Raw genomic sequence first — 111,873 nt, 5'->3', positions numbered from 1 at the left:
ATCTCGCCATAGTCCCTGGACCGCTGGTCCGTATTGCGGATCATCAACTGGATCGGGGTGCCGGTGCTCTGCCCCTCGAAGACGCCCGAAAGGATCTCGACCTCATCCGGCTCGCGCCGCTGGGTGGTGAACCGGTTCTGCCCCGGCTTGCGCAGGTCGAGCCAGTGCTGGAGCTGCGTGGCCTCGACCGGCACGCCCGGCGGGCACCCGTCGACCGTCGCGCCAAGCGCCGGGCCGTGGCTTTCGCCCCAGGTGGTGACGCGGAACATGTGGCCGAAGGTGTTGAATGACATGGGCGCCCCTTTGCTTGGGGTTTCTGTTACCCCCGCGGGCGCGCGCGCTCAAGCCTTTCCGCTTGTGACCGGGCGCGGGGGTGATTAGGGTCGGCCCTACCTCGGGGTGCCCTGCCGGGCTGAGATGCGCGCTGCGCGAACCCGTTGAACCTGAACCGGTTAAGACCGGCGGAGGGAAGGCAAGCGGCGCATCCCCATATCGCGCATCCTGACCCCGCCCGTCGCAATGGAGGATGAAATGCGTTATCCGACGCTTGCTGCGGGACTGATCCTGGCCACCGCCCCGGCCCTGGCCCAGACGCCCGAACTGACGATCTACACCTATGACAGCTTCGTGTCCGAATGGGGCCCCGGGCCGCAGGTCAAGTCCGCGTTCGAGGCGGTCTGCGACTGCACCGTGACCTTTGTCGGCGCGGGCGATGGCGCGGCGCTTCTGGCGCGGCTGCAACTGGAAGGCGCGCGTAGCCCGGCGGATATCGTGCTCGGGCTCGACACCAACCTTACCGCCATTGCCGCCGAGACCGGGCTGATCGCGCCACATGGGCTGACGCCGGACCATGACCTGCCGGTGGCGTGGGACGATCCGCTCTTCCTGCCCTACGACTGGGGCTATTTCGCCTTCGTCCACGACACAGACCTTGCCGATCCGCCGGCGAGCTTTGGGGATCTGATTGCCTCTGACCTGCAGGTGGTCATTCAGGATCCGCGTTCGTCGACCCCCGGCCTCGGCCTCCTGATGTGGGTCGAGGCCGCCTATGGCGACCGCGCGCCCGAGATCTGGCAGGGCCTCGCCCCCCGTATCCTGACCGTGACGCCCGGCTGGTCCGAGGCCTACGGGCTGTTCCTGAACGGCGAGGCCGACATGGTTCTGTCCTACACGACCTCGCCCGCCTATCACATCATCGCCGAGGGGGATGACAGCAAGACGGCGGCGATCTTCGAGGAAGGGCATTACCTTCAGGTCGAGGTCGCCGGAATGTTGGCCGCCAGCGACCAGCCCGAACTCGCAACGCGGTTTCTGGACTTCATGCTGACCGATGCGTTTCAGGCCATCCTGCCAGAGACCAACTGGATGTATCCGGCAGTCCTGCCCGAGGCGGGGCTTGCCCAAGGCTTCGCGGATCTTCCCACACCTGACCGGGCGCTTCTGCTGCCGCCGGCCGAGGCTGCGGCGCGCCGCGATGGCGCGCTGGCCACATGGCTCTCGGCGCTCAGCCGCTAGGGCGCGCAGGATGGGGCGGCGTCGCGGTCGCGGCGCTGCTTCTCCTGCTGACGCTGGGCGCCCTTGGGGCGGTGTTCTGGCGCGCGGGCGGGACATCGGGGCTTGGGCCGGCGGACTGGGCGGCAATCCGGTTTACCGTCTGGCAGGCCGCACTGTCGGCAGGACTTTCCGTGGCACTGGCGATCCCGGTCGCGCGCGCCCTTGCACGGCGCAGCTTTCGCGGCCGGCAGATCATCGTCACCCTGCTGGGCGCCCCGTTCCTCTTGCCGACGCTGGTGGCGGTTCTGGGGCTTCTGGCAGTCTTTGGCCGAAACGGGATTTTCAACGACTGGCTGATGGCGCTCGGCCTTCCGCCCCTGCGGATCTATGGCCCGCAGGGTGTCATCCTGGCCCATGTGTTCTTCAACATGCCATTGGCGACCCGGCTCATCCTTCAGGGGTGGCAGTCGATCCCGGCCGAGCGTTTCCGGGTGGCGGCATCGCTTGGGTTCCGGCCTTACGACATCCTGCGCCGGATCGAGGTGCCGATGCTGCGAACGGTGCTGCCCGGCGCGCTGCTCGCGATATTCCTCATATGCCTCACAAGCTTTGCCGTCGCGCTGACGCTCGGCGGAGGTCCGCGGGCGACCACGGTGGAACTCGCGATCTATCAGGCGTTCCGCTACGACTTCGACCTCGGGCGGGCGGCGATGCTGGCGGGGGTTCAGTTCGCGCTCTGCGCGGCGGCGACCCTGATTGCGCTGCGCGTGCCGCTGACGGACAGCCTTGCGGGGCTTGGCCGCCCGGTTCAGCGCTGGGACAAAAGGGGGCGCCTCACGGTCGACCTGATCGCGGTCGCCTTGGCGATGGTCTTTCTGCTGCTTCCGCTCGGGATGGTCGTCGCGGCGGGGCTGCCGCGCATCCCGCACCTGCCCGCTGCCGTCTGGTCCGCTGCGGGGCGGTCGGTCGTCGTGGCGCTGGGGTCGGCCTGCCTGACACTCGTCTTTGCCCTGTTTCTGGGGATCGCGATCCTGCGGGCGCGGCGGTCCCTGTCCGGCGGGTTGGAGCTTGCCGGAATGCTCTCGCTCGCGGCCTCGCCGCTGGTGATGGGAACGGGGCTTTTCCTGATCGTGTTCCCCCTTGTCGATCCGGCGCGGCTGGCGCTTGCGGTCACGGCGCTGGTCAATGCGACCATGGCGCTTCCTTTCGCGCTGCGCGCGATCTTGCCCGCGCTACGCCAGGCCGACCGTGATCTGAGGCGGCTTGCGGACAGCCTGAACATCCGTGGTCTGGCGCGGCTGCGGTTCGTGATCCTTCCGCCACTCCGCGCGCCCCTTGGCTTTGCGGGTGGGCTGGCCGCTGCCCTGTCGATGGGCGATCTGGGGGTCATCGTCCTTTTTGCCGAGGCCGGGAATGCCACGCTGCCGATGCAGTTGCAGCGGCTCATGGGCGCCTACAGGATGGCCGACGCGTCGGGCGCGGCGGTGCTTTTGCTGGGCCTCAGCCTTGCGGCCTTCTGGATTTTCGATCGTGGGGGGCGTCTTGGGGCTCGAACTTGAGGACATCATCCTGCAGCAGGGCGCGTTCCGCCTGACAGCTTCGTTTCCCGTTGCGACGGGTGCGCGGGTCGCCATCATCGGCCCTTCGGGCGCGGGAAAATCCACATTGCTTGCCGCGATTGCCGGATTCCTGATGCCGGTTACGGGTGTCATCCGCTGGGGGTCTGACGATCTGAGCGCGTGCGATCCGGGGGCGCGCCCGCTCAGCATCCTCTTTCAGGACAATAACCTCTTTCCACACCTGACGGTGTTCCAGAATGTCGCGCTTGGCCTGCGCCCCAATCTGCGGCTTTCGCCGGCCGAGCGTGCCGAGGTGATGGCCGCCCTCGACCGCGTCGGGCTGACGGGGCTTGGCGACCGGCGCCCGGCGCAGTTGTCGGGCGGGCAGCAAAGCCGCGTCGCGTTGGCCCGCGTTCTGTTGCGGCGCCGTCCCCTTCTGTTACTGGATGAGCCGTTCTCGGCGCTCGGCCCCGCGCTGAAGTCCGAGATGCTGGATCTTGTGGGCAGGATTGCGGCGGAACAGCGTCTGACACTGCTGATGGTGACACATGATCCGGCCGATGCCCGGCGCCTTTGCGACCAGACGGTGCTGGTCGCCGACGGCATCGCGCTGCCGCCCATGGCGACCGAAAAGATCTTCGCCGACCCGCCGCCTGCGCTGCGGGCCTATCTCGGCCAGGGCGGATAAACGCAAAACGCGCCCCGGAGGGCGCGTTCGCTTGAACAGGTTTGCCGGGATCAGTGCTCGCGGCGGGTGTCGTACTTGACCTTCATCCACAGACGCTTGTTCGTCAGATAGAGAAGCACCGTCAGCACCGTCAGGAAGATCACGCCGGTCAGGCCCGCCTGCTTGCGCGCCATCATCTTGGGTTCGGCGGTCCACATCAGGAAGGCCGACACGTCCTTGGACAGGGAACGCACGTCGTTCGGGCTGCCATCGGCGAATTCCACCGCGCCATCGTAAAGCGGCGGCGCCATGGCGATCCACCCGCCCGGGAAGGCGAGGTTTTCATAGAACACGGTGCCGGCCTCTTCACGTTCTTCACCCGTGTAGGTGTAGAGGATCGAGGCAATGTATTCCGGCCCGCCGATCCCGCGCAGAAGCTGGTTGATGCCCAGCCCGTAGGGGCCGTGGAAACCGGAACGCGCCTTGGCCATCAGGCTCAGGTCAGGGGCGGTTTCCAGACCGCTTCCCGGGAAATGGTCGGGGGCGGCGGCAGGACGGAAATCGTCGATTTCCGGATCGAACACCTCGAAGTTCGCGGCATAGGCACGAACCTGATCCTCGGGCAGGGCGGGTCCGCCCTCATCCCCCAGGGTGCGGAACGGCACGTGCTGCAGCCCGTGGCAGGCCGCGCAGACCTCGGTGTAGATCTGCAGGCCCCGCTGAAGCTGGTTCCGGTCATAGCGGCCGAAGGGACCTTCGAACGGGAATTCGAAGTCGACGACATGCCCCTCTTCGCCTGCGGCCTGTGCGCCGCCTGCCGTCAGTGCCAGCGCCATGAAGGCGGTGAGTGCAAGTTTGCGGATCATCTGTGACAGTCCTTTCTCTTTCACTCGGCCGGCATGGCCGGGGTGTCAGAGCCACCCTTTTTCTTGGAGTTCGCAGCGAGGAAGGCCTCTTCGATCGTCGCGGGCGGGGTCAGCGGCTTCTCGATCACGCCAAGCAGCGGCAGGATGACAAGGAAGTAGGCGAACCAGTAGGTCGATCCGATCAGCGAAATCCAGGTATAGATCCCCTCGGCCGGCATCGCGCCCACCCAGGTCAGCACCAGGAAGTCGACGATCAGCAGCCAGAACCACCACTTGAACATCGGCCGGTAGCGACCCGACCGCACCGACGACGTGTCGAGCCAGGGCGCCAGCGCCATGACCGCGATGGCGCCGAACATCGCCAGCACCCCGAAGAAGCGCGCGTCGATGATGCCGAAGGTCACGAACTGCGTCAGCTGCACGATCCACACATCGCTCGTGAAGGCGCGCAGGATCGCGTAGAACGGCAGGAAGTACCATTCGGGCACGATATGCGACGGCGTCGCAAGCGGGTTCGCCGGGATGTAGTTGTCCGGGTGCCCGAGGTAGTTCGGCATGAAGCCGACGATGGCGAAGAAGATGATCAGGACGACGCCGAGGCCCACGAAATCCTTGAGGATGTAGTAAGGCCAGAACGGAACCGTGTCGCGCGCGGCCTCTTCCTTGGAGGTGCGGCGCACCTCGACCCCGGTCGGGTTGTTGTTGCCCGTGTGGTGGAACGCCCAGACATGGACGATCACCAGACCGGCAATCACGAAGGGCAGCAGATAGTGCAGCGAGAAGAAGCGGTTGAGCGTCGCGTTGTCCACCGCCGGACCACCCAGAAGCCAGGTCTGGATGCTTTCGCCGAGGCCCGGAATGGCGCCGAAAAGGCCGGTGATCACGGTCGCGCCCCAGAAGGACATCTGGCCCCAGGGCAGAACGTACCCCATGAAGGCGGTCGCCATCATCAGAAGGTAGATCAGCATCCCGATGATCCACGTCACCTCGCGCGGTTCCTTGTAGGAGCCGTAGTAGAGGCCGCGGAAGATATGGAGGTAGACCGCCACGAAGAAGAGCGACGCGCCATTGGCGTGCAGGTAGCGGATCATGTGGCCGGCATTCACGTTCCGCATGATGTGCTCGACGCTTGCAAAGGCGAGATCGACATGCGGCGTGTAGTGCATGACCAGAACGATGCCGGTCACGATCTGCAGGACCAGCGTGAACATGAGGACGATGCCCCAGATCCACATCCAGTTCAGGTTCTTGGGCGTGGGCAGCATGATCGTGTCATAAAGAAGTGCCACCACCGGAAGACGGCGGTGGAGCCACTTCTCGCCCCCCGTCTTGGGCTCATAATGGTCGTGCGGAATACCGGCCATCTTACTCTCCCTCAGCCCAGCTGAATCGTTGTTTCATCGACGAATTGCGCGACGGGAACGTGCAGGTTCTCGGGCGCGGGCCCACGGCGAATACGGCCCGAGGTGTCATAGTGCGACCCGTGGCAAGGGCAGAACCAGCCACCGAAATCACCCGCACCATTGCCCAGCGGAACGCAACCGAGATGGGTGCAGACCCCCATCATCACCAGCCACTCGCCCGCTTCGTCCAGCGTCCGGTTCTGGTCGTCGGCCGACGCCTCGCGGATGTTGGCGTTGCGCGCGTCGGTATCCATCAGGTCGCCCAGCACGACGCTGCGCGCATCCGCGATCTCGGCCTCGGACCGGCGCCGGATGAACACGGGCTTGCCCAGCCATTGGACGGTCAGCTGACTGCCGACAGAGACCCCGCCTACATCGACGAAGATCGAGGCCAGCGCCTGCACATCCGCCGAGGGGTTCATCTGGTTGACAATCGGCCAGACTGCGGCACCGACCGTTACGGTCGCCGCACCTGCCGTGGCATAGTACAGGAAATCCCTGCGAGTGCCTGCGTTCTCTTCTGCGTGGGACACGAGATAACTCCCTTCCATGACCGGTTCCGACGGCCAATACGATGATTGGGCCGCAGTTTCCTGCCGCCTTCCCGGGCCGGTTCTAGCCTTGGCCGGGAAAGCCGTCCAGTAGCCATTTCCACTTTCAAGACCGGATGTGGCAAGCCGATTGTCGCAGGCATGTCACTGGTCGGCCCGCGTCGCGGTCATCGAGGGGCGCTGCGAAAAGGTGGCGAACCACTCGGCCAGCGCCGGGCGCCCGGTGCGCCAGCCACGCTCGCCATGCCGCAGGTCCAGATAACCCAGCGCGCAGGCTACGGCGATCTGGCCGATGTCGAGCGGCCCGTTCAGGTGGCTGATCCAGCGCGCCTCGAGCGTGTCTAGGGCGCGGGCGATCTTGGTCCACTGCCCCTCGACCCAGGCGGGCAGGCGCGCCTCTTCAGGGCGGACGCGGGTCTCGTAGACCATCAGAAGCGCCGCATCCATCATGCCGTCCGCCGTCGATTCCAGCACCAGCGCGTCCCATTCCCGCGCCCCTTCGGGATAAAGCCGCCGGCCCGCCCGCGCATCCAGATACCGGCAGATCACGCGGCTGTCGTAAAGCGCCGGTCCATCGTCGCGCACCAGTGTCGGGATCTTGCCCAGCGGATTATGGGCAAGCGGCTGGTTTCCGGGATCGACCGGCGTGCCGCTGCCGGGAACCAGCGTGACCGCCCCGGCCTGCCCGGTTTCCATAAGAACGACGACCACCTTGCGCGCGAATGGCGAGGTTGCGGAATGATAAAGCTTCATCTGTCCCCTTCCCGGGCCACGTGGCCCAAAGGGGCAGGCCCGGGCAGGATGCTAAAAGCCCCTGCGCCGGGCGTCCACCTATTCCGCCGCCATCGCCCCTGCAGGTTCGACACGGACGGCGGCGAACTTGAATTCCGGGATCTTGCCATAGGGGTCGAGCGCCGGGTTCGTCAGCACGTTGGCCGCGGCTTCGACATAGGCGAAGGGGACAAAGACCATATCCTCGGCCACGGCGCGGTCGGCCCGGGCCATGATCGTGATCTCGCCCCGCCGGGTGATCAGGCGCACCATGCCGCCCGCTTCCACCCCCAGACGCCGCAGCGTGGCCGGGTGAAGGGAGCAGTTCGCCTCGGGCTCCACCGCGTCCAGCACGCGCGACCGGCGGGTCATCGACCCTGTGTGCCAGTGTTCCAGCTGCCGCCCCGTGGTCATCACCATCGGGAATTCGCTATCCGACACCTCATCCGGCGGAATGATGGCGGCGGGGGTAAAGCGCGCGCGCCCCTCGGCCCTCGGGAAGCCATCGCCAAAGACGATTGCCTGCCCCGGATCGCTGGGCGAGAGGCTGGGATAGGTCACCGCGCCGTCATTCACCAGCCGGTCCCAGGTGATGTTGTCGAGGCTGCGCATCCCCCGCGCCATCTCGGTATAAACCTCGGACGGGTCGGTGTACTGCCAGTCGAGGCCAAGCCGGCGCGCGAGCTCCACCGTGATCTGCCAATCCGGAAGGGCCTGCCCCGGGGGCCGCACCGCCGCCCGCGCGATCTGCACCTGGCGGTTGGTGTTGGTCACCGTCCCGGCCTTTTCATAGAAGGCAGCCGCGGGCAGGATCACATCCGCATAGTTCGCGGTTTCCGTCAGGAAGATGTCCTGCACCACAAGATGGTCGAGCTTGGCCAGCGCCTCGCGCGCATGCGTCACGTCCGGGTCGGACATCGCCGGGTTCTCGCCAAGGATATACATGCCCCGGATCGTGCCCTCATGCACCGCATCAAGGATTTCCGTGACCGTCAGGCCCTTTTGCGCAGAAAAGTCGCCGCTGCCCCAGATTTCGGAGAACCGGGTCCGCACCGCGTCATCCGTCACCGTCTGATAATCCGGCAGGAACATGGGGATCAGCCCTGCGTCTGACGCCCCCTGAACGTTGTTCTGCCCCCGCAGCGGATGCAGCCCTGTCCCCGGCCGCCCCACATGCCCGCACATGAGCGCGAGGCTGATCAGGCAGCGGGAATTGTCGGTGCCATGGATGTGCTGAGAAACGCCCATCCCCCAGAAGATCATCCCGGCCCGCGAGGTCGCAAAATCCCGCGCCACCTGGCGGAGCGTTTCAGCCGGGATGCCGCAATGTTCGGCCATCTTTTCCGGCGCGAACTGCGCCAGATGCGCCTTCTCGGCCTCCCAGTTCTCGGTATAGGCGTCGATGTATTGCTGGTCGTAGAGCCCTTCCTCGACGATCGTCGCCATGATCGCGTTCAGCATCGCCACGTCCGCGCCGGGGCGGAACTGGAGCATGTGCGTCGCGTGCCGCTTCAACGCCTGCCCGCGCGGGTCCATCACGATCAGCTTGCCGCCGCGCTTGGCGAACTGCTTGAAGAAGGTCGCGGCCACGGGGTGGTTTTCGACCGGATTCGCGCCGATGACGATGGCGACGTCGGCATTCTCGATCTCGTTGAAGGTGGCCGTCACGGCGGCGGAACCGACGTTTTCCATCAGCGCCGCGACCGAGGACGCATGGCAAAGCCGCGTGCAGTGGTCGACGTTGTTATGCCCGAAGCGCTGGCGGATCAGCTTCTGGAACAGATAGGCCTCTTCGTTCGTGCATTTGGCGCTGCCAAAGCCCGCGACTGACTGGCCACCATGGGCTGCGTCCAACTGGGCAAGGCCATTCGCGGCCAGGTCCAGCGCCTCTTGCCAGGTCGCCTCGCGGAAGTGGGTCCAGGGGTTGGCGGGATCGACGTCCAGCCCCTTGGGTGGCGCATCGGTCCGCCGGATCAGCGGGACGGTCAGCCGGTGCGGGTGGTGGATGTAGTCAAAGCCGAAGCGGCCCTTGACGCAGAGGCGGCCTTCGTTCGCGGGGCCGTTGATGCCGTCCACGTGGGTGACGCGATCACCCTTGATCTTGAGGCTCACCTGACACCCTACGCCGCAGAAGGGGCAGACGCTTTGCACTTCACGGTCAAAGTCGCGGCTGTCGCCACGTTCCTCGGCATCAAGGATCGCAGGCATCAGCGCGCCCGTGGGGCAGGCCTGCACACATTCACCGCAGGCGACGCAGGTGCTGTCGCCCATGGGATCGTCGAAATCGAACACCGGATAGGCGTCATGCCCGCGCCCGCCCATGCCGATCACGTCGTTCACCTGCACCTCGCGGCAGGCGCGGACGCAGAGGTTGCACTGGATGCAGGCGTCAAGGTTCACCCGCATCGCCACGTGGCTGTCGTCCAGCAGCGGGATGCGCTCCACCTCCAGCGTCGGGAATCGGGACGTGACAACCCCCTGCGCATCGGCCATGTCCCACAGGTGCGAGGACCGATCATGCGCCATGTCCCGTTCGGGCTGGTCGGCCAGCAGCAGTTCCATCACCAGCCGCCGAGAGGTCTCGGCCCGCGCGGACTGGCTGTTGACGACCATGCCATCAGCCGGCTTGCGGATGCAGCTGGGGGCCAGCACACGCTCGCCCTCGATCTCTACCATGCAGGCGCGGCAGTTGCCGTCGCTGCGATAGCCGGGCGCGTCCTTGTGGCAAAGGTGGGGGATCAGCGTGCCTTCGCGCTTTGCCACCTCCCAGATGGTTTCATCGTCGCGCGCCTGAACCTCGCGCCCGTCAAGCGTAAAGCGGATCATCTCAGACCTCATCGGGGAAATGTTGCAGGGTCAGCCGGATCGGGTTCGGGGCCGCCTGCCCCAGCCCGCAGATCGAGGCATCGGCCATCACCGTGCACAGGTCGTCCAGCAGCGCCCGGTCCCATTTCGGCGCCTGCATCAGCTTGACCGCCTTTTCGCAGCCGACCCGGCAGGGGGAGCACTGACCACAGGATTCGGATTCAAAGAACCGCAGCATGTTGAGCGCGGCATCGCGGGCGCTGTCCTGATCCGACAGGACCACCACCGCGGCCGATCCGATGAAGGTGCCATGCGCCTGAAGCGTGTCGAAATCCAGCGGCACGTCATTCAGGCTGGCCGGCAGCAGGCCCGAGGATGGGCCACCCGGCTGGTAGGCCTTGAACACATGGCCTTCCGCCATCCCGCCCGCCGCCTCGATCACCTCGGTTATCGTCGACCCGGCCGGCAGCAGGTAGACACCCGGCCTGGCCACGCGCCCCGACACCGAATAGCTGCGCATCCCCTTGCGGCCGTTCCTTTCCACGTCGCGCAGGATCTCCGGCCCCTCGCGGCAGATGCGCGCGACCCAGTGCAGTGTTTCGACGTTGTGAACCAGCGTCGGCTGGTTGAATATCCCGACCTGCGCCACATAGGGCGGGCGATTGCGGGGGATGCCGCGCTTGCCCTCGATCGACTCGATCATCGCGGATTCTTCGCCGCAGATATAGGCGCCCGCGCCACGCCGCAGTTCGACATAGCCCGGCTGGATCAGATGCGCCGCCTCCAGCGCGGTGATCTCGCGCCGCAGGATTTCGAGGATCGCGGGATATTCGTCGCGCATGTAGATGAAGCAGCGATCCGCCTCGACCGCCCAAGCTGCGATCAGCATCCCCTCAAGGAACAGATGCGGCGCGCGTTCCAGATAGTAGCGGTCCTTGAATGTGCCCGGCTCGCCCTCGTCCCCGTTCACGGCAAGATAGCGCGGACCCTGCGCCGCGCGGACGAATGACCATTTGCGGCCCGAGGGGAAGCCGGCGCCGCCAAGACCGCGCAGACCGGAATGAAGCAGCGTCTCCTGCACGTCCTCGGGGTTGCCCCCCGCGCGCAGCCGTTCGAGCACCGCATATCCGCCCGCGTGGCGATAATGCGAAAGCGCCTCGTATTCGGGAATATGCGGATGCGTCGCGCCTGTGGCGACGGCGTCGGCGATGCGTTCAGGCGTGGCATGGGCGATGTGGTTATGCCCGACCTCGACCACCGGCGCGGTGTCGCACCGCCCCATGCAGGGCGCGCGCAGCACCCGCACCCGCGCCGGGTCATGCCCGGCCTCAAGCGCGGCCAGAAGCGCCTCGGACCCCGCAAGCTCACAGGACAGGGAATCGCAGACCCGGATCGTCAGATCGGGCGGCGGGGTGTCACCTTCCTTTACCGGATCGAAATGGGCGTAGAATGTCGCGACCTCCCAGACCTCGGCCATCGCGATGCGCAGTTCCTCGGCCAGTGCGCGCAGATGGGCGGCGGGCAGATGGCCGAACGTATCCTGAATCCGGTGGAGGTATTCGATCAGCAGATCGCGCCGGCGCGGCATTCCCTCCAGAAGCGCCTGCACCTCGGCCAGCGCAGCGTCATCAAGCTGCCGGCCTTTTGGCGTGCGCCTGCCGCGCCCGCGACCGGACTTCCACACCCCTTTTTCATCCAAGGCCATGCGCCCCCTCCCCCGGTTGCTCACCGCGCAGGGCGGTTGACTGCCAGCCGGCAGGATCGCAGGCCGCGATAGGAGATTCAAGGCCAACGAACCGTGATCCGATAGGATCAGGCTATCGCCGCGCGCTGACGGGCCAAGGCCTCTCGCCCCATGGCGAGCAAGAGTTGCACCAAAAGGCCGCTTCCGATCAGGAACGCATCCATCCCCGCGCCGACCGGCCACCAGAGCTTGGCCGCCTGCAAGAGGATGCAGAGGACGGACCCCGCGGCAAAGACGGTCAGCGCGTGCCGTCCCATGATCTCCAACGGCCAGAGCCATCGGTTCTGGCAGAAGGCGCGGACCGCAGGCAGCGCGCTGACGATGTAGAACAGCGCCAGCACATGCAAAAGACGCGGCAGCGCAAGGTATGTCTTGTTGAACCCGGCCAGGAAGGACGGAATGCCCCAGCTGCGCATCTCGGCCAGGGCCGAACGCCCCATCGACCCGATCTCGGGCACCCGCATCCACAGGAAAACGACCAGGGCAAAGGCGATGGAGGCCTGCAAAAGGCCCGGCCGCAAGGGCACAAGACGCCGCCCCTCCTTCATCGCGGCGCCGGTGCAGAGCCCGATGACGAACAGGAACTGCCAAGCGAGAGGGTTGAAGAACCATCCGCCCGGGTTCGGATAGGCGGGCAGGTTGATCCGCCAGAACCCGCTGCAAAGCCAGACCGTGCCGGACACGCACAGCAACGCCAGCGGCCGGCGCAATCCCAATGCGAACATCGCCGGCGTCATCAAGAGCAGCACGATGTAAAGCGGCAGGATGTTCAGATATCCAAGCTGATGCCCCAGTGTCGGCAAGCCGATCAGCCCGCCCAGCGGATTGCGGAACAGCGGGCCAAGGTTGTTCCGCTGGATCATGTTGTAGAGGCCGAAATACTTGACGGCCGCGGCGCAGATCGCAATCGCCATCACCGTTATCGTCATCTGCACCAGATAAAGCGACCAGGCCCGCCCCCAGACCCGCGCCGCAGCCGAGACGAAGGCCGCCCAGCCTTCGCGCCGGAAGCCGTTGGAATAGGCAAGACCTGCCGATATTCCGGACATGAGGACAAAGGCCTCTGCCGCGTCGGAAAAGCCGAAATTGCGGCTGGTGAACTGCTCGAACACATTGCCCGGAACGTGGTTGATGAAGATCATCACCAGCGCAAGGCCACGGAACACATCCAGCCGCGCGTCACGCACCACCGTTGCCGGCAGGGCCGATACCCCCGCCGCAGCCACCCCGCCGGGGCGGTCAGGCATAGGTCGCGCGCTCGAGCGGAAGATCGCCCGAGGGAGCCGCCTGCCCGGCCCCGGTCCAGTGCTCGAAAATCGCCATCTGGTCGAGGATGACCGGGCTTGGCGCAACCTCCGACCGGACGATGAACCCTTCGCGAGACCAGTTGCCCCCGGTATGCGACGATAGCGCGATGACCAACGGCGAGAGGATCATCGGGATCGACACGGGCAAAAGCCAGATAACCAGTTCGGGCGCAAGGCGCTGCGCCGCAAAAAGGCCCGCGATTCCGAAGACGACGATCCAGCGGCTCGCGGCCCATGCCTCGGCAAAGGACAGACGGCCATCGCCCCTACGGTTCGCGGGCCATCCCCCGTCGATGCCCATCAGCACCTGAAAGACCGAGCGTGTCTGGAACATCAGCATGATCGGCGCCATCACCGAGGATGCAGCAAGTTCCCAGATCGTCGTGAGGAACACCCGCGCGCTCCCCCCGAACCAGCGCGACCGCCCGCTCAGCGCGGCATGAAGCGCGATCAGAAGCTTTGGCAGCACCAGAAGCCCGAGAACCCCGATGGCGAGGGCAATCGCCTTTGAGGTCTCGTTGCTGGGGAAGACCGGGAAGAGCTGGTAAGGCTCCGGAAAGTAGTTCGGTTCGTGGCGAAAGGCGGGCTGGGCAACGCTGGCCGCCATGAACATCAGCCAGAAAAGCGGCGCGATATAGGCGAGGATGCCTTGCAGGAAGACAAAGCGGCTCCAGCCCCGCAGGCGGGGCGCACCGATCACCCGGATATGCTGCAGGTTCCCCTGACACCAGCGCCGGTCGCGTTTCGCGTAGTCGATGATGTTTTCGGGCCCCTCCTCAAAGGAGCCCTCAAGATCCGGGTCGACGCGGACCTTCCAGCCCGCGCGGGCAAGAAGCGCCGCCTCGACATAGTCATGGCTCAGGATATGACCGCCAAAGGGGGGCGCGCCGCTCAGCACCGGAAGGCCGCAGCTTTCGGCAAAGGCGCGGGTCCGGACGATGGCGTTATGTCCCCAGAACGGGCCACAGCGCCCCTGCAACAGCCCCTGCCCCCGCGCGAAGACGGGAGAATAAAAGCTCGCCGCGAACTGGATCGCGCGACCGAACCGGGACCGCGCCTTGATGATCTTGGGCAGCGTCTGCAACAGCCCGAGTTCCGGGTCGGCCTCCATCCGGCGAACCATCTCGGCGATGGTCGCGCCCTCCATCAGACTGTCCGCATCGAGGATCAGCGCAAAGTCATAGGCCCCGCCGGAGCGCTGGATGAAATCCTCGATATTGCCGGCCTTCTTGCCGGTATTGATCCGGCGGCGGCGATAGAACATCCGCCCCTCCGCGGCGCAATCGTCCACAAGCCTGCGGAACCACAGTTCCTCCTGCGCCGCCACCTCTTCGTTCGTGGTGTCGGAAAGGACGGCGATGTCGAAATGCTGGATCAGCCCGATCTTGCGCAAGGAACGGTCGATGGCCGCAAGGCGCGAAAAGGTCTCGACCGGGTCCTCGTTGCAGACCGGCATCAGGATCGCGGTGCGACCGGCGATCGGCGCGTCAGAAGAAGGGGGAGGCGTCTGCGACCAGCCCACAAGACCAAGCAGCCCCTGCATGGCGCCCCAGGCGAGCCAGAGCGTGCTGATCCCGATCAGACCAGCGCGCAGCATATCCAGCCGGTCAAGCCCGTCCGCCGCCCCGAACTGGAGAAAGAGCAGCGCCGCGCCCACGCCAATACCCACCGCCGGCAGCAATGCTGCCAGTCGCGCAATCCACAGCGGGGCGCCGGACAAGGGGTTCATCTCGGGTTCAGTGCCCCGCCCTGGCCGCCGGCAGCAGCGTCATGATCGCCTGAAGAAGGCGGGCGCCGAGGCTCAGGTCATGTTCAAGAACCTGCTTGGGCATGGCAAGCGGGGCATTGGGCAGGTCATAAGACCGCTCAGCTTTGATATCGGACGTCATCATGTTCATGATCTTATCCATTGATAAAGCCAGGTTTCCGAAAGCTTCCGCCCGTAACCTGCAACATGGGCCACCAGTTCAATCGTGCTGTCACGTGTGCCCTGCACGTCCAGCACCAGTCGCCACATGTCATCCTGCGGCATCTTGGAAAGCGTCTGGCTCACGACCTCTCCTGTCGATGAAACCCAGATCGCGGGCTCCACCTCTGCATCGGCCGGAAGGCGGCCCAGCATCCCGCCCTTGAAATCGACCACGAACTTGCGCAGCCCTTCCGGCGCCGCGACGCCGGATGCCCCGCCCTCACCGGTGCTGGTTCTTTCGATCCAGGCCCGGTCCGTCATGCGATCGGGATCAAGCATCCCCCAACGCAGCCGGTAGCTGAATTCACGTTCATCCCCTGCCCGGACAGGGGTATCGGGGACCCAGAACGCGACGATGTTGTCGTTGACTTCAAGGTCGGTCGGAATTTCGACCAGCCGCACGTTTCCTAGTCCCCACTCGCCGATTGGTTCCACGCTCAGGGACGGGCGCAGTTCATAACGCGCCTCCTTGTCCTGATACTGCGCGAAATCCCGGTCGCGCTGGTAAAGGCCAAAGTTCCGGGGCTGCACCTCGGTAAAGTAGGAACCCGAAAGGCGCGGCGGGTTGTTCAGCGGCCGCCACAGGACGTCCCCGTCATTGCGCGTGATCAGCAGGCCGTTGCTGTCATGCACCTGAGGGCGATAATCGTCGAACGTGGCCCGGTTCTTTTCGTCGTATAGGAACATCGAGGTCAGGGGCGCGATGCCCAACTGCTCAACATCCGCGCGGAAGAAAAGCCGCGCCGTCACGTCCATCACAGTGTCCACGCCGGGGGTGATGACAAAGCGGTAGGCGCCTGTGACGCTGGGGCTTTCCAGCGCCGCATGGATGATGACCTGGCGCGCGCCGGGGGCCGGACGTTCCAGCCAGAAATGCGAAAAGCGCGGGAATTCCTCACCCGCCGACAGGCCGGTATTGATCGCGAGCCCGCGCGCCGAGATGCCATAGGCGTTCCCCTGCCCGAGGGCGCGAAAATAGCTCGCCCCGACGAAGGCCACCAGCTCATCGGAAATATCCGACCGGTTGAGCGGGTAGTTCAGGCGGATGCCAGCGACACCGGCCATATCCTCATGTTCCGGGATACGTTCCGCCAGATCGTTCAGGAACTCGAAATCATCGGTGTTGAAGACCATCTCGCGCGCGCGGCCATCGACAACCTCGGCCACCTGCACGGGTTCGTTGAACAGCCAGCCCATGCTGAAGGCGTGCAGCGAGAAATTGACCCCTTCCTGATCACGCCAGCGGGCGCGGTCGGGGCGGTAACGGATCAGGCGATAGTCGTCATATTGCAGGCTTTGCAGAAAGCTCGGCACGGCCTCGACCGGCGCATAGGGTTCCTGCGCCTTTTCCCGCATCGCCTCGGTCAAGAGGTCAAACGAAAAGGGGGTGCCCACCGGGGCTGCGCCCTGATCCTGCGCAAGCAGCTGAAACGGAAGGGCGACAGAGCCCATGAGCGCGGCAGCAGCAGGCGCCGCCGACAGGACCCGCCGCCGGGTCATCGATCCGAACTTCAACTCAGTTCTATCCATAAGCCTGTATGATCCGCCACAGTTTGACCTGACTATAAAAACCGTCAGGCGAGGTTGGTTCCGCCCTGACCGCATCTGCGCGTCCAAAAAGCCGGGAACTGCCTGTCCACAACAGCACCCCGCCCGATTCGCCGGCCTTTGCACATGCAGCATCGTGGCTGCCGATGTGGCGATTTTATTGCCGCTCCGCAAGGGCTTGCGGTGGCTCGCGGCGGGCTGTCGCAACAGTTTCATGACGCTTTCGGCGGCCTTTTGCCGGATGTGCTGCAAAAGGCTGCATCAACGCGTCGCACCCCCCTCCGATCCGCTGCGAACGGCTCTTGGGCGATGCTCTGGTCCTTGGGTCAAAGCTGCGATAAAGGGGGCCGTGACAGCCAGCCGGGGGTACGCATGGCACGCATTCTCATCACCTCAGCCATTCCCTATATCAACGGGATCAAGCATCTGGGGAACCTTGTGGGCAGCCAGTTGCCCGCAGATCTCTATGCGCGCTACATGCGCGCCCGCGGGCATGAGGTGATGTTCATCTGCGCGACCGATGAACACGGCACGCCCGCCGAACTCGCCGCGGCCAAGGCAGGCAAGCCGGTGGCACAATATTGCGCAGAAATGCACGAGGTGCAGAAGGACCTGGCCCAGGGCTTCCGCCTGTCCTTCGATCATTTCGGCCGCTCGTCGAGCGCGCGCAACCACGTCCTGACCCAGCATTTCGCAGGCAAGCTGGCCGAAAACGGCTACATCACCGAGGTGTCGGAAAAGCAGGTCTATTCCCACGCGGATGGACGCTTTCTCCCTGACCGGTATATCGAAGGCACCTGCCCGAATTGCGGTTACGACAAGGCGCGGGGCGATCAGTGCGAGAACTGCACCAAGCAGCTCGATCCGACCGATCTGATCAACCCGCGCTCGGCCATCTCCGGCTCGACCGATCTGGAGGTGCGCGAAACCAAGCACCTTTATCTCCGTCAATCGGCCCTGCGCGACAAGCTCGATGCGTGGATCGACAGCAAGACCGACTGGCCGGTTCTTACGACCTCGATCGCCAGGAAGTGGCTGCATGACGGCGAGGGGCTTCAGGACCGGGGCATCACCCGTGACCTGCAATGGGGCGTGCCGGTCAGGAAGGGCCGCGAAGACTGGCCCGGGATGGAGGGCAAGGTCTTTTACGTCTGGTTCGACGCGCCCGTCGAATACATCGCCGGCACTGCCGAATGGGCGGATGCGACCGGTCAGGACGACGCAGCATGGCGCCGCTGGTGGCGGCTCGACGAGGGCGCGGACGACGTGCGCTATGTCCAGTTCATGGGCAAGGACAACGTGCCCTTCCACACGCTTTCCTTCCCGGCCACCATCATGGGTTCCGGCGAGCCGTGGAAGCTCGTGGATTACATCAAGTCGTTCAACTACCTGAACTACGATGGCGGGCAGTTCTCGACCTCGCAGGGGCGCGGCGTCTTCATGGATCAGGCGCTCTCGATCCTGCCTGCGGACTACTGGCGCTGGTGGCTGTTGTCCCATGCACCCGAAAATTCCGACAGCGAGTTCACGTGGGAGAATTTTCAGGCGAGCGTGAACAAGGATCTTGCCGACGTGCTCGGCAACCTCGTCAGCCGGGTCACGAAATTCTGCCGCTCCAAATTCGGCGAGACGGTGCCCGAAGGGGGCGCCACCGGCCCGCAAGAAGAGGCGCTGACAGCCGAGCTTGCATCCCGCATCCGCGCCTATGAGATGCATATGGAGGCGATGGAGGTCCGCAAGGCCGCCGCCGAATTGCGGGCGATCTGGGTCGCAGGAAACGAATATCTGCAAAGCGCCGCGCCCTGGTCGGTCGTCAAGGAAGATCCGGCGCGGGCGGCGGCGCAGGTCCGGCTCGCGCTCAACCTCATCCGGGTCTATGCGATCCTGTCGCAGCCCTTCATTCCGGATGCCGCAGGCGCGATGATGGTGGCGATGGGCAGCGATGACTGGACATGGCCCGCCGATCTTGACGCAGCCCTGATCTCGCTTCCCGCAGGTCATGCCTTCACGGTCCCGGAGGTCCTCTTCCGCAAGATCACGGACGAAGAGCGCGCCGACTGGCAACAGCGGTTCTCCGGCATCCGGTCCTGACTGGTGCCCGCGGCCGGACTCGAACCGGCACGGCATTCGCCTAGGGATTTTAAGTCCCCTGTGTCTACCATTCCACCACGCGGGCAGGCGGCGCGACCATAGCGGATGCGCCGCCGGGGGCAAGGTCGTCAGAACACCTCTTTGACCGCCTCCATCGCGACATAGGTCGAGGTTGAGGCGACATGCGGCAGCGCCGAGATCCGCTCGGCCAGCACCCGGCGGTATTCGGCGATATCCCCGGTCCTGACCTTCAGCAAATAGTCGAACCCGCCGGCGATCATGTGGCATTGCTCGATTTCCGGCAGCGCGAGCACCGCGCGGTTGAAGGCCTGCAACGCGACCTCGCGCGTGTCCGATAGCCGGACCTCGACAAAGGCCACATGCGCCTGATCCAGCCGGATCGGGTCGAGGATCGCGCGATAGCCGCGAATGACGCCCTCTTGCTCCAGCCGTTTCAGGCGCGCCTGCGTCGGGGATTTCGACAGGCTGATGCGCCGCGCCAGTTCCGCGGCGCTGATCCGCCCTTCGGTCGCAAGGACCCGGAGGATGGCATGGTCGTAACGGTCGAGATCCGCAGGTTCCTTGGGCATGTTTTTCTCCGGCTTTCGGGCGATCGTCCCGCACAGCCATGCCATATCAGGCGGAACGGCGGCTGGCACTGGGTTATCATGCGCGACCATTCCCCTCATGCGCCATGGATGCCGATGACCGACCCGATTGACCTGATCCGCTTTCACGCCCTGCGCGATGAGACGACCTTGACCCGCGCCCTTGTCGAGGGCGCCGCGCTGTCGGCCGAGGACCGCGCACGGATTGCCGCCCGGGGCGCCGATCTGGTGCGCCGTATCCGCAGCAGCGCGAAACCTGGGCTGATGGAGGTCTTTCTGGCGGAATACGGCCTCTCGACCGACGAAGGCATCGCCCTCATGTGTCTGGCCGAGGCCCTGTTGCGCGTCCCGGATGCGGCGACGATGGATGCGCTGATCGAAGACAAGATCGCGCCTTCGGACTGGGGGCGGCATCTGGGACAGTCGGCGTCGAGCCTTGTGAACGCCTCCACCTGGGCGCTGATGCTGACAGGCAAGGTTCTGGAGGACCGGCCGCCGGGAATGGCAGGCCATCTGCGCGCTGCGATCCGGCGGCTGGGCGAGCCCGTCATCCGCAGCGCCGTCGGCCGCGCGATGAAAGAGATGGGGCGCCAGTTCGTCCTGGGCGAAACCATCGAGGCCGCCATGGCACGGGCGCGGACCCAGGAAGATCGCGGCTATACCTATTCCTATGACATGCTGGGCGAGGCCGCGCGCAATTCGGCCGACGCCCTGCGCTATTACGAAAGCTATGCAGCCGCAATTGCGGCCATTGCCCCCGCCGCGAGGGGCGATGTTCAGGGCAGTCCCGGGATTTCGGTGAAACTGTCGGCACTGCATCCCCGGTACGAGATCGCGCAAAGGGACCGGGTGATGGCCGAACTGGTCCCCCGCCTGCGCGAACTGACGCTGCAGGCGCGGGATGCGGGCATCGGGCTCAACATCGACGCGGAAGAGGCGGACAGGCTCGAACTGTCGCTCGACGTGATCGCCGCCGTTCTGGCCGAACCCCGTCTGGCGGGCTGGGATGGCTTCGGCGTGGTCGTTCAGGCTTATGGGCGCCGGGCGGGTGCGGTGATCGACTGGCTTTACGACATGGCAGCCCGGCTTGACCGGCGCATCATGGTGCGGCTGGTCAAGGGCGCCTATTGGGACAGCGAGATCAAGCGGGCACAGGTGCTGGGCCTTCGCGATTTCCCCGTGCTCACCCGCAAGGCCGCGACGGATGTGAGCTACATCGCGAATGCGCGCAAGCTTCTTGGCATGACCGACCGGATCTATCCACAGTTCGCCACCCATAACGCGCATACCGTTGCCGCCATTCTCGATATGGCCGATGACCGGGGCGCATTCGAATTCCAGCGCCTGCACGGGATGGGTGAGCGTCTGCACGATATCGTCCTGTCCGAAGCCGGCACCCGCTGCCGCATCTATGCCCCGGTCGGGGCGCATCGGGACCTGCTGGCCTACCTGGTGCGGCGGCTTCTGGAAAACGGCGCCAATTCGAGCTTCGTCAACCAGATCGTCGATGAAGCGGTGCCGCCCGAAACCGTGGCCGCCTGCCCCTTTGCGGCGCTGGAGCAACCGACAGGCACCGGCAGCTTGCGCCGTGGCACCGACCTCTTTGCCCCCGGGCGGCGGAACTCGCAGGGGCTCGACCTGACCGATGCGGGCGACCTGCTGAAGATCGAGACGGCGCGGGCCGACGCGCGCGACACCCGGTTCGAGGCCGCGCCGCTTCTTGCCGGCAAGGCCGAGGGCGCGGCCCCCACCCCCTGCCGCAATCCCGCGGCCCCCGAAGACCTGACAGGCACCCTGCGCGAGGCCACACCGAGGGACGTCGAAACCGCGCTTGCCGCCGCCGCCCCGTGGGACGCCGCGCCCGGGATCCGCGCCGCGACCCTTTTGCGCGCGGCCGATCTCTATGAGGAAAACACAGGCCCCATCCTCGCCCTTCTTGCGCGAGAGGCGGGAAAGACCCTTGCCGACGGGGTTGGTGAACTGCGCGAGGCGGTCGATTTCCTGCGCTATTACAGCGCCGGCATCGTCGATCTTCCCCACCCCGCGCAGGGCGTGTTCACCTGTATCAGCCCGTGGAACTTCCCGCTTGCGATCTTTACTGGGCAGATCGCGGCGGCGCTGGCCGCGGGCAACGGTGTGCTGGCCAAACCGGCAGAGCAGACACCGCTCATTGCTGCATTCGCCACGCGGCTGCTGCACGAAGCGGGGGTTCCGACGCATGCGCTTCAGCTTTTGCCGGGGGCGGGCCAGTCGGTCGGCGCGGCCTTGACCGGGGACGCGCGCGTGGCGGGGGTCTGCTTTACCGGGTCCACGGAAACAGCCCTTTCGATCCGGCGGCAGATGGCCGCGCATATGGCGCCGGGCGCACCCCTGATCGCAGAGACCGGCGGGCTCAACGTGATGGTCGTTGACAGCACGGCGCTGCCGGAACAGGCGGTCCGCGACATTCTGGCAAGTGCGTTCCAGTCGGCGGGACAGCGCTGCTCGGCCCTGCGCTGCCTCTATCTGCAAGAGGATGTCGCGCCGGCAATCCTGAAGATGCTGACCGAGGCGATGCAGGAACTTCGCCTGGGCGACCCGTGGGATCTGGCGACCGATATCGGGCCGGTGATCGATGCCGGGGCGCGGGAGGACATGGCCACCTATATCGCCACCGCCGAGTCGGAGGGCCGCCTGATCGCGCACCTGCCCGCGCCGGGGTCGGGTCACTTCATCGGGCCGGCGATTCTGCGCGTGAACGGCATCGGCGATCTGGAACGCGAAGTCTTTGGCCCGGTGCTGCATGTCGCGACCTTCCGCGCCGGGGACCTGCCCAAGGTCGTCGCGGCGATCAATGCGACCGGTTACGGTCTTACCTTCGGGCTGCACAGCCGGATCGACAGCCGCGTGCAGGATGTCGTGGGGCGGCTGAATGTCGGCAACATCTATGTGAACCGCAACCAGATCGGCGCGGTGGTCGGCAGCCAGCCTTTCGGCGGCGAGGGGCTTTCGGGCACCGGACCAAAGGCGGGCGGGCCGGACTATCTGCGTCGGTTCACCCGCCCGGGTGCGCCCCTCGGCGCCCCCGTGCCCCAGACCGTCGCGACCGGCATCGCCCGCGAGGCCGAGGTGCAAGAGGCGCTCAGTCAGTCAAGCCCGGCGCGCGAAGCGCAGCTTGTCCGCGACATGCCGGGGCCGACGGGCGAATCCAACCGCCTGTCCTGGTATCAGCGGGTGCCGCTCCTCTGCCTCGGGCCAGATGCACCCGCGCAGGCGGCCGCGGTCCGCGCGCTCGGCGGCCTTGCGGTCGAGGCCGAAGGCTTGCCACCCCAGGCACTGGCGCGACTGAACGGGTTTTCCGGCGCCATCTGCTGGGACGGGGATGCGGCGTCATACGGTCGCGCGCTTGCCACCCGCCCCGGGCCGATCCTGCCGCTGATCACCGGGCTGCCCGACCGGGTCCATGTCTGGGTGGAACGGCATGTCTGCATCGACACGACGGCTGCGGGCGGAAATGCCCAGCTTCTGGCGGAAACTGGGGGCTGAACAAACCTTCAGGCCGAATACGGGGCGCCTTGACGCGCCGTCGCGGATCAGGATGCTGGGCGCATGTTCCCGATCCGCGATCACAACCCCTCGGAAAAGACGCCTTTTGTCACCTATGCGCTGATCGTGGCGAATGTGGCGGTGTTCCTGTCCTACGTTCCGCTTCTGGGAAATGACCGCGATTTGATGATGTTCTTTCTGCGCTGGGGGCTGGTGCCGCAGCTTCTGACGCAGGGCGGCGGCGACTGGAGCACCGTCGTCACCTCGATGTTCCTGCACGGTGGCTGGCTGCATCTGGCGGGAAACATGCTGTTTCTCTGGATCTTCGGCGACAACATGGAAGAGGAGTTCGGCCATTTCGGCTTCCTGCTCTTCTATCTCGCCTCGGGTGTGGGCGCGGCGCTGTGGCAATACGCGGCGGCGCCCTGGTCGCCCGTGCCGATGGTCGGCGCGTCGGGCGCGATCGCGGGGGTGATGGGCGGCTATCTGCTGCTGTTTCCACGTGCGCGGGTCGATATCCTTTTCATCCTGATCATCTTTATCCGGATCTTCACCGTTCCCGCCTGGCTGATGCTCGGCCTCTGGTTCGGGTTCCAGTTGCTGAACAGCGTGGGCACCGATGCGACCGGCGGGGGCGTGGCCTATTGGGCCCATGCGGGCGGCTTCATCGTGGGTTTCGTGCTGACGCTGCCGCTCTGGCTGCGGCGGGGCGGCCCAGCGTTCTGGCGGCGCACCAAGGGCGCACCACCCCATCCCGAGGCTCGCTATCGCGCCTCGTCCTTTCCGACGATCCGGCGGCGCTGATCAGGCTTCGCGCAGGATCTTGGCAAACGGCCCGAAGATCTGGTCGTTCGCGGCGATCAGCGCACCTTTTTCCAGAATGTCGCTGCCCTCGCGAATCGGCGCGACCATGCCGCCTGCCTCACGCACGATGATGATGCCGGCGGCGATGTCCCAGGCGTTCAACTCCCGTTCCCAGTAGCCGTCATAGCGGCCGGCCGCGACATAGGCGAGATCGAGCGCCGCGGCCCCCCAGCGCCGCACCCCGGCGCAGGCGGGCATCAGCCGCGCCAGATCCTGCAGGGTGGCGGGCAGCGTGTTCTTGCCGGCAAAGGGAACGCCGGTCGCAAAGATCGATTCCGTCATCACGCGACGCGCCGAAACGCGCAGCCGCGTGTCGTTCATCCAGGCGCCCGCACCTTTTTCGGCCCAGAACAGTTCGTCCTTGGCCGCGTCATAGATCACGCCGGCGACGACCTCGCCCTTGTGCTCCAGCGCGATCGAGACCGCCCAATGCGGCAGGCCGTGCAGGAAGTTCGTCGTGCCGTCCAGCGGGTCCACGATCCAGCGGCGCGTCGGGTCGGCTCCGTCGGCCGCGCCGGTTTCCTCGCCCAGCCAGCCATAGGTCGGGCGCGCGCCCATCAGTTCGTCGCGGATGATCTTTTCCGCCGCCGTATCGGCGCGGCTGACGAAATCCGCCGCCCCCTTGCGGGAGACCTGCAGGTTCTCCACCTCGCGGAAATCCTTGACAAGCGACCGCCCCGCCTTGCGCGCGGCCTTGATCATGACGTTGAGGTTTGCACTGCCTTGCATCGGGGCCTCCTGTTCAATCCGCGCGTATAAGCAGAGCGGAAAGGGATTCCAAGCGAAAGCAGCACCGGGCAGGTGGTCCGGGGCTCAGGCGCGCTGAAGCTTCAGGGGCTCGCTCCGCGCCAGGCGCAACACATGCGACATGAAGGGGCGGGCCGTATCCTCGACCCGTGTCGCGCCGTAAAGCCTGCGGGTCTTTCCCTGCTCGGTCAGCGGACGCGTCACGTAGTCGGAGTGATAGCGCACCTCGCGCACCACCCAGTCAGGCAGCACCGCCACCCCGCGGTTCGCCGCCACGAGCATGAGGATCACCGCCGTCAGTTCCACCTGCCGCACCGCGCGCGGCTCGACCCGCGCGGGGATCAGCAGTTCGGTAAAGACATCAAGCCGCGTACGCTCGACCGGATAGGTGATCAGCGTCTCGTCGCGCAGATCCTCGGCCTCGATCCAGGGCTTGGCGGCCAAAGGGTGCTGGCTGGAGGCGACAAAGACGGGCTCATAGTCGAACAGCGGCGTGAACTGGACGCCGGGCAGGTCTTCGGGGTCAGAGGACACCACCAGGTCGATCTCTTCGCGCAGCAGGGCGGGCAGCGCGCCGAAGGCAAGCCCGGGCCGGATATCCACATCCACATCCGGCCATGCCCGGCGAAACTGTTCGAGCACGGGAAAGAGCCACTCGAAACAGGCATGACATTCGATGGCGATATGCAGCCGCCCGGTCTTGCCCGACTTCAGCGCCCTGAAATCCGCCTCCAGCGCCTCGATCTCGGGCAGGATACGTTCGGCAAGCCGCAGCAGGCGCTGCCCCGCCACCGAAAGGCGCAACGGCTTCGACCGGCGGACGAAAAGCTCTACCCCCACCTGATCCTCAAGCCCCTTGACCTGATGCGACAGCGCCGACTGGGTCATGTTCAGCAGGTCGGCCGCCCGGGCAAGGCCGCCGGCCTCATGTATGGCACGGATGGTGCGCAGATGGCGGAACTCCAGGTGCATCTTGCGGCGATCCTCATATTCATCTTGAGAGTTATGAATTTGTTTCACAAACGCAGAGATGCGACAAGAGGGTGTCCCAGTCAGGAGCGAAGCCATGCCCGCACCCCGCGTTTCTTTCGAATTCTTCCCGCCCCAATCGCTTGAGGCGAGCTTTCGCCTGTGGGAAGCGGCGCAGATGCTGGCGCCGCTGCGGCCGTCGTTCGTATCGGTCACCTACGGTGCAGGGGGCACGACCCGCCGCCTGACGCATGAGGCGGTGACGACGATCCGCCGGAATTACGACCTGAACGTCGCGGCTCACCTCACCTGCGTGGATGCAGGCCGGGATGAGACCCTCGCCATCGCCGAGGCCTATGCAGCCAGCGGCGTGACAGAGATCGTCGCGCTGCGCGGCGACCCGCCCAAGGGCGCGCGCGGTTTTGCACCCCACCCGCAAGGCTTTGCAAATTCGGTGGAACTGATCGAGGCGCTGGCTGAGACCCGGCTTTTCAACCTGCGCGTCAGCGCCTATCCCGAACCGCACCCGGAGGCCACTGATGCCAACGCGGATGTCCGCTGGCTCGGGCGGAAGATCGCGGCGGGGGCGCAGTCGGCGATCACCCAGTTCTTTTTCGAGGCCGAAACCTTCCTGCGGTTCCGGGACCGCTGTGCCGCCGCCGGCATCACCGCCCCGATCATTCCCGGCATCCTGCCGATCGAGAACTGGGACGGCGCCCGCCGCTTTGCCCGGCGCTGCGGCGCGCGGGTGCCGCAATGGCTGGACGACGCCTTTGCCACGGCGGCCCGCGACGGGCGGCAGGACCTGCTTGCCACCGCGCTCTGCACCGAGCTTTGCGACACCCTGCTGCAAGAAGGCGTGGAGGATCTGCATTTCTACACGCTGAACCGGCCCCAGCTGACGCGGGATGTCTGCCATGCACTTGGCATCACGCCCGAGGCGGTACTGCAAAAGGTGGCCTGACCTTGCGCTGATCCGGCGCTGCAACTAGCGTGGCGTCGGTTCGCAAGGAGCATGAGATGACCGGCCAGTTCGTCGCGCAGACGCCCCAGGACCTCGTATCGCGGGAAAAGCTCCTGTCGATGTCGGGGTTGGAGGCGATGCAGCAGATGCTTTCGGGCGGGATCGCGCGGCCCACCATTTCGGGCCTGCTGAACTACCGGCTGCACAGCGTCGAACAGGATCGCGTCGCCTTTCGCGGGGCGGCCCGCTTCGAACACACCAACCCTTTTGGCGGCGTCCATGGCGGCTGGTACGGTGTCGTTCTGGACAGTGCGATGGGCTGCGCAGTGATGACCCGCGTGCCCAAGGGCCATTGGTACACGACGCTTGAATACAAGGTGAACATCACCCGCGCCCTGCCGCTTGAGACCGAGATCGAGGCGATGGCGACCGTTCTTCACGCCGGGCGCAGCACCGCCGTCGCCGAAGGGCAGATCAGGGACCTTGAGGGGCGTCTTTACGCGACCGCCACGACGACCTGCATCATCATGGCAGGCTAAACGAAAGGGCGCGATCCCTGCGGACCGCGCCCTGTTTCACACCGGCTGATCGCCCTAGCCCCGCAGGGACAGCGTGGTCACGATGCTCAGATCGCCGAACCCGTTGAAGCGGGTGTTCGTCGCCACCGAATAGGCGCCAAGCCCGTGGAACAGGACGAAATCGTCCTCTTCCATCTCGGCGGGCAGCAAAAGCTCGCCCGGCAGACGGTCGACGCTGTCGCAGGTCGGGCCAAAGACGATCCGCGGCAGCAGCGCGCCGCCACGCAGCGCGCCGGTCGGGCTGCGGACCTCGACCCGGTCGATCGCGCCGATCAGCGGCAGTTCCGCCAGCGCGCCATAGACGCCATCGGTCAGGAACACATGTTCGCCGTCACGGATGCCGCGCACGCGGGTGGCAAGCGTGAAGGCATCGGCCACCAGCCCGCGACCGGGTTCACAAACCAGCGCCGGACGCGCCGAACCGAACGCCTCGTCCGTGACGCGGTCGATCAAGGCAAAGATCGCCTCCAGCTGCGGGGCGACGTCGTTCAGCCGGTGCGACGGGAACCCACCCCCGACATTGAGCCGCGCGATACGGACATCCGCCGCCGCCGCGATTTGCGCTGCCGTGCGGATATATGCGTCCCAGGCCTGCGGATCGGTGCATTGCGTGCCCGGGTGAAAGGTCAGCGAGGGGATGAACCCGGCTGCCGCGACCTCACCCAGCAGGGCCACGGCCTTTTCCACCGTCGCGCCGAACTTGGCACCAAAGTCGTACGCAGCGCCCTTGACCGGCAGCTTGAAGCGGACGGTGATTTCCTTGCCGGCCGCGGGAACCATCGCGATCAGCTTGGCGAGTTCCGAATGGCTGTCGACCGAATAGCTGTCCACGCCCATCTCGACCGCGACCTCGATCTCGGCGCGGCTGCGGACCGGGTTGTTGTAATGCAGCGCGGCGTCGGGGGCGATGCGGCGGATCAGGCGGATCTCCTCGGGGGAGGCGACGTCATAGCCGCGCACCCCGGCGGCTGCCAGGTTCTCGATCACCACATCGGCCGGGTTCGACTTGACGGCATAGGTCACGAGACCCGGAAAGCCGTCGAGGAACCGGCGGGCCGTCGCCTGCAGGATGCCCGGCGCAAAGAACATGACCGGCGCATCGCCGTCGTGGATGCGGAGAAATTCGGACGGTTGCGTCCAGATCGTTTTCGAGAGCCCCATCGGCGTGTCCCTTTCATTCTGCCAACAGAGCGCAGCCTGACCCCACCCTGGCACGACCAGTTCGGAGCCGCTTACGCGTTCTACCAAACCAGGCCAGGTGCGTATGAGCCGCCCTTTTCCTGAAAACGAGACCGCGCATATGGGACACATTTTCACCGACTGAAAGAGTTGAATTGACGAAATCATCTGTCATAATGACGAAAATAACGGCAGATCGCCATGGATGACCTGGACCGAACCATACTCGCCCATCTTTCGGCCGATGCGCGCCTTTCGGTGGCAGTTCTGGCACGCCGGCTCAAGGTTGCGCGGTCAACCATACAGGCAAGGCTCGAACGGCTGGAGACGACGGGCGTCATTGCGGGCTATACCGTAAAGCTGGGCGAAAGCGCCCGGCAGGGGCGGATTCGCGCGTCCGTCCTGTTGACGATCGAGCCGCGCTCGCTTGCCAATGTGCTGACGCGGCTGCGGGCGCTGCCGCAGGTGGAAAAGGTGCATACCACCAGCGGACGCGTCGATCTCTTGCTTCAGGTCGCGGCACAGACGACCACCGCCCTGGACGAGGTTCTGGACGCGATCGGGGCGATCACCGGGGTCCGTTCGTCGGAAAGTCTGATCCACCTGTCCACCAAGGTCGACCGCGCCGACTGAGCCCTTAAGCCTTCGGCAATGGCCGCACGTCAGACTGACCGGGTGAACAGCGAGGGTCAGATGTCGCGCAAGCCCGCACCGCGCCCGGCGCCGCCGCCTCCGGACGACATTCCGCAGGATGCGCCGCCGCAGCTTTCGCCGCTCCGCTTTGCCCTTGGCATAGCTGTGGCGCTGGTGGTGGCAGCACTTCTGCTCGCCTTGCACAGTTTCGGGTGACGGCGCTTTCACCGGCGGCCTTTTCCTTGCCCCCCCGGCACGCTAAACAGCCCCGGAGATCAGCCTTCAGGGGGACGCGCCATGGCCATGGACAAGACATTCGACGCCAAAGAAGCCGAGGCGCGGCTTTACGCGGAATGGGAAAAGGCGGGCGCCTTCGGGGCCGGCGCCAATGCCAGCCGCGACGAAACCTTTTGCATCATGATCCCGCCGCCGAATGTCACCGGCAGCCTGCACATGGGTCATGCCTTCAACAACACGCTGCAGGATATCCTGATCCGCTGGCACCGGATGCGCGGGTTCGACACGCTCTGGCAACCGGGCACCGACCATGCGGGCATCGCGACGCAGATGGTGACGGAACGAGAGATGGCCGCGAACGGCGAACCCGGCCGCCGCGAAATGGGACGCGAGGCCTTCGTCAACCGCGTCTGGCAGCAGAAGGTCAAGTCCCGCGGCACGATCATCGGCCAGCTTAAGCGGCTCGGCGCCTCTTGCGACTGGTCGCGTGAAGCCTTCACCATGGGCGGCGCCAAGGGCGACCCCGACGCGGGCAATGGCCCGAACTTCCACGACGCGGTGATCAAGGTCTTTGTCGATCTCTACAACAAGGGCCTGATCTATCGCGGCAAGCGGCTGGTGAACTGGGACCCGCAGTTCGAGACCGCGATCTCCGACCTCGAAGTCGAGAATATCGAGGTCGCAGGCCATATGTGGCACTTCAAGTACCCGCTCGCCGGGGGTGAGACCTATACCTACGTGGAAAAGGACGCCGACGGCAATGTGGTGCTGGAGGAGGAGCGGGACTACATCTCCATCGCCACCACGCGCCCGGAAACCATGCTGGGCGACGGCGCGGTCGCGGTGCACCCGTCGGACGAGCGTTATGCCCCCATCGTCGGCAAGCTCTGCGAGATCCCGGTCGGCCCCAAGGAACATCGCCGCCTGATCCCGATCATCACCGATGAATACCCGGACCCGGCCTTCGGTTCGGGCGCGGTCAAGATCACCGGCGCGCATGACTTCAACGACTACGGTGTGGCGAAGCGCAACAACATCCCGCTTTACCGTCTGATGGATCCGCGGGCGCAGATGCGGGCGGACGGCGCCCCCTATGCGGAATGCGCCGCCCGTGCGCAGGAGATCGCGAACGGCGCCGCCTTCGACGAAGGTTCGGTCGATGCGCTGAACCTTGTCCCGGACGATCTGCGCGGCCTCGACCGGATGGAGGCGCGCAAGCGCGTCATCGAGCAGATCACCGCCGAGGGACTGGCCGTGATGACCACGGATGCGGAGGGCAACCCGATCCCGCTGGTCGAGAACAAGCCGATCATGCAGCCCTTCGGCGACCGGTCCAAAGTGGTGATCGAGCCGATGCTGACCGACCAGTGGTTCGTGGACACCGCGCAGATCGTGCAGCCCGCGATCGATGCCGTGCGCGAGGGGCGGACGAAAATCCTGCCCGAACAGCACGAAAAGGTCTATTTCCACTGGCTGGAGAATATCGAGCCCTGGTGCATTTCCCGCCAGCTCTGGTGGGGACACCAGATCCCGGTTTGGTATGGGCCGAGCAAGGAAACGCTGGCCGAACTTCCCGATGGATCAGATGTCTCTGCGGACAATACGACAAGTTGCAAAACCTTCTGCGCGGCGACGGAAGCAGAAGCGCATAAACTCGCAGCAGATTACTATGGCAGTTCGAACGGGCTCAAGATTGTTACCGCAAACGATCAAGACTACGCGTTTCGCTATGGAAAGGACCAACTGGGTCAAGTTAGCATTGAGCTAGGGCGCGACCCGGACGTCCTCGACACCTGGTTCTCCTCCGGCCTCTGGCCCATCGGAACGCTGGGCTGGCCCGAGGAGACCGAGGCGCTGCGCCGGTATTTCCCGACCGATGTGCTCATCACCGGATTCGACATCATCTTTTTCTGGGTCGCCCGGATGATGATGATGCAGCTTGCCGTGGTGGACCAGGTGCCGTTCCACACGGTCTATGTCCATGCCTTGGTGCGCGACGAAAAGGGCAAGAAGATGTCCAAGTCGCTGGGCAACGTGCTCGACCCGCTGGAACTGATCGACGAATACGGCGCGGACGCCGTGCGGTTCACGCTGACCTCGATGGCGGCGATGGGGCGCGACCTGAAGCTGTCTACCGCGAGGATCGCTGGCTACCGCAACTTCGGCACCAAGATCTGGAACGCCGCCCGCTTTGCCGAGATGAACGGCGTCTGGGAAGGGCATGAGACCCGCGCCACCTCGCCCGAGGCCGCCGCCACCGTGAACCGCTGGATCATCGGTGAGGTCGCCCGCGTGCGCGAGGATGTGGACACAGCCCTCGGCGCCTTCCGCTTCAACGACGCCGCCAACGCGCTTTATGCCTTTGTCTGGGGCAAGGTCTGCGACTGGTATGTCGAATTCGCCAAGCCCCTGCTGGCCGATGAGGCGACGGCGGCGGAAACCCGCGCCACGATGGCCTGGGTTCTGGATCAGTGCCTGATCCTGCTGCACCCGGTCATGCCCTTCCTGACCGAGGAACTGTGGCAGACGACCGGCACCCGGTCCAAGATGCTCGTCCACGGCGACTGGCCGACCTATGGCGCCGAACTGATCGACCCTGCCGCCGACCGGGAGATGAACTGGGTCATCGGCCTGATCGAAGAGATCCGATCCGCCCGCGCGCAGATGCATGTCCCTGTGGGCCTCAAACTGACGATGCTGCAGATCGAACTGGATGAGGCCGGCCGCGCCGCCTGGTCCCGGAACGAGGCGCTGATCCGGCGCCTTGCCCGGATCGAGACGCTGGAACAGGCCGCCACCGCCCCCAAGGGCGCGATCACCATCGCGGTCGAGGGCGGCAGCTTTGCCATTCCGCTGGAAGGCGTCATCGACATCGCCGCGGAAAAGACGCGGCTGGCCAAGACGCTGGAAAAGCTCGAAAAGGAGATGGGCGGCCTGCGCGGGCGGCTGAACAACCCGAAATTCGTGGCCTCCGCCCCCGAAGAGGTGGTCGAGGAAAGCCGTGAGCTTCTGGTCCAGAAGGAAGACGAGGCCGCCAAGCTGAAGGCGGCGCTGGCGCGGCTGGCCGAGGTCGGCTGACAGCCGCGACAGGAGGCACCGGGACGGGGGCAAGGATGGGACCACGTTTCACGCATCTGATCGAGGGCCTGCCGGCCTCGGTCCCTTTTGTCGGCCCCGAGACGCAGGAACGCGCGCGGAGCCGCCCCTTTGCCGCCCGGCTTGGCGCGAACGAGAACGTCTTTGGCCCCTCCCCCAGGGCGATTGCCGCGATGCAAGAGGCCGCGTCGGGCGCGTGGATGTATGGCGATCCGGAAAACCATGACCTGCGCCAGGCGCTTGCCGCCCATCACGGCATCCTGCCCGAAAACATCGTGGTCGGCGAAGGGATCGACGGGCTGCTCGGCTATCTGGTGCGGATGCTGGTGGCCCCTGGCGATGCGGTGGTGACGTCGGAGGGCGCCTATCCGACCTTCAACTTTCACGTCGCGGGCTTTGGCGGGGTTCTGCACAAGGTGCCATTCCGCGGCGATCATGAAGACCCCGATGCCCTGATCGCCCGCGCGGCGGAGGTGGGGGCAAAGCTGATCTATCTTGCCAATCCCGACAATCCGATGGGCAGTTGGCAAGACGCGGAGACCATCCAGCGCATGATCGAGGCGGTCCCCGAGGGCGCGCTTCTGGTGCTGGATGAGGCCTACGTCGAACTTGCGCCCCAAGGCACGGCCCCGCCGCTGCGCGTGGACGACCCCCGCGTCATCCGGATGCGGACCTTTTCCAAGGGTTACGGGCTCGCAGGCGCAAGGGTCGGCTATGCCATGGCAGAGGCGGGGTTGATCCGCGCCTTTGACAAGATCCGCAATCACTTTGGCATGTCCCGGATCAGTCAGGCGGGGGCCTTGGCCGCGCTGGCCGATCAGGACTGGCTGCGGCATGTGCAGGCCGAGGTCGCCGGGGCACGGACGCGCATCGCGTCGATCGCAGCGGAAAACGGCCTGACCGCGCTGCCCTCGGCCACCAATTTCGTGGCGATCGATTGCGGCGCCGACGGTGATCTGGCCCGCCGCGTGCTGGCGGAACTGGTGGCGCGCGACATCTTTGTCCGGATGCCCTTTGTCAGCCCGCAGGACCGCTGCATCCGCGTCAGCGCCGGACGCCCGGACGATCTGGATGCCTTTGCCCGCGCCTTGCCCGAGGCGCTGGCCGCCGCGCGCAAGTAACGGGCGCCAAAGTCCGGCCGGTGACGGAAACGTGAGTTTCCTTGCCCCTGTTGGAACCTGTCATCCTCTGGCCGCACAGACCGAAGGAGTGTTTCATGAAAACCCGTTTCACTGCTGCCGCCCTTGCGTTCAGCCTTCTGTCCGGCGCGGCGCTTGCGCAGACCCATGACGGCCACGCTGGCCATCACGCTACGCCCGGGGTCGCGGAAACCGATGCGACCGCCGCCTTCCGCGCCGCCAACCAGCGGATGCATGAGGACATGGACATCGCCTATAGCGGCGATGCCGACGTGGATTTCGTGCGCGGCATGATTGCCCATCACGAAGGGGCGGTGGCCATGGCGCGCGTCGTGCTGGAGCACGGGCAGGACCCGGAGATCCGCGCCCTCGCCCAGGGGATCATCGACGCGCAGGAAGAGGAAATCGCCCTGATGCGCGACTGGCTGGCGCGCCACGGCCACTGAGCCGCCGCCGCCGAGCCACGCTGAGCCGGGGCCTTCAGGCCTCGGCGATGATGGCTGCGGCAGCGCCGAGCGCAATTTCCCCGCGGGGAATGCCAAGCGCCGTCAGCCCCGCCTCGATCCCCCCCAGAACGCCCATCACCATATGGGCGTTCACATGGCCCATATGCCCGATGCGGAAAAACCCGTGCCAGGCCGGGTCGTCCATCGGCGCCATCCCAAGGCCGATCCCAAGCGTCACACCCGCTTTCGCCTCTGTCCAGTTGCGCAGGGCGGTTGCATCCGGCGCCTGCATCCGGATCGAGGTCACCGCGCGGCTGCGATGCGCAGGATCGGCGATGTTGAGCGTGATGCGTCCCTCGGTCCCCCAGCCATCCACCGCGGCCCAAACGGCGCGGGCAAGCCGGTCATGCCGCGCCCAGACGGCCGGCAGGCCCTCTTCGTCGATCATCTGCAGGGCCTCACCCAGGCCGAGCAGATGATGCGTGGGCGCCGTGCCCCCGAACCGCTGGTGAAAGAGCTGCGGCGCGGCGCGCGGCGTCCAGTCCCAATAAGGCGTGCGCAGATCGGCATTGCGGCAGGTCTTCAGCGCCTTGTCGCTGAACCACACGAAACCCAGACCCGGCGGCGTCATCAAACCTTTCTGGCTGGCCGCCACCATCACATCGACGCCCCAGTCGTCCATCAGGAACGGATCGCAGCCAAGCGACGCGATGCAGTCGACCATCAAAAGCGCCGGATGCCCTGTATCGTCGATGGCCGCGCGCAGGGCGGCAACGTCGTTCCGGACCGAAGTCGCGGTATCCACATGCGTCAGCAGGACCGCCTTGATCCCATGCGCCTTGTCCGCGGCCAGCGCTTCTGCCACGCGGGCCGGGTCGACGGGTGTGCGGCGGCCAAAGTCGATTTCCTGCACCTCGACGCCCATGCGCCGCACCGAATCCGCCCAGCCGATCCCGAACTGCCCGGTCACCAGCGACAGCGCCTGATCGCCCCGCGAAAAGACGTTCGCATTCGCCGCCTCCCAGGCGCCGTGCCCGTTTGCGATATAGATCGCAAGATGCTGGCGCGTGCCGGCCAGGGCCTTGAGCTGCGGCACGATCCGGTCGACCAGATCGTGCAGCGGCCCGGCATAGATGTTCGGCGCCGGCTGATGCATCGCGTTGAGCACCCGGTCAGGCATGACCGAGGGGCCGGGAATGGCCAGATAAGTGCGACCGAAGCCAAGGCTCATTATGATTACTCTCTCCTGTTGTAGGGATTGCCTATGCCTGGCCGTGCGGCGCGTCAATCGGCGGCGGATCGATCAGCGGCGACGGGGCCGGGAAAGGCGCTTCCTTGCCTCGGGGGGGATTAGCGATTAGATGGGCCGCAGCAACCCGAGGGACGTTCTTGTCGAAGCTGCCCCTGAAGAAACGCATCAGCGCCGCCAAGCGCCGGTTCCGCGAGACCTGGGGCACCGACATCAGCACGCCCGAAGCCCGGCGTCGCGCATGGTGGGTCTTCCAGTTGGTGGACCATGCCTTCCTGCGCTACCTGTGGAAGAACACGCGCGAAATCGCCCCCGGCGTCTTTCGCGCCAACCAGCCCTCCCCCGGGCGGATCGAGGGTTATGCCCGGCGCGGCATCCGCAGCATCCTGAACCTGCGCGGCCCCAGCGATCAGAGCCACTACCTCTTTGAAAAGGACGCCTGCGACCGCACCGGCATCACGCTGGTCGACCGGCGGCTGTATGCGACGGAACTGCCCGAACGGGACCAGTTGCTTGCGCTTCTCGATACGTTCGAGCAGATCGAAAAGCCCTTTGTCATGCATTGCAAATCCGGCGCCGACCGGTCGGGCTTTGGCGCGGCGCTATATCTCATCATGACGGGCAGCCCGGTCGAGGTGGCGCGCCGGGAACTTCATTGGAAACATATGCATTTCAAGACCGAGGCAACGGGTATTCTCGACTTCTTCCTGCGGACCTACGGCGCCGCCGAGGCCCGCAGCGGCATATCCCTGCGGGACTGGATCGCGCGCGACTATGACGCCGCGGCCCTGACGGCGGCCTACCGGCGCGAGAGGCAGGCAAGATGAGCGACCAGCCCACCGAACGCCGTCTGCTGGGCTGGGCGTGGCGCAACTATCTGCGCCGCCGGATGCCCATGCTGGGGATTGCGCTTCTGCTCATGTCGATCGAGGGGGCGATGCTGGGGGCGCTTTCCTACCTCATGCAGCCGATGTTCGATCAGGTCTTCATCGGCGGCGACACAGGCGCGGTCTATTGGGTCGCGGCGGCGATTTCGGGCGTCTTCATCCTGCGCGCCTCGGCGGCCCTGACGCATCGCATCCTCATGTCCTGGTTGGGCGAGAGGGTGACGGCCGAGGTCCAGTCGGACCTGCTGCGCCACATCATGACGCTGGATCAGTCGTTCTTTCAGGTCCATTCGCCCGGCAACCTGATCGAACGCGTGCGCGGCGACAGCGCGGCGATCCGGCAGATCTTTGCGGGTGTGATCGCGGCCTTCGGGCGCGATGCGGTGGCGCTGATCTCGCTGATCTCGGTCACGCTCTATATAGACTGGACCTGGACGCTGATCGCCGCAGTCGGCACGCCGCTGCTGATCGTGCCGGTGATCCTGCTGCAACGGGCGGTCCGCAAGACAAGCCGCATCTCGCGTGCGGTGGCCGCCCAGAACTCCACCCGGCTGGACGAGATCTTTCACGGTATCCGCACCATCCAGTTGACGGGGTCGGAAGCACGCGAGGCCGGACGCTATCGCGACAGCGTCAACCAGTTCGTGCGCGCGCAGTTGCGGACCGAGGCAGGTTCGGCCGGGATACCCGCGCTGATCGACATCGTGGCGGCCATCGGTTTCGCCGGTGTGCTGACCTATGGCGGGATGCAGATCATCGGCGGCGAAAAGACGGTCGGGCAGTTCATGGCGTTCTTTACCGCGATGGCACTTGTCTTTGACCCGCTGCGCCGGCTGGGCGGCGTCAGCGCCGCGCTTCAGAACGCGCTGGCGAGCGTCGAGCGGATGTATGCGATCCTGCACACCCGGCCGACGATCCAGTCTCCCGTGCCGCCCCGCGCGCCCCTGCCCGCCCGTAATGAGACGCGGATCGAGCTCGACCATGTCACCTTTTCCTACGGCGTCGATCCGGTCCTGCGCGAAACCACTTTCACCGCCGAGGCGGGTGAGACGACCGCGCTGGTCGGCCCATCGGGGGCGGGCAAGACCACGATCTTTACCCTGCTTACGCGGCTTGCGGACCCGCAGCAGGGCGCCATCCGCATCGGCGGGCGCGATCTGCGCGACATGGATCTGGCCGGGCTGCGGGGGATATTCTCGGTGGTATCGCAGGATGCAGCGCTCTTTGACGAAACGATCCGCGACAACATCCTGATGGGCCGCACCGATGTCAGCCCCGCCCGCCTGCAAGAGGTGCTGGAGGCCGCGCATGTGGCCGAATTCCTGTCGCTGATGCCTTTGGGCCTCGACACACCTGCGGGTCCGCGCGGATCGGCCCTTTCGGGCGGGCAGCGCCAGCGGGTCGCCATCGCACGCGCGCTTCTGCGGGATGCGCCGATCCTTCTGCTCGATGAGGCGACATCCGCGCTCGATGCACAGTCCGAGGCACTTGTGCAGGCGGCGCTCGACCGGCTGAGCGTCGGGCGCACGACCCTTGTCATCGCGCATCGGCTGTCCACGGTCCGCGATGCGCACAAGATCGTCGTGATGGAACGGGGTGCGGTGGTCCAGCAGGGTACGCATGGCGACCTGATACGGCAGGGCGGGCTTTACGCCGACCTGCACCGCCTGCAATTCAAGACCGAGGTCTGATACGGCGGCGGGGCCGCTGACATGGACCCCGCCATCACCTATATCGCCATTGCCCGTATCGGGCGGGTCACCACGGAGGATATGCCATGCAGGGCGAAGAGGCCAATGACCGCCGCGTCTTTCGGATCACCGGCAAGGACCGAACAGAGTTCTTGCAGAACCTCGTGACCAACGATCTGGCGCGCCTTTCCGACGGGCTGGTCTATGCCGCGCTGCTGACGCCGCAGGGGAAGTACCTTGCGGATTTCTTTCTGGTGGCTGCGGGCGATGCGATCCTTCTCGACGTTCAGGCGGATCTGGCGGACAGCCTGATACGGCGGCTGTCGATGTATCGCCTGCGGTCCGACGTCGCCATCGGACCCGCCGACCTGCATGTCCAGCGGGGGCTGGGGGCGCCGCCCGCCGATGCCCTGCCCGATCCGCGTCATCCCGCGCTGGGTTGGCGGCGCTATGCGGAGGAGCCGGGAACCTCGCCCGCGATCGACTGGGACGCGATCCGGGTCGAACACCTGATCCCCGAAACCGGCGCCGAGCTTCAACCCGAGGAGAGCTATATCCTCGAATGCGGGTTCGAGCGGATGGGCGGCGTCGATTTCCGCAAGGGCTGCTATGTGGGCCAGGAGGTCACGGCCCGGATGAAGCACAAGACCGAATTGCGAAAGGGTCTGGTGCAGGTCGAGGTCCTGGGCCCTGCCTCACCCGGCGACGACATCCTCTCCGATGGGCGGCCCGTGGGGCGGCTGCATACCCGCGCGGGCGACAGGGCCATCGCCTATCTTCGGTTCAACCGGGCCGACGGGGTGCTGACCGCCGGTGGAGCCGAGGTAAGACTGACGCCTCCATAAAGTCTTCATGAAAGGTTGATCGGCCAAGGCACCCCCCTATATAGCGACGGGCGTTCCCGGGTCGGGCAACAATATACGGTATGATCGCCGCCAAGCCATGCATCAAGCGCATGGCAGACATGCGGTGGGGGCCATATCGAATCGGATGCCAACAGCCTAGACACGCCGGACGCCAGAAAACGCAAGAGCAAGAATAAAAGGACGACATCATGGTCGATTTCGTTGACGGCACCGCATTCAACTACGAACAGGGTCAGCGGTCGCGCAAATTGTTTGCGGCTGTCGTGCTGGCCGCGCTGGACGATGCGATTGCGGATGACAGGAAATACGGCAACGGCCCCGAGCAGATCGCCCGCTGGGCCCGGTCGCGCGATGGCCGCGAAGTGCTGTCCTGCGCCGGCATCGACCCGAATGAGCGGGTCGTGAAGGGTCTTATGGAGTTTGTCTCCAAGGGTGTGCGCACCTCGGTCGCGCTGTCCCGCGAAGAGAGCGAACGCCGCCACGCACTGGAAGAAGCCGCCGCAGCCTGATCACTCCCTGATCCCGAGGTTTGCGGATGTGAAAAACGCGCCCCACCGGGGCGCGTTTTCTTTGGTCGCCGGCGCCCAGAAATCCGGAAACTGCAACGCCCTGACGTCAGGCGGCGTGGCTGTAATATTCATACATCTCTTCCAGCGGTGCCGGGCGGCGTGCGCCCGCAGTTTCCGCCTGCTTTTCTGCCCGGGTGAAATAGGCAAAGCCCGTATCTTCAATCGCCTTGCGCGCGGCCTCTGCCGTCTGGCTTTTGGGTGCGGCCTCTGCCGCGATGGCGTGTGCGGATTGCGCCTGCATCTTCGGTCTCCTGTTCATTCGGAACTGATATGCGTCCGTCGCACCGCGCTTTCATCCGACAAAGCGGAAAGGCCGCCATGCCATTGCTGCATTGCAGCATCGTAAAAAGCCGGCACGGCGACAATCCGCTGCACCTTACCGCTAGCGCGATGCAAACGGGTCGGCTAGGCTCGCGCAGCCGCCGATTAAACGGCGGAAACTCCGGGAGGAAACGCATGGACAGACGCTCATTTCTCAGAACATCCGCGCTGGGTGGCACCGCCGCCGCAGCGACCACACTTGCCGCGCCCGCCATCGCGCAGGGCCGCATCACCTGGCGCATGGTCACGACCTGGCCGCGCAACTTTCCCGGCCTCGGCGTAGGCGCGCAGCGTCTGGGCGACCGGATCACGGCGGCCACCGACGGCGCGCTGACGGTTCAGGTCTTTTCCGCCGGCGAGATGGTTCCGCCGCTGCAGGCCCTTGACGCAGTGATCGACCAGACCGCGGAAATGAGCCACGGCGCTGCCTATTACTGGCAGAACAAATCGGTCGGCCTCTCGTTCTTTACCGGCGTGCCCTTCGGCATGACCTCGCGCGAGCTCGCGGCCTGGGTGCGCTACATGGGCGGTCAGGAAATCTGGGACGAGATCTACGACCAGTTCGGCCTGCAGGGCTTCCTTTCGGGCGACACCGGCACGCAGGCCGGCGGCTGGTTCAAGAACGAACTGACCGGGATCGAGGACATCCAGGGGATGCGCTTCCGCACGCCGGGTCTCGGCGGGCAGGTCTGGCAGAAGATGGGCGCCAGCGTCACGAACCTCGCCGGCGGCGAGATCTTTGCCGCGCTGCAGTCGGGTGCGCTGGATGCGGCCGAATTCGTCGGCCCCTACAATGACCTCGCGCTCGGCTTTCATCAGATCTGCAAGCATTACTATACGTCGAGCTTCATCGAGCCGGGCCTTGCGACCGAGCTTGTGGTGGACAAGGCCAAGTTCCAGGCGCTGCCCGAGAACCTGCAGACCATCGTGCGCGACGTCTGTCAGGCGGAATACGATCAGGTCGCCTCGGACTTCTATGCCAACGATCCGCGCGCGCTGGCGACGCTGGTGAATGACCATGGCGTCATCACCCATGCCGAATTCCCGGAAAGCATCATGGAAGCTGCCGCACAGGCCTCGATGGAGCTGTTGACCGAGATCCGCGAAGGCGGCGACGAACTGACCAAGAAAACCGCCGAGAGCTTTGTTTCGGCCGTCAATATCATGCGGACGCGGACGGAAGGCACCGATCTCGGCTTCCTGCGCGCGCGCGAAAGATACGTCACGTTCTGATCGGAACGCATCCAAGGAAAAGGCCCGGAGCGATCCGGGCCTTTTTTCATGTCCGGTTCAGTAAAGAACCGATGGCAACCACGTCACGATGCCGGGGAATATGAACAGAAGCGCGATGGCGAGGATCTGGAGCAGCACGAACGGAATCGCGCCCTTGTAGATCATCGCGGTCGAGACTGAGTTCGGCGCTACCCCCCGCAGATAGAAGAGCGAGAAGCCGAAGGGCGGCGTCAGGAACGAGGTCTGGAGGTTCACGCCCACCATCACGCCCAGCCAGACCGGGTCCACCCCAAGCGCCAGAAGGATCGGCGCGGTGATCGGGATCACGATGAAGATGATCTCGAACGTGTCGAGGATGAAGCCCAGCACGAACATGATCAGCATGACGACGATCATTGCCCCCGTCGCCCCGCCCGGCAGGTTCGACAGGAATTCGTGCACAAGGTTGTCGCCGCCCATCTGCCGGAACACGATCGCAAAGATCGAGGCCCCGAACAGGATGACGAAGATCATCGAGGTGATCGCCGCCGTCGAAATCACCGTTTCCTTGAGCACCCGCCATGACAGCCGCCAGCGCAGTGCGGCAAGGATGGTCGCGCCGACCGCGCCCACCGAAGCGGCTTCGGTCGGGGTGGCGATACCGCCGAGGATCGAGCCGAGCACCGCGACGATCAGCGCCAGCGGCGGGATGAAGGCTGTCACCAGCTCGCGCCAGAGACCCGCGCGTTCCTCGGGCGGGACGGGCGTTGCGGGGCAGCTTTCGGGGTCGGTCCAGGCCTTGAACAGGACATAGGCGAGGTACAGCCCCACCAGCAGAAGCCCCGGGAAAAACGCGCCCGCAAAGAGGTTGCCCACCGACACGGTCTGGGGGGCAAAGTTGCCCTGCGCCATCTGGACCTGCGCGTGAATGCCGCCGATCATGTCGCCCATGAAGATCAGCACGGTCGAGGGCGGGATGATCTGGCCCAGCGTGCCGCTGGCGCAGATCACGCCCGAGGCGAGCGTGGGCTTGTAGCCCGCCCGCAGCATCGCGGGCAGCGAGATCAGGCCCATCGTCACGACTGTCGCGCCGACCACTCCGGTGGAGGCCGCCAGCAACGCCCCGACGACGATCACCGAAATTCCAAGCCCCCCGCGCATGTTGCCGAAGAGCTTGCCCATCGACATGAGCAGCTGTTCCGCGATCCGGGATCGTTCCAGCATCACCCCCATGAAGATGAAGAGCGGCACGGCGACCAGCACCTCGTTCGTCATGTAGCCGATGAAGCGCCCCGCCAGCGCGCCGAAGTTCGAGGGATCGAATACGCCGAACTGCATCCCGATCAGCGCGAACAGAAGCGACGTGCCCCCAAGAGTGAAGGCCACCGGAAAGCCCAGCATCAGCATCCCGATGACGCCAAGGAACATGAGGCCGGCGAGGATCTCGCCAATCAGAACGGGGTCCATCCGGTTACTCCTGGTCGTATTTGTAGCGATAGTCGGCGGGAATCAGATCCTCCCTCCGGGCGAGGATCAGGACAGACCGGATCAACATGGAAAGCCCCTGAAGGGCAACCAGCGCGGCAAAAGCCAGGATGAAGCTGCGCAGGATGAAAAGGCCCGGCATCCCGCCGAAATTGGCCGACGCCTCATACCGCGCCCAGGACCGGATGACATTCGGCCAGGCATAGACCCAGACCACATACATGAAGGGCAGCAGGAAAATGAGGACGCCCACGAAATCCATGATCGCCTTGGCCCTGAGCGAGGCGGGGCGGAAAAAGATGTCCACCCGCACATGGTCATTGCGGTAAAGCGCAAAGGCCGCGACGGCGGTGAACATCGCGCCGTTCATCCAGACATAGAGATCCTGCATCCAGAGACGGGTGTTGAGAAACACATACCGCTCCACAACCACCCAGAAACAGACCAGCACGATCCCGACTGCAAGCCATGCAAAGATATTGCCGACCAGACGGTTCAATCCGTTGATCGCGCGCATGATCAGCGCAAGAATCTTCAAGGTGCACCTCCCTCCGGGCATCTTCAGGCCGTCGGGATGCTTTGGGGGTTTCCGGCCCTGCGGTCAATGATTTTGCGCAGATTTCGCGCCGAGGACTGTCAGTTGCGCGCCGGACGCCGGCGCGGCAGTCCCCTGATAAGGGGCAAGGAACGAACACCGGGTGAACGGAGAGCCTGATACCCGTTGCGGTACCCTCGGGCTCACCCGAACCGTTACTTGCTGGAAGGATTGGAGGCGAGTACCGGAATCGAACCGGTCTACACGGATTTGCAATCCGCTGCATAACCTACCTGCCCACTCGCCGGACAAGGGGGGTTTAGATAGTTCGGTGCCGTTGGTCAAGGGGCGGCGCCCTGCTCTCATTGCGCGCCGCAAAGGGGCCTGAGACGCGAGGATGATGTTTCCGCAAACATCCTGAACTTGTATGGAAAAACGCCCGATCCCACGGGTTATCCGGGCACAGGGCCGGGAAACATTTGGAAAAAATCGTTTTCACTGTGGATTTTCCCCGCTCGCCCGCGATATTTACAAGTTGATGCGACGCCGAAATCCGGCGCCCGCACCCATCCGCTTGCTGCTTAAGGTTGATCAAACGCATGAGCACCGGAGACCCGACCGAGACGATCCGCCTGCTGGTCGCCGACGACCATGACATGGTGCTCGAGATGATTTCGATGTTTCTCTCGGCCCAGCCGGACATTCATGTCCAGACGGCCAGTTCCTTCGATGAGGCACTGGGGCGGATCGACGCCGAGGGCCATTTCGACATCCTGCTTCTCGATTACAACATGCCCGGGATGAATGGAATTTCCGGCGTGCTGCGGGGGATCAAGGCCAATGGTGGGCGACCGGTTGCCATCCTCACCGGCAACCCCACCCGCCGCCTGGTGGATGAGGCAGTCGACGCCGGTGCCGCCGGCGTGATTCCCAAGACGAACTCGGTGCGCAGCCTTGTGAACGCCATCCGCTTCATCCATGCGGGCGAACAGTATCTTCCGATGGAACTTTTGCGTGAGCGTGCACCCGAGGAAGGGGTGTCCTCCAGCCGGCTCAGCGAGCGGGAAATGCTCGTCCTGTCGCATCTTGCCGAGGGCAAGCCGAACAAGACCATTGCCAGCGATCTGAACCTGGCCGAAGCCACGGTAAAGATGCATGTAAAGTCGATCTGCAGAAAGCTTGGGGTCACGAACCGTACGCAGGCGGTCATCGTTTCACGCGATCGCGGCCTGTTCTAGCATCCCTGTGACGACCGCCGCGCGCGCCCTGCCTCGCGCGGGGTGATGTTGCCCACCCCCCCAAACTGTGGCAAAGCTTTCGCGACGCCTCGGAACAGAGAGTTCATCATGTCGGATTTTGCCGCCCGCCGTCGCCACATGGTCGATAACCAGATCCGCACCGCGGATGTGACCAAGTTCCCGATCATAAATGCGGTGCTTGCGGTCCCCCGGGAGTTCTATGTTCCAACCGAGCGGCGCGAGGCTGCCTATATGGGTGAAAACCTGCCGCTCGGGCGGGACCGGGTGCTGCTTGAACCACGCACCTTCGCGAAAATGCTCGATATCCTGAACATCCAGCCGAACGAGCTCGTACTCGATCTGGGCGCGGGGCTGGGCTATTCCACTGCCGTTCTTGCACGTCTTGCCGAAACCGTCGTGGCGGTCGAGTCGGACGAGGATCTTTCGCGCGAGGCGCAGTCCAACCTGGCCGATCAGGGGATCTACAACACGGTGGTCGTGACGGCCCCGCTGGCCCATGGCGCACCGGAACACGGCCCTTATGACGCGATGATCGTCGAAGGCGCGGCCGAGGCGTTTCCCCAAGGATTGGCCGATCAGGTCAAGGAAGGCGGACGCGTCGCCTGTATCTTCATGGAGGGCGCGCTGGGGGTGGTGCGGCTTGGCTACAAGATCGATGGCCAGATCGCGTGGCGTTTTTCCTTCAACGCCTCTGCGCCGGTGCTTCCCGGTTTTCACAAGGCGCAGGAATTTTCACTCTAAGGCTGCGGCATGTGCCGGCGGATCAACGAGCAGGAATGACATGATGAAAGATCGCAGACCGAACTGGCTGGCCGCAATCGTCCTAGCCTGCGCTACCGGATTCGGCGCCGGCGCCGCGCAGGCCGACACCCTTGCCGATGCGCTGGTCGCAGCCTATCGCAACTCGAATCTTCTGGAACAGAACCGGGCCGTGCTGCGGGCCGCCGACGAAGACGTCGCGCAAAGTGTCGCGGCCCTGCGCCCTGCCCTGGCCCTTGCCGCCAGCGCGAACTACACCACGCCGGTTCAAAGCGCGCTTCAGGACGAACTGACCGGCAGCATCGGTCTTTCGGCAGAACTCGCGCTGTTTGATTTCGGGCGCAACCGCATCGCGATCGAGGCGTCGCAGCAGAACGTGCTGGCGACCCGGTGGGCGCTGGTCAACGTGGAACAGAACGTGCTTCTGAACGCCGTTTCGGCCTACATGAACGTCTGGAGCGCGAATGAAACGGTCCGCCTGCGCCAGAGCAGCGTGAACGTGATCAGCGAGGAACTGCGCGCCGCCCAGGACCGGTTCGAGGTCGGTGAAGTCACGCGGACCGACGTTGCCACCGCCGAGGCACGCCTGGCCGCCGCACGCTCTGCGCTTTCCGCAGCCGAAGGCGACCGCGCCATCGCGCTCGAAACCTATAATGCGGCAACCGGCAACTATCCGACGGGCCCGATCAACAGCCCGCCCGCGCCGCCCGCCACCACGTCGAGCCTTGATGAGGCACGTTCGATCGCGCAGTCCACACATCCCCTGATCCGGCAGGCGCAGTTTCAGGTCGCAGGCGCGGAACTGAACGTCGTCGCGGCCGAGCCGCAGCGTTCGGGCCGCATCGCCGCCACTGCCGGGATCACGATGGATCAGGATGGCAATGACCAGTCCCGCCTCGGCCTAAGCTACAACCAGCCGCTCTATACCGGCGGCGGGAACAGCTCGCTCTATCGTCAGGCGGTGGCGCGCCGGGATCAGTCGCGCTCGAACCTGCATCAGACCGCGCTCGAGGTGACGCAGCAGGTCGGCAACGCATGGGCCCAGATCAATGTGGCGCGCGCGCAGCTTCAGGCCTCGGACCTGCAGATCCAGGCGGCGCAGATCGCCCTCGATGGCGCGCGCGAAGAGGCGTCGCTGGGCGCCCGCACCACGCTCGACGTCCTGAACGCCGAGCAGGAACTGCTGGACGCGCAGACGACCCGTGTGTCGGCCGAGGCGAACCGCCACGTCGCGGTCTATCAGCTTTTGTCGGCGATGGGCCTTCTGACGGTGGAGCATCTGAACCTCGGCATCCCCACCTATAACCCGACCGCCTATTACGACGCCGTGCGCAACGCCCCCGCCCGCAGCCCGCAGGGCGAGGCGCTGGACCGCGTTCTGCAACGCATCGGACGCGAATAATACCGATTCACGCCACAGCCGCCATGGGTGTTGTCCCGTGGCGGCTGTGGCGCTAGAGTTGCGCATCCAGGTTCCGGCCCGTCGGGCCAGCGAGGGAGCGCGCGATGCCCAACCCGAATAGCGACTTGAGAGTGGCGACCGGCGAAACCGAAAGGCTTGCGCCGCTGATCCTGACCCCCGACCTGCGGGTCGTCCCGCGGGACAGCAGCGCCCGGGCCGACATACCGGAGACGCCCTTTTCCCCGCCCCCGCCCTTTCTGACCGCGGGCGCGACCCCGATCAACGCCTTCGCCCCTGCGGCGGGTCCTGATCCGGACGCCCTGCGCGACATGGTTGCCGAACTTGTACGGCAGGAATTGCGCGGCAGCCTTGGGGTGCAGATCACCCATACGGTGCGCAAGCTTGTCCGGGCCGAGATCGCCCGGGCGCTGGCCGCCCGCGACCTGCGCTAGCCGCGCCGCAGCAGATAGATGTCCATGATCCAGCCGTGCTCGGCCCGGGCGGCTTCGCGCGCGGCAATGATCCGTGGCCCGGCTTCGCCCAGCGGTCCGGCAATCAGGATCTGTTGCGGCATGCCCACATACCCGCCCCACCAGATATGAAGCCCGTCGCCGGGCAGATGCGCAAAGGAACATTCACCGTCCAGCATCACCGCGACCGTATCGACGCCTTCGGGCCAGCCGCCCTCTCTCAGCCGGCGCCCCGTGGTGACAAGGAACGGCGCCCCCAGCGTGTTGAGCGGGATGCCATGGGCCGCGGTCAGCATCTGCAGGCTGGTGATCCCGGGCACGACCCTGATGGTCAGTTCGCTCCCTGCCTCCCGCAGGCGTCCGGCGATCCGCAGGCTGCTGTCGTAAAGCGACGGATCGCCCCAGACGAGCAACGCGACACGCGACGCCGGGTGCCCTGCCAGCAGCCCGGCCCAGATCCGCGCGATCGCCTCATGCCAGTCACGCACGCCGGGCAGATAATCGCCCGAGGCGTCCCGTCGGGGCAGATCGAATTCGATCACCTGCCCCTGCGCCGAAAGATGCCGCTCGCAGATCATCCGCCGCAGGTCGGCCAGGTCGGCCTTGTCCGCGCCCTTGCGGGGCAAAAGGACGATCTCGGCGGATCGCAAGGCGGACACCGCCTCCAGCGTCAGGTGATCGGGATTTCCCGTGCCGATGCCGATCAGCAACAGTTCGGTCATGCCGCCCCCGTTGCCCCGCCCGCCGGACTGTGCGACCAGTCGGGCAGGAGGGGCCCATGAAATTCACGCCCGATGACCTTCGCGTGCTGCGCGACATCCTGCGTTGGCGCCGCGATGTGCGGCATTTCCGCGCCGATCCCGTCCCGCCAGAGGTCTTGGCCGGGCTCGAGGCTGCGATGACCCTTGCGCCCTCGGTGGGGAATGCCCGGCCCTGGCGCGTGATGCGGGTGCGCGACGCCGCCCGACGGGCCGAGATCATCCGGATATTCGAGGGCTGCAACCAGCGTGCCGCCCGGGACTATGACGCCGCGACCCGCGCCGACTATCTGCAGCTCAAGCTGGCAGGCCTGCGCGAGGCGCCCGAACATCTGGCCGTCTTTACACTCGCCGACCCGGACGAGGGGCGCGGCCTTGGCCGGCAGACCATGCCCGAGACGCTGCGCCTTTCTACCGCGATGGCGATCCACACCCTGTGGCTTGCGGCGCGCGCGGAGAATCTGGGGCTGGGCTGGGTCTCTATCCTCGATCCGGCGGCGGTCGCACAGGCGCTTTCGGCGCCCCGGGGCTGGGAATTCACGGCCTATCTCTGCCTCGGCTATCCGGAGTTCACCGATGACACGCCCCTTCTGCATCGGAACGGCTGGCAGGAAAACCGGAACCCGGGCTGGATCGACTGCCCGCCTCATGCCAAGGGCCCATAGAGGATAAGGGCAGGCGCGCTGCCCGTCGCGGTGCTGAGCTGCGCCGCAAGCCCCGCCACCGTTCCACGCTGGAGCGACTGGTCCGCATGGCTGACATTCTCGGCCAGGATCGCCGGGGTTTCGCCCGGAAGGCCCTGCGCCATCAGACGCGCCGCAAGCCCGGCGAAGGTGCGCCGCGCCATGAAGACGACCGTCGTCGCATCGGGATCGGCCAGCGCCGCCATGTTCAGGTCGTCCGGCAGCCCGCCCGTCACATCGTGCCCCGTGACGAACTGCACCCGCCGCGCCGTCATCCGCCGCGTGAGCGGGATCGCCGCCGCCGCCGCCGCCGCCGTGGCCGAGGTGACGCCCGGCACGATCTCGAACCCGATGCCGGCCTCGCGCAGGGCGGTGATCTCTTCCTCCAGCCGGCCAAAGATCGCGGGATCGCCGGATTTCAGCCGCACCACCCGCGCGCCTGAGGCTGCGTAGTCCACCAGCAGGCGGCTCACATGGTCCTGCTTGGGCGAGGGGCGTCCCGCCCGCTTGCCCACCGCCACAAGGTCCGCCCCCGGTCCCGCATGGGACAGGATCGCGCCCGAGGACAGGTCGTCGAACAGCACCGCATCCGCCGCCTTGAGCCGCGCCACGGCCTTGAGCGTCAGCAGTTCCGGATCGCCGGGGCCGGAACCTACGAAGGAAACGAAGCCGCTCATGCGTCCTCCGCAATCAGGTGAAAGAAGGTACCGGTGACCGTGCCGCGGCGCGAACCCGTTTCAGGCACCTCTGCGCCTTCGGCATCGGTGACGCGCGCCAGCGGCGCGTCGGGCTGCTCCAGAATGGTGGAATAGTGGAACTCATGCCCCCGCAACCGCGTGCCAAAGCCCAGCACAGGCGCCAGCAGTTCCGCCTGCCGATACCCGAGGTGCATCCGGCGCTTTTCATAGCTGGTGACGAGGCCAAGTAGCCCCGCCATCCGGTGCCGCTGCCCGTCCTTGTCCACCAACGCCTCGCCCAGTGCCATGTAGCCGCCGCATTCGCCATGGACGGGGCGGGTTTCGGCAAAGCGGCGCAGGCCCGCGCGGAACCGTTCCGCCGCCGCCAACCGCCCCGCATGCAGTTCAGGATAGCCGCCCGGCAGCCAGACCAGATCGGCGGCAGGGTCAGGCGCCTCATCCGCGAGGGGTGAGAACGGCATGATTTCAGCCCCTGCCGCGCGCCAGCCCGCCAGCAGATGCGGGTAGGTGAAGGAAAAGGCGGCATCCTGCGCCAGCGCGATCCGCTGCGCCGGTGGCCGCGGCAGGGGGCCGGGGCGCAGCACCCCCGCCCCGGCGGCTGCGGCACGCAGGGCATCCAAATCCACATGCGCCTTGAGGAAGGCGGCATAGTCAGCAATGGCACGGTCAAGATCCGGATGTTCCACCGCCTGCACCAGCCCCAGGTGCCGTTCGGGCAGCGTCAGATCCCCTCGCCGGGGCAAGGCGCCCAGCACCGACAGCCCCGCATCCTCCATCCCCAGCCGCACCAGCCGTTCATGCCGGGGGCTCGCCACCCGGTTCAGGATGACGCCCGCAAAGGGCAGGTTCCGGTAGCGCGCGAATCCCAGCGCCACTGCTGCCGCCGATTGCGCCTGCCCGCCCACATCGACGACCAGCACCACCGGCCAGCCCATCCGCGCGGCAAGCTCGGCGCTGGACCCCGTGCCGCAGGCCCCGGCCTTCGCCACGCCGTCGTAAAGCCCCATCGACCCTTCGGCGAGACAGATGTCCGCCCCTTCGGCCTGCGCGGCAATGGCATCCATCAGCGCGTCATCCATCGCCCAGCTGTCCAGGTTGAACGAGGGGCGTCCGCTGGCCGCGCGATGAAAGGCGGGATCGATGTAGTCCGGCCCGCTTTTGAACGGCTGCACCGCCAGCCCGTCATCTGTCAGCGCCCGCAACAGGCCCAGCATCACGGTCGTCTTGCCCGTGCCCGAGGCAGGGGCCGAGATCAGAAGCCCCGGCGGCCTCATTCCCGCGCCCCCTGCGGGCGGAAGCGGCGGTCGTAATCGGTGGAATAAAGGCAGCTTTCGTCGAACCCCTCTGCGGCCAGCGCGGGGCCAACAAGGATCAGCGCTGTCCGCTCCACCCCCTCGCCCATCGCGGCCTCGATGGTCGAAAGCGTCGCTCGGACGATCTTTTCGTCCGGCCAGCTTGCGCGATAGACCACCGCCACCGGGCAATCCGAGCCATAGGCGGTCATCAGGTCCGCGACCACGCGGCCCAGGTTGTGGATCGACAGATGGATGGCCAGCGTCGCCCCGGTGGCGGCGAAATTCGTCAGGCTCTCCCCTTCGGGCATGGCAGAGGCCCGGCCCGGCGTCCGTGTCAGCACCACCGATTGCGCCAGCCCCGGCAGCGTCAGTTCCGCCCCCAGCGCCGCCGCCGCCGCCGCAAAAGACGGCACCCCCGGCGTGACCGTGTAGTGAATACCCTCGGCCCGCAGGCGGCGCAGCTGCTCCCCCATCGCCGACCAGACCGACAGATCCCCGGAATGCAGCCGCGCCACATCCTGCCCGGCCTCATGCGCGGCGCGGCATTCGGCGATGATCGCGTCCAGATCCAGCGGCGCGGTGTTCACGATCCGCGCGCCCGGCGGGCAGTGCGACAGGATCTCCTCCGGCACCAGCGAGCCTGCATAAAGGCAGACCGGGCAGCGGGCGATGATGTCGCGGCCCCGCAGGGTCAGAAGGTCGGCAGCCCCGGGGCCCGCGCCGATGAAATGAACGGTCATGGATCTTTCCTTTCAGCAAGGGCGCAGGTGGCCATCCGGTCAGGCGAAACCGTCCGTGGCCCCAGAAGCCGTGCGCCGGGGCCGGCGGCGGCAAGGGCCGCAGCCTCGGCCACGCTGCCGGTGCCACGTTTTTCATGAATGCGGGGCGAGTGAGTCAGCGTAGTCACCGCCAACAGCGCCCCCGGCGGAACCGGAATCACGGGCAAGTGCAGCCGACGGGACAGGGCGGCCAGACAGGGGGCGGCGGCCTTGTCCGCTGGCGCGGCGAGGGCCTGCGGACGGGCCTCGCCCAGCGCCGCCAGCAGCGAAGCCTCGGTCGCCGCCGCCCGAAAGCCGAACCCAGCAACGATCATCGGGTAATGCTCCACTGCACGATCGGATAGGCGGCGCGCCATCCCCTGCGGGGGCCAAGCGGCTGCGCCTCGGCCAGTTCGATGCGCAGCAGGCTGCCACCGGCCTGTGCGTGCCACTGCGCCAGCAGCGCCTCGGATTCCAACGTCACGGCATTGGCAACGATCCGGGTGCCCGGTTGCAGGAGGGACCAGAGATGCGTCAGCAGGTCGTGCGACAGGCCGCCACCGATGAACACCGCATCGGGCAGCGGCAGGCCCGCCAGTGCCTCGGGGGCGCGCCCCTGAACCAGGTGCAGCCGGTCCACGCCCAGCGCGTCGGCATTCTGGCGGGCACGGGCAAGGCGGGTTGGATCCGCCTCCACGCCTGTGGCCCGGTTGGCGGGATGCGCCAGCAGCCATTCGATCCCGATGGAACCCGATCCCGCGCCAATGTCCCACAAGAGCTCGCCCGCCCGCGGGGCAAGGGCCGACAGCGTCAGCGCCCGCACCGGGCGTTTGGTGATCTGCCCATCGTGGTCAAAAAGATCATCCGGCAGGCCCTGCGCCTGCGGCATTCCCTGCCCGCGCGCCTCTATCGCCACGGCGACAGGATGAATGATGTCAGTGAAATCCAGCGCCTTTGCCGCGCAGTCGCGCAGCCGTTCGCGAGGGCCGCCCAGCGCCTCCAGCACATGCAGGCGGGACGCACCAAGCCCCGCACCCACCAGCCAATCCGCGAGATCCGCCACCGCAGCCCCGTCGCGCAGCAGCACGATGGCCCGCACGCCATCGCCCAGATGCGGGCGCAGCCGCGACAGGGGGGCCGCATGAAGGCCAAGGCAGACCACCCCGTCCAGCCCCCAGCCCAGTCGCGATGCGGCGAGCGAGAAGGTCGACGGCCCCGGCAGCGCCCGCCATTCCCCCGGCTCAAGATGCCGGGTCACGCTGGTCCCCGCCCCGAACCAGAACGGATCGCCCGAGGCCAGCATCACCACCCGCCGCCCTCGCAAGGCCAGAAGCCGCGGGATGCCATCCGCGAACGGCACCGGCCATTCCAGCCGTTCGGCCGTCAGATCAGGCAGCAGCGACAGATGCCGCGCCGCGCCCATGACCACCTCGGCCCCCGCCAGCGCATCACGGCTTGCAGGCGGAAGCCCATCCGGGCCATCTTCGCCCAGACCGACGATCGTGAGCCAGGGATCAGACATGCGAAACATCCTCATCCTTGGTGGCACGAGTGAGGCAAGCGCCCTTGCCCGCGCCCTTGCGGAAGGTGGCGAGCGCGCGACCCTTTCCTATGCCGGGCGGGTGGAACGGCCCAAGCCGCAGCCCATCCCCACCCGCACGGGCGGGTTCGGCGGGGTCGAGGGGCTGGCCGCCTACCTGCGGGACAATGCCGTCACGCATCTGGTGGATGCCACCCATCCCTTTGCCGCGCAGATGAGCCGGAATGCCGTTGCCGCCGCGCAAGATACAGGCGTACCGCTGATCGCCCTGACGCGCCCGCCGTGGAGGGCGCAGGCAGGCGATGACTGGCGCACGGCACCCGACATTCCTGCGGCCGTCGCCGCACTTTCCGGCCCGCCGCGCCGGGTTCTTCTGGCGCTTGGCCGGATGCATCTGGCCGAATTCGCCCCCCAGCCGCAGCATCACTACGTCCTGCGGCTGGTCGACGCGCCAGAGGCCCCGCCGCCCTTGCCCGATCATACGGTGATCGTCGATCGCGGCCCCTTCACGGCCCAGGGGGACATCACGCTCATGCAGGACCACCGGATCGAACTGGTCGTGGCCAAGAATGCAGGCGGCACGGGGGCCGAGGCAAAGCTGATTGCGGCACGGCGCCTTGGCCTGCCGGTTGTCATGATCGACCGACCTGCTCTCCCGCCGCGGCAGGAAGCTGTATCGGTTGAAGAGGTTCTGGGCTGGCTCGATCATCCCGCCACGCCCCGGGGGGTGTAGACAATTGGTGCGCCCGCCCGTTCGATGATCCGTGTCTGGCTTGACCCGACGATGACCATGGTGCGCATGTCGGCCATCTCTGGCTCTGCCTCGGTCAGCGGCACGACACGCAGCGTCTCTTCGGGCGTGGAAATCGCGCGGGCAAAGATCACGGGGCGGGCATCGCCGCAGGCCTCGCGCAGAACCTCCAGCGCCCGCGCGAACCCCTCGGGGCGGGAACGCGACCGCGGGTTGTAGAAGGCCATCGCGAAATCAGCCTCGGCCGCAAGGCGCAGGCGCTTTTCGATCAGCACCCAGGGCTTGAGGTTGTCGGACAGGTTGATCGCGCAAAAATCATGCCCCAGCGGCGCCCCTGCCCGCGCCGCCGCCGCCAGCATCGCGGTGATCCCCGGCAGCACGCGGATGTCCAGATCACGCCACGCCACAGGCCCCGCCTCCAGCGCCTCGAACACAGCCGAGGCCATGGCAAAAACCCCCGGATCGCCCGATGACACCACGACGACCCGCCGCCCCTCTGCCGCCATCGAGAGCGCATGCGCCGCCCGATCCAGTTCCACCCGGTTATCGGTCGGGTGCAGGGTCAGCCCCTCACGCCCAGCCACGCGTGCGACGTAGGGGATGTAGCCCACCACGTCCGTCGCCTCTGCCAGCGCCGCTGTCACCTCGGGTGTCACCATCAGATCGGACCCGGGGCCAAGCCCCGCAATGGCGACCCAGCCGCTCATGGCCGCCGCCCCTGCCCGTGCACCAGCACGATCGAGAAGTACGGGGTCACGCACTCCCCGGCCTCGGCCAAGCGGATCACGCGCTGCTGCGGCATGGCCGCGTATTCGACCAGCCAGGCCTGATCCGCGCGGCCTGCGGCCGTCAGCGCCCGGCGCACCTTGTCGATGTTGCGCCCGATCTTCATCACCACCAGCGCGTCGGTGTCGGCCATGCGGCGGGTCAGTTCCGCCTCTGGCAGCGTCGCCATCAGCACCGTCAGCACGTCATCGCCCCAGGTGATCGGCGCCCCACTCGCCGTCCAGGCGCCCGACATGCCGGTGATGGCCGGCACGACCTCAACCGGGCAGCGGCCTTGCAGGCGGATGAAGAGATGCATGAACGACCCGTAGAAGAACGGATCGCCTTCGCACAGCACCACCACGTCGCCCGTCGGCGTCAGCGCACAAAGCCGCGCCACGCAATCGGCGTAAAAGCCCGAGAGCACCTCGTTATAGCGCGGGTCGTCCAGCGGGATCTCGGTCGTGACCGGGTATTCCATCGGGATTTCCACCGCGTCGGGATGGAGCATCCCCTCGACGATCTGGCGGGCCTGCCCCTTGCGCCCGGCCTTGCGGAAAAACGCCACGTGGCGGGCGTTCCGCACCAGACGGTCGGCCCGGACGCTCATCAGGTCGGGGTTTCCGGGGCCAAGGCCCACGCCATAGACCGTCCCGCTCATTCCGCGCGGCTCGCGACGGCGTTGATGGCGGCGACGGTGATGGCGCTGCCGCCCAGCCGCCCCTGCACGATGACCGAAGGAACCGGCTGCGCCGCCCAGAGCGCGTCCTTGGATTCCACCGCGCCGACAAAGCCCACCGGGCAGCCGATGATTGCGGCGGGGCGCGGGCAGGCGGGATCTTCCAGCATGTTCAGCAGGTGGAAAAGGGCCGTGGGCGCGTTGCCGATGGCCACCACCGCCCCCGCCAGATGCGGCCGCCACAGTTCCAGCGCCGCCGCCGACCGGGTATTGCCCATCGCCTTGGCCAGCTCGGGGACCTGCGGATCGTGCAGCGTGCAGATCACCTCGTTCTTGGCGGGCAGGCGCGGGCGGGTTACGCCCTCGCTCACCATCCGCGCGTCGCAAAGGATGGGGGCCCCGGCCTCCAGCGCGGTCCGTGCAGCCGTGACGAAGCCGGGGGAAAAGCGGATGTGGTCCTCAAGCCCCACCATGCCTGCGGCGTGGATCATGCGGACGGCGACCTGCTCCTCCTCGGGCGTGAAACGCGCAAGGTCGGCCTCGGCCCGGATCGTGGCAAAGGACTGGCGGTAGATCGCCGCGCCGTCGGTTTCATAGCTGTAGGGCATCAGTCGGCTCCGAAGCGGGAGAGGATCGTGGCCGGCTCAAGGCCGGTTTCGGCAGGCGTATCCCATGCGCGACCGCTGCGGACCAGATCAAAACGACCCTCCCGGCCCACCAGCGTCACGGGGGCGGGGCGGGAATGGGCGCAGCCCTTGGCGCAGCCCGAAACATGCACCCCCGGCAGATGCGCTGCCAGCCTGCGGGCAAGGGCGCGGGTTTCCACCGTTGCCGCGGGGCAAAAGGGGCGGCCCGCGCAGGCATGGGCCTTCAGCAGCGGATCGTCTGCCCGCAGAAACCCCGGCGCGGGCGCGGCGAGGATCATCCGCCAGGGCGTCACGCGGATATCCCCCTGCACCGCGTCCAGCGCATCGGCATCCGTCTGCCCGAACGGCAGCCCCAGCCCCTGCGGGCGCGCAGCCGGCGGCAGGGGCGGCACCGCCCCTTCGGGCGCAACATCGGCCATGCGGCGGGCGCCGGTCGCGGCGAAGGATCGGGCCATCTCGATGATCCGGTCCACGGCCTCACCGGCCGTCACCGCGACACCACGTGCCGCGCCGTCGGCACGCAGGATCAGGCCGATGGCGCTGCGTTCCACCCGGATATCTGCGGGATCGCCCTGCAGCAGCGGCGCGGGTCCTGCGTCGATGGCAAAGCCGAACTTGGCCGGCAGCGGCGGCAGTTCCGCAAGACGGGTAGAAAGTTCCTCGGCGATGCGGTGGGTATCGTCGCCCGTTGACCAAAGCGGCTGCGTCAGGATGTTGCGCCGCCCCTCCATCGCCGGATCAGGGTCGAGCAGCCCGGCACCCGCCAACAGGTCCAAGAGCGGCGCATGCCCCGCCTCGCCAACCCCTCGCAGTTGCAGGTTGGCGCGATTGGTGAGGTCGATGATCCCCGACCCCCAGCGCCGCGCGCCTTCGCAGATCGCCCGGAGTTGCGCCGCTGTAAGCGCGGCCAGCCGCGGGCGCACCCGCACGATCAGCCCGTCGCCGGACATCATCGGACGGAAGGCGCCGGGGCACCAGCCCTTTGCCTCGGGCCTCATTCCGCCGCCCCCAAGCCAGCAAGGATCGAGTTCCGCCGCGTGACCCACAGCCCCGCCTCATGCAGCGCCATGAAGCGCGATTCCATCGCCCGCAGCGCACCGGGGTTTTCGCGCGCAAGGAAGTCGCGCACCGCCCCATCCCCCAGCGTCGCCTCGTGATAGGCGTCGAAAAGATGGGGCGCGACCACCCCGGCCAGATGAGCAAAGGCCGCCATATGGTCGAGCGTTGCCGCAATCTCGGCCCCGCCGCGGAAACCGTGGCGCATCATGCCCGTGATCCAGTCCGGGTTGGTGGCGCGGGCGCGGACGACGCGGGCGATTTCCTCCTGCAGGGTGCGGACGCGGGGGGCGTCGGGGCGGGTGACGTCCATGTGGTAAAGCGCGGCCTGCCCGCCCGTCACCGACTGCGCTGCGGCAAAGCCCGCCTCATGGGCGGCATAGTCGGCGGCAAGCAGCAGGTCGGTTTCCGGCAGGTCCTGAAGATGGACAAAGGCATCAGCCCCCGCCACCCGCGCCCGCAGCCCCTCTGCATCGTGGCCCCTGCCATCGAGCGCCCATTCGCTCGCCCGCAGCCATGCCTCGCCCGCGCGGGCACGGCCTTCGGGTCCGTAATCCTCGGCATCCAGACCCAGACCATAGCTGCCCGGCGCCGGGCCATAAACCCGCGCACCTGCCTGACCGACATAGGGATTCCAGTCAGCGGCCTCTTCCCGTTCCGCCAGCATCCGGACAGCCTGACCGAACAGCGCCGCGAGCGTGGGGAACACGTCGCGGAACAGGCCCGAGACCCGCAGCGTCACATCCAGCCGGGGCCGTTCCAGCAGGGCGATGGGCAGGATCTCCACCCCGCTCACCCGGTCGGAGCCTTCGTCCCAGACCGGCTTTGCCCCCAGCAGATGCAGCGCCATGGCAAATTCCTCGCCCGCCGTGCGCATGGTGGCCGAGCCCCATAGATCCACGACCAGCCCCTTGGGATAATCGCCGTGGTCCTGGAGGTGGCGGCGCACCAGTTCCTCGGCCAGTTTCACGCCCTGCGCATAAGCCGCGCGGGAAGGCACCGCACGGGGATCGGTGGTGAAGAGGTTCCGTCCCGTCGGCAGCACATCCGCCCGCCCGCGCCAGGGCGAACCCGAAGGCCCCGCAGCCACTCGGCGCCCGGCCAAGGCATCCAAAAGCGCCGCACGTTCAGCCACGGCGCTGGCCGCCGCGCCCTCCAGATGCGGCACGTCCGGTTCGCGGCCAAAGATGTGCAGCCCGTCGCCGAACTGGCTTTCCTTCACGTCGCAAACAAAGCGGTCGATGCGGGTGATCGCCTCGGCCAGGGTCGTGGCCGCATCGAGGCCAAGATCCTCCTCCACTCCCAACGCCTGCGCCTCGGCCCGGATATCGGATTGCAGGCGATCGCGGCGGCGGGGGTCAAGACCGTCGGCGTTGGAAAATTCGTCCAGCAGGCTTTCGAGCCGCGACAGGCGGCCCGTGGCGCCGGGGCGCAGCGGCGGCGGGATATGCCCGATGGTCACCGCGCCGATGCGCCGCTTGGCCTGCGCGGCCTCTCCCGGATCGTTCACGATGAAGGGGTAGATCACCGGCATTGCGCCCACCAGCGCCTCTGGCCAGCAGTCATCGGAAAGCGCCACCGCCTTGCCCGGCAGCCATTCCAGCGTGCCATGTGCACCGATATGGACCAGCGCGTCCACACCCATCGCCCGCAGCCACAGGTAAAAAGCCACATAGGCATGGCGGGGGTGGCGGCTGAGGTCGTGATATTCTGCGTCCCGGGCGGCGGGCAGTCCACGTTCCGGCTGCAACGCCACCAGCGCATTGCCGCGCCATTCGGCGGCGAAATGGAACGCGCCGTCCCGGCAGTCGGGGTCATCCTCGGGCAGCAGTGGCAGGGCCGCCTGAAGCGTGGGCGAAAGCCGCGCAAGCGCCGCCTGATATTCAGCCACCGGCCATGCAACATGCCCCTGCGGCAGGGGCGGACCTTCGCCCACCCGATAACCCGCCGCAGCCATATCCTGCAGAATGGCCGCGCAAGAGGCCGGCGCATCCAGCCCCACCGCATGGGCGGCCTGATGCGCCTTGCCGGGATAGGTGGACATCACCAGCGCCACCTTCTTTTCCTCAGCGGGCTTTTCCGCCAGCCGCACCCAGCCCGTTACGCGCTCGGCAATTGCCGTGATCCGCGCCGCGTCGGGCGCGTGGGCGTTGCGGGCGTATTCCAGCGCCTCATCCCGCGGAAGCGGCTCCTTGAAGGACGCGACACCGGCCAGAATGCGGCCGTCAACCTCTGGCAGGACGACATGCATGGCCAGATCGGCAGGGGAGAGGCCGCGATCCTCTTCCTCCCAAGCGGCGCGAGAAGATGTGGCTAGCGCCACCTGAAACACCGGCACGCCGGCCGCGTCGAGGGGCGCGGCTTCGCCCGAGGAAAAGGCCGTGGCGTTGACGATGGCGGCAGGCTCCAGATGCGCCACCCAGCGCCGCAGCCAGCCCGCCGCCCCGGGTGCCTTGAGCGAGGGCGCGAATAGCCCCAGCACATCAAAGCCCCGCGCCCGGAACGCATCGGCCAGCGCCTGCACCGGTGCAAGGTCCGCCGCCGCAAGATAGGCCCGATAGAAGGTCAGGATGATCCGGGGCCGCGTGCTGGTCAGCGCAAATGCCGCAGGGCAGGTCACACCCCCATCCCACGCCCCCACCTGCGGCAGCACCTTTGCCCCCCGCACCGGCCCTGCGTAAAGCCCCGCCGCCAGCGCAAGCTGCGCCAGCGCCGCCTGCGCCGCGACCTCTCCGCCCATGTCGCATAAGTGAGACAGGCGGCGGAGGGTGGAGACGGGCAGCGTCGAATATTCATCCAGCCGCGGATCGGGTCGGCCATCGGCCGGCAGGACCGCCAGCGCGATCCCCCGCGCCTGTGCCAGCGCGTGGACCTGCTGCAACCCGTAGGTCCAGTAGGGCACGCCCCCGATCAGCCGGATGAGGATGCCCTTGGCGCCCGACAGCGTCGCCTCGACATAGGTATCGACCGAGAGGGGATGCGCAAGCTGCGCAAGGTTCGCCAACCGCAGCGTGGGCAAGCCGCCCTTGGCCCGATGCCAGCCCGCCGCGAAAGCGCCAAGGTCGCTGTCGGAAAAGGACAGCACCACAAGATCGGCAGGGCGTTGCCCCAGATCCTGCGGCGTGGCGGTTTCCTCCAGCCCCCGGCTTTCGCGGAAGACGACATGCATCCGTCAGCCCGCCAATGCCTGACGGATCGCGGCCTCGTCGATGTCGTCATGTTCGGCGATGACGACAAGGCGGCCCTGCCGCGCCTCATCCGCCTTCCAGGGACGGTCGAACTGGGTGCGCACCCGGGCACCCACCGCCTGCACCAGAAGGCGCATCGGCTTGCCCGATACGGCGGCATAGCCCTTGACCCGCAGGATGTTGCGGGTGCGGGCCAGTTCCTCGATCCGTGCGGTCAGCGCGGCGGGGTCGGCCTGTTCGGGGATGTCGATCACGACGCTGTCGAAATCCTCGTGGTCGTGGTCATGCGGATCGTCGTGATGCGACGGGCGGGCAGCAAGGTCATCCTCTGCCGCGGCGCCAAGGCCCAGGATCACGCGCGGGTCCACTGCACCTTCCGTCACCTCGACCACCGGAAGGGGGCGCGGGGCCTCGGCCGCGATGATCTCGCGCGCCTTTGCCAGCCCGGCGTCCCCGGCCAGATCGGCCTTGGTCAGCAGGATGATGTCGGCGCAGGCGATCTGATCCTCGAACACCTCTGACAGCGGCGTCTCGTGGTCGAGGCTGTCATCGGCCGCCCGCTGCGCCTCTACCCGATCAACATCCGGGGCAAAGCGGCCTGCGGCCACGGCCTCGGCATCAGCCAGCGCGATCACCCCGTCCACGGTGATGCGCGACCGGATATCCGGCCAGTCGAACGCCTTGAGCAACGGCTTCGGCAGCGCAAGGCCCGAGGTCTCGATCAGAATGTGATCCGGGCGCGGATTCAGCGCCATCAGCGCCTCGATCGTCGGGATGAAATCGTCCGCCACGGTGCAGCAGATGCAGCCATTGGCAAGTTCAACGATATTCTCCTCGGGGCAGTCGGGGATGGCGCAGGATTTCAGGATCTCGCCATCCACGCCCACATCACCGAATTCGTTCACCACCACGGCAAGGCGGCGGCCCTGCGGGTTCTGCATCAGGTGGCGGATCAGCGTCGTCTTGCCAGCGCCCAGAAAGCCGGTGATCACGGTGACGGGGATCTTTACAAGGTCGTTCATTCAATTCTCCAACGGCGGGATACGGGCGATGCAGTTCTTGCGGAAATGCTCGGGCCGTTCGCGCCAGGGCACCAGCCCGTCGGGCGTGGCGCGGTAACGGGCGGCGCCATCCAGCACCGCCCCGATATGCGTGTCGGGGTCAATATTGCCATAGACATAGGTCCAGCGCCCCGCCCCCCGCAGCGCGACCGTGCAGCCGCGCGTGCAGTTCGACAGGCACTCGACGGCGACGGCCTCCACCCCTTCGGGAAGCTGGCCGGCCAGCCGGTCCAGAAGGACGGCGCCCGCGCGGGTTTCCCCGTCGGGCGGAGCCGAGGCGCTGCGACAGGTGGTGCAGACCAGAAGCCGCACGACATCCGGGCTGAAATCCTCAGGCAAAAATCATCCCCTCGATGCCCTCGACCAGAAACGCAAGGCCCACGCCCGCACAGACCGCAGCGGCGATCCGGGCCTTGACCCAACCTTCGGGCTGAGATGCGCCATGGGCCAGCCGCGCGACGCCCGCGGCGATCGCGAACTGGATCAGCCCAAAGCCGATCAGATAGGCAAGGACGGGCATGGGCTCTGATCCGATCACCGCCTCGCCATAGGCCCAGCCGTGGAATAGCCCGGCAAAGGCAAAGCCCGCCAGCGCCGAAGGCCCCGCCACGCGGTGGCCAAGGAACAACAGCGCGCCCAGCACCACGACCGAACCCGAAATGATGATTTCGGCCAGCGGCAAGGTGGCCCCGGCAAGCTGCAGGAAGGTGCCGGCGAGCGTGGCGAGGATGAACGCCGCGGGCCCCGCAAGCAGACGCTGTGACGCGGCGGCGGCCAGCCCCACCAGCACGATGAAGGCCAGGTGATCCACCCCGATCACCGGGTGGGCAAGGCCGCTCGCCAGCCCTTCGAACAGCGTCACGGGTGCCGCGCCGCCCATCGGGTGATGCGCGGCCGCAGGCAGAGCGAACAGCGCCCAGATGCCCGAAAGAATAATTCGTTTCATTTTCGTCCCTCATATGTGGAACGAGGGCATGATGGCGGAACCGCAGCGTCATGCGGGCCCGACACCGGAACACCCCGTCCGGTCTACGTCACATGCGCTGGCAGGTCTCCCGGCTTGCGGATCTCGGGGTCGTTGGACCCCGGCGGCCTCCCTGCCTTCCCAGCCTTGGGCCAGTGGCTTTGGGCAGCCTCTCCGGTCACGGTCGCGGGGGCGGCTGTGCTTGGGGTTGCCCCCTGTCACATTCCCTCTTCGCCTGTCATAAACAGGAACCAGCCCCTTTGACCTGCGCCATCCGCGCCCCCCTGTCAAGCGAGGAGAACCGATGCAGACCGACCCCGACCGCCACCGCGAGAAAATGGCAAAGATCAAGGCCGCCCGCGACCGGATGATGGAGACCCGGACCGGCGAAAAGGGCCTGATCATCGTCCATACCGGGGCGGGCAAGGGCAAGTCGTCATCAGGCTTTGGCATGATTCTGCGCGCCATCGCCCATGGAATGCCCTGCGCCGTGGTGCAGTTCATCAAGGGCAGTTGGGATACGGGCGAACGCCGTCTGCTGACGCGGAATTTCAGCGACCTTTGCCAGTTTCACGCGATGGGCGAAGGATTTACCTGGGAAACGCAGGACCGGGAGCGTGATATCGCCGCCGCCCGCGCCGGCTGGGAAAAGGCCAAGGAGCTGATCCGCGACCCCGCGATCCAGATGGTCCTGCTGGACGAGATCAACATCGCCCTTCGCTATGATTATCTGGATCTGGCCGAGGTTCTGGAGTTCCTGGCGGCAGAAAAGCCGCCCATGACCCATGTCGTGCTGACCGGGCGCAACGCCAAGCCCGAACTGATCGAACTGGCCGATCTGGTGACCGAAATGACGCTGGTCAAGCACCCGTTCCGCGCCGGCATCAAGGCCCAGCCGGGGGTGGAGTTCTAGAGCCCCGCCCGCGCCACCGCCAGCAGGCCCGCGCAATCCACATGCGCCTCAAGGTGGTCGGCCAGCCGGTCGAGCACCGCATCCACGGTGGCGTCATAGCTGAAATTGCCCGCCTCGGTGCCCATCCCGCGCAGGAAGGCGCGGCGGAAGCCGTCGGCGCTGAACATGCCGTGCAGATAGCTTCCCATCACGCGTCCATCCGCTGACCGCGCGCCTTCGGGCTGGCCCGCCACCCGGAAAACGGGGCGATCACGATCCGGCCCTTCCGTCACACCAAGGTGGATTTCATAGCCGCGCACAGCCTCGCCGCTTTGCAGATGCTGCGCTTCGGTCAGCGTCACCCGCTTTTCCGGCTGCATCCGGGTCACCACGTCCAGAAGCCCCAGCCCCTCGGTGCTGCCGGGGGCGCCTTCCAGCCCCTCCGGATCGTCGATCCGCAGGCCCAGCATCTGATAGCCGCCGCAGAGGCCCAGCACCCGCCCGCCACGCCGAAGCTGGGCGCGGATGTCGATGTCCCAGCCCTGATCGCGCAGGAACTGCAGGTCACCGCGGGTGGACTTGCTGCCCGGGATCACGATCAGATCGGCCTCGACTGGCAGGGGGCGGCCCGGGGGGATCATCTCCACGCTCACGCCGGGTTCCTGTGCCAGCGGGTCAAGGTCGTCGAAGTTGGCGATCCGTGACAGCATCGGGACGGCGAGGCGAAACGTCCCGCCCGTGGATGCCCGGCGCAGGTCGGCCGCATCCTCGGCCGGCAGGCGATGGGCGTCGGTGAACCACGGCACCACCCCGAACCCGCGCCAGCCTGTCCGCGCCTCGATGAAGCGATAGCCGTCGTCGAACAGGCGCGGATCGCCGCGGAACTTGTTGATGAGGAACCCACGCACCAGCGCCGCGTCGGCAGGGTCGATGACCGCCTGTATGCCCACGAGCTGCGCGATCACCCCGCCCCGGTCGATGTCGCCCGCCAGCACCACCGGCACCCGCGCCGCTTGGGCAAAGCCCATGTTGGCAATATCGCCCGCGCGCAGGTTGACCTCGGCGGGGCTGCCCGCCCCTTCGACGATCACCAGATCGGCGCCCTTGCCCACGCGCGCGAAACTGTCGAGCACCGCCTCCATCAGCCGGGGCTTCAGCGCTGCGTAATCCCGCGCCCGCACCGTGGTCAGCCGCTGGCCCTGCACCACCACCTGCGCGCCGGTGTCCGTTTCAGGCTTCAGCAGGATCGGGTTCATGTGGATGGACGGCGCCACGCCGCAGGCCCGCGCCTGCAGCGCCTGGGCGCGCCCGATCTCACCCCCGCCGGGGCAGACGGCGGCATTGTTCGACATGTTCTGCGGCTTGAAGGGCCGCACCGCCAGACCCTGCCGCGCAAAAACCCGCGCCAGACCCGCCACCAGCATCGACTTGCCCACGTTCGACCCGGCGCCCTGGATCATCAGCGTGGCCGCCATCAGCCCACCTCGGTCCGGCCGCGACGGTCATTGCGCAGGTTGGCGTAAAGGACATGGTTGCGCCACCGCCCGTTGATCTGCAGGTAGCTTTGCGCCACGCCCTCATACTTGAAGCCGCATTTTTCCAGAACGCCCCGCGAGGCGGCATTCTCGGGCAGGCAAGCAGCCTCGACCCGGCTCAGGTCAAGGGCGGTAAAGGCGTGGTGTACAAGGGCGGCAATCGCCTCTCGCATATAACCCTGACGGGCATAGGGCTGGCCGATCCAGTAGCCGAGCGTCCCGGCCTGCGCCGGACCGCGCCGGATGTGGTCGAGCGTGATCGCCCCCAGAAGCGCGTCGTCTTCCCGGCGGAAAAGGAACAGCGGCAGGGCCGTGCCGCCCATCTGCGCGCGCTGGGACCAGTAGACGCGGTTGGTGAAGGACTTGCGCGCCAGATGATCCTCGGCCCAGACGGGTTCCCAGGGCGTCAGGAAATCGGCGCTGACGCGGCGCAGCCGGGCCCAGGGGCGATAGTCGGAATGCGTGGGCAGGCGCAGCGTCATCCGCTCTGTCTCGATCCGCAGCTTCCGGCGCAGGCCCAGCATCAGGCGGCGAGCCGACCGCGCAGGGTTTCGAGCATCGGCGCGTTGTTCGCGGGCCCATAAAGCGCCAGTGCCGCCCGCGCCCCGCTCGCCATCCGCGCGGCATAGGCGCGCACGCCGTCGCAGGTCACGGCGTCGATCTGGGCGACCGTTTCATCCACCTCGGGGACGCGGCCCCAGACGGACAGAAGCCGCGCCAGCCGTTCGGCCCGGGACGAAGGGCTTTCCAGCCCCATCAGCATCCCCGCCTTGATCTGGGCACGGGCGCGGGCGATCTCTGCCTCGGTCATGTCCTCGGCGGACCGCTTCAGCTCATCCATCGTCAGGCCCGCCAGTTCGGCCACATCCGCCGCCCCGGTCCCGGCATAGATGGTCATCGACCCGGTATCCTCATAGGCGCCCGACTGCGCGAAGATCGTGTAGCAGAGACCGCGTTCCTCGCGCACCTTCTGGAACAGGCGCGATGACATGCCGCCCCCAAGTGCTGTCGCAAAGATCTGGGCCGTGTGCACCTCGGGGTCGCGATAGCCCGGACCCTCGAAGGCCATGGCGAAATGCACCTGTTCGAGGTCGCGCATCTCACGCCGTTCGCCGGTGACAAAGCGCGCGGGCACGACCTGCCCGTCATGGGTCGGCGGCAGATGGCCGAAGAGCGCGGTCGCCTCGGCCACGATGCGGTCATGATCGACCGCGCCAGCCGCCGCCAGGATCATCCGCCCCGGCCCGTAATGTTCGGCGACAAACCCGCGCAGATCGCCCGCGTTGAAGGCGGAAATCCGTTCCGAGGGGCCAAGGATCGACCGCCCGATCGGCTGGTCGGGATAGGCGGCCTCTTGCAGCCAGTCGAAGATCACGTCGTCGGGCGTGTCGAGCGCCTGCCCGATTTCCTGCAGGATGACGCCGCGCTCGATCTCCAGCTCTCTCGGGTCGAAGACCGAGTTCAGCACGATATCCGCGATCACGTCGAGTGCGAGCGACACGTCGTTTTCCAGCACACGGGCGTAATAGGCCGTCATCTCGCGGCTGGTATAGGCGTTGATATAGCCGCCCACATCCTCGATTTCCTCGGCGATTTGCAGCGCGCTGCGCCGCTCCGTGCCCTTGAACGCCATATGTTCGAGGAAATGGGCCACGCCGTTCTGCTCGGCCCGCTCATGCCGCCCGCCCGCCGTGATCCAGATGCCGACAGAGGCCGATTTGAGGCCCGGCATGGCCTCGGTCACGATGCGAAAGCCGTTGGGCAGGGTCGTCAGGCGTGCGGTCAATTCGTGATCCTTTCGCGGATGAACTGGCGGAGCGCATCGAGATCGTCGGGCAGATCGGTCACACGCTCGGGCCGGTCGAATATGTCGGCCATGCGCAGCGGAAGCGCGGGACGTTGCCCGGTTGCGGCCTCGACGGCATCGGGGAACTTGCCCGGATGCGCGGTCGCCAGCGTGATCATCGGCACCGGGCCAAGATGCGCGCCGGCGACATGCACGCCGACGGCCGAATGGGGGCAAAGCACCTCTCCGGTCTCTGCGGCGGTCCGGGCGATGGTCGTGCGGGTTTCCTCTTCCGAGGCGCGGCCCGACACGAATGTATCGCGCAGCCGGTCGATCACCCCCTGGCTGATCTCGAACCCGCCGGTGGATTTCAACTCATCCATCAGCTGCGTCACCGCAGCCCCATCGCGCCCATAGGCATCGAAAAGCGCCCGTTCGAAGTTCGAGGACACCTGAATATCCATCGACGGGCTGATCGTGGGCGTCACGCCCTGCACCTCATACCGCCCGGTGCTGAGCGCGCGGTGCAGGATGTCGTTCTGGTTCGTCGCGACCACCAGCCGCTCGACCGGCAGGCCCATGCGCCGCGCGATGTATCCGGCAAAGATGTCACCGAAATTGCCCGTGGGCACGGTAAAGCTGACCGGGCGGTGCGGCGCGCCAAGGCTGACGGCCGAGGTGAAGTAATAGACCACCTGCGCCAGCACCCGCGCCCAGTTGATCGAGTTCACGCCGGCAAGCCGCACCTCGTCCCGGAAGGCGAGATCGTTGAACAGGTCCTTGACCCGCGCCTGACAGGCGTCGAAATCGCTATCGAGCGCGATGGCATGGACGTTCGGCTCGGACGGGGTCGTCATCTGGCGGCGCTGCACCTCGGACACGCGGCCGCGGGGGAAAAGGATGAACACATCCACCCCTTCCAGCCCGCGGAACGCCTCGATCGCCGCGGAGCCGGTATCGCCGCTGGTCGCACCGATGATCGTCAGCCTCTCGCCCCGCCGCGACAGGGCCGCGCGGAACAGCTGGCCGATCAGCTGCATCGCGAAATCCTTGAAGGCGAGCGTCGGCCCGTGGAACAGTTCCAACAGGAAATGGTTCGCGCCGATCTGCACCAGGGGCGCGCGCGCGGCATGGCCAAAGCCCCCGTAGGCCCGCGCGATGATATCGCGGAACGCCTCATCGGTGAAGGTGTCGCCAAGGAAGGGGCGCATCACGCGAAAGGCGGCCTCTTCATAGCTTAGCCCCGCAAGGGCTGCGATCTCCGGTTCCGAAAGACGCGGGATTTCCTGCGGCACATAAAGCCCGCCATCCCGGGCCAGCCCGGTCATCATCGCCTCTTCGAACGAGAGGACGGGCGCCCGGCCCCGCGTCGAGATATAGTTCATCTGTCGGTTCCTTCATCGCGTTGCAGCGTGATACGCCAGAGATAATAGCCTGTCATCCCCGCCCATACGGCCGCAAGCAGGAACCAGGTGATCGCATAGTTCAGGTGGTCGTTCGGGATGGCCGATGTGTCGACCGGCATCGCCTCGATCCCGTCGCCGGTGCTTTCGCGCGCAACCACCAGCACAGGCTCGGTCCCCAGCGCCTCGGCCATCCGCGGCACGTCGCGCGCAAACCAGAGTTCCCGCACCGGGTCGGGATCGGGGGTATAGCCATCGGCCTCTTGCGGCCAGTTGAGATTGCCGGTGACATCAAGGGGGACGGGCGGACGCGGGGCACGCCGCTGCGCCTCGCGGACATAGCCCCGGTCGAGCAGAACGCGACGCCCGTCTTCGGTTTCGAACGCCGAGACAACTAGAAAGCCCGCCCCCATTCCCCGGCGGCTGACCAGCACGTGAAGCTCTTCGCCGGTGGTCTGGCCGCGCAGCATCACGGGGCGGTAACGATCCGTGGCCGGGTCGGGCGCATCCGGCAGCGGCACAGGGTCCGCGTGGATCTGCGCCTCGATCTCGGCGATCACCGCTTCTTTCCAGTGCAGCCGCTGCACCTGCCAGAAACCGAGTGACAGGAGAATGGCAGTCCCCGCGATGCCGAACAGCAGCGGGAGGAGGATGCGTCGCATTCAGGTTCCTTCCAATGGAAAGGCGCGCGCCTTTCGGCCCGCGCCCGTCCCTGACGATCTTTCGATTCCAGTCGGGCGATCAGCCGCCCCAGATGTAGATCGAGACGAAGAGAAAAAGCCAGACCACATCGACAAAGTGCCAGTACCAGGCGGCAGCCTCGAAGCCCACATGCTTTTCGGGGGTAAAGTCGCCCTGATAGACGCGGAACAGGCAGACGGCGAGGAAGATCGTGCCGATGATCACATGCGCGCCGTGAAAGCCCGTCGCCATGAAGAAGTTCGCGCCATAGATGTTGCCGGCAAAGCCGAAGGCCGCGTGGCTGTATTCATAGGCCTGGAAGAAGGTAAAGATCACCCCGAGCCCGACCGTGATCCAGAGCGCGTTGATCACGTCGCGGCGGTTGTTTTCATGGACCAGCGCATGGTGCGCCCAGGTGCAGGCCGCGCCCGAGCAGAGCAGGATCAGCGTGTTGATCAGCGGCAGGTGCCAAGGGTCGAAGGTCTCGATCCCGACCGGGGGCCAGACGCCGCCGGCCCCTTCGGCCATCGGATACATGGCGTGCTTGAAGAAGCTCCAGAACCATGCCGCGAAGAACATCACCTCGGACATGATGAAAAGGATGAAGCCGTAGCGCAGGCCGATATTGACGACCGGGGTATGGTCGCCCGCGCGGCTTTCGCGCACCACGTCGACCCACCAGCCGAACATGACGAACAGAACGCCCGCAAGCCCGATCAGGAACATCCAGGGCGTGCCCTGAGCCATCCAGAGCACCGCGCCGAAGAGCATCACGAAGGCGCCGACAGATCCGGCAAAGGGCCAGATCGAAGGCGGCAGGACGTGGTAGTCGTGGTTTTTCTCATGCGCCATGTTTCGTAGTCCCTCGTTCGGCACTCAGTTAACGCTTGGATCTTCGGCAGGAAGCCGGGCCGAGGCCTGCTCCTGCGGGAGATCCGTCACGTGGAAGGTATAGGAAAGCGTGATCGTGTGCACGTTATGCGCTTCGCGATCATCGACAATCGCCGGGTCGACATAGAACGTGACCGGCATCTGGACCCGCTCACCCGGTTGCAGGACCTGCATGTCAAAGCAGAAGCACTGAATCTTGGTAAAGAAGCCGCCGGCGGAATAGGGCGTCACGTTATAGCTCGCGGTGCCGGCCACGGCTTCGTCGGAGGGGTTGTAGGCCTCGTAGAAGGCAAGCCCGGTCTCGCCGATCCGGACCTCCATCTCGCGCTGCACGGGGCGGAATTCCCACGGCATGTCGCGTTCCTTGGAGGCGTCGAAGCGCACCCGGACCGTGCGGTCGAGAATCTGGTCGCTTGCGGCGGAAGCCACATTGGTCGTGCCGCCAAAGCCGGTCACGCGGCAGAACCAGTCGTAGAACGGAACCGCCGCCCAGGCCATCGCGCCCATGAAGATCACGACGCCGACAAGCTTGATCGCCGTCTTGCGGTGCACGTCAATTGCCATTGGGCACCCCCTGTGCGGCGGCGTCGAGGGCCGGGCGATAGGTGTGATCGAAGGCCTGGATGGACCCGCCGACCGAAACCTTGGCGACCGTCAGCCCGAAGACCAGGAAGGCGAATGCCACAAGCACGACCCCCACGCCAACATTCCGCCCCAAGCGTCTGCGGTGCAGTTCATGTTCGACAACAATGGCCATTACCAGCCTCCCCATCCATAGGGGCGCAGCACGGCCTCGGCAAGAAACGCGGCGAAGTGGAGGAACAGATAGGCGAGCGACAGGCGGAAGAACTTCTTTTCCACGCTGTAGCCGTCTGCCCCGGCCATGTCTTCGTCGCGCCGCCAGATACGCCAGGCGCCCAGCACAAACATCGTGTTCAGGACGATCGCCGTTGCCAGATAGACCGGCCCGCCGATCGAGGTGAAGCCCGCGCCGATCGCCACCGGCACCAGCGCAAGCGTATAGCCAAGGATATGATTGCGCGTCACGCGCCGTCCATGCGTCACAGTGAGCATGGGCACCCCGGCCCGGGTGTAGTCGTCGTTCATGAAGAGCGCCAGCGCCCAGAAATGGGGCGGGGTCCACATGAAGATCAGCAGGAACATCAGCACGCTCTCGATACCGATGCCGCCGGTTGCCACGGCCCAGCCGATCATCGGCGGGAAGGCCCCCGCGGCGCCGCCTATCACGATGTTCTGCGGCGTGGAGCGTTTGAGCCAGATCGTGTAGATCACGGCGTAAAAGAAGATGGTGAAGGCCAGAAGCCCCGCCGCCAGAAAGTTCGACGCGAGCGCGAGCATCACCACCGCGATCCCGGTCAGCGCGCAGCCAAGGCCAAGCGCCTCTTGCGGCGATACGAGGCCCGCGGGCACGGGCCGGCCCTTGGTCCGCTTCATCACCCGGTCGATATCCGCGTCCCACCACATGTTGAGCGCGCCGGACGCGCCGCCGCCCAGCGCGATGAACAGGACCGACGCGAAGGCCACCATCGGATGCACGGAGACGGGCGCGACCAGAAGGCCGACCATCGCCGTAAACACCACAAGCGACATGACACGCGGTTTCAGCAGGGCGACGTAATCGCCGAACCCTGCCTCGCCGGTCTGCTCATAGGAACGGATGTCCGTCAACGCTCTCTCCCGCTCGGGTGGCCGCCGGGCGCGGCCTGTCCTGGCTTGTCAGGGTTCAGCTTGCCGCCTCGGGGGCAAGCGCATTGCGCGGGGTGCCGCCATAGAATTCGATCGCCTGGTCGAGCCATGCCTCATAGGCCTCGGGGCTCACGACCTTGACGGTGATCGGCATATAGGCGTGGTCCTTGCCGCAAAGTTCGGAGCACTGGCCGAAATAGATGCCTTCGCGGTCGGCGTTGAACCAGAGCTCTGCCAGACGGCCCGGCACGGCATCCTGCTTCACGCCGAACGAGGGGATCGTCCAGGAATGGATCACGTCGGCGGCGGTGACCTGCATCACGACGGTCGCGCCCAGCGGAACCACGACAGAGGTATCGGTCGCCAGCAGGTAATCCGACTGGTCGTAGCCATATTCCTCAAGCTCGTCCCGGGCGAGCATGAAGCTTTCGAAGCTGAAATCGTGGTCGGTGTATTCGTAGCCCCAGTACCACTGGAAGCCCGTCACCTTGATGTTGATGTCGCCCTCGGGAATTTCCTGCTGGTTGAACAGCACCGGAAGCGAGAAGGCCCCGATGAAGACGAGGATCAGCACCGGCACCAGGGTCCAGGTGATCTCCAGCGGAGAGTTGTGGGTAAAGCGCGCGGGAACCGGGTTGCGGCGGTGGTTATAGCGCACCAGCACCCAGATCAGCAGGATCGAGACGAAGATCGTGATCGCCGTGATCACATAGATCAGCATCCCGTCCAGCCAGTGCGTATCCCATGCGATGCTGGTGGCCGCGGGCTGAAACCCGGTGCCGCCCGGACGCGGCTTGCCGACAACCTCAAGCCCCTCGATCCGCGGCAGATCCTGCGCCATGGCCGCCGCACCAAGGAAACTGGACGCAAGCACGGCACCGAAAGCCGAAAGTGAATTTGCGAATCGCATGTATCTGTTCCCGTTCTTGACGCGACCATCTGCCGCCCGAGAGAGACCCGCGCCCGTCGGGGCGGAATCCCGTTGTATCGGCTACTGGTAAAACCATATTAGAGCTTGCTCGACAAGCGATACTGTTGCGGCAATCGGACGCCGCTTGATCCAGATCAACGACCGGAAAGGCGCAGGATGCCCGACAACAGCTTTCGTCCCTTTGAAACGATGCTCGACGAGGCCGAGGCGCTGGCCGTCCTGCGGGATGCCACCGCGGGCGCCGATGACGGCGAGCTTTTCCTCGAACGGCGGCAGTCAGAGGCCGTCGTGCTGGATGACGGGCGGGTCAAGACGGCAAGCTATGACGCCTCGGAAGGGTTCGGCCTTCGCGCGGTGCGGGGCGAGGTCGCGGGCTACGCCCATTCCACGCACATGACGGTTGCGGCCCTGCGCCGCGCGGCCGAAACGGCGCGGCTGGCGGTCGCCGATGGCGGCGGGGCAATGGCCCCGCCCCCGCCCCGCACGAACCAGAGCCGTTATGCGCCGCTCGACCCGATGGCGGATGCCGCATTTCCGGTGAAGATCGAGACCCTGCGCGAGATCGACAGCTTTGTCCGGGATCTCGACCCCCGTGTCGTACAGGTCAGCGCAAGCCTTGCGGCCTCGCTGCAGGAGGTCGAGATCCTGCGGCCCGAGGGGCTGCGCCTGCGCGACATCCGCCCCATGGCGCGGCTCAGCATCTCGGTCATCGTCGAACAGGGCGGACGGCGCGAATCCGGCAATGCGGGCGGCGGCGGGCGCTATGGTCTCGGGCTGTTGATGGCCCAAGGGCACTGGCAGGGCGTCGCACGTGAGGCGTTGCGCATCGCGCTGGTCAACCTGGAGGCCGTGCCCGCCCCCGCCGGGGTGATGGATGTGGTCCTGGGCGCCGGCTGGCCCGGCATCCTGCTGCATGAAGCCGTGGGCCACGGGCTGGAGGGTGACTTCAACCGCAAGCAGACATCGGCCTTTTCGGGCCTCATGGGTCAGCAGGTCGCGGCCCGGGGGGTGACGGTGCTCGACGACGGGACGCTGCCCGACCGGCGCGGCTCGATCACCTTCGACGATGAGGGTACGCCCGGCGCCCGCAACGTGCTGATCGAGGACGGCGTTCTGGTCGGCTACATGCAGGACCGGCAGAATGCGCGGCTGATGGGGGTTTCGGCCACGGGCAACGGCCGGCGGGAATCCTATGCCCATGCGCCCATGCCCCGGATGACGAACACCTATATGCTCGGCGGCGAGGCCGAGCCGGCCGATATCATCGCCGATCTGCGCGACGGCATCTATGCCGTAGGCTTCGGCGGCGGGCAGGTCGATATCACCAATGGCAAGTTCGTCTTTTCCTGCACCGAGGCCTATCGCGTTCAGAACGGCCGCATCGGCGCCCCGATCCGGGGCGCGACGCTGATCGGCGATGGCGCAACAGCGCTGCGGCATATCCGGGCGATAGGGAATGACATGGCGCTTGATCCGGGCATCGGGAATTGCGGCAAGGCCGGGCAATGGGTGCCCGTTGGCGTGGGCCAGCCCACCCTGATGATCGGCGGGCTGACCGTGGGGGGCAGCGCGGCCTGATCAAACCGCTTTGGGGGCCTGTCGGTTCACAGCAGATTGCTTCTTCACCTCTTGTTAAGGTTAGCGCGCCATCCTGCCGCTTGAATGAGGCGGAGCAAATGGATGGCCGAGGACTTGTTTTCTTCCCCCACGTCCTTCACCCCACCCAACTCGGCGGAAGACCGGCTGGCATGGCTCCGCCTCATTCGCTCTCGCCGGGTGGGGCCGGCGACGTTCCGGCGCCTGATGGCCGCGCATGGCAGCGCCCAGGCCGCCATCGCCGCATTGCCGGAAATCGCGCAAAGCAGCGGTGTCTCCGGCTATGAACCCTGCCCCCCAGCGTGGCGCTCGCCGAAATCCGGGCTGCCGAAAAGGCAGGCGCCACGATGCTCTGCCTCGGCGACAGCGATTACCCCGAGGCGCTGGCGAATATCGCCGACGCGCCACCGCTTCTCTGGGCACTTGGGGACAGGGTCGTGCTGCGGCGGCCCATGGTCGCACTTGTGGGCGCACGGAATGCGTCGAGCCTTGGGCTGCGCATGGCGCGCCGGCTGGCCCGTGAACTGTCCGAGGCCGGGATCTGCGTCGTATCGGGCCTAGCGCGGGGGATCGACGCCGCCGCACATGCCGCCGCGCTGGAACCGGTGGCGGGGGGCGGCACGGTGGCCGTTCATGCCGGCGGGGTCGACAACATCTATCCGCCGGAACATCGCGACCTTGCCGCACGGATCGCGGCAGGCGGCTGCCGCCTTTCGGAACATCCGCCGGGGATGGAACCGCAGGCGCGGCACTTCCCGCAGCGCAACCGGCTCGTCTCCGGGCTCTCTCATGCGGTGATCGTGGTCGAGGCGGCGGAACGATCCGGCAGCCTGATCACCGCCGCCTGCGCCAACGATCAGGGACGGGAGGTCATGGCGGTCCCCGGTCATCCGGTCGATCCGCGGGCGGGCGGCTGCAACCTGCTGATCCGCCAGGGCGCCACGCTTGTGCGCAGCATTTCCGACGTGATGGAGGTGCTGGGGCCGATGGCTACGCCCGTGGGCCGGGCACCCGGCCCCTTGCGGCCGCGCCCTGCCGCGAGTGTCATGCCCGTTCCACCGCCTCCCGCGCCGGGGGCGCCCACCGATCTGGCACAGGCGATCCTTGAACGGCTCGGCCCCAGCCCGCTGGCGGAGGATCAGTTGATCCGCGATCTGGGGGCGGCACCGGGGGTCGTTGCGGGCGCCCTCGTCACGCTGGAGCTTGAGGGCATGATCCAGCGGCATCCCGGGGGCCTTTTGTCGCTTGGCGGCGACCTCCCCGCGGGGGCGGCACGGCATTCGGCATTGCGTCCGTCCACCGTGGATTGACAATCCCCGCCCGACCCCCACATCTTGCCCGCCCTATAAGATCGCCCCAAGATCGCCCCGTGACAAAAGGATTCCCGATGGCCGTCGTCGTTGTCGAGTCGCCCGCCAAGGCCAAGACAATCAACAAATATCTCGGCTCGGACTTTACGGTTCTGGCGTCGTACGGCCATGTCCGGGACCTGCCGCCCAAGGACGGATCGGTCGACCCTGACCATGATTTCGACATGAAATGGGAAGTCGCGGCGGACAGCAAAAAGCACATCCGCGCGATCGCCGAGGCCCTGAAAAGCGACGGCGAACTGATCCTAGCCACCGACCCCGACCGTGAGGGCGAGGCGATTTCATGGCATCTTCAGCAGGCTTTGGCGACGTCGCGGGCGATCAGGAAGGATACCAAGGTCAGCCGCGTCGTGTTCAACGCGATCACCCAGTCGGCCGTGACCGAGGCGATGAAGAACCCGCGCAGCGTCGACATGGAACTGGTCGAGGCCTATCTGGCGCGCCGTGCGCTCGACTATCTGGTCGGTTTCAACCTGTCGCCGGTTCTCTGGCGCAAGCTGCCCGGCGCGAAATCGGCCGGGCGGGTGCAATCCGTCTGCCTGCGCCTCATCGTCGAGCGCGAGATGGAGATCGAGGCCTTCCGGCCCCGGGAATACTGGTCGGTCCGCGCCCAGCTTCGCACCCCGCGCGGGCAGGAATTCGAGGCCAGGCTGACCGTTCTGGGCGGCAAGAAGCTCGACCGTTATGACCTGCCGACGGCCGAGGCGGCCGAGCTTGCCGTGCAGGCGGTGGCCAGCCGCGATCTTTCCGTCGCCAGCGTCGAATCGAAACCTGCCAACCGCAACCCGGCGGCGCCCTTCATGACCTCGACCCTTCAGCAAGAGGCGAGCCGCAAGTTCGGCATGGGCGCCAAGCAGACCATGAGCACGGCGCAGCGGCTCTATGAGGCGGGCTATATCACCTATATGCGGACCGATGGCATCGACATGGCCCCCGAGGCGGTGATGGCGGCGCGCGATGAGATCAGGTCGCGTTTCGGGGCAGCCTATGTGCCCGACAGCCCCCGCATGTACAAGAACAAGGCCAAGAATGCGCAAGAGGCGCATGAATGCATCCGCCCCACCGATATGGCCGTCGATCCCGCGAAGCTGCGCGTGACCGATGCCGATCAGCGGCGGCTTTACGAGCTGATCTGGAAGCGGACCATTGCCAGCCAGATGGCGGCCGCGCGGCTTGAACGCACCACGGTCGAGATTGCCAGCCGCGACGGACAGGTGGGGCTGCGTGCCACCGGGCAGGTGGTGAATTTCGACGGTTTTCTGCGCGTCTATGAAGAAGGGCGCGACGATGACGGCGATGAGGACAGCGCGCGCCTGCCCCAGATCATGCAGGGCGAGGCGCTGTCGAAGGTCGAAGGCGGCTTGCAGGCTGCCCATGCGCGGCTGTCCGAAGGGGATGGCGCGCGCGGCATCCTGGGCGCGTCAGGCGCGGTTCTGGCCGCGCAGCATTTCACGCAGCCACCCCCGCGCTATACCGAGGCGACGCTGGTCAAGCGGATGGAAGAACTCGGGATCGGCCGCCCCTCGACCTATGCGAGCATCGTGACCACGATCCAGGATCGGGGCTATGTGCGCAAGGACAAGAACCGCCTGATCCCCGAGGACAAGGGCCGGCTGGTGACCGTGTTCCTCTCGAACTACTTCCGCCGCTATGTGGAATATGATTTCACCGCCGATCTGGAGGCGCAGCTTGATGACGTCTCGGCCGGCGAGCGTGACTACAAGGAGGTCCTGAGCCGCTTCTGGCGGGATTTTTCCGCGGCCATCGCCGAAACGTCGGAGCTTCGGATCACCGAAGTTCTGGAAAAGATCGACGAGGTTCTGGCCCCGCATCTTTATCCGCCGCGCGCCGATGGCGGCGATCCCCGCACCTGCCCGGTCTGCGGCACAGGCCGGCTGAACCTCAAGACAGCCCGGTCGGGCGGCGCCTTCATCGGGTGCAACAACTACCCCGCCTGCCGCTTCACCCGCCCCATCACCGCGCCCGGCGACGGAGAGGCGGCGGCCCTCGATGGCAAGGTTCTGGGCGAGGATCAGGGCGAACTGATCACCCTGCGCATCGGTCGCTTCGGGCCTTACGTCCAGCGCGGCGAAGCGACGCCGGATGTGCCGAAGCCCCCGCGCGCCTCTCTGCCCAAGGGCTGGGCGCCGGAAAGCATCGACCTTGAAAAGGCGCTGCAACTGCTGAGCTTGCCGCGTGCGATCGGCCCCCACCCCGAGGACGGCGAGCTGATCGAGGCGGGCATCGGCCGCTATGGCCCCTTTGTCAAGCACGGCAGCAAATACGCCAACCTGCCCGAGGTCGATGAAGTCTTTACCATAGGCATGAACCGCGCCGTCGAGGTTCTGGCGCAGAAGGCATCCCGCGGGCGTGCCACCAGCACCGCCGCGCCGCTGCGTGACCTGGGCGAACACCCGGATGGCGGGCCCGTCCAGATCATGGAGGGGCGCTATGGCCCCTATGTGAAATGGGGCAAGGTGAACGCGACACTGCCCAAGGACATCACGCCCGAAGACATCACGCCCGAACAGGCGCTGGAACTGATCGCTGCCAAAGCCTCCAAGACAGGCGGGACAAAGCGCAAGACCGCCGCCAAGAAGCCCGCCAGCAAGACCAAGACAGAGGCGGGCAAGACCGCATCCGCCAAAAAGACCAAGGCCACGACGAAGGCCAAGGCCCCCGTCAAAAAGGCGTCTGCGAAAACGGCAAAGGACTGAGCGGCGGGAACCGGCGCGGCCTTTGTCGGTTGGCATGGTGAAAAACAAAGGAGAGTTTCCATGCCGATCATTCTCTGGCTTCTGGGTGTGCCCGCCGGGCTTATCATCCTTCTCATGCTGTTCGGCGTCCTCTGACGCCCGTGGGGCTCGCCTAGCGCGGGCCCTTCGACCTTTCTAATCCCACCCGCGCCGATTGACTTCGCTGCACCGCCGCGTCAGAGTTTTGCTGACACAGCGAAGGGGGGAAGATGCAGAAGATCTACGGTTCTGCGTCAGAGGCGCTCGAAGGCGTTCTCACGGACGGGATGTTCATTGCCGCGGGCGGATTCGGCCTTTGCGGTATTCCTGAATTGCTGATCGCGGCCATTCGTGACGCGGGCGTCAGGGATCTTACCATCGCATCGAACAATGCCGGGGTTGATGATTTCGGCCTCGGGCTTTTGCTCCAGACACGGCAGGTCAAGAAGATGATCTCGTCCTATGTCGGGGAAAACGCCGAGTTCATGCGCCAGTATCTTTCGGGCGAGCTTGAACTGGAATTCAACCCACAGGGCACCCTCGCCGAACGGATGCGGGCGGGCGGTGCGGGCATTCCCGGTTTCTATACGAAAACGGGCGTCGGCACCGTGATCGCCGAGGGCAAGGAACACAAGGATTTCGACGGCGAGACCTATATCCTTGAACGGGGGATCGTTGCCGACCTTTCGATCGTCAAGGCGTGGAAGGGCGATGCACAGGGAAACCTCGTCTATCGCAAGACCGCGCGCAACTTCAACCCGCCCGCCGCCACCTGCGGCCGTATCTGCGTTGCCGAGGTCGAGGAAATCGTCCCGGTCGGCAGCCTCGACCCCGACATGATCCACACGCCCGGTATCTATGTGCATCGCATCGTTCAGGGCGATCATGAAAAACGCATCGAACAACGCACCATCCGCGCGGCCTGAGGGGGGACAGAGACATGGCATGGGATCGCCACCAGATGGCTGCGCGGGCGGCGCAGGAACTTGAAGACGGGATGTATGTGAACCTTGGCATCGGAATTCCGACGCTCGTTTCCAACTACATCCCCGACGGGATCGACGTGACGCTTCAGTCCGAAAACGGAATGCTCGGCATGGGGCCCTTTCCGACCGAGGACAGGATCGACCCCGACCTCATCAACGCGGGCAAGCAGACGATCACCGAACTTGACCGGACCAGCTATTTCGACAGCGCCACCAGCTTTGGCATGATCCGCGGCGGCAAGATCGCGATGGCGATCCTCGGCGCGATGGAGGTCGCGGAGAACGGCGATCTTGCCAACTGGATGATCCCCGGCAAGCTGGTCAAGGGGATGGGCGGCGCGATGGATCTTGTCGCGGGTGTGCGCCGGGTCGTGGTCGTCATGGATCACACGAACAAGGCGGGCGAATCGAAGGTGCTCCGGCAATGCACCCTGCCGCTGACGGGCACCGGTGTCGTGCATCGCATCATCACCAACCTCGGCGTGCTGGATGTGGTCGAGGGCGGGCTGCGGATCGTCGAACTCGCCGATGGCGTGACCGAGGCGGAGCTTCGCGCCGCGACCGAAGCGACGATCGTCAACTGACCCCCTCTGTTCAAGCGGGGCGGCGCGACCTATCTCTCGCGTCATGAACGCGCTGCCCCCGTCTTTCTGCGCCTGGTTCGCGTCGCGCGGGTGGCGCGTTCATCCGCATCAGCAGTCAATGCTCGACCGGGCCGGGGCGGCCTCGCTGCTGCTTGTCGCGCCGACGGGCGGGGGCAAAACCCTTGCGGGGTTTCTGCCATCTTTGGTGGAACTGTCGCAGCCCCGGCCCGGGTTGCACACGCTCTATATTTCCCCGCTCAAGGCGCTTGCGGCGGATATCCGGCGCAACCTGACCACGCCGGTTCAGGAGATGGCGCTGCCGATCCGTATCGAGGACCGCACCGGCGACACGAGCTATACGCAGCGCCGGCGCCAGCGGGCCGACCCGCCGCAGATACTGCTGACCACGCCCGAAAGCCTCGCGCTGCTTTTGTCCTATGAGGACGCGCCGCGCATCTTTGCGGGGCTGTCCCGGGTGATCGTCGATGAAATTCACGCGCTGGCCGAAAGCAAGCGCGGCGACCAGTTGATGCTCTGTCTTTCGCGGCTGCAGACGCTTGCGCCCGGGATGCGGCGCGTGGGCCTTTCGGCGACGGTCGAGGACCCGGACGCGATCGCGCGGTTTCTCGCCCCTGCCCCGCATCCCCGCGAGATCATTCACGCCGATCCCGGGCCCGAGCCTGACATCGCGATGCTTGAAACCGGCGCCCCGCCCCCATGGGCCGGGGGTGGGGGACGATATGCGATCCCCTCCATCCTCGATCAGGTCCGGGCGCATCGGACCACGCTGATCTTTCACAACACCCGTGCCCAGGCCGAGCTGTTCTTTCATGATCTCTGGTTGCAGAACCATGAAGACCTGCCGATCGGCATCCACCACGGCAGCCTGTCCCGGGAACAGCGCGAAAGGGTCGAGGCCGCGATGGTGGCGGGCAGTCTGCGGGCAATCGTCTGCACCGGCAGTCTCGATCTCGGCATCGACTGGGGCGATGTGGATCTGGTCGTGCAGGTCGGCGCGCCAAAGAACGTCAAGCGGCTGGTCCAGCGGATCGGGCGCGCGAACCACCGCTACAATGCGCCCTCCAAGGCGCTACTTGTGCCGGCGAACCGTTTCGAGGTGGTAGAATGTCTGGCCGCGCTCGAGGCCGCCCGCGCCCATGATCTGGACGGCGAGCCGCGCGGCACCGGCCCGCGTGACGTGCTGTGCCAGCACCTGCTGCTGCTTGCCTGTTCCGGCCCGCTGGAGGCCGATGCAACCTATGCCGAGGTGACGACCGCCGGCCCCTATGCCGGGCTGACCCGTGCCGAATTCGACGACTGCCTGAATTTCGTCGCGACCGGCGGTTATGCCCTGCGCGCCTATGACCGTTGGCAGCGGCTGATGCAGCGAGACGGGCGCTGGCAACTGCGCGACCCCCGCGCGGCGCAGATGATCCGCATGAATATCGGAACGATCCTCGACCCGGAAACCGTCAAGGTGCGGATACGCGGACGGGGCGGCGCGCCTCTGGGCGAGGTGGAAGAGGAATTCGCGGCCTCGCTCAGCCAAGGGGACACCTTCCTCATCGCCGGCCAGATCGTGCGCTATGAGGGCCTGCGCGAGATGACGGTAGAGGTGAGCCGCAGCCCCGGGCGCGACCCAAGGGTGGCCGTCTTCAACGGCACGAAATTCGCCACTTCGACCCTGCTCACCCACCGCATCCTGGATATGTTCCAGCAGCGGGACTGGCCCGGCCTGCCCCGGCACACCGCCGACTGGCTGGCCCTTCAGCGGCGCGCCTCCCGACTGCCGCAGCGCGACCGGCTGCTGGTCGAGACCTTCCCCCATGAAGGGCGCCGCTATCTTGCGGCCTACGGGTTCGCGGGGCGGAACGCGCAGCAGACGCTTGGGCTTCTGCTCACCAAGCGGATGGAGGAACAGGGGCTTGCCCCGCTCGGCTTTGTCGCGACCGACTACGCCACCCTGATCTGGGGCCTGGAGGATGTGGCCGACCCGGCGCCGCTCTTTGATGCGACCGCGCTGCGCGAGGGGCTGGACGTCTGGCTTGCCGGCAACGCGGTGATGAAACGCACCTTCCGCGCCAGTGCCGTGATTTCGGGCCTGATCGCGCGCAACAGTGCCGGGCGGCGCAAGACAGGGCGGCAGGCCACATTCTCGTCCGATATCCTCTATGAGACGCTGCGCAAATACGACCCCGACCATCTGTTGATGCAGATCACGCGCGAAGAGGCGATGCGTGGCCTCGTCGATTTCGGTCGGATCGAGGAAATGCTGGCCCGCGTCGGCGGGCGGATCGACCACATGGCGCTCGACCGCGTGACACCGCTTGCGGCGCCGATGCTGCTGGAACAGGGGCGTGTCCCGGTCGAGGGCGCAGGTCGGGAACGGCTGGCCGAAGAGGCCGCCCGGCGCCTGATGGAGGCGGCGGGGCTCGAATGATCGTGGCTTGAATGATTGTGTCTTGAACGATGCTGGCGCCTGCGGCAGGTGGGGCGCATGAGCATCGATTTCGATCATTCCGGCACGACGCTGACCGCCCTGCCCTCGGGCGCCCTGTGGTGGGCGGAACGGCGGCTTTTATGCGTGGCGGACCTTCATCTGGGCAAGTCCGAACGGCTGGCCCGGCGGGGCGGCGCGCTTTTGCCCCCCTATGAGGTGCAGGAGACGTTGACCCGTCTGCAGGCGGATATCGAGGGGCTGGGACCGGCCACCGTCATCTGCCTTGGCGACAGCTTTGACGATGACGCGGCGGCCACGGGGTTGCCCGAGGGCGCGTTGGCCTGGATTGCACGGCTGCAGGCGGGGCGGCGCTGGGTCTGGATTGCGGGCAACCACGATCCCGCGCCGCTGACGCTGGCGGGCACCCACCTGGGCGAACTGCAGGAGGGGCCGCTTCGTTTTCGCCATATCGCGGCACCGGGCGCGTGCGGCGAGGTTTCGGGGCATTATCACCCCAAGGCGCGGCTTGCGGGGAAGGCCCGGGCCTGCTTCCTCTTCGACGCCAGCCGGGTAATCCTGCCGGCCTATGGCGCCTATACCGGCGGGCTCTGGTGCGACGGGCCCGAGCTTGCCAGCCTGATGGGGGCCGAGGCGCGGGCCATCCTGCGTGGCCCGCGCCTGCATATGATCCCGATGCCCCGTTTGCGACAGGTACGGGCGCGTCGGGCGGGCTAAGCACGCGCGCGCAGGCTAGGCGGTCAGGCCCTCGGGTTCGGGCAGTCCGTTCGCGCGGCAGCAGGCGGTCACTGTATTCGCCAGCAGGCAGGCGATGGTCATCGGCCCGACGCCACCCGGCACAGGCGTAATCGCCCCCGCAACGCGGGACGCCGAGGCAAAATCCACGTCGCCCACCAGCCGGGGCTTGCCGTCGCGTTCGACACGGTTGATGCCCACGTCGATCACGGTCGCACCCGGCTTGATCCAGTCGCCCGGGATCATCTCGGGCCGGCCCACGGCGGCGACAAGGATATCTGCGCGGCGGCACACCTCGGCCAGATCGCGGGTGCGGCTATGGGCGATCGTCACGGTGCAGCTTTCCCCCAGCAAAAGCTGAGCCATCGGCTTGCCCACGATATTGGACCGCCCGACCACGACCGCGTTCAGCCCTGACAGGTCCCCAAGATGATCGCGCAGCATCATCAGACAGCCAAGCGGGGTGCAGGGCACCATCGATTTCTGCCCCGTGCCCAAAAGGCCCACATTCGAGATGTGGAACCCGTCGACATCCTTGGCCGGATCAATGGCGTTGATGACCTTGTCCGCATCCATATGCCGGGGCAGCGGCAACTGCACCAGAATGCCATGCACCGACGGATCCGCATTGAGCCGCGCGACAAGATCCAGAAGCTCTGCCTCGGGTGTGTCGGCCGGCAGCTTGTGCTCAAAACTCTGCATCCCCGCCTCGATGGTCTGGCGGCCCTTGTTGCGGACGTAAACCTCGCTCGCCGGGTCCTCGCCCACCAGAACCACGGCAAGGCCGGGCGTCAGGCCATCTGCCTTGAGCCGCTGCACATGCTCTGCCACGCGCGCCCGCAGGGTCGCGGCGAAACTTTTTCCGTCAATAAGCGTCGCTGTCATCTTTCACCTTTTTCGGAAACCGCGCGGTCCGGCCGCCCGGCTGTTCGGATCGAGGGATAGGCATTTATCCGGCCTGCGCGTGGCGGGAGGAAAGCGGAACTCGCCCGCCATGATCCCGCGCGGGAACCGGGACATGCGCCGGTTCCCATGATGGCCGTTCCGCCCCCATCACATGCGTTTACGATGTCTTTCGCAGCCACGGCGCTCCTCCTCGTTCCGGCTATAGCGCGGCGTCGGGGGAATGATAACCGGCCGGGGACATGGTATCGGCATTTTGCGGCATCGAAGGTTTCGGATCGGAAACCTCTGTCACCCGGCGCGGACAGGTTTGCGGGCCGCATCCAGATGCGCCCAGGCGGGCTGGTCGGGGATGTGCAGCCGGATCGCCTGGCCGAGCCGCAGAACGCCTTCGGCCTCCACCCATGCGGTGATCCCGCGTTTGCCCCGCGCTGCCGCCGGGAAACGCCGTCCGTGGCCCGGTGCGTCGGCCTCGATCACCGGGACCGGCAGGGTGCAGGGGCGGTTTTCGAGGTCCACGACCAGCGTTGCGCCGCTTTCGGCCTGAAGCCGCGACGACGGTGGCAGATGCGAAAGATCCGGGATACCCGAGATGACCATTGTGGCGCCAAGCGCGGCGGGGTCCAGTGTGCCGATCTCCATCGCCGCCGCGATGTCCTCCAGCTCCTCGGCCCCCAGAATGCTGAACTGGCGCGTGTTGCGGATGGTCGTGCCGCGCCGATATTGCGCGCTGACCCGGCTGCAAGAGGGTCTCGTCAGGCCGCCATGCGCCTCGCCCTCCGGCCCGGAGAAAAGCGCGACGAGGCTTTCGACCGGCTCCGCGCGCAGGCTGGCATCCCGATCCGGGACGCGGCCGAGCCATTCGATACGGCCGATGAAGGATGTCGGAAGAAGAACAGGCATCGCGAACCCCGAGTTTTCGCGCACCATGCCGTGGATGATCGGGGACGACAAGCAAAAGCCCCGGCAATGCCGGGGCTTTGTCATGGTCCGAAGGTTCTGCGGTCGAACTCCTCAGGCCGACGGTTCGGGCGCCATGCCGCCATCATCCTTGGGGCGCGGCTTGGTCGTCTTGGGGATCGCGGTCACGCTGGGGGCATTTCCACCCGAGGGCGGTGCGTCATCGAGATCGTCGCCCCGACTCAGCGCCTCGCCGTTGATCACGCGCTGGATTTCCGGTCCGGTCAGCGTCTCATATTCCAGAAGGCCGTTCGCCAGCCGGTGCAGATCATCCATCTTTTCGGTCAGGATGCGGCGGGCGGTCTCATAACCCTCGTCGATGATCGCCTTCACCTCTTCGTCGATCACCTTTTGGGTGATGCCGGAATGGTTCGTCCCGCCGCCATAGCTGCCAAGATAGCTTTCGCGTTCGTTGGCATAGTCAATATTGCCGAGCTTTTCCGAAAACCCGAACTGCGTCACCATCGCGCGGGCGATCCGCGTCACCTGCTGGATGTCCGAGGTTGCGCCCGAGGTCACGTTTTCCTTGCCGAAGATAAGCTCCTCGGCGACCTTGCCGCCCATCGCCATGGCGATCTTGGACTTGTACTTGGTGTAGGTCACGCTCAGCTGGTCGCGTTCGGGCAGGGACAGCACGAGGCCAAGCGCACGGCCACGCGGGATGATCGTCGCCTTGTGGATCGGATCGTGCTGCGGCACGTTCAGGCCGACGATCGCGTGCCCGGCCTCATGATAGGCGGTCAGCTTTTTCTCTTCCTCGGTCATGACCATGCTGCGCCGCTCGGCACCCATCATGACCTTGTCCTTGGCGTTCTCGAAATCTTCCATCGTGACAAAGCGCCGGCCCACCCGCGCCGCCATCAGCGCGGCCTCGTTCACGAGGTTCGCCAGATCGGCGCCGGAAAAGCCGGGCGTCCCGCGGGCGATGATGCGCAGATCGACATTGGGTCCGAGCGGCGTCTTGCGGGCGTGAACCGAGAGGATCTTTTCGCGGCCCTTGATATCCGGGTTCGGAACCTGAACCTGACGGTCGAACCGGCCAGGACGCAGCAGCGCCGGGTCCAGAACGTCGGGACGGTTGGTCGCCGCGACGATGATGATGCCCTCATTCGCCTCGAACCCGTCCATCTCGACCAGAAGCTGGTTGAGCGTCTGTTCCCGTTCGTCATTGCCGCCGCCATAGCCCACGCCACGCGACCGGCCCACGGCGTCGATCTCGTCGATGAAGACGATGCAGGGCGCGTTCTTCTTGGCCTGTTCGAACATGTCCCGGACGCGGCTGGCGCCGACCCCAACAAACATTTCGACAAAGTCAGACCCCGAGATGGTGAAGAAGGGCACACCCGCCTCACCGGCCACGGCGCGGGCCAGAAGCGTCTTGCCCGTTCCGGGCGGGCCGACAAGCAGCGCGCCCTTGGGGATCTTGCCGCCGAGCCGGCTGAATTTCTGCGGGTTGCGCAGGAACTCGACGATTTCCTCAAGGTCGTCCTTGGCCTCGTCGATCCCGGCCACGTCGTCAAATGTCACGCGCCCGTGCTTTTCCGTCAGCAACTTTGCCTTGGACTTGCCAAAGCCCATCGCGCCGCCACGACCGCCGCCCTGCATCCGGTTCATGAAGAAGATCCAGATCCCGATGAGAACGAGGAACGGCAACCAGAGCGACAGCATGGACAGGAAGCCCGACTGCTGCTGCGGACGGGCATCGACAGTTACGTCATTTGCCAGAAGCCGGGGCACGATGTCGTCGCCATCGGGACGGATGGTCGAGAATTGCTGACCGTCACGGGTGCGCGCGCTCACACGCTCGCCGTTCAGCTCGACCCTTGCGACCTCGCCCTGCTGGACCCGCTGGACGAATTCGGAATAGGGAACCTGCTGGCCCGTCATCGTCGACTGACCGCCACTGAACAGATTGAACAGGGCAAGGATCAGCAGGAACAGGACGACCCAGAAGGCGATGTTGCGCGCGTTACCCACAGGGGATTCTCCTCAAGACTTCGGCCGGCGCCGACCTTGCGCTAAGATAAGGATTAAAGCGGCCGGTTCAATCCGATAACGGCCATCGGTCGTGATGGTCGCAGCCGCGCGCCAGTTCGGCCCGCCACGCAGGGTTGAACCCGGCCAGGGGGGCGGCGACAAGACGGTCGCCCGCCCAGACCGCCGGCGACGCGAGAAGCCGCGACCGCGGCTGCCCCTCACCCGACCTTTCGGGCAACTGGCGCAGCCCGGTTTCGCCCAGGGCGCGGATTTCGTGCCCCGGCACAGCAGGGCCGGACAGGCGCCAGCGACCGTCCCATACTTCGTTGACAGGGCAGGATAAACCCGCCACCGACGCGGGTTCGCGCCCCACCCGCAGGCTACGCCCGGCGGACAACAGGCAGCCGTGAATGGTATGCCTTCGGGACCCGGCGACGGCCCCAAGCGCCATGTCCAGACTGCGCGACCGGGGCGGATAGGCGGACGGGACAATCCAGTGCAGCATCCGCACCAACAGACGCCTGCGGATTTCCGAAGGCAGGCGGAAAAATGCCGCCCGCTCGATCACAAGATCGCCATGTTCCACCGTGACCTGCGCTGCGGCGGCGTCGACGGCGGCGTCCAGCGCCTCTCTCGCCTCGGCCATACGCGCGGCGGTGGCGGCCAGACCATGGGCGGTGATGCCCAGGGGCGCGAGCATCTCCATCGCCTTGCGCATGCGGACACGGTCGAAGCGCAGGTTTTCATTCGACGGATCTTCGGACCAGACCACCCCCCGCTGGCGCAGATAGAGGCGCAATTCCTCGCGACCCACATCCAGCAGGGGCCTCAGCCACAGCACGCCTTGCGCCCGCGTCGCGGGCCGCATCGCCGAAAGCCCGTCCACCCCGGCGCCCCGCGCAAGCCGCATCAACACCGTTTCCGCCTGATCGTCGCGGGTATGCCCCAGCGCCACCGCCTGCAGCCCACGCGACACCGCCCAGCGGGAAACGAGGTCTCTTCGCGCCCGCCGCGCATGGTCCTGCAGATTGCCGCTGCCGTCCCAGCCCTGCCATGTCAGCGTCGTATGCGGCAGCCCCAGCGCGGCCGCTGCATCTGCCACGGCCCGGGCCTCGGCCGCCGAACCCGGACGCAGTCCGTGATCGACCGTCACCACGGCGGGCTGATGCCCGAGATCGTGCAACAGATGCAAAAGGGCGAGGGAATCCCCCCCGCCCGAAACCGCCACCGCATCCGGCAGCGCGGGCAGCGTTTTCAGCGCCGCCCCAAGCCGTTCGCCAAGCGTCAGTTGCACCGCAAAGCGTTCATTTCCGCGACCGCCCGCTCCCGCGCCGGGCTGGTGGGAAAGCGCACGCCCACCTCGGCCAGGGTCACGCAGGCCTCGGATTGCTGACCAAGCGCGCCGAGGCTTTCACCCAGCTTGAAGAGCGCGTCCGGCGCCCGCTGCCCCTCGGGCGAACCCGAAAAGCTGTCGAGATAGGCACGGGCTGCGCCCGAGGTCTCGCCCAGGGCCTGCAACGCCTCGCCGCGCAGGTAATGCGCCTCGCCGGTCAGGGGGCCACCCGTATAGGTCTCGGTGAAGGCCGCAAAGAGGTCCGCGGCGCGGCGAAAGTCACCTTGATCGAGCACCTCCCGGGCCCGATCGAAATCCGCCTGTTCATTTGCGGCCAGTTGCGGGGCCTCTGTGGTCGGGAAGGGGCTGATGACCGGAGGGGGCGCGGCCGTTGCCGGCGCCTCACCCCCGAGGGGGCGGGTTTCCCCGATCTGACCGAAATCGCCGCCCTCAAGTTCGACCAGACGGAATTCGAGGTCGCCGATCCGGTTCGTGCCATCCTGAACGATGCGGTTGATCCGCAGTTCGAGTTCCTCGGTGCGGGAGGTAAGGCGCGCAAGCTCCGCCTCGATCGTGTCCACCCGCTCCAGCAGGGAACCGGACACATAGACCCCCGGCGTGCCGCCAGAAGACGAAAGTTCGGCGCGCAGGCTCGTCATCTGGCCGGCGAGTTCCGAAAGCTCCCGGCGGATGTCGGCAAGGGACTGCGCATCCTGAGCCAAGGTAACGCCGGGGCCAAGGACACCAAGCGCCAACGCCACGACAAAAGCCCGGAAACCGGTCATCTGGATATCCTCAACTACCGAAGCCGGACGAGATCACGGTCACGCCGCGGCGGTTCCGCGAATAGCAGGCCTCGTTCGAGCAGACCTCGACCGGGCGTTCCTTGCCATAGCTGACCGTGCGCATCCGGTTCGGGCTGATCCCCTGGCTGATAAGGAATTCCTGAACCGAATTTGCCCGCCGCGCCCCCAGCGCAAGGTTGTATTCCCGCGTGCCCTGTTCGTCCGCATGACCTTCGATGATGATCTGGTAGTCGCGGTTCGTGGTCAGCCAGCGCGCCTGTTGCGCCAGGGTATCGCGCGCCTCGGGGGAAAGGGTGCTCTGGTCCACGGCGAAAAAGACGCGGTCGCCCACGGTTTGCTGGAAATAGGCCGGCGAGGTCGGGTCGCTTGCGTTGCCCAGCCCGCCCGAGCTTACGTCGCCATAGCCGCTGCCGGGGCCAAAACCACCCGTGCCGTCACCCGCACCGCCGGATCCTGCACCAAAGCGGTTGGCATTGCTGCAGGCGGCAACAGCCAGCACGGCAACCAGAAGAAGAGATTTCGTAATATAGCGCATCGGATGTTCCTGTGTTGAAGCCAGCGACCCCGCCTGCGGCACCATAGCACCGGGGCGAGGCGTTGGAAATGAACCCTGCGTTACGGCAGAAGCGGCGACCAGGCCGGATCGGAGGACGGGCCTTCGGTCGGGATGCGGCGCAGGTTGCGGCCGCTGATATCGACCGAGAAGAGCGCCGGCTGACCGCCCTCACCCGCTGTTTCGCGCGTGAACATGATGACCCGGCCATTGGGCGCCCAGGTCGGACCTTCGTCAAGGAAGGACGCCGTCAGCAGCCGTTCCTCGCTGCCATCGGTGCGCATCACGCCGATGTGGAACCGCCCCTGATGCTGCTTGGTAAAGGCGATCATGTCGCCCCGCGGCGACCAGACCGGCGTCGCATAGCGTCCCTGCCCACCGCTGATGCGGCGCGGCTCTCCGCCCGAAGCGGACATCACGTAGAGCTGCTGCGTGCCGGACCGGTCGGATTCGAACACGATCTGGCGGCCATCGGGCGAATAGCTGGGTGCCGTTTCGATGGAAGGGGTCGTCGTCAGCCGCGACCGCTGCCCGCTGCGCAGGTCGAGCGTGTAGATATCGGTGTTGCCGCCGGTCGCCATCGAAAAGACCACGGTCTGGCCATCGGGCGAAAAGCGCGGCGCAAAGGTCATCGTGCCGGGCTGCTCGTCGAGCGCGCGACGCGACATGGTCGCCACGTCCAGCAGATAGATGCGGGGAAAGCCGCTCTCGTAAGAGGTGTAGAGGATGCGGTCGCCGGTGGGCGAAAAGCGCGGCGCGATCACGATCGAATTGCTGTCGGTCAGGTACTGCACATTCGCGCCGTCCTGATCCATGACAGCCAGCCGCTTGCGGCGGTCGTTCTTGGGGCCGCTTTCCGAGACAAAGACGACGCGGCTGTCAAAATAGCCTCCTTCGCCAGTGATCCGGCTATAGACCGCGTCCGACACCTTGTGCGCCATGCGCCGCCAGCTTTGCGCCGAGCCGCCGAACTGAAGGCCCTCACCCAAGGGCTGGCCGGACACGACATCGTAAAGCCGGAACTTGACGTTCAGTCGCCCCGATCCGTCGACCGAGACCGCGCCCGTGACCAGCGCTTGGGCATTGATGGCCCGCCAGTCCGGATACTGCACCGGCGCCTCGAAGCTCGTGATGCGTCCGATATGCGCGCTGGCCGGAATTTCACGAAACAGCCCGGTATTGGTGAGGTTTGCCGCGATCACCCGCGTGATCTGGTCTGCATATTGCGCGGCCGCCGCGTTTTCCGGAATGAAGGCCGGCACTGCAAAGGGCATGGGCTCGATCACACCCTCGGTGATCTCGATCCGCAGGGGTCCTTGCTGGGCCGTGGCCGGAGCTGCCACGCCGGCGAGAACCAGCAGGGCGGCAAGGGCGGGGGCAAGCATGCGGGATAGGGTCATCTGATCCTCTTTCACATACGAGGGAATATGGAAGTCATAACACAGCGGCACGGGAACAGGTCCATCGTCACACCCATCAGCGGAGCCTCATGCCGTTGGGGTCGAAGACGAACTCCACCTCGCGCCACTGTTCGTACTTGTCGGCCGGCAGGGGAAAGCCGTTGGCGCCGCAACGCAGGATGGCCCGGCGCGCGGTCTCGAACGCCTGACGTGCGCCGGCCTCCGACCCGCCGGAATAGCTCAGCATCCGGATCGAACCGGTATCGGGCACGGCATTGCGGCCGATGGTGGCGGCGACGACAACCGTGACCTGCATCGCCTCGGTCGAGAGCGCGCCGACATTCCAGCAGCTTTGCACCGCGATGCGGAACGCATCCCGTTCCCCGCTGGTCAGGGGCGGCCCGACGGGACCCGAGGCATTCGGGGCGGGGTTGTTCCCGGCCTCGGCCACGGCGGCGGCAACCGCATCGGCGATGCTGTCGGTTGCGGGCTGCTGGCGCGGCGGCTCTGGCGTGGGGGGCGTGGGGCGCGGCGTTTCGGGCGGCGTTTCGGGCTGCGGTGCCGTCGCAGTCTGCGCGGGTGCCTCCGGCTGGGGCGTGGGCCGTTGCGGCCGGTTGCGGGGACGAACGCTTGCATCCGGGGCTGCGACCGGCGGGGCAACCGCCGCCTCGGTCGTGTCCGATGTCTCGGTCGCCTCGGTCACGATCTCGGTCGTGGCCTCCTCTGGCGCGGTTGCCTCCTGCGGCGGAAGGGGCGTTTCGGCCGGTGCAGGCTCGGGGTCTGCGGTAACCGCCTCCTGCACCTGCTCGGCGGGGGCCGCGTCGGGCGGGGGCGCGGGCGTCGGATCGGGTGCCACGCGGTCAACAGGGCGCGGCCGGGGACGCGAGTCCACATCCGGCAGCAGCGTCGCCGACGGCACGGCGGGGGCCGCCGCCTCGGGTTCCGGCGCGGGCGCGGGGGGCGTGGGTTCCGGCGGCGGGGCCGGTATGGGCGATTCTGCCACAGGTTCTGCCACGGGCTCCGGCGGCGCGGGCTCCGGCGGCGCGAGTGGCGGCTCCGGCTGAGGATCGGGTTCGCTGGCAGGTTCGGGCGGGGGCGCCGGCGCCGGTTCGGCCGGTTCCGGGTCGGGCGTCGCAGGCGCGGCCGAGGGTTGCTGCGCCGCCTGCTGCAGGGCCGCGAATTCCGCGCCGGTCAGGATGGAAACCTCGGCAACCTCCGGCCGCCGTACCGGGGCAGAGTCGAACATGCCCCCGAACAGCACCCAGAGGATCAGGCCTACATGCCCGATCGCAGAGATTTTCGTTCCCGTATCCATTCGGCCTAGCCGTCGCGTCCGTCGAAGCTGGGGCCGCCCGTATCCGTGACAAGCCCGATGTTGCGGAAACCGCCCGCGTTCAGCGCGCCCATGATCTGCACCACCCGCTCATAGGGGATGGCGCCGTCGGCCCGCAGGTAAACCTTGTCGTCCGCCCGTTCTGCCGCAATCGCCCGCAGCCTTGGGATCAATTCGGTCTCAGACACCTCTGTCGTCTGGATCGTGAGCACGCCATCCGCCGTCAGGGTGATCGCCAGCGGTTCTTCCTGCTCGGTCGGCAGGGCGGTCGCGGCGGTGCGCGGAAGTTCCACCGGCACCCCCACGGTCAGAAGTGGCGCCGCCACCATGAAGATGATCAGAAGCACCAGCATCACGTCCACGAAGGGCGTGACGTTGATTTCCGACATGGCGGCGGGGCGTCTGCGGCGGCGACCGCGCCGCCCGCCATTCCCGCCCCCCTTGATGACCCCCGCGCCCATCGCTCAGGCGTCCAGCTGGCGCGACAGGATGGTCGAGAATTCGTCGGCAAAGGCCTCATACCCCGCGACGATCTTTTCACTGTCGGCCGAGAGCTTGTTGTAGAAGATCACCGCCGGAATGGCGGCGAGCAGGCCGAGCCCGGTTGCCAGCAGCGCCTCGGCGATGCCGGGCGCCACGACGGCAAGGCTCGTGTTCTGCGCGATCGCGATTTCCTCGAACGCGTGCATGATGCCCCAGACCGTCCCGAAAAGACCGATGAAGGGCGCGGTCGAACCAGTTGTCGCGAGGAAGGAAAGCCCGCTGTTGAGATGCTCGCCTTCCTTGGCGATTGCCACATCCATCGACCGGTCGATCCGTTGCTGCGCCCCGGCGATCAGGCGCCCGTCCTGCTTGTGGCTGCGACGCCATTCCAGCATCCCCGCAGCAAAGATCTTGCCCGGGGCCCCGTCCGGCTGCGGGCCGATGCGGTCGAAGAGTTCATCCAGCGGCTCGCCCGACCAGAAGGCCCGGTCAAAGATCGCAGCCTCACGCCGGGCATTGCGCAACGTGATATGCTTCTGGATCGTGATCGCCCATGACCAGAAGGACATGATGATCAGCATTATCATCACCAGCTTGACGGTGATCGTCGCACGCGCAAAAAGTCCGATCATCGAAAAATCGAGATCCTGCGCCATCGTCAGCGTTTCGGTTTCCATCTGCCTGCTCGTTCCCTCTGGCCCGCCGGGCCGCTTGTTGCGGCTCTCTTAGCAGGATTCTAGCTCTTTACGAGGGGGATTGCCAACACATCCGCGTGGGCAGCGTGTGGGCGGTTCAAAGCCCGCGCAGCGCATCGGGCAGACGCAGCGGGGCGCCACTGTCCGAAAGGCAGACAAGCGTCACAAGCGCATGGAAGAGCGGCCGTTCCTCCCGCAGCACCAACTGGTGAAGGACGATGCTTGCCGGGCGCGCCCGTTCGACCGAGGTTTCGACCATCAGCAGGTCATCGAACCGCGCCGGGGAAAGATAATCGGCCTCCAGCCGGCGGACGGCAAAGACGCGCCCATCCTCCGCCTTCATCCGGCGCTGGTCGATGCCGATTTCGCGCACCCACTCGCTGCGCGCCCGCTCGATGAAACGCAGGTAATTCGCGTAATAGACGATCCCGGCAAGGTCCGTATCTTCATAGTAGACGCGACAGGAAAACCGGTGCGTCATGCGGACATCCGCGCGAACAGCCGATAGGCATGGCTTGCGTCGCGGCCTGCGGCCGGCAGCACCGGATCATAGGCGGCGCGGATCACGCCCGCGATTTCGGGCCGCAGGATCACCACCTCGCCCGCGACTGCGAGCGGAGAGTGCACGGCAAACGCCCGGTCCGACCAAAGCAGGATCACCTGCGCCGCCTGCGCAAGCGCGAGGGTCTGCGCCGGCATCGCGGAAAGGTGCGCATCCATCCGGATGAACACAAAGGCCGCACGGATCGCGCCGGCCTGGTCGAAGCGGAACAGGCGGTACTGGTTGGCCCCCTCCAGCCGCGCGACAAGGCTGGCAAGGTCGGGCACAAGGCGGTCGAGATTGGGCGTTTCAGTCAGTTCCCGCCATTCGCGAAAGAAGAAGACCATGAGGTTCGCGCCAAGCTCGGCATCGGTTTCGGCCATACGGTGGCCGGCCAGTGTGACGACCGCCTCGATCGCGCCCTTGACGACCGACAGCGTCGCGTCCTCGACACCAAAGACAACAGGCACGATGGGCCTGCCCCAGCGCGCAAAGGCGTAGCTGCCGTCAGCCCGGGTAAAGAGGGCCGTCACATGCTCGGGCGAGAAGGGGTCAGTCGTCATCCCGCGCCTCCTGCACAGGGCTGAAGAGATCAGGCTGTCCGGCCACACGCGGCATGTCGAGCCCCAGATGACGCCAGGCCTGCGCGGTCAGCATCCGCCCCCGCGGCGTCCGCTGGATCAGTCCCTGTTGCAGAAGGTAGGGCTCGATCACCTCTTCCAGGGCATCGCGGGCCTCGGACAGCGCAGCGGAAAGCGTCTCGATCCCCACCGGGCCACCGCCATAATTCTGCGCGATCAGCGTCAGATACCGACGGTCGGCGCCGTCAAGGCCCACCCGGTCAACCCCCAGACGCGTCAGCGAACTGTCAGCGATGGCCTTGGTGAGCCTCCCGTCGCCCTCGACCAGCGCGAAATCCACAACGCGGCGCAACAGCCGCCCTGCGATCCGGGGCGTTCCGCGGGCACGGCGTGCGATCTCCCTAGGCCCGTCCGGTTCCGCCGGCACGCCGAGCATCCGCGCACCACGGGTCACGATCTCGTTCAGCTCATCCTCGGTATAGAACTGAAGCCGCGTGGGGATGCCGAAACGGTCCCGCAGCGGCGTCGTCAGAAGGCCGAGCCGCGTCGTCGCGCCCACCAGCGTAAAGGGCGGCAGGTCGATGCGCACCGTACGCGCCGCCGGCCCCTCGCCGATCACCAGGTCCAGCGCAAAATCCTCCATCGCGGGATAGAGTACCTCCTCGACCACGGGGGAAAGGCGGTGGATCTCATCAATAAAAAGCACGTCGCGCGGTTCGAGATTGGTGAGGATCGCCGCCAGATCGCCCGCCTTGGCCAGCACCGGACCCGAGGTCATCCGGAAGCCCACGCCCAGTTCGCGCGCCATGATCTGCGCAAGCGTCGTCTTGCCGAGACCGGGCGGGCCATAGAACAGCGTGTGATCCATCGCCTCGCCGCGCATCCGGGCGCTTTCGATGAAGATGCGCAGGTTGGCCCGGGCCTCTGCCTGCCCGATGAACTCTTCCAGCCGCTGCGGGCGCAGGGCGCGGTCGGCATCCTCGGGCTGGGCCTCGGGGCGCAGGGTCGGATCGGGCGTAGAGGTCTCGGAGCGGGCCATCATCTATCCCTTGGGCGCGAGCAGGCGCAGCGCGGCGCGGATCAGGGCGGGCGTGCCGGCCTCGGGCTCGGACCCCGACGCCTGAGCGACGGCACTGGCCGCGTCGCCATGGGAATAGCCAAGATTGATCAGGGCCGAAAGCGCCTCGGCGCTGGCTGCCGGGGCGGGGAGGTTTTGCGGCGGGGCAGCCGGTGCCGCGACCTCGGGCAGATCGCCTGCATCGCCCGTGTCGATCACCGCTGCGGCGGGGGCAGTCACAGCCATGGCCATCAGCCCAGGTGCCTTGTTCTTGAGTTCCAGCACCACGCGCTGCGCGATCTTGGGGCCGATACCGGGTGCGGCGCGCACCGCATTCCAGTCGCCAAGCGCAATTGCCCGCCCGACCCCATCCGCCCCAAGCGTCGAGAGGATCGCCATCGCCGCCTTGGCCCCCACCCCCTGAACCCCCATCAACAGGCGGTGCCATTCCTTTTCCAGAAGCGTCGGGAACCCGAAGAGCTGCAACAGATCCTCGCGCACCAGCAGTTCGGTATAAAGCGCTATGGCAGCGCCCGGTGCAGGAAGCTGCGCCAGTGTCCGGTCCGAGACGTGGACGATGTAGCCCACCCCGCGCACGTCGATCAGGACATGATCGGACCCGCGATATTCAAGCCGCCCGGCGATCCGCCCGATCACGCGCCCGCCCTCCGCAGCGCGCTGTCGAGCCGCCCCGCCGATTGCAGATGGAACGCGTGGCAGATCGCGATGGCCAGCGCGTCTGCCGCGTCGGCCCCCGCGATTTCGACCCCCGGAAGCTGCAGCCGTACCATGTGGTCGACCTGAACCTTGGCGGCATGGCCGACGCCCACGACCGTTTTCTTGACGGCATTCGGGGCATATTCGCCCACAGCCAGACCCGCCTGCGCGGGAACCAGCAGGGCGACACCCCGCGCCTGCCCCAGCTTGAGCGTCGCGACCGCGTCCTTGTTCACGAATGTCTGCTCGACCGCCGCGGCATCGGGGCCGTAGCGACCGATGATCGCCGACAACTGCGCATGAAGCGACAGTAGCCGTTCGGCCAGCACATCCCCCGCCGAGTGGCAGATGCCGTTCGCGACATGGCTGAGCCGGGAACCCGCGACGTCGATGATTCCCCAGCCCATGTTCCGAAGCCCCGGGTCTATCCCCATTACGCGCATCCTGCCCCCGCCGCCCGTTTCTCGTGTTGCTTTTCTGACGCAGCTAGCACGAAATAGGAACATTCGCCACAAGAAAGCCTGTGACGCGATCCCGTCCAACGACCCCGAAAAGGCCGGAATCCGACGCTTGGCAGCGCTGAAACGGCATGTTTTCCGCGCGAGGACCGGCGCGGTCAGAGCCATGCAGAATGCGCAGGGAAGCCTTGCGCCGGGTGCGCTTGCTTACACAAACCGCTGCATCTATGTGCCGATCCGTAAGCAGGATGCTTCAAAAAACATCACCCTGAAAAGGACGAAAATCATGGCCACGTTTGAGCCGACCCGCACCGCCCCCTTTGGCGCAATCGCCGTATTGCGCATCGTTCAACTGTTTGAAGCCGGCATCAGCCGCCTCTCGGACTGGAATCAGGTCCGTGTTACCCGCAAGGAACTGTCGCGCCTTACCGACCGGGAACTGGACGATATCGGTCTGTGCCGCTCTGACATCGAATTTGTCAGCGCCCGCCGCACCGCCTGAGCAAATTCAGGATCCGAATTGAAAGGCCGCGCCCGGTCCCGGGACGCGGCCTTTTGTTTCGGGCCGGATCGGTCACTTGCGGCGCAACACAAGTGTCGCCCATTCGCCGATATCCTCGCGGCTATCCAGATCAAACCCGGCAGTCAGGTAGGCGGCGATCACCTCTGCAGCCTGTTCGACCAGGAGGCCGGAGAGGATCGCGTAACCTTTGGGGCCTATATGCGCAGCCATTTGCGGCGCAAGCTCGACCAGCGGTCCTTTCAGAATATTGGCAAACACGAGATCGAAGGGCGCAGCAGCCTTCAGCTCGGGATGTTCAAAGCCTGCCGCCTCGACGCAACGCACCCGGCCCTCCAGCCCGTTGGCCAGCACATTCGCCTCGGCGACCTCGACCGCCACCGCGTCGATGTCGCTTGCAAGGACAGGGTCCGGCCAGATCCGCGCCGCGGCCATGGCAAGAACGGCCGTCCCGCATCCGATATCGACAACATTCCGCGCCACCACACCTGCGCGATCCAGCCGGTCAAGCGCGCGCAGACAACCCTGCGTCGTGCCGTGATGCCCCGTGCCAAAGGCCATCGCGGCCTCGATCAGCAGCGAGACCGAACCTTCGGGTACCTTGTCGGCATCGTGGCTACCATAGACGAAGAACCGCCCGGCCTCGACGGGCGAAAGTTCGCGGCGCACCTTGGCGACCCAGTCGATATCGGGCAGTTCAGACACCGCGAAGGGTTGTGCCGTATGGATGGCCGCCAGCAGGGCAAGCCCCGCCTGATCGGGGGCCTCGGTGAAATAGCCGCCCACTTCCCACCGGCCCGAGCCGTCCTCGATCTCGAAGACGCCGACGCCCGACGGCTCCGGCTCCATGGCTTCCATCGCCTCCGCCAGGGCACGGGCCGGTTCTTCGCCGGCAAGCGTGGTCAGCGCGCTGTAGGTGGGCATGGGCAATCTTTCCTGAAGAGACTGGGGCGGCGCGGGCGGGGATATCCCCCGCCCGCCCCCGGGTCAAGAAGCCACGCCCGTGCCGATCGGGCAGGTCACGCCGGTGCCGCCGATGCCGCAATACCCTGCCGGATTCTTGGCGAGGTATTGCTGGTGATAATCCTCGGCGAAAAAGAAGGTAGGGGCGTCCAGGATTTCGGTCGTCACGGGCCCGAAGCCCGCATCGCGCAGGCGGTTCGAATAGGTCTGACGGCTGGCCTCTGCCGCGTCGCGTTGCGCGTCATCATAGACATAGATGCCCGAACGATACTGCGTGCCCAGATCATTGCCCTGCCGCATTCCTTGGGTCGGATCATGGTTTTCCCAGAACACCCGCAAAAGATCCTCATAGCTGATCCGGGCGGGGTCATAGATCACCCGCACGACCTCATTGTGACCGGTCTGGCCGGTGCAGACCTCTTCATAGGTCGGATTGGGCGTGAAGCCGCCGGCATAGCCGACGACCGTCAGCCAGACGCCCGGCAACTGCCAGAAGACACGCTCCACCCCCCAGAAACAGCCCATGCCGAACATCGCCTCGGCATAGCCTGCGGGCACCTCTGCCTTGATCGGCAGGTCCGAGAGGAAGTGCCGCTCGGCCGTCGGGATCTGCGTCGGACGCCCGGGAAGGGCGGCGTCGGGCGCGACCATCTCCATCTTCTTGCGGTTCAGCGTGAACATGCGATGCTCCTTTTCTGTCGCCTCGGGATATAGGTAGTCCCGTCCCCGACCGCCAGCCCGCCCGCAACGCGACGTCAGGCTTTCCTTCCGGCGCGGAAGCGGGATGATCGCACGGGTCTGGGGGACAACGGAGGACAGCATGGATGACATCGTGATCCTGAGCGGGGCGCGAACCGCCATCGGCAGCTTTGGCGGCGCGCTGTCGGACATGGCGCCGCCGGAACTGGGTGCGGTCGCGGCACGGGCGGCGCTGGACCGGGCGGGTCTCGACCCAAGGCAGGTCGGGCATGTGATCTTTGGCCATGTCATCAATACCGCCCCCCGCGACATGTATCTGTCGCGCCTTGCGGCATTGGCCGCCGACGTGCCCGAGTCGGTTCCGGCCATGAACGTGAACCGGCTTTGCGGGTCCGGCGTGCAGGCGGTGGTATCCGCGGTGCAGGCGCTGGCGCTCGGCGATGCCGATTTCGCACTGGCCGGCGGCGCCGAAACCATGAGCCGCGCGCCCTATCTCGTGCCGGCGGCGCGCTGGGGGCAAAAGATGGGCGATATACGCGCCACCGACATGATGCTTGGCGCGCTCACCTGTCCCTTGGGCAGCGGGCATATGGGGATCACGGCGGAAAACATCGCCCGTGAACAGGGGATCAGCCGGACCGAACAGGATGCCTTTGCAGCCGAAAGCCAGCGTCGCGCGGCCCTGGCCATCACTGAAGGCCGCTTTGCCAGCCAGATCGTCCCGGTCGAGATCGAGACGCGCAAGGGGACGCAGGTCTTCGACCGGGACGAGCATCCGAAACCGACCACGCCCGAGGCGCTGGCGGCCCTGCCGCCGGCCTTCCAGAAGGACGGAACGGTGACGGCGGGCAATGCCTCAGGCATCAATGACGGGGCCGCGGCCATCGTTCTGGCACGCAGCGACGCCGCATCGCGGGCGGGGCTGCACCCCGTGGCGCGGGTCATCGGCTATGCCCATGCGGGCGTCGCACCACGGGTGATGGGCCTTGGGCCCATCCCGGCGGTCGAGGCGCTTTGCGCCCGCACATGGCTGGAACTGTCCGATTTCGACGTAATCGAATCCAATGAGGCCTTTGCCGTTCAGGCGCTGGCGGTGAACAAGGGGCTGGGCCTCGACCCCGCGCGTGTGAACCCGAACGGGGGCGCCATCGCGTTGGGGCATCCCGTGGGGGCGACGGGCGCGATCCTCGTGGTCAAGGCGATCCATGAACTCCATCGCACCGGGGGGCGTCGCGCGCTCATCACCATGTGCATCGGCGGCGGCCAAGGCATCGCACTGGCGCTGGAGCGGGTCTAACCCTCGCGCAGAAAGACGGGGCGGTCGGGTGTGGACAGGTCCGGTGCGTGGTGATACCCGCCGCTGTCGAACTCGGCCAGCGCCGCCGGATCGGTCAGGCGGTTCTCGACGATGAACCGGGCCATCGCGCCCCGCGCCTTCTTGGCATAGAAACTGACGATTTTCGGAACCCCCGCCCGCAGTTCCATGAAAGCCGGCGTGATAACAGGACGGTCCAGCGCGCCGGGTAGGACCGCCGAGAAATATTCGACCGAGGCGCAGTTCACGATCACGCCTGCGCCTGCCTCTGCGGCCGCGGCGCTCAGCGCCTTTGCCAGCCGGTCGCCCCAGAAATCGTAAAGCGTCGCACCGCGCCGGTTGCGCAGCCTGCTGCCCATTTCCAGCCGGTAGGGCTGGATGCGGTCCAGCGGGCGCAAAAGGCCGTAAAGCCCGGACAGGATGCGCAGATGGTCCTGTGCCCAGCGCAAGGCATCGGCACCCAGTGTCCGGGCCTCCAGCCCGGCATAGGTGTCGCCGGCAAAGGCGAAGGCGGCCGGCCGGGTATCATCGGGCAAGGGCGCCGCCTGAAACGACGCAAAGCGGTCGCGGTTCAGCCGTGCCAGATCCTCGCTGATGTGCATCAGCTTGCGCAGCCCGCCCAGATCGAGGCCGCGCGCCACCCCGGCGAGTTCCTGCGCCTCGGCCGGAAAGGCCGGATCGGTCGCCTCGACCGCCGGGGGTTCCGACCAGTCGAGCCTTTTGGCCGGTGAGATCACCACAAGCATCGTCTAATCCTGTTCTTCCTTCACGGCGGCAAGAAACGCGGGGCCGAACCGTTCGGCCCGGCGTTCGCCCAGAATCCTTCCCATTGCCGCCGCGTCGCGCGGGCGCAGTTCCGCGACGCGCGCAAGCAGGGACGACGGGCAGGAAAGGGGTTTCGCGGAACCGTCCTCTCCGCGTGCAAGATCGGACTGGATCGCCTGCAGCCGGTCATAGAGGCTCGCCGCGGGCCGCCCAGCCAGCCGCCGCCGGCTCGGATGCGGCGCGGGCACGTCGGCGCCGGTGATGACCTCCAGAAAGGCGGCGCCATAGCTTTCGAGCTTCTTCATGCCAACGCCGCTGATCCGGGCCATGTCATCAAGCGTCCGGGGCCGCCGCTCGGCCATCTCGATCAGCGTCCGGTCGGTAAAGATGACATAGGCGGGCACGCGGGCGGCCTCGGCCAGCGCCCGGCGCTTGGCCTTGAGCGCCGAGAGGAGCGGCGCGTCCTCATCGGCCACCAGCGCCTTGACCACGGGGCGAGCGGCCGATTTTTCGACTGTATCCTCGCGTAGCATGATCTCTGCCTCGCCGCGCAGGATCGGGAGCGCCGCGTCGGTCATCCGCAGGGCGCCGTGGCGCCCCGGATCGGGGCGCAGCAGATCGCGGCCCATCATCTGGCGAAAGACCGCCTGCCAGGCCGGGCGCGGCAGGTCCCGACCCACCGCAAAGGTCGGAAGGGTGTCATGGCCCCTCTCCTTGACCTTCGGCGTGGCGTTTCCGGTCAGGATGTCGATCAGATGACCTGTGCCGAACCATTCCCCGGTTCGCAGAACGGCGGACAGGGCCTTGCGCACGGGCTGCGTCGCGTTGAACAGTCGCGCGGGAAAGCGGCACATGTCGCAATTCCCGCAGGGTTCGGCCGCTTCACCGAAATAGCCAAGCAGGACCTGCCGCCGGCATCCTGTCGCCTCGGCCAGCCCCAGAAGCGCGTTGAGCCGCGCGTGATCGGCTGCGCGCCGTTCCTCGGGCGCGGGGCTTTCGTCGATCTGGGTGCGGCGCAGCCGGATATCCTCGGGACCATAGAGCGTCATCGTCTCGGCCGGGGCGCCATCGCGACCGGCGCGGCCGATTTCCTGGTAATAGCCCTCGATCGACTTGGGCAGATCGGCATGGGCGACCCAGCGGATATCCGGCTTGTCGATCCCCATGCCGAAGGCGATGGTCGCCACGACGATCAGCCCGTCCTCTTGCTGAAAACGGCGCTCGACCGTGCGACGCTCGATCGGGTCCATCCCGCCGTGATAGGCGCAGGCGAGGTGACCCGCCTCTTCCAGCGCGGCAGCGAGGGTCTCGGTCTTGGCGCGCGTTGCGCAGTAGACGATGCCGGACTGCCCCTTGCGCGCCGCCGCAAAGGACAGGATCTGGCGGCGCGGACTTTCCTTGATCGCGAAGGCGAGGTGGATGTTCGGCCGGTCGAACCCCCGCAGGAATATCTGCGGCTGGTCCCCGCCGAACAGGCGCGCGACGATCTCGGCGCGGGTTTCTTCATCCGCCGTGGCGGTAAAGGCCGCAAGCGGCACGCCAAGGCTGCGGCGCAGTTCACCGATGCGCAGGTAGTCCGGGCGGAAATCATGCCCCCACTGGCTGACGCAATGCGCCTCATCGACCGCGATGAGGGTACAGTTCATCCGGCGCAAAAGGCCCAGCGTCCCGCTGGCCGCGAGCCTCTCCGGCGCCATGTAGAGAAGCTTGAGCCGTCCCTCATCAAGCGCCGCAAAGACGGCCTCGTTCTCGTCCTCGGTATTGGCCGAGGTAAGCGCCCCCGCCTCGATCCCGACCTCATTGAGGGCGCGGACCTGATCGCGCATCAGCGCGATGAGCGGCGAGATCACAAGCGTCACGCCTTCCCGGCAAAGCGCGGGCAGCTGATAGCAGAGCGACTTGCCCCCGCCGGTCGGCATGATCGCAAGCGTGTTCTGGCCGGCGCGCACAGCCTCGACGATCTCTGCCTGACCGGGACGGAAGCAGGGGAATCCGAAGACAGAGGCAAGCAGCCCCTCGGGTGTGACGACGGCGCTGTCCAAGGTTCAGTAATAGACCGGCACGTTATTCGCGAGGATGATGCGGATCGCCATGATCCCCAGCAGCACCACCAGCGGCGCAAGATCAAGCCCGCCCATCGGCGGCAGAATGTTGCGGATGCGGCTGTAAAGCGGTTCGAGCAGACGGCTGAGCCCGTCCCAGATCTGCCCCACGACCGGCTGGCGCGGGTTGAGCACGTTGAAATTGATGAGCCAGCTCAGAATGACATGGGCGATGACGATGAACCAAAGCACATCGAGAAGCACGTTGAGGATCTGCAGAAGCGAATACATGGGCTGCCCTTGGCCGGAAACATCTGCGTCCAGAGGTATCGCCGCAGCGCCGCGAGGGCAACCGTTTCCGCCACGTCTGTCTTGACCTTGGCGTCGCATCGGGCGACCCACATCCCCAACATCCCGGAAAACCGCCCGGAGGAGCCGATGTACCCGTTCATCCGCCTGTTCAAGGAAGCCCGCGCCGCGCGGCACCTGCCGGCCCTGCCTCTGCTTGGGACGCATGTGTCGCATCACATCTGCTGGCCGTGGGATCTCGATCCCTGGGTCGAGTTGAACAACGGGCGCACCCTGACGCTTTATGACCTTGGGCGGGTCCCGTTCGGACGGCGCATCGGGTTGGAAGCCGCGCTGCGGGCGCAGAGATGGGGAATAACCGTCGCGGGCAATTCGCTTCGTTACCGGCGGCGGGTCCGGGCCTTTGACCGGCTGGAAATGCGGACGCGCTGCCTGGGATGGGATGCGCGCTTTTTCTATATCGAGCAAAGCATGTGGAAGCACGGGGAATGCACCAGCCACATGCTGCTGCGCAGCGCCGTCACACGCCGCGAGGGGATCGTGCCGCCTGCGGAGGTTCTGGCCACCCTTGGCCACCCGACCGAAGGCCCGCCCCTGCCCGGCTGGGTGCAGGCCTGGATCGAGGCCGACGCGCAGCGTCCCTGGCCGCCCGAACGGACCGGCTGATCGGCGGTTGCGCCACGCGCGCCTTTGGCGTTCTATCGCCGCGGACACATCAGGGACGGGCGGCGGGATGGGCAGGACGAACCAAAGGCGCATCTGGGGCTGGTATTTTTTCGACTGGGCCAACCAGCCCTACAACACCCTCCTTCTGACCTTCATCTTCGGCCCCTATTTCGCCAGCGCGGTGGCGAGCGATCCGGTCCGCGGCCAGGAGATCTGGGGCTGGATGCTGTCGGCGACCGGGCTCTGCATCGCGCTTCTGGCACCGCTGCTGGGCGCGATCGCGGATAGTGGCGGCAAGCGGCGGCCGTGGATCGTCCTGTGGTCGGCACTTTACCTCGGCGGCTCCTTTGCGCTCTGGTGGGCCGTGCCGGGGATGGATAACACGCTGCCGATCCTGCTTGCCTTTGCAGTGGGCATGATCGGACTGGAATTTGGCATCATATTCACGAATGCAATGCTGCCCGACCTCGCCCCCCGTTCCGAGATCGGGCGCGTTTCGGGGTCCGGCTGGGCCTTTGGCTATGTGGGCGGCGTCCTGTCGCTGGCGGTCATGCTGCTGCTTCTGGCCGAGAACGATGCTGGCGTGACGCTGATCGGCCAGCCGCCCGCCCTGGGACTCGACCCCGGGATGCGGGAAGGGACGCGGGCGGTCGGCCCGTTCACGGCGCTCTGGTATCTGGTGTTCGTGATCCCCTTTTTCCTGTGGGTGCCCGAGACGGGCAAGGGGCGCCTGCCACCCGATGCGCTGCGGCGCGGGATCACCGATCTGGCCCGCACCTTGCGCAGCTTGCCACGCCGCACCAGTCTTTCGGCCTGGCTCGGTTCCTCGATGCTTTATCGGGATGCGTTGAACGGAATCTACGCCTTTGGCGGGATCTATGCGGCCGGTGTCCTGGGCTGGAGCATCGTGCAGATCGGCGTCTTCGGCATCATGGCGGCGATCACCGGTGCCATCTTTTGCTGGATCGGCGGACGCGCGGACCGCCGCCTTGGCCCGCGCCCGGTCATCGTCACGTCCATCCTTGCGCTGATCGGTGTCTGTCTGGTCGTTGTCCTGACGGACCGCAGCCGGGTTCTGGGCCTTCCTGTGGCAGAAGGATCGTCCCTTCCCGACATCGTGTTCTATATCTGCGGCGGGCTGATCGGCGGGGCGGGCGGCGCGCTTCAGGCGGCCTCGCGCACGATGATGGTGCATCAGGCCGACCCGGCCCGCATGACCGAGGCCTTCGGTCTTTATGCGCTGTCGGGCAAGGCGACGGCGTTCCTTGCCCCCGCGCTGGTCGCGGCGACAACGGCGATCACAAATGATCAGGGGATGGGGGTCTTGCCGCTGATGGGGCTTTTTATCCTGGGGCTTGTGTTGCTAGTCTGGGTAAAACCGGAGGGAGAGGGGACAAAGCCATGGCACGCGCCGGAACCGCGCTGACCACATTCGTGCAGGGGGCCGCCGCGCTTGGACTTTGCCTTGCGATCGCCCTGCCGCAATCCGCTGCGGCCGAGCCCCTGGCCAACCAGCTTTTCGGCGCCCATCGCGGCCCGTCCCCGCATCAGCCCGCCGCGATCGGCAGCTATGCCCGCGGCTGCGCGGCGGGGCTTGTCCAGATGCCCGAAACGGGGCCCTATTGGCAGGCCATGCGGCTGAGCCGCAACCGCAACTGGGGCCATCCCGAGATGATCCAGTTCCTTGCGGACCTGAGCTATACCGCAAGCCTGCTGGGCTGGAACGGGCTTTATCTGGGCGATATCAGCCAGCCGCGCGGCGGCCCCATGACATCGGGTCATAACAGTCACCAGATCGGGCTCGATGCCGATATCTGGATGCTGCCGCCCGCCAGGCTCGATCTCAGCGTCGCCGAGCGGGAGCGGATCAGCTCCATCTCGGTCCGGACCGACGATCAGCGCAGCATCAACCGGAACTGGACACCCATCCATCACGAAATCATGCGCCGCGCGGCAGGCGATCCAAGGGTGGACCGCATCTTTGTCGCCGCTGCCGTCAAGATCGAGATGTGCCGCACCGCGACCGCTGCCGACACTCCTTGGCTGCAAAAGATACGCCCCATCGCCGGCCATAACACGCATTTTCATGTGCGGCTGCGCTGCCCCGCGGGATCGACCACATGCGTTCCACAGACGCCGACGGTTGCCGAACTTTCACAGAATGGAAATGGATGCGACGAAACGCTGCAATGGTGGGTCACGGATTTCCTGAACCCGCCGAGGGTCGAGCGCCCCACGACACCGCCGCCGCCACGCGAGCGCGGTCCACGGGAATTCGTCATGGCCGATCTGCCCGCGCAATGTTCCGAGGTTGTCTCGGCGCGCTAGCCGTTCTGCTTTGCGCAGGCGGCGCCATTGCACAGACTGCGGAACATGCGGCGACTGTAATCTGGCCCGCCGAGGCGCATGGCTTCGGCGGCTTTTCAGCGATCGAGGTCAGCGGAAACGGCCGGGATTTCATCGCCGTCTCGGATCGTGGGGCCATCCTTACGGGAAGCTTTGATCGTGACGCGGTGGGGAATATCACGGCCATCGCCAGTACGCCGCCGATGATGCTGCGGGGCACGGACGGCACGCCACTTCCTGAACACGCAAGGGATGCCGAGGGCATTGCGGTTGACGGCGCCGGCCGCATCCTGATTTCGTTTGAAGGCGTCCACCGCATTTTCCGCTACGATGATCCCCGCGGGCCGGCCACGGCCCTGCCCGTGCCAGATGAATTTGCCCGCTTCCCCGCGAACGGCTCGCTTGAGGCGCTTGCCATCGATGCGGACGGTATGATCCTCACGCTGCCGGAACAAAGCGATGACCCCCGCGGCTTTCCGGTTTTTGTCTTTGCAGATGACGTCTGGCGGCAGCCGTTCCATGTTCCGCGGTTGGGCCGCTTTCTTCCCGTGGGCGCGGATTTCGGGCCGGATGGCCATCTTTACCTGCTTGAACGCGACTTCAGCCTGCTTGGCGGCTTTGCCTCACGCGTCCGGCGGTTCGAGATCGGGCAGGGCCGGTTGGAGGGCGGCGAGATCCTCCTGCAAAGCCGGCGCGGCCAGCATGACAACCTCGAAGGGATCTCGGTCTGGGCCGATCCCGCCGGAGGCCTGCGCCTGACCCTTATCGCCGACGACAACTTTTTCCGCCTGCAGCGGACCGAGATCGTGGAATACCGGCTTGCGCCCTGAAGCGTCGGGCCATCGCGGGGCTTGAACGGGGCATGCCGCAGGTGTAAGGGGGCGCCTTGCCCATAAGGGCCAAGTTCTCCGCTACCTTGTCAAAACGGACCGCATCCATGTCCCGCACCCATATTCCCGGCATTCTTGCCATGGCCGCGACGGTCGTCGCCTCCAACATCCTTGTCCAGTTCCTGTTCGGAGACTGGCTGACCTGGGGGGCGTTCACCTACCCGATCGCCTTTCTGATCACCGACGTCATGAACCGCGTCTATGGCCCCGCAGTTGCCCGCCGCGTCGTCTTTGCGGGCTTTGTGGTGGGCATCGTCTGCTCGCTGATCGGGACCCAGATTCACGGTGAGTTCGGCCCGCTTGTCACATTGCGGATCGCCATCGGCTCGGGCACCGCGTTTCTTGTCGCGCAGCTTCTGGACGTCGCGATCTTTGACCGGCTGCGCGACGGGCGCTGGTGGCGCGCGCCGCTGGCCTCGACGCTTGTCGGAAGCTCTGTCGATACTGCCCTTTTCTTCAGCATCGCGTTTTCTTCTGCCCTTGTTTTCATCGAGCCTTCGAATGACGTTTCCTGGGCTGCGGAAACGCTTCCGCTCATCGGAATGGGGCCCGAGGTGCCGCTTTGGGTGTCGCTGGCCTTTGCGGATTGGCTTGTAAAGCTGACGCTGGCACTTTTGGCGCTGATCCCCTTCCGGGTGATCGTGGGGCAGTTAACTCAAAAACCTGCGTAAATAACCCTTGCCAAACACAATATCTGTGCCACCATTTCCTTATTGCAACTCATCAGAAAGGAGGTGGTCCAGTGTCTAGAGTGATATTGGAGAGAGGTGTCAGAACAGTCAGGAGGATGGTCGCCTGAGGGCAGCCCCTGTGGGAGACCCAACCCTGATTGGGCCACGTCTCTAACTGGCCCATCTCCTTGAACTCGGGGGTCGCCCAACGGGCGACCCTTTTACTTGAATTCGCCGCCCGTTCCTTCATCACTTGCACCATGCTGCGCGTCACCGACCAGATCGTCATCCAACCCTGGGAAATGACCGAGACCTTCAGCAGGTCGTCGGGTCCTGGCGGTCAGAACGTCAACAAGGTCGAGACGGCGGTGGAACTGCGGTTCGAGGCCGCGCGATCCCCCAACCTTCCGCCGCCGGTCAAGGCACGGCTGCGACGGCTGGCAGGGCGGCGCTGGACGCAGGATGGCGCGATCATCATCCGGGCCGAAGAAACCCGCAGTCAAGCGCGCAACCGTGAAATCGCGCGCCAGCGGCTGGTCGAGTTGATCACGGCTGCCCTGGTCGCGCCAAAGCGTCGGGTCGCAACGCGCCCCACCCTTGCCAGCCAGAGGCGCAGGGTCGAGACAAAACAGCGGCGCGGCTCGGTCAAGGCCATGCGCGGACAGGTAGACCCCGCGGAAGATTGAGATACCGGCTGGAACATGCCGATCACCCACACGTTACGAAACCATTGCAGGACGACAATAACAACAACAAGACAGGCATTCCGATGATCCAGACCCGACTTGCCAAGGCCTTGCGCGATGTGGTCGCCCCCATGATGACCCGGCCCAACTACATCCAGACTGCGGCGCTCTGCCTGCGGGAAAAGGCAGGGCGCAAAGAGGTGCTCCTGATCCGCTCGCTGGGCACGGGGCGCTGGATCCTGCCGAAAGGCTGGCCGATGGATGGACGTACGCTCGCCGAGGCCGCGTTGCAGGAAGCCTGGGAAGAGGCCGGGGTCCGCGGCTCGGTCCTGCCGGAACCGGTGGGTCAGTACACCTATCTCAAGATCGCGCAGGGCGGCGTGCCCCTGCCGACCGAGGTGCATGTGTTTCCGGTCAAGGTGGATAGCCTCTCCGGCGATTTCCCCGAAGGCGCGCGGCGCAAGCGCAAATGGGTTCCGGTAAAGCGCGCGGCTGAACTGGTCGATGAGCCCGGCCTGAAGGCGCTTTTGTCGGCGCTGTGAGACCGCCGCGAGACGATATGTTGGGTCGATTGGGGTTGCCCACCGTCTGGAACCGGGCTACCTCGCGCCGCGTAACAGTTTCATGACAGATAAACCTGCCCCGTGACCGAACAGCCCGTCAACCAGTGGAAGACACTGGACAAGGACCTGAACCGCATCAACCTGCTGGAACAGACCGCAGGTTATGTGTCGCGTCCGCTGGTCGCGCCGGGAATTGCGCTGTGCTTCGTGCTGCTTGTCATCGTGGCGGCCTCGCTTCTTGTGGGCCAGAGCCCGGCGGCCCTTGTCGTGGTCGCGGCCGCCGCGCTCGGGGCCTACATGGCGCTCAACATCGGCGCGAACGATGTGGCGAACAACATGGGTCCGGCGGTGGGTGCAAATGCCCTTACCCTGGGGGGGGCGCTGCTCATTGCCGCCGTGTTCGAGACATTGGGCGCCCTTCTGGCCGGGGGCGATGTCGTAGGCACGATCTCGGGGGGGATCGTCGCGCCGGAAAGCCTTGCCGACCAGCAGGTCTTTGTCTGGGCGATGATGTCGGCACTGGTCGCCGCGGCGCTCTGGATCAACCTCGCGACCGTGCTGGGGGCCCCCGTTTCCACGACACATTCGGTGGTCGGCGGGGTGATGGGCGCGGGCATCACTGCGGCGGGACTCGCCGCCGTCAACTGGGGCATGATGGGCCGGATCTCGGCCAGTTGGGTCATTTCGCCGTTGATGGGGGGCGTGATTGCAGCACTCTTTCTAGCCTTCATCAAAGCCTACATCATCTACCGCGACGACAAGATCGCCGCCGCCCGCCGCTGGGTGCCCGTTCTGATCGGGATCATGGCGGGCGCCTTTGCGACCTATCTGTCCATCAAGGGCCTCAACCATCTCTTCCAGATCACGCTCGCGCGGGCGGCGTTGATCGGGGGGGCTATCGGACTTCTCACCACCCTGGCGATGTTCCCGGTGATCCGCCGCCAATCCGAAGGGATGGAGAACCGCAAGAAGTCTCTCAAGAAGCTCTTTGCGATCCCGCTCGTGATTTCCGCAGCGCTGCTGTCCTTTGCCCATGGCGCGAATGACGTTGCGAATGCGGTGGGACCGCTGGCCGCGATTGTCCATGCTGTCGGCTCGGGCGATGTCGGGGGGCAGGTGGCGATCCCCTTCTGGGTGATGGCGATCGGGGCTGCGGGGCTTTCGTTCGGACTGGTTCTTTTTGGCCCCCGCCTGATCCGGATCGTGGGCAGCCAGATCACCAAGCTCAACCCGATGCGCGCCTATTGCGTCTCGCTCGCCGCTGCGATCACGGTGATCCTGGCGAGCTGGCTGGGGCTTCCCGTCAGTTCCACCCATATCACGGTCGGCGCGGTGTTCGGTGTCGGCTTTTACCGCGAATGGCACGCCGAGCGTCGGGCAAGGCTGCTCGGCATCGCCAAGGGCAAACCCGTAGCCCCCGAAGAACGACGCCGCCGCAAGCTGGTGCGGCGGTCCCACTTCATGACTGTCGTCGCGGCCTGGATGATTACAGTTCCGGCGGCGGCGGTCATCGCCGGCCTCGTTTTCCTGGCGATTTCCCGGGTCGCCGGGTGATCACCAGTTAGCTTGCCCTGCCGCGTAAAGACGCAGACGGTTCCGGGAGGCGCTGCGGCGAACACCCGCCATGAGCGCATTTTCCAAGCTGAATGCGAGGATCGGTATCGATCCAACCGCTGATCTATGCGCGTTTTCGGACGCCCGGTGCATCATCCAGACGCCTCCGGCTTGACATGCTGGTCATGCCCTCGCTCGGCATGGTTCGCCGAACGATAGAGGAACAGCTCTTTCGCAAACCGCTGCGCCGTTATGTTAACGCCTACGTCGCTGCCTTCCGCCCCTGGTCCGGTGCGCTGCTCTGCAGTGGAACTCGGCCCGGTCTATTGCGACGTCGCCGTGCGGCGGTGGGAGATGGCGACGGGGCGCGCGGCCCACCGGATCACCACACAGGCGGAGGGCAGGAAGTCCGCGCGCCGGTCGAGGAAGGGGGCATGACGCAGTCGCGCCGCATGTCGCTGATCGGGGCCGTCACTATTGTCGCTGTGGGTTACGCGCTGGCCGTCGTCATGCAGATCGTGGTGTTCCCGTGGTTCGACCTGCACTCCAGCCTCGGCGAGAATCTGGCACGGGGCGGGATCTTCACCGCGATCTCCCTGATCCGCGGCTACGCCCTGCGCAGGCTGTTCGAACACTGGCGCTGAACTGCCGCGCCGACTCGGACGTGTTTATTCCGGCCCGCACCTTGTAATCACGCTGGCGGATGGGCACTTGAGTAAGGCAAGGCATCTTCTTTCGACCTTCTGTCTCCTCACGGCTTCAGTTGCGACTCTGACGACACTGAGCCAGGCCACCGCGATCATGTGGGTGGCATATAATGAGGAGACACCACGATGGCCAATGGCACCGTGAAATGGTTCAACGCCACCAAGGGTTTCGGTTTCATTCAACCCGCGCATGGGTCGAAGGACGTGTTCGTCCATGTGACCGCGCTGGAGCGCGCCGGAATCCGCCAGCTGGATGACGGCCAAGCCGTGACGTTCGACATGGAAACCGACCGCAACGGTCGTGAATCTGCGACGAATCTCGTCCTCGCCTGAACCTGACTCAGGCAGACGTGACGATTGGAGCGGGGGTGACGAAAGTCGCCCCCGCTCTTTCTTGTGCGTGTCACTGCGGCGGAAGGCGGTAGCACATCCTCCAGCCCTCGACCTTCTCTGAAATGACCGGCAGGCCGAGCTTCTTCTTGAGCGCCCCTGGATCATGTCCCTCGCGGTGTGAGCTTGCCACCCCGTCGCCTCGACGATCTCGGCGATGGATGCTCCCTCGGGGCGCTGCAGCAGCGCGATGATCTGCGCCTGCTTTGTGCCGGCGCGGATGGTCCCGGGCTTTGGCGCGTCGGTCGTAGGCGCGGGTTCCGCATCCGGTTGTGGCTTCGGCTTCCGCGCGCCGGCGACGGCGCTGGCCGCCACCGGCTCTATTCCGATGGCCTCCAGCCCGGCCTCTGTGGCGATCAGCGTGGTGCCATGGCCATCGCCGGTCTCGCGCCAGAGCGGCTCGCCGCGGCGGAGGTCGGCATCGACCTCTTCCAGCCAGCCGCGTGCGATCATCGCGGTGACGGCCTTTTGCGCAGCGGCGCCGTGCAGGCCTTCGGGCAGCGGCATCGCCAGATTGCCGGGGTGCGTGGTCGCGCGGCTAAGGATGGTGTCGGTGAGCTTGGGCATGGGGCGTCTCCGTGATCAGGGCCGCGATCTGCCGCTCTATGCCCGCCAGATGATGGACGCCGAGGGCCGCTGGATCGACCTGATGACCGAGGCCTCGATCCTGCCGGTGAACAAGCGCCCACGCCTGGCCATCCTTGATGACAGCGCGCATGTCCGCAGCGCTATCGGGCGCTATGTCGGAACCTATGCCTGGCCGGACCGGCCCTTCGAGATCCGCTGGAAAGGGCTGTCCCTGCCCTACCGGATCTTCGAGCTGGCGCGGCAGCGCGTCAACAACGCGGCGATTACCGAGAACAAGCGTCCTGGGGATGTGCTGACCTTCATGAAGGCACAGCAGTAGGCCGATGCTCCTGCAGGTTGGGCCGGTCGGCAAGCATCGAACGTGCTACACTTCGACCGGCAAGCGTGGCGGGGGCGAAAGGCTGGGTCCAGCGTCGTGCCGAACGGCGCGCGGCGGAGACATAAACAATGGCACCATCACCAGATTGGCCGCTTCAGCCCTTTCCGCCGGCCGTCTCGCCGGTTCCGAGACCAGCGTCGCATCGCAGACCAACCGCTCGCGCTTACGGCCCTTAACGGAGAGAGCGGGCCGAGGCCGGCTCAGTGGTGCCCCGCGACAGTTCTACTTTGTGCGCCAGGCGTCAGATTAACGCTGTATCTTCTCCCATGCGGAATGCGCAAATGTGCGATTATCGGGGTTGGGAGATTATTTTCGCCTGGGCCCTAGACGACTGGTCTATTCGACACTATATCCCGGTCCATGAAAGATGATCGACATAACACTGGCGTCAGGGAACACATCCTTGCAACCGCGCAGGCCATCAT

The 111,873-nt window shown here is 66.2% G+C and carries 106 protein-coding genes, 2 tRNA genes, 3 pseudogenes and 2 riboswitches (1 of these 113 only partly in view); of the genes and pseudogenes, 45 read left to right on the top strand and 66 right to left on the bottom strand.

Features of this window, described 5'->3' with window-relative positions; all coding sequences use genetic code 11:
• On the bottom strand, window positions 1-293 hold the beginning of the coding sequence (gene aroC, locus ACFSGJ_RS13380) for a chorismate synthase (RefSeq protein ID WP_390262688.1). Its footprint begins 811 nt before the window's first position; the window shows 293 of its 1,104 coding nt (coding positions 1-293); its start codon is at window positions 291-293; the stop codon falls past the left edge of the window.
• A gap of 92 nt (window positions 294-385) precedes the next feature.
• Window positions 386-487: riboswitch (TPP riboswitch) on the top strand.
• 44 nt (window positions 488-531) lie between these two features.
• On the opposite strand from aroC, the gene thiB reads away from it, so the two are divergent.
• Genes thiB through ACFSGJ_RS13365 form a run of 3 tightly spaced genes read left to right on the top strand, consistent with a single transcriptional unit; the run spans window position 532 to window position 3,741 of the window.
• Window positions 532-1,515, top strand: coding sequence for a thiamine ABC transporter substrate binding subunit (thiB, locus tag ACFSGJ_RS13375; RefSeq protein WP_390262685.1), 984 nt, complete (start codon window positions 532-534; stop codon window positions 1,513-1,515).
• On the top strand, window positions 1,491-3,053 hold the full coding sequence (locus tag ACFSGJ_RS13370) for a thiamine/thiamine pyrophosphate ABC transporter permease ThiP (protein WP_390262682.1): 1,563 nt from the start codon (window positions 1,491-1,493) through the stop codon (window positions 3,051-3,053). Before thiB ends, ACFSGJ_RS13370 begins: the two co-directional genes overlap by 25 nt.
• Window positions 3,037-3,741, top strand: coding sequence for a thiamine ABC transporter ATP-binding protein (locus tag ACFSGJ_RS13365; protein ID WP_390262679.1), 705 nt, complete (start codon window positions 3,037-3,039; stop codon window positions 3,739-3,741). The genes ACFSGJ_RS13370 and ACFSGJ_RS13365 overlap by 17 nt, the downstream gene beginning before the upstream one ends.
• A gap of 50 nt (window positions 3,742-3,791) precedes the next feature.
• Here ACFSGJ_RS13365 and ACFSGJ_RS13360 read toward each other — a convergent pair whose 3' ends face one another.
• From ACFSGJ_RS13360 to ACFSGJ_RS13315, 10 genes are all read right to left on the bottom strand, one after another.
• Window positions 3,792-4,586, bottom strand: a complete 795-nt coding sequence (locus ACFSGJ_RS13360; RefSeq protein WP_390262677.1) for a cytochrome c1 — start codon at window positions 4,584-4,586, stop codon at window positions 3,792-3,794.
• A gap of 20 nt (window positions 4,587-4,606) precedes the next feature.
• The gene (gene petB, locus ACFSGJ_RS13355; protein WP_390262674.1) at window positions 4,607-5,950 is read right to left on the bottom strand and encodes a cytochrome b; all 1,344 of its coding nucleotides are present in this window, start codon (window positions 5,948-5,950) and stop codon (window positions 4,607-4,609) included.
• 11 nt (window positions 5,951-5,961) lie between these two features.
• On the bottom strand, window positions 5,962-6,522 hold the full coding sequence (petA, locus tag ACFSGJ_RS13350; RefSeq protein ID WP_390262671.1) for a ubiquinol-cytochrome c reductase iron-sulfur subunit: 561 nt from the start codon (window positions 6,520-6,522) through the stop codon (window positions 5,962-5,964).
• 162 nt (window positions 6,523-6,684) lie between these two features.
• Window positions 6,685-7,293: a glutathione S-transferase gene (locus ACFSGJ_RS13345; RefSeq protein WP_390262668.1), complete on the bottom strand. Its 609-nt coding sequence runs from the start codon at window positions 7,291-7,293 to the stop codon at window positions 6,685-6,687.
• A gap of 78 nt (window positions 7,294-7,371) precedes the next feature.
• A complete protein-coding gene (fdhF, locus tag ACFSGJ_RS13340) occupies window positions 7,372-10,137 on the bottom strand; it encodes a formate dehydrogenase subunit alpha (RefSeq protein WP_390262665.1) in 2,766 nt (921 codons plus the stop codon).
• 1 nt (window position 10,138) lies between these two features.
• Window positions 10,139-11,821: an NAD(P)H-dependent oxidoreductase subunit E gene (locus ACFSGJ_RS13335; protein ID WP_390262663.1), complete on the bottom strand. Its 1,683-nt coding sequence runs from the start codon at window positions 11,819-11,821 to the stop codon at window positions 10,139-10,141.
• Window positions 11,822-11,928: 107 nt separating this feature from the next.
• Window positions 11,929-13,107 carry an OpgC family protein gene (locus tag ACFSGJ_RS13330; protein ID WP_390262660.1) on the bottom strand — a complete coding sequence of 393 codons (1,179 nt, stop codon included), beginning with the start codon at window positions 13,105-13,107 and terminating at the stop codon, window positions 11,929-11,931.
• Window positions 13,100-14,896, bottom strand: coding sequence for a glucans biosynthesis glucosyltransferase MdoH (gene mdoH / locus ACFSGJ_RS13325; RefSeq protein ID WP_390262657.1), 1,797 nt, complete (start codon window positions 14,894-14,896; stop codon window positions 13,100-13,102). The genes ACFSGJ_RS13330 and mdoH overlap by 8 nt, the downstream gene beginning before the upstream one ends.
• A gap of 7 nt (window positions 14,897-14,903) precedes the next feature.
• Window positions 14,904-15,065 carry a hypothetical protein gene (locus ACFSGJ_RS13320; RefSeq protein WP_390262654.1) on the bottom strand — a complete coding sequence of 54 codons (162 nt, stop codon included), beginning with the start codon at window positions 15,063-15,065 and terminating at the stop codon, window positions 14,904-14,906.
• Complete coding sequence (locus ACFSGJ_RS13315; RefSeq protein ID WP_390263114.1) at window positions 15,062-16,636, bottom strand: OpgD/OpgG family glucan biosynthesis protein; 1,575 nt, start codon at window positions 16,634-16,636, stop codon at window positions 15,062-15,064. Before ACFSGJ_RS13315 ends, ACFSGJ_RS13320 begins: the two co-directional genes overlap by 4 nt.
• A 420-nt stretch (window positions 16,637-17,056) precedes the next feature.
• On the opposite strand from ACFSGJ_RS13315, the gene metG reads away from it, so the two are divergent.
• Window positions 17,057-18,775, top strand: coding sequence for a methionine--tRNA ligase (gene metG, locus ACFSGJ_RS13310; protein WP_390262651.1), 1,719 nt, complete (start codon window positions 17,057-17,059; stop codon window positions 18,773-18,775).
• Window position 18,776: 1 nt separating this feature from the next.
• On the opposite strand, the gene ACFSGJ_RS13305 is transcribed toward metG, so the two are convergent.
• Both ACFSGJ_RS13305 and ACFSGJ_RS13300 read right to left on the bottom strand, forming a co-directional pair.
• Window positions 18,777-18,860 (bottom strand) — tRNA-Leu (locus ACFSGJ_RS13305).
• Window positions 18,861-18,903: 43 nt separating this feature from the next.
• A complete protein-coding gene (locus ACFSGJ_RS13300) occupies window positions 18,904-19,365 on the bottom strand; it encodes an Lrp/AsnC family transcriptional regulator (protein ID WP_390262649.1) in 462 nt (153 codons plus the stop codon).
• A 108-nt stretch (window positions 19,366-19,473) separates the two neighbouring features.
• On the opposite strand from ACFSGJ_RS13300, the gene putA reads away from it, so the two are divergent.
• Both putA and ACFSGJ_RS13290 read left to right on the top strand, forming a co-directional pair.
• On the top strand, window positions 19,474-22,908 hold the full coding sequence (gene putA / locus ACFSGJ_RS13295) for a bifunctional proline dehydrogenase/L-glutamate gamma-semialdehyde dehydrogenase PutA (protein ID WP_417398445.1): 3,435 nt from the start codon (window positions 19,474-19,476) through the stop codon (window positions 22,906-22,908).
• A gap of 63 nt (window positions 22,909-22,971) precedes the next feature.
• Window positions 22,972-23,712 (top strand): rhomboid family intramembrane serine protease, encoded by a 741-nt coding sequence (locus tag ACFSGJ_RS13290; RefSeq protein ID WP_390262643.1) that lies wholly within the window; start codon window positions 22,972-22,974, stop codon window positions 23,710-23,712.
• Here the strand turns inward: ACFSGJ_RS13290 and ACFSGJ_RS13285 are convergent, their stop codons facing one another.
• On the bottom strand, window positions 23,713-24,501 hold the full coding sequence (locus ACFSGJ_RS13285; protein WP_390262640.1) for an inositol monophosphatase family protein: 789 nt from the start codon (window positions 24,499-24,501) through the stop codon (window positions 23,713-23,715). It abuts the gene before it with no gap.
• An 84-nt stretch (window positions 24,502-24,585) separates the two neighbouring features.
• On the bottom strand, window positions 24,586-25,491 hold the full coding sequence (locus ACFSGJ_RS13280) for a LysR family transcriptional regulator (protein WP_390262637.1): 906 nt from the start codon (window positions 25,489-25,491) through the stop codon (window positions 24,586-24,588).
• 94 nt (window positions 25,492-25,585) lie between these two features.
• Here ACFSGJ_RS13280 and metF point away from each other — a divergent pair, with 94 nt between their 5' ends.
• Window positions 25,586-26,452, top strand: a complete 867-nt coding sequence (metF, locus tag ACFSGJ_RS13275) for a methylenetetrahydrofolate reductase [NAD(P)H] (protein WP_390262635.1) — start codon at window positions 25,586-25,588, stop codon at window positions 26,450-26,452.
• A gap of 56 nt (window positions 26,453-26,508) precedes the next feature.
• Window positions 26,509-26,991, top strand: a complete 483-nt coding sequence (locus ACFSGJ_RS13270; RefSeq protein WP_390262632.1) for a PaaI family thioesterase — start codon at window positions 26,509-26,511, stop codon at window positions 26,989-26,991.
• Window positions 26,992-27,045: 54 nt separating this feature from the next.
• On the opposite strand, the gene ACFSGJ_RS13265 is transcribed toward ACFSGJ_RS13270, so the two are convergent.
• The gene (locus tag ACFSGJ_RS13265) at window positions 27,046-28,191 is read right to left on the bottom strand and encodes a type III PLP-dependent enzyme (RefSeq protein WP_390262629.1); all 1,146 of its coding nucleotides are present in this window, start codon (window positions 28,189-28,191) and stop codon (window positions 27,046-27,048) included.
• A gap of 219 nt (window positions 28,192-28,410) precedes the next feature.
• Here ACFSGJ_RS13265 and ACFSGJ_RS13260 point away from each other — a divergent pair, with 219 nt between their 5' ends.
• The 5 genes from ACFSGJ_RS13260 to copM all read left to right on the top strand — a co-directional run bounded on the left by ACFSGJ_RS13260 (window position 28,411) and on the right by copM (window position 33,760).
• A complete protein-coding gene (locus tag ACFSGJ_RS13260) occupies window positions 28,411-28,842 on the top strand; it encodes an Lrp/AsnC family transcriptional regulator (protein ID WP_390262626.1) in 432 nt (143 codons plus the stop codon).
• Window positions 28,843-28,860: 18 nt separating this feature from the next.
• A complete protein-coding gene (locus ACFSGJ_RS13255; protein WP_390262623.1) occupies window positions 28,861-29,058 on the top strand; it encodes a hypothetical protein in 198 nt (65 codons plus the stop codon).
• A gap of 81 nt (window positions 29,059-29,139) precedes the next feature.
• Window positions 29,140-32,157, top strand: coding sequence for a valine--tRNA ligase (locus ACFSGJ_RS13250; protein ID WP_390262620.1), 3,018 nt, complete (start codon window positions 29,140-29,142; stop codon window positions 32,155-32,157).
• A gap of 35 nt (window positions 32,158-32,192) precedes the next feature.
• Window positions 32,193-33,296 carry a pyridoxal phosphate-dependent aminotransferase gene (locus ACFSGJ_RS13245; RefSeq protein ID WP_390262617.1) on the top strand — a complete coding sequence of 368 codons (1,104 nt, stop codon included), beginning with the start codon at window positions 32,193-32,195 and terminating at the stop codon, window positions 33,294-33,296.
• A gap of 95 nt (window positions 33,297-33,391) precedes the next feature.
• Entirely contained in the window at window positions 33,392-33,760 is a 369-nt protein-coding gene (copM, locus tag ACFSGJ_RS13240; protein ID WP_390262614.1) for a CopM family metallochaperone, read from the top strand.
• Window positions 33,761-33,794: 34 nt separating this feature from the next.
• Here the strand turns inward: copM and ACFSGJ_RS13235 are convergent, their stop codons facing one another.
• The gene (locus ACFSGJ_RS13235; RefSeq protein ID WP_390262612.1) at window positions 33,795-34,991 is read right to left on the bottom strand and encodes a pyridoxal-phosphate-dependent aminotransferase family protein; all 1,197 of its coding nucleotides are present in this window, start codon (window positions 34,989-34,991) and stop codon (window positions 33,795-33,797) included.
• A 158-nt stretch (window positions 34,992-35,149) separates the two neighbouring features.
• On the opposite strand from ACFSGJ_RS13235, the gene ACFSGJ_RS13230 reads away from it, so the two are divergent.
• The 4 genes from ACFSGJ_RS13230 to ACFSGJ_RS13215 all read left to right on the top strand — a co-directional run bounded on the left by ACFSGJ_RS13230 (window position 35,150) and on the right by ACFSGJ_RS13215 (window position 38,962).
• A complete protein-coding gene (locus ACFSGJ_RS13230) occupies window positions 35,150-35,836 on the top strand; it encodes a tyrosine-protein phosphatase (RefSeq protein WP_390262609.1) in 687 nt (228 codons plus the stop codon).
• Window positions 35,833-37,587 carry an ABC transporter ATP-binding protein gene (locus ACFSGJ_RS13225; RefSeq protein WP_390262606.1) on the top strand — a complete coding sequence of 585 codons (1,755 nt, stop codon included), beginning with the start codon at window positions 35,833-35,835 and terminating at the stop codon, window positions 37,585-37,587. Before ACFSGJ_RS13230 ends, ACFSGJ_RS13225 begins: the two co-directional genes overlap by 4 nt.
• Window positions 37,588-37,673: 86 nt before the next feature.
• Window positions 37,674-38,432, top strand: a complete 759-nt coding sequence (gene ygfZ / locus ACFSGJ_RS13220) for a CAF17-like 4Fe-4S cluster assembly/insertion protein YgfZ (RefSeq protein WP_390262603.1) — start codon at window positions 37,674-37,676, stop codon at window positions 38,430-38,432.
• Window positions 38,433-38,641: 209 nt separating this feature from the next.
• A complete protein-coding gene (locus tag ACFSGJ_RS13215; protein ID WP_390262600.1) occupies window positions 38,642-38,962 on the top strand; it encodes a DUF6280 family protein in 321 nt (106 codons plus the stop codon).
• 106 nt (window positions 38,963-39,068) lie between these two features.
• On the opposite strand, the gene ACFSGJ_RS13210 is transcribed toward ACFSGJ_RS13215, so the two are convergent.
• Window positions 39,069-39,263 carry a hypothetical protein gene (locus tag ACFSGJ_RS13210; RefSeq protein WP_390262597.1) on the bottom strand — a complete coding sequence of 65 codons (195 nt, stop codon included), beginning with the start codon at window positions 39,261-39,263 and terminating at the stop codon, window positions 39,069-39,071.
• Window positions 39,264-39,478: 215 nt separating this feature from the next.
• Between ACFSGJ_RS13210 and ACFSGJ_RS13205 the strand changes: the two genes are divergently transcribed.
• Window positions 39,479-40,576 (top strand): TRAP transporter substrate-binding protein, encoded by a 1,098-nt coding sequence (locus tag ACFSGJ_RS13205; protein WP_390262594.1) that lies wholly within the window; start codon window positions 39,479-39,481, stop codon window positions 40,574-40,576.
• Window positions 40,577-40,633: 57 nt separating this feature from the next.
• Here ACFSGJ_RS13205 and ACFSGJ_RS13200 read toward each other — a convergent pair whose 3' ends face one another.
• The 3 genes from ACFSGJ_RS13200 to ACFSGJ_RS13190 all read right to left on the bottom strand — a co-directional run bounded on the left by ACFSGJ_RS13200 (window position 40,634) and on the right by ACFSGJ_RS13190 (window position 42,881).
• On the bottom strand, window positions 40,634-42,022 hold the full coding sequence (locus ACFSGJ_RS13200; protein WP_390262591.1) for a TRAP transporter large permease: 1,389 nt from the start codon (window positions 42,020-42,022) through the stop codon (window positions 40,634-40,636).
• Window positions 42,023-42,026: 4 nt separating this feature from the next.
• On the bottom strand, window positions 42,027-42,578 hold the full coding sequence (locus tag ACFSGJ_RS13195; protein WP_390262589.1) for a TRAP transporter small permease subunit: 552 nt from the start codon (window positions 42,576-42,578) through the stop codon (window positions 42,027-42,029).
• Between the two features lie 229 nt (window positions 42,579-42,807).
• Window positions 42,808-42,881, bottom strand: a tRNA-Cys gene (locus ACFSGJ_RS13190).
• Between the two features lie 293 nt (window positions 42,882-43,174).
• On the opposite strand from ACFSGJ_RS13190, the gene ACFSGJ_RS13185 reads away from it, so the two are divergent.
• From ACFSGJ_RS13185 to ACFSGJ_RS13170, 4 genes are all read left to right on the top strand, one after another.
• Window positions 43,175-43,813: a response regulator transcription factor gene (locus ACFSGJ_RS13185; RefSeq protein ID WP_390262586.1), complete on the top strand. Its 639-nt coding sequence runs from the start codon at window positions 43,175-43,177 to the stop codon at window positions 43,811-43,813.
• A 108-nt stretch (window positions 43,814-43,921) separates the two neighbouring features.
• Window positions 43,922-44,575, top strand: a complete 654-nt coding sequence (locus ACFSGJ_RS13180; RefSeq protein ID WP_390262583.1) for a protein-L-isoaspartate O-methyltransferase family protein — start codon at window positions 43,922-43,924, stop codon at window positions 44,573-44,575.
• Window positions 44,576-44,615: 40 nt separating this feature from the next.
• Complete coding sequence (locus ACFSGJ_RS13175) at window positions 44,616-45,995, top strand: TolC family outer membrane protein (RefSeq protein ID WP_390262580.1); 1,380 nt, start codon at window positions 44,616-44,618, stop codon at window positions 45,993-45,995.
• Between the two features lie 104 nt (window positions 45,996-46,099).
• Window positions 46,100-46,447: a hypothetical protein gene (locus ACFSGJ_RS13170; RefSeq protein WP_390262578.1), complete on the top strand. Its 348-nt coding sequence runs from the start codon at window positions 46,100-46,102 to the stop codon at window positions 46,445-46,447.
• On the opposite strand, the gene cobF is transcribed toward ACFSGJ_RS13170, so the two are convergent.
• Entirely contained in the window at window positions 46,444-47,187 is a 744-nt protein-coding gene (cobF, locus tag ACFSGJ_RS13165) for a precorrin-6A synthase (deacetylating) (protein WP_390262575.1), read from the bottom strand. The genes ACFSGJ_RS13170 and cobF overlap by 4 nt on opposite strands.
• 56 nt (window positions 47,188-47,243) lie before the next feature.
• Here cobF and bluB point away from each other — a divergent pair, with 56 nt between their 5' ends.
• On the top strand, window positions 47,244-47,888 hold the full coding sequence (gene bluB, locus ACFSGJ_RS13160; protein WP_390262572.1) for a 5,6-dimethylbenzimidazole synthase: 645 nt from the start codon (window positions 47,244-47,246) through the stop codon (window positions 47,886-47,888).
• Here bluB and cobA read toward each other — a convergent pair.
• Genes cobA through cbiE form a run of 5 tightly spaced genes read right to left on the bottom strand, consistent with a single transcriptional unit; the run spans window position 47,870 to window position 52,179 of the window.
• Window positions 47,870-48,583, bottom strand: coding sequence for a uroporphyrinogen-III C-methyltransferase (cobA, locus tag ACFSGJ_RS13155; RefSeq protein WP_390262569.1), 714 nt, complete (start codon window positions 48,581-48,583; stop codon window positions 47,870-47,872). The two genes, bluB and cobA, sit on opposite strands and share 19 nt — an antisense overlap.
• A complete protein-coding gene (locus ACFSGJ_RS13150) occupies window positions 48,580-49,878 on the bottom strand; it encodes a cobyrinate a,c-diamide synthase (protein ID WP_390262567.1) in 1,299 nt (432 codons plus the stop codon). Before ACFSGJ_RS13150 ends, cobA begins: the two co-directional genes overlap by 4 nt.
• On the bottom strand, window positions 49,875-50,639 hold the full coding sequence (cobM, locus tag ACFSGJ_RS13145; protein WP_390262564.1) for a precorrin-4 C(11)-methyltransferase: 765 nt from the start codon (window positions 50,637-50,639) through the stop codon (window positions 49,875-49,877). The genes ACFSGJ_RS13150 and cobM overlap by 4 nt, the downstream gene beginning before the upstream one ends.
• The gene (locus ACFSGJ_RS13140; RefSeq protein WP_390262561.1) at window positions 50,636-50,992 is read right to left on the bottom strand and encodes a cobalamin biosynthesis protein; all 357 of its coding nucleotides are present in this window, start codon (window positions 50,990-50,992) and stop codon (window positions 50,636-50,638) included. Before ACFSGJ_RS13140 ends, cobM begins: the two co-directional genes overlap by 4 nt.
• Window positions 50,989-52,179, bottom strand: a complete 1,191-nt coding sequence (gene cbiE / locus ACFSGJ_RS13135; protein WP_390262558.1) for a precorrin-6y C5,15-methyltransferase (decarboxylating) subunit CbiE — start codon at window positions 52,177-52,179, stop codon at window positions 50,989-50,991. The genes ACFSGJ_RS13140 and cbiE overlap by 4 nt, the downstream gene beginning before the upstream one ends.
• On the opposite strand from cbiE, the gene ACFSGJ_RS13130 reads away from it, so the two are divergent.
• Complete coding sequence (locus tag ACFSGJ_RS13130; RefSeq protein WP_390262555.1) at window positions 52,178-52,930, top strand: cobalt-precorrin-6A reductase; 753 nt, start codon at window positions 52,178-52,180, stop codon at window positions 52,928-52,930. The two genes, cbiE and ACFSGJ_RS13130, sit on opposite strands and share 2 nt — an antisense overlap.
• Here ACFSGJ_RS13130 and cobJ read toward each other — a convergent pair.
• Genes cobJ through ACFSGJ_RS13090 form a run of 8 tightly spaced genes read right to left on the bottom strand, consistent with a single transcriptional unit; the run spans window position 52,903 to window position 61,290 of the window.
• Entirely contained in the window at window positions 52,903-53,655 is a 753-nt protein-coding gene (gene cobJ, locus ACFSGJ_RS13125) for a precorrin-3B C(17)-methyltransferase (RefSeq protein ID WP_390262553.1), read from the bottom strand. The genes ACFSGJ_RS13130 and cobJ overlap by 28 nt on opposite strands.
• Window positions 53,652-54,374, bottom strand: coding sequence for a precorrin-2 C(20)-methyltransferase (locus ACFSGJ_RS13120; protein WP_390262549.1), 723 nt, complete (start codon window positions 54,372-54,374; stop codon window positions 53,652-53,654). The genes cobJ and ACFSGJ_RS13120 overlap by 4 nt, the downstream gene beginning before the upstream one ends.
• Entirely contained in the window at window positions 54,371-55,000 is a 630-nt protein-coding gene (locus tag ACFSGJ_RS13115) for a precorrin-8X methylmutase (protein WP_390262546.1), read from the bottom strand. Before ACFSGJ_RS13115 ends, ACFSGJ_RS13120 begins: the two co-directional genes overlap by 4 nt.
• Window positions 55,000-56,037, bottom strand: a complete 1,038-nt coding sequence (locus ACFSGJ_RS13110) for a cobalamin biosynthesis protein CobG (protein ID WP_390262543.1) — start codon at window positions 56,035-56,037, stop codon at window positions 55,000-55,002. The genes ACFSGJ_RS13115 and ACFSGJ_RS13110 overlap by 1 nt, the downstream gene beginning before the upstream one ends.
• Window positions 56,034-59,264 (bottom strand): cobaltochelatase subunit CobN, encoded by a 3,231-nt coding sequence (gene cobN / locus ACFSGJ_RS13105; RefSeq protein WP_390262540.1) that lies wholly within the window; start codon window positions 59,262-59,264, stop codon window positions 56,034-56,036. Before cobN ends, ACFSGJ_RS13110 begins: the two co-directional genes overlap by 4 nt.
• 3 nt (window positions 59,265-59,267) lie before the next feature.
• Complete coding sequence (cobW, locus tag ACFSGJ_RS13100) at window positions 59,268-60,305, bottom strand: cobalamin biosynthesis protein CobW (protein ID WP_390262537.1); 1,038 nt, start codon at window positions 60,303-60,305, stop codon at window positions 59,268-59,270.
• Window positions 60,306-60,683, bottom strand: a complete 378-nt coding sequence (locus ACFSGJ_RS13095; protein WP_390262534.1) for a DUF1636 family protein — start codon at window positions 60,681-60,683, stop codon at window positions 60,306-60,308.
• Window positions 60,676-61,290, bottom strand: a complete 615-nt coding sequence (locus tag ACFSGJ_RS13090; RefSeq protein ID WP_390262531.1) for a HupE/UreJ family protein — start codon at window positions 61,288-61,290, stop codon at window positions 60,676-60,678. The genes ACFSGJ_RS13095 and ACFSGJ_RS13090 overlap by 8 nt, the downstream gene beginning before the upstream one ends.
• Window positions 61,291-61,372: 82 nt before the next feature.
• Window positions 61,373-61,579: riboswitch (cobalamin riboswitch) on the bottom strand.
• 33 nt (window positions 61,580-61,612) lie between these two features.
• Here ACFSGJ_RS13090 and cobO point away from each other — a divergent pair.
• Window positions 61,613-62,221, top strand: a complete 609-nt coding sequence (gene cobO, locus ACFSGJ_RS13085; RefSeq protein ID WP_390262528.1) for a cob(I)yrinic acid a,c-diamide adenosyltransferase — start codon at window positions 61,613-61,615, stop codon at window positions 62,219-62,221.
• On the opposite strand, the gene ACFSGJ_RS13080 is transcribed toward cobO, so the two are convergent.
• From ACFSGJ_RS13080 to coxB, 10 genes are all read right to left on the bottom strand, one after another.
• A complete protein-coding gene (locus tag ACFSGJ_RS13080) occupies window positions 62,218-63,675 on the bottom strand; it encodes a cobyric acid synthase (protein ID WP_390262525.1) in 1,458 nt (485 codons plus the stop codon). The two genes, cobO and ACFSGJ_RS13080, sit on opposite strands and share 4 nt — an antisense overlap.
• Entirely contained in the window at window positions 63,675-64,259 is a 585-nt protein-coding gene (locus ACFSGJ_RS13075) for a GNAT family N-acetyltransferase (RefSeq protein ID WP_390262522.1), read from the bottom strand. Before ACFSGJ_RS13075 ends, ACFSGJ_RS13080 begins: the two co-directional genes overlap by 1 nt.
• Window positions 64,259-65,521, bottom strand: coding sequence for a M16 family metallopeptidase (locus tag ACFSGJ_RS13070; protein WP_390262520.1), 1,263 nt, complete (start codon window positions 65,519-65,521; stop codon window positions 64,259-64,261). Before ACFSGJ_RS13070 ends, ACFSGJ_RS13075 begins: the two co-directional genes overlap by 1 nt.
• On the bottom strand, window positions 65,518-66,906 hold the full coding sequence (thrC, locus tag ACFSGJ_RS13065) for a threonine synthase (RefSeq protein ID WP_390262518.1): 1,389 nt from the start codon (window positions 66,904-66,906) through the stop codon (window positions 65,518-65,520). The genes ACFSGJ_RS13070 and thrC overlap by 4 nt, the downstream gene beginning before the upstream one ends.
• Window positions 66,903-67,586, bottom strand: a complete 684-nt coding sequence (locus tag ACFSGJ_RS13060; protein WP_390262515.1) for an SURF1 family protein — start codon at window positions 67,584-67,586, stop codon at window positions 66,903-66,905. The genes thrC and ACFSGJ_RS13060 overlap by 4 nt, the downstream gene beginning before the upstream one ends.
• 79 nt (window positions 67,587-67,665) lie before the next feature.
• Window positions 67,666-68,457, bottom strand: a complete 792-nt coding sequence (locus ACFSGJ_RS13055; protein WP_390262512.1) for a cytochrome c oxidase subunit 3 — start codon at window positions 68,455-68,457, stop codon at window positions 67,666-67,668.
• 24 nt (window positions 68,458-68,481) lie between these two features.
• On the bottom strand, window positions 68,482-69,060 hold the full coding sequence (locus ACFSGJ_RS13050) for a cytochrome c oxidase assembly protein (RefSeq protein ID WP_390262509.1): 579 nt from the start codon (window positions 69,058-69,060) through the stop codon (window positions 68,482-68,484).
• A complete protein-coding gene (locus ACFSGJ_RS13045; RefSeq protein WP_390262506.1) occupies window positions 69,050-69,253 on the bottom strand; it encodes a hypothetical protein in 204 nt (67 codons plus the stop codon). Before ACFSGJ_RS13045 ends, ACFSGJ_RS13050 begins: the two co-directional genes overlap by 11 nt.
• Complete coding sequence (cyoE, locus tag ACFSGJ_RS13040) at window positions 69,253-70,185, bottom strand: heme o synthase (RefSeq protein ID WP_390262503.1); 933 nt, start codon at window positions 70,183-70,185, stop codon at window positions 69,253-69,255. The genes ACFSGJ_RS13045 and cyoE overlap by 1 nt, the downstream gene beginning before the upstream one ends.
• Window positions 70,186-70,240: 55 nt before the next feature.
• Window positions 70,241-71,113, bottom strand: a complete 873-nt coding sequence (gene coxB / locus ACFSGJ_RS13035; protein WP_390262501.1) for a cytochrome c oxidase subunit II — start codon at window positions 71,111-71,113, stop codon at window positions 70,241-70,243.
• 177 nt (window positions 71,114-71,290) lie between these two features.
• On the opposite strand from coxB, the gene tldD reads away from it, so the two are divergent.
• The 7 genes and pseudogenes from tldD (at window position 71,291) to pdeM (ending at window position 81,580) form a co-directional block, all read left to right on the top strand.
• Window positions 71,291-72,712, top strand: coding sequence for a metalloprotease TldD (gene tldD, locus ACFSGJ_RS13030; protein ID WP_390262498.1), 1,422 nt, complete (start codon window positions 71,291-71,293; stop codon window positions 72,710-72,712).
• A 102-nt stretch (window positions 72,713-72,814) separates the two neighbouring features.
• Window positions 72,815-74,040: pseudogene (dprA, locus tag ACFSGJ_RS13025) on the top strand (DNA-processing protein DprA).
• A 77-nt stretch (window positions 74,041-74,117) separates the two neighbouring features.
• Window positions 74,118-76,817 carry a type I DNA topoisomerase gene (gene topA / locus ACFSGJ_RS13020; protein ID WP_390262495.1) on the top strand — a complete coding sequence of 900 codons (2,700 nt, stop codon included), beginning with the start codon at window positions 74,118-74,120 and terminating at the stop codon, window positions 76,815-76,817.
• 248 nt (window positions 76,818-77,065) lie between these two features.
• Window positions 77,066-77,761: a CoA transferase subunit A gene (locus ACFSGJ_RS13015; RefSeq protein ID WP_390262492.1), complete on the top strand. Its 696-nt coding sequence runs from the start codon at window positions 77,066-77,068 to the stop codon at window positions 77,759-77,761.
• A 14-nt stretch (window positions 77,762-77,775) separates the two neighbouring features.
• Window positions 77,776-78,405 (top strand): 3-oxoacid CoA-transferase subunit B, encoded by a 630-nt coding sequence (locus ACFSGJ_RS13010; protein ID WP_390262489.1) that lies wholly within the window; start codon window positions 77,776-77,778, stop codon window positions 78,403-78,405.
• Window positions 78,406-78,448: 43 nt separating this feature from the next.
• Window positions 78,449-80,845 (top strand): ligase-associated DNA damage response DEXH box helicase, encoded by a 2,397-nt coding sequence (locus tag ACFSGJ_RS13005; RefSeq protein WP_390262486.1) that lies wholly within the window; start codon window positions 78,449-78,451, stop codon window positions 80,843-80,845.
• 57 nt (window positions 80,846-80,902) lie between these two features.
• The gene (pdeM, locus tag ACFSGJ_RS13000) at window positions 80,903-81,580 is read left to right on the top strand and encodes a ligase-associated DNA damage response endonuclease PdeM (RefSeq protein WP_390262483.1); all 678 of its coding nucleotides are present in this window, start codon (window positions 80,903-80,905) and stop codon (window positions 81,578-81,580) included.
• A 15-nt stretch (window positions 81,581-81,595) separates the two neighbouring features.
• On the opposite strand, the gene folD is transcribed toward pdeM, so the two are convergent.
• From folD to ruvC, 15 genes are all read right to left on the bottom strand, one after another.
• Complete coding sequence (gene folD / locus ACFSGJ_RS12995) at window positions 81,596-82,483, bottom strand: bifunctional methylenetetrahydrofolate dehydrogenase/methenyltetrahydrofolate cyclohydrolase FolD (RefSeq protein WP_390262481.1); 888 nt, start codon at window positions 82,481-82,483, stop codon at window positions 81,596-81,598.
• A 309-nt stretch (window positions 82,484-82,792) separates the two neighbouring features.
• On the bottom strand, window positions 82,793-83,404 hold the full coding sequence (locus ACFSGJ_RS12990; RefSeq protein ID WP_390262478.1) for an MOSC domain-containing protein: 612 nt from the start codon (window positions 83,402-83,404) through the stop codon (window positions 82,793-82,795).
• A gap of 111 nt (window positions 83,405-83,515) precedes the next feature.
• Entirely contained in the window at window positions 83,516-85,438 is a 1,923-nt protein-coding gene (ftsH, locus tag ACFSGJ_RS12985; RefSeq protein WP_390262476.1) for an ATP-dependent zinc metalloprotease FtsH, read from the bottom strand.
• Window positions 85,439-85,505: 67 nt separating this feature from the next.
• On the bottom strand, window positions 85,506-86,732 hold the full coding sequence (tilS, locus tag ACFSGJ_RS12980) for a tRNA lysidine(34) synthetase TilS (RefSeq protein ID WP_390262473.1): 1,227 nt from the start codon (window positions 86,730-86,732) through the stop codon (window positions 85,506-85,508).
• The gene (ybgF, locus tag ACFSGJ_RS12975) at window positions 86,723-87,556 is read right to left on the bottom strand and encodes a tol-pal system protein YbgF (protein ID WP_390262470.1); all 834 of its coding nucleotides are present in this window, start codon (window positions 87,554-87,556) and stop codon (window positions 86,723-86,725) included. The genes tilS and ybgF overlap by 10 nt, the downstream gene beginning before the upstream one ends.
• Before the next feature lie 10 nt (window positions 87,557-87,566).
• Window positions 87,567-88,112 (bottom strand): peptidoglycan-associated lipoprotein Pal, encoded by a 546-nt coding sequence (pal, locus tag ACFSGJ_RS12970; protein ID WP_390262467.1) that lies wholly within the window; start codon window positions 88,110-88,112, stop codon window positions 87,567-87,569.
• An 80-nt stretch (window positions 88,113-88,192) separates the two neighbouring features.
• Complete coding sequence (gene tolB, locus ACFSGJ_RS12965; protein WP_390262464.1) at window positions 88,193-89,530, bottom strand: Tol-Pal system beta propeller repeat protein TolB; 1,338 nt, start codon at window positions 89,528-89,530, stop codon at window positions 88,193-88,195.
• 76 nt (window positions 89,531-89,606) lie between these two features.
• Window positions 89,607-90,845 (bottom strand): cell envelope biogenesis protein TolA, encoded by a 1,239-nt coding sequence (locus ACFSGJ_RS12960; RefSeq protein ID WP_390262461.1) that lies wholly within the window; start codon window positions 90,843-90,845, stop codon window positions 89,607-89,609.
• Between the two features lie 5 nt (window positions 90,846-90,850).
• Window positions 90,851-91,324 (bottom strand): protein TolR, encoded by a 474-nt coding sequence (gene tolR / locus ACFSGJ_RS12955; protein ID WP_390262459.1) that lies wholly within the window; start codon window positions 91,322-91,324, stop codon window positions 90,851-90,853.
• 3 nt (window positions 91,325-91,327) lie between these two features.
• Entirely contained in the window at window positions 91,328-92,023 is a 696-nt protein-coding gene (tolQ, locus tag ACFSGJ_RS12950; protein ID WP_390262457.1) for a protein TolQ, read from the bottom strand.
• Window positions 92,024-92,138: 115 nt separating this feature from the next.
• Window positions 92,139-92,522 carry a tol-pal system-associated acyl-CoA thioesterase gene (gene ybgC, locus ACFSGJ_RS12945; protein WP_390262454.1) on the bottom strand — a complete coding sequence of 128 codons (384 nt, stop codon included), beginning with the start codon at window positions 92,520-92,522 and terminating at the stop codon, window positions 92,139-92,141.
• Window positions 92,519-93,145: a hypothetical protein gene (locus ACFSGJ_RS12940; RefSeq protein WP_390262451.1), complete on the bottom strand. Its 627-nt coding sequence runs from the start codon at window positions 93,143-93,145 to the stop codon at window positions 92,519-92,521. The genes ybgC and ACFSGJ_RS12940 overlap by 4 nt, the downstream gene beginning before the upstream one ends.
• Window positions 93,135-94,202, bottom strand: coding sequence for a Holliday junction branch migration DNA helicase RuvB (gene ruvB / locus ACFSGJ_RS12935; RefSeq protein ID WP_390262448.1), 1,068 nt, complete (start codon window positions 94,200-94,202; stop codon window positions 93,135-93,137). The genes ACFSGJ_RS12940 and ruvB overlap by 11 nt, the downstream gene beginning before the upstream one ends.
• Window positions 94,203-94,205: 3 nt before the next feature.
• A complete protein-coding gene (ruvA, locus tag ACFSGJ_RS12930) occupies window positions 94,206-94,877 on the bottom strand; it encodes a Holliday junction branch migration protein RuvA (protein WP_390262445.1) in 672 nt (223 codons plus the stop codon).
• A complete protein-coding gene (ruvC, locus tag ACFSGJ_RS12925; RefSeq protein WP_390262442.1) occupies window positions 94,874-95,380 on the bottom strand; it encodes a crossover junction endodeoxyribonuclease RuvC in 507 nt (168 codons plus the stop codon). Before ruvC ends, ruvA begins: the two co-directional genes overlap by 4 nt.
• Window positions 95,381-95,507: 127 nt before the next feature.
• Here ruvC and ACFSGJ_RS12920 point away from each other — a divergent pair, with 127 nt between their 5' ends.
• Window positions 95,508-95,897, top strand: coding sequence for a DUF1127 domain-containing protein (locus tag ACFSGJ_RS12920; protein ID WP_390262440.1), 390 nt, complete (start codon window positions 95,508-95,510; stop codon window positions 95,895-95,897).
• 72 nt (window positions 95,898-95,969) lie between these two features.
• Here the strand turns inward: ACFSGJ_RS12920 and ACFSGJ_RS12915 are convergent, their stop codons facing one another.
• On the bottom strand, window positions 95,970-96,839 hold the full coding sequence (locus ACFSGJ_RS12915) for a 50S ribosomal protein L11 methyltransferase (protein ID WP_390262437.1): 870 nt from the start codon (window positions 96,837-96,839) through the stop codon (window positions 95,970-95,972).
• Window positions 96,840-96,902: 63 nt separating this feature from the next.
• Window positions 96,903-97,559 carry a peptide-methionine (S)-S-oxide reductase MsrA gene (msrA, locus tag ACFSGJ_RS12910; RefSeq protein WP_390262434.1) on the bottom strand — a complete coding sequence of 219 codons (657 nt, stop codon included), beginning with the start codon at window positions 97,557-97,559 and terminating at the stop codon, window positions 96,903-96,905.
• A 139-nt stretch (window positions 97,560-97,698) separates the two neighbouring features.
• Here msrA and ACFSGJ_RS12905 point away from each other — a divergent pair, with 139 nt between their 5' ends.
• Window positions 97,699-98,874, top strand: a complete 1,176-nt coding sequence (locus ACFSGJ_RS12905; RefSeq protein ID WP_390262431.1) for an acetyl-CoA C-acyltransferase family protein — start codon at window positions 97,699-97,701, stop codon at window positions 98,872-98,874.
• Here the strand turns inward: ACFSGJ_RS12905 and yaaA are convergent.
• From yaaA to ACFSGJ_RS12890, 3 genes are read right to left on the bottom strand one after another with little or no spacing between them, the layout of a single operon-like run.
• Window positions 98,871-99,638 (bottom strand): peroxide stress protein YaaA, encoded by a 768-nt coding sequence (gene yaaA / locus ACFSGJ_RS12900; protein WP_390262428.1) that lies wholly within the window; start codon window positions 99,636-99,638, stop codon window positions 98,871-98,873. The genes ACFSGJ_RS12905 and yaaA overlap by 4 nt on opposite strands.
• Window positions 99,639-99,641: 3 nt before the next feature.
• Window positions 99,642-101,699, bottom strand: a complete 2,058-nt coding sequence (gene recQ / locus ACFSGJ_RS12895) for a DNA helicase RecQ (RefSeq protein WP_390262425.1) — start codon at window positions 101,697-101,699, stop codon at window positions 99,642-99,644.
• A 3-nt stretch (window positions 101,700-101,702) separates the two neighbouring features.
• Window positions 101,703-101,990, bottom strand: a complete 288-nt coding sequence (locus ACFSGJ_RS12890; protein ID WP_390262423.1) for a YggT family protein — start codon at window positions 101,988-101,990, stop codon at window positions 101,703-101,705.
• Window positions 101,991-102,137: 147 nt separating this feature from the next.
• On the opposite strand from ACFSGJ_RS12890, the gene ACFSGJ_RS12885 reads away from it, so the two are divergent.
• The 10 genes from ACFSGJ_RS12885 (at window position 102,138) to ACFSGJ_RS12840 (ending at window position 110,424) form a co-directional block, all read left to right on the top strand.
• Window positions 102,138-102,674: an acyl-CoA thioesterase gene (locus tag ACFSGJ_RS12885; protein WP_390262420.1), complete on the top strand. Its 537-nt coding sequence runs from the start codon at window positions 102,138-102,140 to the stop codon at window positions 102,672-102,674.
• A 67-nt stretch (window positions 102,675-102,741) separates the two neighbouring features.
• A complete protein-coding gene (locus ACFSGJ_RS12880; protein WP_390262418.1) occupies window positions 102,742-104,100 on the top strand; it encodes an MFS transporter in 1,359 nt (452 codons plus the stop codon).
• Window positions 104,076-105,002 (top strand): penicillin-insensitive murein endopeptidase, encoded by a 927-nt coding sequence (gene mepA / locus ACFSGJ_RS12875; protein WP_390262415.1) that lies wholly within the window; start codon window positions 104,076-104,078, stop codon window positions 105,000-105,002. Before ACFSGJ_RS12880 ends, mepA begins: the two co-directional genes overlap by 25 nt.
• Window positions 104,975-105,850: an esterase-like activity of phytase family protein gene (locus ACFSGJ_RS12870; protein WP_390262412.1), complete on the top strand. Its 876-nt coding sequence runs from the start codon at window positions 104,975-104,977 to the stop codon at window positions 105,848-105,850. Before mepA ends, ACFSGJ_RS12870 begins: the two co-directional genes overlap by 28 nt.
• 107 nt (window positions 105,851-105,957) lie before the next feature.
• Window positions 105,958-106,581, top strand: coding sequence for a queuosine precursor transporter (locus tag ACFSGJ_RS12865; RefSeq protein ID WP_390262409.1), 624 nt, complete (start codon window positions 105,958-105,960; stop codon window positions 106,579-106,581).
• A gap of 260 nt (window positions 106,582-106,841) precedes the next feature.
• Window positions 106,842-107,267, top strand: coding sequence for an alternative ribosome rescue aminoacyl-tRNA hydrolase ArfB (arfB, locus tag ACFSGJ_RS12860; protein WP_390262406.1), 426 nt, complete (start codon window positions 106,842-106,844; stop codon window positions 107,265-107,267).
• Window positions 107,268-107,350: 83 nt separating this feature from the next.
• A complete protein-coding gene (locus tag ACFSGJ_RS12855; protein ID WP_390262403.1) occupies window positions 107,351-107,809 on the top strand; it encodes an NUDIX hydrolase in 459 nt (152 codons plus the stop codon).
• A 102-nt stretch (window positions 107,810-107,911) separates the two neighbouring features.
• Entirely contained in the window at window positions 107,912-109,384 is a 1,473-nt protein-coding gene (locus ACFSGJ_RS12850) for an inorganic phosphate transporter (RefSeq protein ID WP_390262400.1), read from the top strand.
• A 434-nt stretch (window positions 109,385-109,818) separates the two neighbouring features.
• Entirely contained in the window at window positions 109,819-110,028 is a 210-nt protein-coding gene (locus tag ACFSGJ_RS12845; protein ID WP_390262398.1) for a DUF7220 family protein, read from the top strand.
• A 189-nt stretch (window positions 110,029-110,217) separates the two neighbouring features.
• Window positions 110,218-110,424 (top strand): cold-shock protein, encoded by a 207-nt coding sequence (locus ACFSGJ_RS12840; RefSeq protein WP_390262395.1) that lies wholly within the window; start codon window positions 110,218-110,220, stop codon window positions 110,422-110,424.
• Window positions 110,425-110,494: 70 nt separating this feature from the next.
• Here the strand turns inward: ACFSGJ_RS12840 and ACFSGJ_RS12835 are convergent.
• A pseudogene (locus tag ACFSGJ_RS12835) lies at window positions 110,495-111,048 on the bottom strand (DUF3489 domain-containing protein).
• Between the two features lie 28 nt (window positions 111,049-111,076).
• Between ACFSGJ_RS12835 and ACFSGJ_RS12830 the strand changes: the two are divergent.
• Window positions 111,077-111,181 (top strand): annotated as a pseudogene (locus tag ACFSGJ_RS12830) (major capsid protein); the annotation flags it as partial.
• Window positions 111,182-111,873: the final 692 nt, after the last annotated feature.

It is taken from the genome of Halodurantibacterium flavum (assembly GCF_042681825.1).
Classification (GTDB): Bacteria; Pseudomonadota; Alphaproteobacteria; order Rhodobacterales; family Rhodobacteraceae; genus Halodurantibacterium; species Halodurantibacterium flavum.
This window is presented reverse-complemented; position numbering and strand designations above follow the sequence as displayed.

Coding starts and splice junctions, on each gene's coding strand:
- ACFSGJ_RS13175 (WP_390262580.1), top strand. CDS start 44,616: ATGATGAAAGATCGCAGACCGAACTGGCTGGCCGCAATCGTCCTAGCC.
- ACFSGJ_RS13360 (WP_390262677.1), bottom strand. CDS start 4,586: ATGATCCGCAAACTTGCACTCACCGCCTTCATGGCGCTGGCACTGACG.
- ygfZ (WP_390262603.1), top strand. CDS start 37,674: ATGCAGGGCGAAGAGGCCAATGACCGCCGCGTCTTTCGGATCACCGGC.
- ACFSGJ_RS13150 (WP_390262567.1), bottom strand. CDS start 49,878: ATGAGGCCGCCGGGGCTTCTGATCTCGGCCCCTGCCTCGGGCACGGGC.
- ACFSGJ_RS13270 (WP_390262632.1), top strand. CDS start 26,509: ATGACCGGCCAGTTCGTCGCGCAGACGCCCCAGGACCTCGTATCGCGG.
- ACFSGJ_RS12905 (WP_390262431.1), top strand. CDS start 97,699: ATGGATGACATCGTGATCCTGAGCGGGGCGCGAACCGCCATCGGCAGC.
- ACFSGJ_RS12880 (WP_390262418.1), top strand. CDS start 102,742: ATGGGCAGGACGAACCAAAGGCGCATCTGGGGCTGGTATTTTTTCGAC.
- ACFSGJ_RS13170 (WP_390262578.1), top strand. CDS start 46,100: ATGCCCAACCCGAATAGCGACTTGAGAGTGGCGACCGGCGAAACCGAA.
- ACFSGJ_RS13255 (WP_390262623.1), top strand. CDS start 28,861: ATGGCCGCACGTCAGACTGACCGGGTGAACAGCGAGGGTCAGATGTCG.
- ruvC (WP_390262442.1), bottom strand. CDS start 95,380: ATGCGCGTAATGGGGATAGACCCGGGGCTTCGGAACATGGGCTGGGGA.
- ACFSGJ_RS12870 (WP_390262412.1), top strand. CDS start 104,975: ATGTTCCGAGGTTGTCTCGGCGCGCTAGCCGTTCTGCTTTGCGCAGGC.
- ACFSGJ_RS12940 (WP_390262451.1), bottom strand. CDS start 93,145: ATGACGACTGACCCCTTCTCGCCCGAGCATGTGACGGCCCTCTTTACC.
- arfB (WP_390262406.1), top strand. CDS start 106,842: ATGCTGCGCGTCACCGACCAGATCGTCATCCAACCCTGGGAAATGACC.
- metF (WP_390262635.1), top strand. CDS start 25,586: ATGCCCGCACCCCGCGTTTCTTTCGAATTCTTCCCGCCCCAATCGCTT.
- ACFSGJ_RS13050 (WP_390262509.1), bottom strand. CDS start 69,060: ATGGCAATTGACGTGCACCGCAAGACGGCGATCAAGCTTGTCGGCGTC.
- ACFSGJ_RS13215 (WP_390262600.1), top strand. CDS start 38,642: ATGGTCGATTTCGTTGACGGCACCGCATTCAACTACGAACAGGGTCAG.
- ACFSGJ_RS13055 (WP_390262512.1), bottom strand. CDS start 68,457: ATGGCGCATGAGAAAAACCACGACTACCACGTCCTGCCGCCTTCGATC.
- ACFSGJ_RS13290 (WP_390262643.1), top strand. CDS start 22,972: ATGTTCCCGATCCGCGATCACAACCCCTCGGAAAAGACGCCTTTTGTC.
- ACFSGJ_RS12990 (WP_390262478.1), bottom strand. CDS start 83,404: ATGCCTGTTCTTCTTCCGACATCCTTCATCGGCCGTATCGAATGGCTC.
- ACFSGJ_RS13345 (WP_390262668.1), bottom strand. CDS start 7,293: ATGAAGCTTTATCATTCCGCAACCTCGCCATTCGCGCGCAAGGTGGTC.
- tolQ (WP_390262457.1), bottom strand. CDS start 92,023: ATGGAAACCGAAACGCTGACGATGGCGCAGGATCTCGATTTTTCGATG.
- cobJ (WP_390262553.1), bottom strand. CDS start 53,655: ATGAGCGGCTGGGTCGCCATTGCGGGGCTTGGCCCCGGGTCCGATCTG.
- petB (WP_390262674.1), bottom strand. CDS start 5,950: ATGGCCGGTATTCCGCACGACCATTATGAGCCCAAGACGGGGGGCGAG.
- putA (WP_417398445.1), top strand. CDS start 19,474: ATGCCGATGACCGACCCGATTGACCTGATCCGCTTTCACGCCCTGCGC.
- cobO (WP_390262528.1), top strand. CDS start 61,613: ATGCAGACCGACCCCGACCGCCACCGCGAGAAAATGGCAAAGATCAAG.
- cobF (WP_390262575.1), bottom strand. CDS start 47,187: ATGACCGAACTGTTGCTGATCGGCATCGGCACGGGAAATCCCGATCAC.
- msrA (WP_390262434.1), bottom strand. CDS start 97,559: ATGTTCACGCTGAACCGCAAGAAGATGGAGATGGTCGCGCCCGACGCC.
- ACFSGJ_RS13210 (WP_390262597.1), bottom strand. CDS start 39,263: ATGCAGGCGCAATCCGCACACGCCATCGCGGCAGAGGCCGCACCCAAA.
- ACFSGJ_RS12890 (WP_390262423.1), bottom strand. CDS start 101,990: ATGTATTCGCTTCTGCAGATCCTCAACGTGCTTCTCGATGTGCTTTGG.
- topA (WP_390262495.1), top strand. CDS start 74,118: ATGGCCGTCGTCGTTGTCGAGTCGCCCGCCAAGGCCAAGACAATCAAC.
- ACFSGJ_RS13010 (WP_390262489.1), top strand. CDS start 77,776: ATGGCATGGGATCGCCACCAGATGGCTGCGCGGGCGGCGCAGGAACTT.
- copM (WP_390262614.1), top strand. CDS start 33,392: ATGAAAACCCGTTTCACTGCTGCCGCCCTTGCGTTCAGCCTTCTGTCC.
- coxB (WP_390262501.1), bottom strand. CDS start 71,113: ATGCGATTCGCAAATTCACTTTCGGCTTTCGGTGCCGTGCTTGCGTCC.
- ACFSGJ_RS13090 (WP_390262531.1), bottom strand. CDS start 61,290: ATGAAACGAATTATTCTTTCGGGCATCTGGGCGCTGTTCGCTCTGCCT.
- thrC (WP_390262518.1), bottom strand. CDS start 66,906: ATGAACTATATCTCGACGCGGGGCCGGGCGCCCGTCCTCTCGTTCGAA.
- ACFSGJ_RS13285 (WP_390262640.1), bottom strand. CDS start 24,501: ATGCAAGGCAGTGCAAACCTCAACGTCATGATCAAGGCCGCGCGCAAG.
- cobN (WP_390262540.1), bottom strand. CDS start 59,264: ATGCATGTCGTCTTCCGCGAAAGCCGGGGGCTGGAGGAAACCGCCACG.
- ACFSGJ_RS12960 (WP_390262461.1), bottom strand. CDS start 90,845: ATGGATACGGGAACGAAAATCTCTGCGATCGGGCATGTAGGCCTGATC.
- ACFSGJ_RS13120 (WP_390262549.1), bottom strand. CDS start 54,374: ATGAGCGGGACGGTCTATGGCGTGGGCCTTGGCCCCGGAAACCCCGAC.
- mepA (WP_390262415.1), top strand. CDS start 104,076: ATGGCACGCGCCGGAACCGCGCTGACCACATTCGTGCAGGGGGCCGCC.
- cobA (WP_390262569.1), bottom strand. CDS start 48,583: ATGAGCGGCTTCGTTTCCTTCGTAGGTTCCGGCCCCGGCGATCCGGAA.
- ACFSGJ_RS12885 (WP_390262420.1), top strand. CDS start 102,138: ATGTACCCGTTCATCCGCCTGTTCAAGGAAGCCCGCGCCGCGCGGCAC.
- ACFSGJ_RS13045 (WP_390262506.1), bottom strand. CDS start 69,253: ATGGCCATTGTTGTCGAACATGAACTGCACCGCAGACGCTTGGGGCGG.
- metG (WP_390262651.1), top strand. CDS start 17,057: ATGGCACGCATTCTCATCACCTCAGCCATTCCCTATATCAACGGGATC.
- ACFSGJ_RS12840 (WP_390262395.1), top strand. CDS start 110,218: ATGGCCAATGGCACCGTGAAATGGTTCAACGCCACCAAGGGTTTCGGT.
- ACFSGJ_RS13225 (WP_390262606.1), top strand. CDS start 35,833: ATGAGCGACCAGCCCACCGAACGCCGTCTGCTGGGCTGGGCGTGGCGC.
- ACFSGJ_RS13185 (WP_390262586.1), top strand. CDS start 43,175: ATGAGCACCGGAGACCCGACCGAGACGATCCGCCTGCTGGTCGCCGAC.
- thiB (WP_390262685.1), top strand. CDS start 532: ATGCGTTATCCGACGCTTGCTGCGGGACTGATCCTGGCCACCGCCCCG.
- ruvB (WP_390262448.1), bottom strand. CDS start 94,202: ATGGCCCGCTCCGAGACCTCTACGCCCGATCCGACCCTGCGCCCCGAG.
- tolB (WP_390262464.1), bottom strand. CDS start 89,530: ATGACCCTATCCCGCATGCTTGCCCCCGCCCTTGCCGCCCTGCTGGTT.
- ACFSGJ_RS13205 (WP_390262594.1), top strand. CDS start 39,479: ATGGACAGACGCTCATTTCTCAGAACATCCGCGCTGGGTGGCACCGCC.
- ACFSGJ_RS13130 (WP_390262555.1), top strand. CDS start 52,178: ATGCGAAACATCCTCATCCTTGGTGGCACGAGTGAGGCAAGCGCCCTT.
- fdhF (WP_390262665.1), bottom strand. CDS start 10,137: ATGATCCGCTTTACGCTTGACGGGCGCGAGGTTCAGGCGCGCGACGAT.
- ACFSGJ_RS13110 (WP_390262543.1), bottom strand. CDS start 56,037: ATGAGGCCCGAGGCAAAGGGCTGGTGCCCCGGCGCCTTCCGTCCGATG.
- ACFSGJ_RS13260 (WP_390262626.1), top strand. CDS start 28,411: ATGGATGACCTGGACCGAACCATACTCGCCCATCTTTCGGCCGATGCG.
- ACFSGJ_RS13060 (WP_390262515.1), bottom strand. CDS start 67,586: ATGCGACGCATCCTCCTCCCGCTGCTGTTCGGCATCGCGGGGACTGCC.
- ACFSGJ_RS13005 (WP_390262486.1), top strand. CDS start 78,449: ATGAACGCGCTGCCCCCGTCTTTCTGCGCCTGGTTCGCGTCGCGCGGG.
- ybgF (WP_390262470.1), bottom strand. CDS start 87,556: ATGACCGGTTTCCGGGCTTTTGTCGTGGCGTTGGCGCTTGGTGTCCTT.
- ACFSGJ_RS13115 (WP_390262546.1), bottom strand. CDS start 55,000: ATGCCCTACAGCTATGAAACCGACGGCGCGGCGATCTACCGCCAGTCC.
- ACFSGJ_RS13265 (WP_390262629.1), bottom strand. CDS start 28,191: ATGGGGCTCTCGAAAACGATCTGGACGCAACCGTCCGAATTTCTCCGC.
- ACFSGJ_RS12915 (WP_390262437.1), bottom strand. CDS start 96,839: ATGCCCACCTACAGCGCGCTGACCACGCTTGCCGGCGAAGAACCGGCC.
- pal (WP_390262467.1), bottom strand. CDS start 88,112: ATGCGCTATATTACGAAATCTCTTCTTCTGGTTGCCGTGCTGGCTGTT.
- cobW (WP_390262537.1), bottom strand. CDS start 60,305: ATGAACGACCTTGTAAAGATCCCCGTCACCGTGATCACCGGCTTTCTG.
- ACFSGJ_RS13320 (WP_390262654.1), bottom strand. CDS start 15,065: ATGAACATGATGACGTCCGATATCAAAGCTGAGCGGTCTTATGACCTG.
- folD (WP_390262481.1), bottom strand. CDS start 82,483: ATGACAGCGACGCTTATTGACGGAAAAAGTTTCGCCGCGACCCTGCGG.
- ACFSGJ_RS13330 (WP_390262660.1), bottom strand. CDS start 13,107: ATGCCTGACCGCCCCGGCGGGGTGGCTGCGGCGGGGGTATCGGCCCTG.
- pdeM (WP_390262483.1), top strand. CDS start 80,903: ATGAGCATCGATTTCGATCATTCCGGCACGACGCTGACCGCCCTGCCC.
- ACFSGJ_RS13315 (WP_390263114.1), bottom strand. CDS start 16,636: ATGACCCGGCGGCGGGTCCTGTCGGCGGCGCCTGCTGCTGCCGCGCTC.
- ACFSGJ_RS13335 (WP_390262663.1), bottom strand. CDS start 11,821: ATGGCCTTGGATGAAAAAGGGGTGTGGAAGTCCGGTCGCGGGCGCGGC.
- tldD (WP_390262498.1), top strand. CDS start 71,291: ATGCCCGACAACAGCTTTCGTCCCTTTGAAACGATGCTCGACGAGGCC.
- cbiE (WP_390262558.1), bottom strand. CDS start 52,179: ATGTCTGATCCCTGGCTCACGATCGTCGGTCTGGGCGAAGATGGCCCG.
- ybgC (WP_390262454.1), bottom strand. CDS start 92,522: ATGACGCACCGGTTTTCCTGTCGCGTCTACTATGAAGATACGGACCTT.
- tolR (WP_390262459.1), bottom strand. CDS start 91,324: ATGGGCGCGGGGGTCATCAAGGGGGGCGGGAATGGCGGGCGGCGCGGT.
- mdoH (WP_390262657.1), bottom strand. CDS start 14,896: ATGAACCCCTTGTCCGGCGCCCCGCTGTGGATTGCGCGACTGGCAGCA.
- ACFSGJ_RS12845 (WP_390262398.1), top strand. CDS start 109,819: ATGACGCAGTCGCGCCGCATGTCGCTGATCGGGGCCGTCACTATTGTC.
- cobM (WP_390262564.1), bottom strand. CDS start 50,639: ATGACCGTTCATTTCATCGGCGCGGGCCCCGGGGCTGCCGACCTTCTG.
- ACFSGJ_RS13180 (WP_390262583.1), top strand. CDS start 43,922: ATGTCGGATTTTGCCGCCCGCCGTCGCCACATGGTCGATAACCAGATC.
- ACFSGJ_RS13280 (WP_390262637.1), bottom strand. CDS start 25,491: ATGCACCTGGAGTTCCGCCATCTGCGCACCATCCGTGCCATACATGAG.
- ACFSGJ_RS13075 (WP_390262522.1), bottom strand. CDS start 64,259: ATGCTGGGCCTGCGCCGGAAGCTGCGGATCGAGACAGAGCGGATGACG.
- bluB (WP_390262572.1), top strand. CDS start 47,244: ATGAAATTCACGCCCGATGACCTTCGCGTGCTGCGCGACATCCTGCGT.
- ACFSGJ_RS13140 (WP_390262561.1), bottom strand. CDS start 50,992: ATGATCGTTGCTGGGTTCGGCTTTCGGGCGGCGGCGACCGAGGCTTCG.
- ACFSGJ_RS13250 (WP_390262620.1), top strand. CDS start 29,140: ATGGCCATGGACAAGACATTCGACGCCAAAGAAGCCGAGGCGCGGCTT.
- yaaA (WP_390262428.1), bottom strand. CDS start 99,638: ATGCTTGTGGTGATCTCACCGGCCAAAAGGCTCGACTGGTCGGAACCC.
- ACFSGJ_RS13200 (WP_390262591.1), bottom strand. CDS start 42,022: ATGGACCCCGTTCTGATTGGCGAGATCCTCGCCGGCCTCATGTTCCTT.
- ACFSGJ_RS13080 (WP_390262525.1), bottom strand. CDS start 63,675: ATGGCGGCCACGCTGATGATCCAGGGCGCCGGGTCGAACGTGGGCAAG.
- ACFSGJ_RS13235 (WP_390262612.1), bottom strand. CDS start 34,991: ATGAGCCTTGGCTTCGGTCGCACTTATCTGGCCATTCCCGGCCCCTCG.
- ACFSGJ_RS13015 (WP_390262492.1), top strand. CDS start 77,066: ATGCAGAAGATCTACGGTTCTGCGTCAGAGGCGCTCGAAGGCGTTCTC.
- ACFSGJ_RS13245 (WP_390262617.1), top strand. CDS start 32,193: ATGGGACCACGTTTCACGCATCTGATCGAGGGCCTGCCGGCCTCGGTC.
- ACFSGJ_RS13370 (WP_390262682.1), top strand. CDS start 1,491: ATGGCTCTCGGCGCTCAGCCGCTAGGGCGCGCAGGATGGGGCGGCGTC.
- ACFSGJ_RS12855 (WP_390262403.1), top strand. CDS start 107,351: ATGATCCAGACCCGACTTGCCAAGGCCTTGCGCGATGTGGTCGCCCCC.
- ACFSGJ_RS12865 (WP_390262409.1), top strand. CDS start 105,958: ATGTCCCGCACCCATATTCCCGGCATTCTTGCCATGGCCGCGACGGTC.
- ACFSGJ_RS13300 (WP_390262649.1), bottom strand. CDS start 19,365: ATGCCCAAGGAACCTGCGGATCTCGACCGTTACGACCATGCCATCCTC.